Source organism: Shewanella sp. KX20019, from assembly GCF_016757755.1.
Taxonomy (GTDB): domain Bacteria; phylum Pseudomonadota; class Gammaproteobacteria; order Enterobacterales; family Shewanellaceae; genus Shewanella.
In genome coordinates, this window is record NZ_CP068437.1 from 3229599 (window position 1) to 3344941 (window position 115343).

General features: G+C 43.2%; 101 protein-coding genes (1 of these 101 only partly in view). 49 read left to right on the forward strand and 52 right to left on the reverse strand.

What is annotated here, in order from left to right:
- Nucleotides 1-378, reverse strand: partial view of an integron integrase gene (locus JK628_RS14135; RefSeq protein WP_202285267.1) — the beginning only. Its footprint begins 582 nt before the window's first position; 378 of the gene's 960 nt are visible here — the first part of the coding sequence; it begins with the start codon at nt 376-378; its stop codon lies off the left edge, out of view.
- Nucleotides 379-723: 345 nt separating this feature from the next.
- Between JK628_RS14135 and JK628_RS14140 the strand changes: the two genes are divergently transcribed.
- Together JK628_RS14140 and JK628_RS14145 are read left to right on the forward strand one after the other, a co-directional pair.
- Nucleotides 724-1035 carry a hypothetical protein gene (locus JK628_RS14140; protein WP_202285268.1) on the forward strand — a complete coding sequence of 104 codons (312 nt, stop codon included), beginning with the start codon at nt 724-726 and terminating at the stop codon, nt 1033-1035.
- Nucleotides 1036-1141: 106 nt separating this feature from the next.
- On the forward strand, nt 1142-1543 hold the full coding sequence (locus tag JK628_RS14145; protein ID WP_202285269.1) for a hypothetical protein: 402 nt from the start codon (nt 1142-1144) through the stop codon (nt 1541-1543).
- Nucleotides 1544-1949: 406 nt separating this feature from the next.
- Here the strand turns inward: JK628_RS14145 and JK628_RS14150 are convergent, their stop codons facing one another.
- Nucleotides 1950-3104, reverse strand: a complete 1155-nt coding sequence (locus JK628_RS14150) for an IS110 family transposase (protein ID WP_202285270.1) — start codon at nt 3102-3104, stop codon at nt 1950-1952.
- Between the two features lie 120 nt (nt 3105-3224).
- On the opposite strand from JK628_RS14150, the gene JK628_RS14155 reads away from it, so the two are divergent.
- From JK628_RS14155 to JK628_RS14195, 9 genes are all read left to right on the forward strand, one after another.
- Nucleotides 3225-3581 (forward strand): hypothetical protein, encoded by a 357-nt coding sequence (locus tag JK628_RS14155; protein WP_202285271.1) that lies wholly within the window; start codon nt 3225-3227, stop codon nt 3579-3581.
- Between the two features lie 93 nt (nt 3582-3674).
- Nucleotides 3675-4193: a GNAT family N-acetyltransferase gene (locus JK628_RS14160; protein WP_237524024.1), complete on the forward strand. Its 519-nt coding sequence runs from the start codon at nt 3675-3677 to the stop codon at nt 4191-4193.
- 73 nt (nt 4194-4266) lie between these two features.
- Nucleotides 4267-5459 (forward strand): IS3 family transposase gene (locus JK628_RS14165; RefSeq protein ID WP_202285272.1). Its coding sequence is split into 2 segments (ribosomal slippage): nt 4267-4572 and nt 4575-5459, totalling 1191 coding nucleotides; the frame shifts between segments, so codons are not numbered across the junction.
- Between the two features lie 128 nt (nt 5460-5587).
- On the forward strand, nt 5588-6115 hold the full coding sequence (locus JK628_RS14170; protein ID WP_202285273.1) for a GNAT family N-acetyltransferase: 528 nt from the start codon (nt 5588-5590) through the stop codon (nt 6113-6115).
- Between the two features lie 120 nt (nt 6116-6235).
- The gene (locus JK628_RS14175; RefSeq protein WP_202285274.1) at nt 6236-6709 is read left to right on the forward strand and encodes a hypothetical protein; all 474 of its coding nucleotides are present in this window, start codon (nt 6236-6238) and stop codon (nt 6707-6709) included.
- A 112-nt stretch (nt 6710-6821) separates the two neighbouring features.
- Nucleotides 6822-7589: a hypothetical protein gene (locus JK628_RS14180; RefSeq protein WP_202285275.1), complete on the forward strand. Its 768-nt coding sequence runs from the start codon at nt 6822-6824 to the stop codon at nt 7587-7589.
- Between the two features lie 121 nt (nt 7590-7710).
- Complete coding sequence (locus tag JK628_RS14185) at nt 7711-8010, forward strand: hypothetical protein (RefSeq protein ID WP_202285276.1); 300 nt, start codon at nt 7711-7713, stop codon at nt 8008-8010.
- Nucleotides 8011-8126: 116 nt separating this feature from the next.
- The gene (locus JK628_RS14190; protein WP_202285277.1) at nt 8127-8432 is read left to right on the forward strand and encodes a DUF6966 domain-containing protein; all 306 of its coding nucleotides are present in this window, start codon (nt 8127-8129) and stop codon (nt 8430-8432) included.
- Nucleotides 8433-8485: 53 nt separating this feature from the next.
- The gene (locus JK628_RS14195; RefSeq protein ID WP_202285278.1) at nt 8486-8623 is read left to right on the forward strand and encodes a hypothetical protein; all 138 of its coding nucleotides are present in this window, start codon (nt 8486-8488) and stop codon (nt 8621-8623) included.
- Nucleotides 8624-8651: 28 nt separating this feature from the next.
- Here the strand turns inward: JK628_RS14195 and JK628_RS14200 are convergent, their stop codons facing one another.
- From JK628_RS14200 to JK628_RS14240, 9 genes are read right to left on the reverse strand one after another with little or no spacing between them, the layout of a single operon-like run.
- A complete protein-coding gene (locus JK628_RS14200; RefSeq protein ID WP_202289830.1) occupies nt 8652-10352 on the reverse strand; it encodes a Na(+)/H(+) antiporter subunit D in 1701 nt (566 codons plus the stop codon).
- Nucleotides 10339-10677, reverse strand: coding sequence for a hypothetical protein (locus JK628_RS14205; protein WP_202285279.1), 339 nt, complete (start codon nt 10675-10677; stop codon nt 10339-10341). The genes JK628_RS14200 and JK628_RS14205 overlap by 14 nt, the downstream gene beginning before the upstream one ends.
- Before the next feature lie 10 nt (nt 10678-10687).
- Complete coding sequence (locus JK628_RS14210; RefSeq protein WP_202285280.1) at nt 10688-12181, reverse strand: proton-conducting transporter transmembrane domain-containing protein; 1494 nt, start codon at nt 12179-12181, stop codon at nt 10688-10690.
- Nucleotides 12178-13668, reverse strand: coding sequence for a monovalent cation/H+ antiporter subunit D family protein (locus JK628_RS14215; protein WP_202285281.1), 1491 nt, complete (start codon nt 13666-13668; stop codon nt 12178-12180). The genes JK628_RS14210 and JK628_RS14215 overlap by 4 nt, the downstream gene beginning before the upstream one ends.
- On the reverse strand, nt 13668-14060 hold the full coding sequence (locus JK628_RS14220; RefSeq protein WP_202285282.1) for a cation:proton antiporter subunit C: 393 nt from the start codon (nt 14058-14060) through the stop codon (nt 13668-13670). The genes JK628_RS14215 and JK628_RS14220 overlap by 1 nt, the downstream gene beginning before the upstream one ends.
- A gap of 30 nt (nt 14061-14090) precedes the next feature.
- Nucleotides 14091-15065 carry a Na(+)/H(+) antiporter subunit B gene (locus tag JK628_RS14225; RefSeq protein WP_237524025.1) on the reverse strand — a complete coding sequence of 325 codons (975 nt, stop codon included), beginning with the start codon at nt 15063-15065 and terminating at the stop codon, nt 14091-14093.
- Nucleotides 15066-15076: 11 nt separating this feature from the next.
- On the reverse strand, nt 15077-15451 hold the full coding sequence (gene mnhG, locus JK628_RS14230; protein WP_202285283.1) for a monovalent cation/H(+) antiporter subunit G: 375 nt from the start codon (nt 15449-15451) through the stop codon (nt 15077-15079).
- Entirely contained in the window at nt 15441-15740 is a 300-nt protein-coding gene (locus JK628_RS14235) for a monovalent cation/H+ antiporter complex subunit F (protein ID WP_202285284.1), read from the reverse strand. Before JK628_RS14235 ends, mnhG begins: the two co-directional genes overlap by 11 nt.
- Nucleotides 15734-16210: a Na+/H+ antiporter subunit E gene (locus tag JK628_RS14240; RefSeq protein ID WP_202285285.1), complete on the reverse strand. Its 477-nt coding sequence runs from the start codon at nt 16208-16210 to the stop codon at nt 15734-15736. Before JK628_RS14240 ends, JK628_RS14235 begins: the two co-directional genes overlap by 7 nt.
- Before the next feature lie 338 nt (nt 16211-16548).
- On the opposite strand from JK628_RS14240, the gene JK628_RS14245 reads away from it, so the two are divergent.
- The 5 genes from JK628_RS14245 to xthA all read left to right on the forward strand — a co-directional run bounded on the left by JK628_RS14245 (nt 16549) and on the right by xthA (nt 20427).
- Complete coding sequence (locus JK628_RS14245) at nt 16549-17403, forward strand: universal stress protein (protein WP_202285286.1); 855 nt, start codon at nt 16549-16551, stop codon at nt 17401-17403.
- Between the two features lie 584 nt (nt 17404-17987).
- Nucleotides 17988-18368 (forward strand): hypothetical protein, encoded by a 381-nt coding sequence (locus JK628_RS14250; protein ID WP_202285287.1) that lies wholly within the window; start codon nt 17988-17990, stop codon nt 18366-18368.
- 390 nt (nt 18369-18758) lie between these two features.
- A complete protein-coding gene (locus JK628_RS14255; RefSeq protein WP_202285288.1) occupies nt 18759-19304 on the forward strand; it encodes a septation protein A in 546 nt (181 codons plus the stop codon).
- Entirely contained in the window at nt 19304-19603 is a 300-nt protein-coding gene (locus tag JK628_RS14260) for a YciI family protein (protein ID WP_020912037.1), read from the forward strand. Before JK628_RS14255 ends, JK628_RS14260 begins: the two co-directional genes overlap by 1 nt.
- A 17-nt stretch (nt 19604-19620) precedes the next feature.
- A complete protein-coding gene (gene xthA / locus JK628_RS14265) occupies nt 19621-20427 on the forward strand; it encodes an exodeoxyribonuclease III (protein WP_202285289.1) in 807 nt (268 codons plus the stop codon).
- Between the two features lie 233 nt (nt 20428-20660).
- Here xthA and JK628_RS14270 read toward each other — a convergent pair whose 3' ends face one another.
- The 3 genes from JK628_RS14270 to rsgA all read right to left on the reverse strand — a co-directional run bounded on the left by JK628_RS14270 (nt 20661) and on the right by rsgA (nt 24147).
- Entirely contained in the window at nt 20661-22121 is a 1461-nt protein-coding gene (locus tag JK628_RS14270) for a methyl-accepting chemotaxis protein (RefSeq protein ID WP_202285290.1), read from the reverse strand.
- A gap of 131 nt (nt 22122-22252) precedes the next feature.
- On the reverse strand, nt 22253-22744 hold the full coding sequence (locus JK628_RS14275) for a DUF1097 domain-containing protein (RefSeq protein WP_202285291.1): 492 nt from the start codon (nt 22742-22744) through the stop codon (nt 22253-22255).
- Nucleotides 22745-23100: 356 nt separating this feature from the next.
- Nucleotides 23101-24147 (reverse strand): ribosome small subunit-dependent GTPase A, encoded by a 1047-nt coding sequence (rsgA, locus tag JK628_RS14280; RefSeq protein WP_202285292.1) that lies wholly within the window; start codon nt 24145-24147, stop codon nt 23101-23103.
- 286 nt (nt 24148-24433) lie between these two features.
- On the opposite strand from rsgA, the gene azu reads away from it, so the two are divergent.
- Complete coding sequence (gene azu, locus JK628_RS14285) at nt 24434-24886, forward strand: azurin (protein WP_202285293.1); 453 nt, start codon at nt 24434-24436, stop codon at nt 24884-24886.
- A gap of 101 nt (nt 24887-24987) precedes the next feature.
- Here the strand turns inward: azu and JK628_RS14290 are convergent, their stop codons facing one another.
- Nucleotides 24988-25632, reverse strand: coding sequence for an MBL fold metallo-hydrolase (locus JK628_RS14290; protein ID WP_202285294.1), 645 nt, complete (start codon nt 25630-25632; stop codon nt 24988-24990).
- A 240-nt stretch (nt 25633-25872) separates the two neighbouring features.
- On the opposite strand from JK628_RS14290, the gene JK628_RS14295 reads away from it, so the two are divergent.
- Both JK628_RS14295 and JK628_RS14300 read left to right on the forward strand, forming a co-directional pair.
- Complete coding sequence (locus JK628_RS14295; RefSeq protein WP_202285295.1) at nt 25873-27162, forward strand: alpha/beta fold hydrolase; 1290 nt, start codon at nt 25873-25875, stop codon at nt 27160-27162.
- Nucleotides 27163-27303: 141 nt separating this feature from the next.
- Nucleotides 27304-27501 carry a DUF4250 domain-containing protein gene (locus JK628_RS14300; RefSeq protein ID WP_202285296.1) on the forward strand — a complete coding sequence of 66 codons (198 nt, stop codon included), beginning with the start codon at nt 27304-27306 and terminating at the stop codon, nt 27499-27501.
- Between the two features lie 118 nt (nt 27502-27619).
- On the opposite strand, the gene JK628_RS14305 is transcribed toward JK628_RS14300, so the two are convergent.
- The 5 genes from JK628_RS14305 to JK628_RS14325 form a co-directional block, all read right to left on the reverse strand.
- Nucleotides 27620-30760, reverse strand: coding sequence for an efflux RND transporter permease subunit (locus JK628_RS14305; RefSeq protein ID WP_202285297.1), 3141 nt, complete (start codon nt 30758-30760; stop codon nt 27620-27622).
- Between the two features lie 12 nt (nt 30761-30772).
- On the reverse strand, nt 30773-32086 hold the full coding sequence (locus JK628_RS14310) for an efflux RND transporter periplasmic adaptor subunit (protein ID WP_202285298.1): 1314 nt from the start codon (nt 32084-32086) through the stop codon (nt 30773-30775).
- Nucleotides 32083-33450: a TolC family protein gene (locus JK628_RS14315; protein WP_237524026.1), complete on the reverse strand. Its 1368-nt coding sequence runs from the start codon at nt 33448-33450 to the stop codon at nt 32083-32085. Before JK628_RS14315 ends, JK628_RS14310 begins: the two co-directional genes overlap by 4 nt.
- 433 nt (nt 33451-33883) lie before the next feature.
- Nucleotides 33884-34273 (reverse strand): hypothetical protein, encoded by a 390-nt coding sequence (locus JK628_RS14320; RefSeq protein WP_202285299.1) that lies wholly within the window; start codon nt 34271-34273, stop codon nt 33884-33886.
- 285 nt (nt 34274-34558) lie between these two features.
- On the reverse strand, nt 34559-36607 hold the full coding sequence (locus JK628_RS14325; RefSeq protein ID WP_202285300.1) for a DNA topoisomerase III: 2049 nt from the start codon (nt 36605-36607) through the stop codon (nt 34559-34561).
- Between the two features lie 160 nt (nt 36608-36767).
- Between JK628_RS14325 and JK628_RS14330 the strand changes: the two genes are divergently transcribed.
- Nucleotides 36768-37040 (forward strand): hypothetical protein, encoded by a 273-nt coding sequence (locus JK628_RS14330; protein ID WP_202285301.1) that lies wholly within the window; start codon nt 36768-36770, stop codon nt 37038-37040.
- Nucleotides 37041-37113: 73 nt separating this feature from the next.
- Here JK628_RS14330 and purF read toward each other — a convergent pair whose 3' ends face one another.
- The 9 genes from purF to fabB all read right to left on the reverse strand — a co-directional run bounded on the left by purF (nt 37114) and on the right by fabB (nt 48860).
- Entirely contained in the window at nt 37114-38628 is a 1515-nt protein-coding gene (gene purF / locus JK628_RS14335) for an amidophosphoribosyltransferase (protein ID WP_202285302.1), read from the reverse strand.
- A gap of 98 nt (nt 38629-38726) precedes the next feature.
- Nucleotides 38727-39215: a CvpA family protein gene (locus tag JK628_RS14340; RefSeq protein WP_202285303.1), complete on the reverse strand. Its 489-nt coding sequence runs from the start codon at nt 39213-39215 to the stop codon at nt 38727-38729.
- A 115-nt stretch (nt 39216-39330) separates the two neighbouring features.
- Nucleotides 39331-39936: an SPOR domain-containing protein gene (locus tag JK628_RS14345; protein ID WP_202285304.1), complete on the reverse strand. Its 606-nt coding sequence runs from the start codon at nt 39934-39936 to the stop codon at nt 39331-39333.
- Nucleotides 39929-41197 carry a bifunctional tetrahydrofolate synthase/dihydrofolate synthase gene (gene folC / locus JK628_RS14350; RefSeq protein WP_202289833.1) on the reverse strand — a complete coding sequence of 423 codons (1269 nt, stop codon included), beginning with the start codon at nt 41195-41197 and terminating at the stop codon, nt 39929-39931. Before folC ends, JK628_RS14345 begins: the two co-directional genes overlap by 8 nt.
- A 16-nt stretch (nt 41198-41213) precedes the next feature.
- Nucleotides 41214-41999, reverse strand: coding sequence for a tRNA pseudouridine(38-40) synthase TruA (gene truA / locus JK628_RS14355; protein WP_202285305.1), 786 nt, complete (start codon nt 41997-41999; stop codon nt 41214-41216).
- A 164-nt stretch (nt 42000-42163) separates the two neighbouring features.
- A complete protein-coding gene (locus JK628_RS14360; RefSeq protein ID WP_202285306.1) occupies nt 42164-45193 on the reverse strand; it encodes a FimV/HubP family polar landmark protein in 3030 nt (1009 codons plus the stop codon).
- 177 nt (nt 45194-45370) lie between these two features.
- On the reverse strand, nt 45371-46387 hold the full coding sequence (locus JK628_RS14365) for an aspartate-semialdehyde dehydrogenase (protein ID WP_202285307.1): 1017 nt from the start codon (nt 46385-46387) through the stop codon (nt 45371-45373).
- A 2-nt stretch (nt 46388-46389) separates the two neighbouring features.
- Nucleotides 46390-47520: a 4-phosphoerythronate dehydrogenase gene (locus JK628_RS14370; protein ID WP_202285308.1), complete on the reverse strand. Its 1131-nt coding sequence runs from the start codon at nt 47518-47520 to the stop codon at nt 46390-46392.
- 128 nt (nt 47521-47648) lie between these two features.
- Nucleotides 47649-48860, reverse strand: coding sequence for a beta-ketoacyl-ACP synthase I (gene fabB / locus JK628_RS14375; RefSeq protein ID WP_202285309.1), 1212 nt, complete (start codon nt 48858-48860; stop codon nt 47649-47651).
- Nucleotides 48861-49091: 231 nt separating this feature from the next.
- On the opposite strand from fabB, the gene mnmC reads away from it, so the two are divergent.
- A complete protein-coding gene (mnmC, locus tag JK628_RS14380) occupies nt 49092-50972 on the forward strand; it encodes an FAD-dependent 5-carboxymethylaminomethyl-2-thiouridine(34) oxidoreductase MnmC (RefSeq protein WP_202285310.1) in 1881 nt (626 codons plus the stop codon).
- Between the two features lie 335 nt (nt 50973-51307).
- Here the strand turns inward: mnmC and JK628_RS14385 are convergent, their stop codons facing one another.
- The 3 genes from JK628_RS14385 to JK628_RS14395 all read right to left on the reverse strand — a co-directional run bounded on the left by JK628_RS14385 (nt 51308) and on the right by JK628_RS14395 (nt 56762).
- A complete protein-coding gene (locus tag JK628_RS14385; protein ID WP_202285311.1) occupies nt 51308-52135 on the reverse strand; it encodes an aminoglycoside phosphotransferase family protein in 828 nt (275 codons plus the stop codon).
- A 311-nt stretch (nt 52136-52446) separates the two neighbouring features.
- Nucleotides 52447-55563: a multidrug efflux RND transporter permease subunit gene (locus JK628_RS14390; protein WP_202285312.1), complete on the reverse strand. Its 3117-nt coding sequence runs from the start codon at nt 55561-55563 to the stop codon at nt 52447-52449.
- Between the two features lie 2 nt (nt 55564-55565).
- Nucleotides 55566-56762, reverse strand: coding sequence for an efflux RND transporter periplasmic adaptor subunit (locus JK628_RS14395; protein ID WP_202285313.1), 1197 nt, complete (start codon nt 56760-56762; stop codon nt 55566-55568).
- A gap of 231 nt (nt 56763-56993) precedes the next feature.
- Here JK628_RS14395 and JK628_RS14400 point away from each other — a divergent pair, with 231 nt between their 5' ends.
- Nucleotides 56994-57680 carry a response regulator transcription factor gene (locus JK628_RS14400; RefSeq protein ID WP_202285314.1) on the forward strand — a complete coding sequence of 229 codons (687 nt, stop codon included), beginning with the start codon at nt 56994-56996 and terminating at the stop codon, nt 57678-57680.
- Nucleotides 57667-58953 (forward strand): sensor histidine kinase, encoded by a 1287-nt coding sequence (locus JK628_RS14405; protein ID WP_202285315.1) that lies wholly within the window; start codon nt 57667-57669, stop codon nt 58951-58953. Before JK628_RS14400 ends, JK628_RS14405 begins: the two co-directional genes overlap by 14 nt.
- A gap of 262 nt (nt 58954-59215) precedes the next feature.
- Here JK628_RS14405 and JK628_RS14410 read toward each other — a convergent pair whose 3' ends face one another.
- The 7 genes from JK628_RS14410 to prmB form a co-directional block, all read right to left on the reverse strand.
- On the reverse strand, nt 59216-59914 hold the full coding sequence (locus JK628_RS14410) for a DUF3313 family protein (protein WP_202285316.1): 699 nt from the start codon (nt 59912-59914) through the stop codon (nt 59216-59218).
- Between the two features lie 166 nt (nt 59915-60080).
- Complete coding sequence (locus tag JK628_RS14415; RefSeq protein ID WP_202285317.1) at nt 60081-60608, reverse strand: RNA methyltransferase; 528 nt, start codon at nt 60606-60608, stop codon at nt 60081-60083.
- A 39-nt stretch (nt 60609-60647) separates the two neighbouring features.
- Nucleotides 60648-60917 carry a YfcL family protein gene (locus tag JK628_RS14420; protein WP_202285318.1) on the reverse strand — a complete coding sequence of 90 codons (270 nt, stop codon included), beginning with the start codon at nt 60915-60917 and terminating at the stop codon, nt 60648-60650.
- A gap of 84 nt (nt 60918-61001) precedes the next feature.
- Entirely contained in the window at nt 61002-62126 is a 1125-nt protein-coding gene (locus tag JK628_RS14425; RefSeq protein WP_202285319.1) for an ATP-NAD kinase family protein, read from the reverse strand.
- Nucleotides 62127-62174: 48 nt separating this feature from the next.
- Nucleotides 62175-63356, reverse strand: a complete 1182-nt coding sequence (locus tag JK628_RS14430; RefSeq protein WP_202285320.1) for an MFS transporter — start codon at nt 63354-63356, stop codon at nt 62175-62177.
- Nucleotides 63356-64450 carry a chorismate synthase gene (aroC, locus tag JK628_RS14435; RefSeq protein ID WP_202285321.1) on the reverse strand — a complete coding sequence of 365 codons (1095 nt, stop codon included), beginning with the start codon at nt 64448-64450 and terminating at the stop codon, nt 63356-63358. Before aroC ends, JK628_RS14430 begins: the two co-directional genes overlap by 1 nt.
- Before the next feature lie 111 nt (nt 64451-64561).
- A complete protein-coding gene (prmB, locus tag JK628_RS14440) occupies nt 64562-65506 on the reverse strand; it encodes a 50S ribosomal protein L3 N(5)-glutamine methyltransferase (protein WP_202285322.1) in 945 nt (314 codons plus the stop codon).
- A gap of 79 nt (nt 65507-65585) precedes the next feature.
- Between prmB and smrB the strand changes: the two genes are divergently transcribed.
- Nucleotides 65586-66116, forward strand: coding sequence for an endonuclease SmrB (smrB, locus tag JK628_RS14445; RefSeq protein WP_202285323.1), 531 nt, complete (start codon nt 65586-65588; stop codon nt 66114-66116).
- A 95-nt stretch (nt 66117-66211) separates the two neighbouring features.
- Here the strand turns inward: smrB and sixA are convergent, their stop codons facing one another.
- Nucleotides 66212-66682, reverse strand: coding sequence for a phosphohistidine phosphatase SixA (gene sixA / locus JK628_RS14450; protein WP_202285324.1), 471 nt, complete (start codon nt 66680-66682; stop codon nt 66212-66214).
- 384 nt (nt 66683-67066) lie between these two features.
- On the opposite strand from sixA, the gene JK628_RS14455 reads away from it, so the two are divergent.
- From JK628_RS14455 to JK628_RS14465, 3 genes are all read left to right on the forward strand, one after another.
- Nucleotides 67067-69856 (forward strand): insulinase family protein, encoded by a 2790-nt coding sequence (locus JK628_RS14455; RefSeq protein ID WP_202285325.1) that lies wholly within the window; start codon nt 67067-67069, stop codon nt 69854-69856.
- A 245-nt stretch (nt 69857-70101) separates the two neighbouring features.
- On the forward strand, nt 70102-74379 hold the full coding sequence (locus JK628_RS14460) for an EAL domain-containing protein (RefSeq protein ID WP_202289834.1): 4278 nt from the start codon (nt 70102-70104) through the stop codon (nt 74377-74379).
- A 98-nt stretch (nt 74380-74477) separates the two neighbouring features.
- Nucleotides 74478-75359 (forward strand): hypothetical protein, encoded by an 882-nt coding sequence (locus tag JK628_RS14465; protein WP_202285326.1) that lies wholly within the window; start codon nt 74478-74480, stop codon nt 75357-75359.
- Nucleotides 75360-76108: 749 nt separating this feature from the next.
- On the opposite strand, the gene fadJ is transcribed toward JK628_RS14465, so the two are convergent.
- Both fadJ and fadI read right to left on the reverse strand, forming a co-directional pair.
- Nucleotides 76109-78229, reverse strand: coding sequence for a fatty acid oxidation complex subunit alpha FadJ (fadJ, locus tag JK628_RS14470; RefSeq protein ID WP_202285327.1), 2121 nt, complete (start codon nt 78227-78229; stop codon nt 76109-76111).
- 5 nt (nt 78230-78234) lie between these two features.
- Complete coding sequence (gene fadI, locus JK628_RS14475) at nt 78235-79545, reverse strand: acetyl-CoA C-acyltransferase FadI (RefSeq protein ID WP_202285328.1); 1311 nt, start codon at nt 79543-79545, stop codon at nt 78235-78237.
- Between the two features lie 237 nt (nt 79546-79782).
- On the opposite strand from fadI, the gene JK628_RS14480 reads away from it, so the two are divergent.
- The 17 genes from JK628_RS14480 to JK628_RS14560 all read left to right on the forward strand — a co-directional run bounded on the left by JK628_RS14480 (nt 79783) and on the right by JK628_RS14560 (nt 100976).
- A complete protein-coding gene (locus tag JK628_RS14480) occupies nt 79783-80739 on the forward strand; it encodes an AAA family ATPase (protein ID WP_202285329.1) in 957 nt (318 codons plus the stop codon).
- The gene (locus JK628_RS14485; protein WP_202285330.1) at nt 80739-81668 is read left to right on the forward strand and encodes a DUF58 domain-containing protein; all 930 of its coding nucleotides are present in this window, start codon (nt 80739-80741) and stop codon (nt 81666-81668) included. The genes JK628_RS14480 and JK628_RS14485 overlap by 1 nt, the downstream gene beginning before the upstream one ends.
- Entirely contained in the window at nt 81669-82190 is a 522-nt protein-coding gene (locus JK628_RS14490) for a DUF4381 domain-containing protein (RefSeq protein WP_202285331.1), read from the forward strand.
- Nucleotides 82190-83188: a vWA domain-containing protein gene (locus JK628_RS14495; RefSeq protein WP_202285332.1), complete on the forward strand. Its 999-nt coding sequence runs from the start codon at nt 82190-82192 to the stop codon at nt 83186-83188. Before JK628_RS14490 ends, JK628_RS14495 begins: the two co-directional genes overlap by 1 nt.
- A gap of 2 nt (nt 83189-83190) precedes the next feature.
- Nucleotides 83191-85137, forward strand: a complete 1947-nt coding sequence (locus tag JK628_RS14500; protein ID WP_202285333.1) for a VWA domain-containing protein — start codon at nt 83191-83193, stop codon at nt 85135-85137.
- The gene (locus JK628_RS14505; protein ID WP_202285334.1) at nt 85131-86771 is read left to right on the forward strand and encodes a BatD family protein; all 1641 of its coding nucleotides are present in this window, start codon (nt 85131-85133) and stop codon (nt 86769-86771) included. Before JK628_RS14500 ends, JK628_RS14505 begins: the two co-directional genes overlap by 7 nt.
- Before the next feature lie 191 nt (nt 86772-86962).
- Complete coding sequence (locus tag JK628_RS14510) at nt 86963-87526, forward strand: sigma-70 family RNA polymerase sigma factor (RefSeq protein WP_202285335.1); 564 nt, start codon at nt 86963-86965, stop codon at nt 87524-87526.
- Nucleotides 87519-88223, forward strand: coding sequence for a DUF3379 domain-containing protein (locus JK628_RS14515; protein ID WP_202285336.1), 705 nt, complete (start codon nt 87519-87521; stop codon nt 88221-88223). The genes JK628_RS14510 and JK628_RS14515 overlap by 8 nt, the downstream gene beginning before the upstream one ends.
- A gap of 147 nt (nt 88224-88370) precedes the next feature.
- On the forward strand, nt 88371-89822 hold the full coding sequence (gene putP / locus JK628_RS14520) for a sodium/proline symporter PutP (RefSeq protein ID WP_202285337.1): 1452 nt from the start codon (nt 88371-88373) through the stop codon (nt 89820-89822).
- A 352-nt stretch (nt 89823-90174) separates the two neighbouring features.
- Nucleotides 90175-91485 (forward strand): OmpP1/FadL family transporter, encoded by a 1311-nt coding sequence (locus JK628_RS14525; protein WP_202285338.1) that lies wholly within the window; start codon nt 90175-90177, stop codon nt 91483-91485.
- Nucleotides 91486-91624: 139 nt separating this feature from the next.
- Nucleotides 91625-92341: an SIMPL domain-containing protein gene (locus tag JK628_RS14530; RefSeq protein WP_202285339.1), complete on the forward strand. Its 717-nt coding sequence runs from the start codon at nt 91625-91627 to the stop codon at nt 92339-92341.
- Between the two features lie 195 nt (nt 92342-92536).
- Nucleotides 92537-93598 (forward strand): efflux RND transporter periplasmic adaptor subunit, encoded by a 1062-nt coding sequence (locus tag JK628_RS14535; protein WP_202285340.1) that lies wholly within the window; start codon nt 92537-92539, stop codon nt 93596-93598.
- Between the two features lie 12 nt (nt 93599-93610).
- Nucleotides 93611-96832: an efflux RND transporter permease subunit gene (locus JK628_RS14540; protein WP_202285341.1), complete on the forward strand. Its 3222-nt coding sequence runs from the start codon at nt 93611-93613 to the stop codon at nt 96830-96832.
- A gap of 59 nt (nt 96833-96891) precedes the next feature.
- Nucleotides 96892-97104: a YgaP family membrane protein gene (locus tag JK628_RS14545; RefSeq protein WP_202285342.1), complete on the forward strand. Its 213-nt coding sequence runs from the start codon at nt 96892-96894 to the stop codon at nt 97102-97104.
- A 19-nt stretch (nt 97105-97123) separates the two neighbouring features.
- Nucleotides 97124-97516, forward strand: a complete 393-nt coding sequence (locus JK628_RS14550; protein WP_202285343.1) for a rhodanese-like domain-containing protein — start codon at nt 97124-97126, stop codon at nt 97514-97516.
- 547 nt (nt 97517-98063) lie between these two features.
- A complete protein-coding gene (locus tag JK628_RS14555) occupies nt 98064-100490 on the forward strand; it encodes a S8 family serine peptidase (protein WP_202285344.1) in 2427 nt (808 codons plus the stop codon).
- A 129-nt stretch (nt 100491-100619) separates the two neighbouring features.
- Nucleotides 100620-100976 (forward strand): VF530 family DNA-binding protein, encoded by a 357-nt coding sequence (locus JK628_RS14560; protein ID WP_202285345.1) that lies wholly within the window; start codon nt 100620-100622, stop codon nt 100974-100976.
- A 60-nt stretch (nt 100977-101036) separates the two neighbouring features.
- On the opposite strand, the gene JK628_RS14565 is transcribed toward JK628_RS14560, so the two are convergent.
- From JK628_RS14565 to JK628_RS14595, 7 genes are all read right to left on the reverse strand, one after another.
- Nucleotides 101037-101843 carry a hypothetical protein gene (locus tag JK628_RS14565; protein WP_202285346.1) on the reverse strand — a complete coding sequence of 269 codons (807 nt, stop codon included), beginning with the start codon at nt 101841-101843 and terminating at the stop codon, nt 101037-101039.
- An 83-nt stretch (nt 101844-101926) separates the two neighbouring features.
- The gene (gene ribA / locus JK628_RS14570) at nt 101927-102544 is read right to left on the reverse strand and encodes a GTP cyclohydrolase II (protein ID WP_202285347.1); all 618 of its coding nucleotides are present in this window, start codon (nt 102542-102544) and stop codon (nt 101927-101929) included.
- 224 nt (nt 102545-102768) lie between these two features.
- Nucleotides 102769-103125, reverse strand: coding sequence for a YibL family ribosome-associated protein (locus tag JK628_RS14575; RefSeq protein WP_202285348.1), 357 nt, complete (start codon nt 103123-103125; stop codon nt 102769-102771).
- Nucleotides 103126-103260: 135 nt separating this feature from the next.
- The gene (gene nrdG, locus JK628_RS14580; protein ID WP_202285349.1) at nt 103261-103725 is read right to left on the reverse strand and encodes an anaerobic ribonucleoside-triphosphate reductase-activating protein; all 465 of its coding nucleotides are present in this window, start codon (nt 103723-103725) and stop codon (nt 103261-103263) included.
- A gap of 68 nt (nt 103726-103793) precedes the next feature.
- Nucleotides 103794-105911: an anaerobic ribonucleoside-triphosphate reductase gene (gene nrdD / locus JK628_RS14585; protein WP_202285350.1), complete on the reverse strand. Its 2118-nt coding sequence runs from the start codon at nt 105909-105911 to the stop codon at nt 103794-103796.
- Between the two features lie 445 nt (nt 105912-106356).
- Entirely contained in the window at nt 106357-107040 is a 684-nt protein-coding gene (locus JK628_RS14590; protein WP_202285351.1) for a hypothetical protein, read from the reverse strand.
- A gap of 81 nt (nt 107041-107121) precedes the next feature.
- Nucleotides 107122-107574, reverse strand: coding sequence for a MarR family winged helix-turn-helix transcriptional regulator (locus JK628_RS14595; protein WP_237524027.1), 453 nt, complete (start codon nt 107572-107574; stop codon nt 107122-107124).
- Nucleotides 107575-107754: 180 nt separating this feature from the next.
- Here JK628_RS14595 and JK628_RS14600 point away from each other — a divergent pair, with 180 nt between their 5' ends.
- On the forward strand, nt 107755-108753 hold the full coding sequence (locus JK628_RS14600) for an NADP-dependent oxidoreductase (protein ID WP_202285352.1): 999 nt from the start codon (nt 107755-107757) through the stop codon (nt 108751-108753).
- 68 nt (nt 108754-108821) lie between these two features.
- Here the strand turns inward: JK628_RS14600 and rssA are convergent, their stop codons facing one another.
- Nucleotides 108822-109793 carry a patatin-like phospholipase RssA gene (rssA, locus tag JK628_RS14605; RefSeq protein WP_202285353.1) on the reverse strand — a complete coding sequence of 324 codons (972 nt, stop codon included), beginning with the start codon at nt 109791-109793 and terminating at the stop codon, nt 108822-108824.
- A gap of 250 nt (nt 109794-110043) precedes the next feature.
- Here rssA and JK628_RS14610 point away from each other — a divergent pair, with 250 nt between their 5' ends.
- Nucleotides 110044-111384 carry a DEAD/DEAH box helicase gene (locus tag JK628_RS14610; protein WP_202285354.1) on the forward strand — a complete coding sequence of 447 codons (1341 nt, stop codon included), beginning with the start codon at nt 110044-110046 and terminating at the stop codon, nt 111382-111384.
- A gap of 79 nt (nt 111385-111463) precedes the next feature.
- Here the strand turns inward: JK628_RS14610 and JK628_RS14615 are convergent, their stop codons facing one another.
- Nucleotides 111464-111940 carry a YHS domain-containing (seleno)protein gene (locus tag JK628_RS14615; protein ID WP_202285355.1) on the reverse strand — a complete coding sequence of 159 codons (477 nt, stop codon included), beginning with the start codon at nt 111938-111940 and terminating at the stop codon, nt 111464-111466.
- A gap of 214 nt (nt 111941-112154) precedes the next feature.
- On the opposite strand from JK628_RS14615, the gene JK628_RS14620 reads away from it, so the two are divergent.
- The 3 genes from JK628_RS14620 to JK628_RS14630 all read left to right on the forward strand — a co-directional run bounded on the left by JK628_RS14620 (nt 112155) and on the right by JK628_RS14630 (nt 113694).
- On the forward strand, nt 112155-112598 hold the full coding sequence (locus JK628_RS14620; RefSeq protein WP_202285356.1) for a DUF3010 family protein: 444 nt from the start codon (nt 112155-112157) through the stop codon (nt 112596-112598).
- A 104-nt stretch (nt 112599-112702) separates the two neighbouring features.
- Entirely contained in the window at nt 112703-113209 is a 507-nt protein-coding gene (locus JK628_RS14625; protein WP_202285357.1) for a M48 metallopeptidase family protein, read from the forward strand.
- A gap of 68 nt (nt 113210-113277) precedes the next feature.
- Complete coding sequence (locus tag JK628_RS14630; RefSeq protein WP_202285358.1) at nt 113278-113694, forward strand: hypothetical protein; 417 nt, start codon at nt 113278-113280, stop codon at nt 113692-113694.
- A gap of 100 nt (nt 113695-113794) precedes the next feature.
- Here JK628_RS14630 and JK628_RS14635 read toward each other — a convergent pair whose 3' ends face one another.
- The gene (locus tag JK628_RS14635) at nt 113795-115081 is read right to left on the reverse strand and encodes a peptidoglycan DD-metalloendopeptidase family protein (protein ID WP_443019969.1); all 1287 of its coding nucleotides are present in this window, start codon (nt 115079-115081) and stop codon (nt 113795-113797) included.
- Nucleotides 115082-115343 lie beyond the last annotated feature (262 nt).

Here is a 115343-nt window from a genome sequence, read left to right on the forward strand (position 1 = left end):
CACCAATTTTGCAGTTCCATCCATATTCTTCAATATCAGAGAAACCTCTTTGGGTGATAACACGGTGGGGAGCGTTCGTTGCTTTGTAGCCAAACTAAAACCTAAATCACCTAGCTCAACTTTAAGACATTTTTGGTATAGAAAAGCCAATGAATTTAGCGCAACCTTCTGAGTATTAACCGCTACATTCTGACTATTTGCCAACCAACTTAAAAAGTTTTTAACATCGACAGAGTTGAGGGTTCTAGGGTGAGCTTTTTGATGAAAAAGTATGTAACGTTTAATCCAGTAAAGATAGGCTTTTTCGGTTCGCAAGCTATATCCTCGCAAGCGTATATCTTGTCTGATTGATTCCAAAAAAGGACTAGAGGGCTGCATTGTTATACCTTACAAAATCACTGTGCTTATATACAGTATTATTGCTTTTTCTAAAAAATCAAGACAACCCAGAAGGTCTAATTCACGGTTTACTATTGCAGGTCGTAATAAAGATATGTAAATTCAGTTACATAAAAGTGTGCTTTCTTGAAATGTTGAGATAACCGGAAAGCAAAGTGTGCAACTAACTTTTGTCAGAAAAAGTATTGGATACAATCCTTCACTATCATTAGTAATTGGTTGCTTTAAAAGGGTTTTCAAGGTTACATTCAGTGCACGCTTTCCCAGAATGGTTTGGCAAAACGCGCAAGCCGTATATTAAAATGTTAGGCTTCGGGGATCGTTATGGCTGTTAGCGAAGTAAAAAAAGAATACTCAGCTTTGTATAGTTATCTGGATTATACGCTTCATGAGCTCCCTGCAGGCGTACTCTATGATACCAACGGAGCCAATGAAGATAATTGCCTAGAGCTGATGCGGTGCACATACCGGTTGGAACAACTATCGAAAGAATTAAGTGAAGAGGATGCATCATTTATAGAGTATTGCCGTTGGCATTACGAAAGAGATCCTCACTATTTGAGTAGGCAAAAGCATTTTGGTAGCTATGGAAACTACATCGTTAAATATAATGGTCCAAGCAGAGTCAAAGCCTAACAAGCTGCTAAATTCAGATTCACCAAGGCTGTCATGCCATTTGCTGAGCAAATCGCCCGCCAGCACTTGGCTCACTTATTAGCAGGGCGTTAGGTACTTCTGTAGCATGGATGAAAAATTTAGTCTGGAACAAATGAAAAGTTGTTCATTTGAAGAATTGCAATTCTTGCTCCGTGACTTGAAAATCGAGCTAGAAGAAAAAATTGATACGGCGCTGACTAGAATTACACATCCAAAGTTTGTTAAAAACAGCGGAGCAATTGATTCTGTTTACCTAAACGATAAATTACGCCGTGAAGCGTATTTTAATGAATGTGAGAGTATTGTTTCAGAGCTAAATGTAATAGGTCACAAACTTTCACCAGTGGATTTGGATTCTGATATCAATTTTGAAAATACCAGCGCCTCTTATGCAGTATTAAATAATCAAGGAGAGGTTTGTGGTTTAGACATTGAGTTCTTTCCAAAAGAAGTTAATGTTCTCTGGACAGTATCTCCAAGTACCTAACAAGCTGTTTAAGCGCGGGACTGCTAACGTTTGGCTCGGTTTCGCTTCGCTTCACATTTTAGCCAAACATTAGCAGCCCCTTAACAGGGCGTTGGTATGACTCCCCACGTCAAGCAGAACATGACGATACCGGCCTAAATACTTAAGCCTTTATCTTTTCTTCTCATCCAAATTGGATTGAGCTAACACAGTCGATGAAGCAAGTAATTTCGTCGGTTGTCATGCTGATATCCGTGGATTACTTATCTTTCAATAAGCAGCGCCTACCTTACATAATCCGTCGTGACACCTGTCTTCAGTCTATGTTCGTGGTTCAATACAGAGTTAATCGTATTGCCATCCTAACGCCCTCGGTGATCGTGTCACATCCGATGCTTGACCCACTGTATTAGCTCAAAATCGTTTATCATGCAGGTACTCTCGACAACCGTAGTTTAGGGTTAACATTTGTCAGTACCACTTCTCGTGAAATAGCCCAAATATAAGCAATAATTTCTCTGGCTATGGCTGTCACGACTACGTTGTTATGTTTACCTTTGTACGTGAGTTTTTGGTATCGACGACAAAGCCTAAGCTGCGCTTGCCATGCAATATCAATGATTTCTTTCGGTAAACCTTCTTGTCTTATTTGCATCTCGGTTGAGATCTTAGCGGGGTAGCGATAGGAGTGAGCCCCTTCGACTAATAGCCGCCTTGCTCGACCATTGCCGCATTTCGTTATCGCACCCACATGCCGCTTTCCACCACTTGAGTGTTCCGATGGAACTAGGCCTACATAACTCATTAGTTTTCGGGGATGATCAAAGCGAGTTAAGTCTCCCAACTCAGCAATGACACCTGCAGCAACCAGTAACCTCACTCCACGTAATGCTTGTATGGCTTTGATGACCGGATAGTAACGCCACTTTTTAACGTGATGCTCAAGTTCATTGTCTAGCCGTTTTAGCCTCGCGATCCGCTCTGAAATGGTTTGTAAGTATTCTTGCAAGACAATCTGTTGACTCGGGTGCGGCAATATCAGTTCAGTCAGCCAGCGTAAGTGCTTTAGCGACCAATTAGCAGTGCCTCTGTAGTTAATATTGTTTCTTAGCTGAAGCGCTTTAAGCTGGTATTTGGCGTCTTTTAAACCTTTCATCGCGGTCTCACGAGCACGAGATAAATCGCGGATAGCTTCATCTTCAGGCTCAGGAACATAGATAGCGGTCAGATCTTCGGACTTGAGCAGCTTTGCTAACTTAAGCGCATCACGTTTATCGGTTTTAACCTTCTCACCAGGCTTTTTAGGAATAAGCGAAGGAGCAATGACATAGCAACAGTGACCTAAGCTTGTCAGCAAGCGGTAGATCCAATATCCGCAAGGCCCTGCCTCATATACAAAGTGTAAGGTCGCTTCTGGATACTTAGATTGGAACTGCCTAGCAAGTTTGATTATAGACGCTTTGGCACTTGAAACTCGCCCAAAATGAACCGCTTGCGCTCCTCTTTGATCTTCAATATAAGCAACTTCTACAAATTCTTTATGTGTATCAAGGCCAATAAAAAGTATGTTATGTTTATTCATGCTGATCTCCGATTTAGTTTCTTTAACAAAACTATTATGGCTCTGGCTTTCAGCTAACCCACGATTGATTGGAGATCAGCATCTTTAGTGGGGAGTCATTATGTCTAGGCATTTAGCATCATGCGGATAGAATTAGCGGCAATTATTTCAATTGTCATTGGTGGGTTAATAACATTTCTTTTATCACTTCTCGGTGATGATCGAGCTCAACATGCATCTACTATATTTGTTGCTTCATTTCCCTTCGTAATTTTCTGTGGGATGCTGTGGTTAATGTTAAGTCGTTTTATTCTAATTAAAACAGCTAGTCACCATATTTTGGGTTACTTGAGATTAGGTTGGTTTTGTGGCGTTATATTAATGCTATGTATATTGTTAGTCGGTGGTGGATTATCTGCGGGGTTAAGTTTTGGAATAGGTATTTCAGTCACATATATCTTGTTTGCTGTTCTACAATTACAGAGAAAAAATGCCTAACAAGAAAATTAAGCGGGACTGCTAACAGTTGGCTCAGTTCCGCTTCGCTTCACATTTTAGCCAACTACAATTTGCCCCTTAACAGGGCGTTAAATGGCAATGGAAAGTATGCAGTTAATTTCTCCTTCGATAAAATACAAAGCTAGTTATATCGATTACATCGCAGAGTTAGGCGCAGAGGAAAGATATCCATTTACTTTGGATTTTGAGCATAATCACTTTTCTGAACTCCTAAGCAAGCTTAAGGATTACTCGAATGACGTCAATCTCCCAGAGAATACAGTACCAAGCTCAACATATTGGCTTGTTGAAGACTCTGTATTAGTTGGCGTAACAAATATTAGGCATTTTTTAAACGAGCGAATAGAGTATTGCGGTGGTCATATTGGGTTAGGGATCCGACCTACCTACAGAGGAAAAGGGCTTGGTAACCTGCTGATGAAGCGATCAATTGAGAAACTTGCTGCTATGGGCGTGAGTCCGATCCATATTCATTGCTACAAAGAGAATACAGCCTCAGCTAAAGTTATTGTTGATAATGGTGGCTTATTAAATTCGGAGTTTTCTGAAAGTGGTAAAGTTATACAGCGTTTCGTGGTAATTGCCACTTAACAAGCCTATCAAGCGGGACTTTGCTCTTCCCCCAGTTTAGTAGACACCTCTTCATCACTTTGAGGAGGCTAAAATGCCTAGATATACCCAACCAAGAAAGACTTGGTTTTACCCTGTAAAATTCAAAATCAAAGCAGTCCAGCTAAGCTTAAGAGACGATGTCATGTCTAAGGATGTTGCTCTGGCTCTTGATATTCACCCGTTAATGCTGAGTCGTTGGCGTAAAGAGTATAAAGAAGGTAAGTTTTCTAAAGCCTCTCGCTATCAAAGTAACAACGAAATTATGAGCAAGCTACCTACTAAAAGTGAGCTGAACACTCTCCAGAAGTTAAAGAAAGAAAACGAGCGACTTAAGCAGGAAAATGAATTGCTAAAAAAGTGGCAACGGTATCTGGCGGAAGTACATCAGAACGATTTGGATTCATCCAAAAGTTCGGAAAAACACTAGGCGTCAAATACCTATGTTCATGGCTAAAAGTCTCACGTAGTGGTTATTATGCTTGGTGTCATCGCCCTATATCTTCACGAGCAGTTTCTGATGCTAATTTGCTGATAAAGATTGAGCAAGTATTTAATGCCAATCACCAAACGTATGGTAGCCCCCGTGTATTTCATGCTCTTATAAAAGAAGGCGTTATTACCAGTGAAAAGCGAGTCGCTAGATTGATGCGAGAGAATGGCCTAAGGGCTCGAGCATTAAAGACTTACAGTAAACCAGCGAAAGTAAAGTTCTTCTACAAAGCCATTGAAAATAGGCGTAAAGATATGGCCAAAGCAACAGATATGAACCAGCAATGGTCTGGAGATATTACGTACTTAAAAGTAGGGGCTCGGTGGCATTATTTAGCTGTTGTCATCGACTTGTTTTCCCGCCGAGTAATAGGCTGGGCATTTGGGGAGAACAAAACAACTGAGTTGACTTTAAAGGCCTTGAAACTCGCAATAAAAAAGCGTAAACCCAGTGAGACTGTCCTTTTTCACACCGATAGAGGGGCAGAGTACAGAGCTCATGTGGTTCAGCAGTATTTAGCGTGTCACAACATTATAGCCAGCATGAACAGGCCTGGTTGTTGTACAGACAATGCTGAGGTTGAGTCTTTTTTTCATTCATTGAAAGCGGATGTGATCAGAGGGAACACATTTGCAACGAGCACTAAATTACATTCTAAGCTCAAAGGTTATTTAAACTATTTCTACAATAGACAGCGCCTACATTCGAGCTTAGGATATAAAACACCTGTTGAATTTGAGCAGAGATTATTTTGAAAATGGACGGTGTCTATTTTATCGGGTGAAGATCACTTCTAACAGTTTGCCCTGTTTCGCTTCGCTACACATTTTGGCAAACTATTATAAGCTCCTTACTGGGGCGTTATAAATCCTAAGGGGTTGTCATGCAACTTGCAGATGAAAGAATCGAACTTGTACCATTTAAAGATTCTGATTTTGAGTTTTTTCAAAAAATTATTACTTGCCCACTGATGATGGAGCATGTTTATGATCCTTTGACTTATGATGAGGCTAAATCTTCTTTTGAAGGAAGATTACCACCATGGAAATTTGAAAGTGATAACTGGCGTTCTTTTATTATCACTGAAATCATAAATGGTGAAAAGTTGGGGTATATATCTCTTAGAATTGTCAATCATGAAGCTAGAATTGCTGAAGTAGGCTTCATGATTAAGGCTAGTGCTCAGGGTAAAGGTGTAGGTAGTAAAGCGCTTAAACTTATGAAACAGTATGCATTCGAGACATTAACGCTAAATAAGCTCGTTGCTTTTTGTTCTGTACATAATGCTGGCTCATATAGTTTGCTAGAGAAAGAATACTTTTCCCGTGAGAGCAGTTTAAAACAAAACACCTTAATGAATAATCAATACAGAGATGATTATGCGTATGGTTTATGTAATCCGGCTTTATAACAAGCTGTTAAACGAGGACAAAAAACAGTTGCCTTTTGTTCACTGCGTTCTCTATTTTAGCCAACCATTTTTTGCCGCTTAACGTGGCGTTAGGTGCACAGGACGTGGGGTGTATTCATCATGAACCTTAAATGGATTCCAATACTTATTCTTTTTGTTTGGCTCAGTCAAGCAGGCTCAAGTAGTTTAAAGAACATTGAATATGGGGAGATAGTTTCTGGTCTATCGCGCACCTCAGAACTGGGCGAATGCAAAATATCTGTCGATGTCACCAGATCTTGGCCGTTCTCTTGGACAGCTCGTTCTGCGAGTATTAATGTAAAGACTCAGGATATGGTTTTAACTTCTTTTACTAGTAAATTTAACGTGCCAGATAGATCATTCCTAAAATCACATAACACCAATTATCACTTTACTTGGAGTCGTCAATTAGGAGATAAGCTTGCTGCATCTTTTGTCGATGTAGAGGTAAAACCAAATGGTAGCGTTCATGCTGTTAATATTGGTAATTGTCCTAACTATCCAGATAATAACGAATTAATAGGGAATTTAGAGTATTGTAATTCACCTGTACAGGTAATAAGGTGCAGCTAACAAGGGTTTTTAAGTCGGACTCGTAACAGCTTGTTCAGTTCCACTCCGTTCACAATTTTAGCCAACAATTTTTTGCCGCTTAACGTGGCGTTAGGCATACAGGAAGTATCGCATGAAAATAATTCTAGTTTTATTAACTGCTTTGATTATGACTTTTAGTCAATTATCAAATGCTAATGTAGACGAAATAGGTGGTTATAGAGCTTTTGTAACGAGTTCACTTGATGATAATGGAATGCCAATCGATGAAATTGACTCTATTCTATTAGATCATAAACTATTTTACGTTTTTTCGGAATGGAACTTACCATCAGGTGATTATAGATATAGCTGCATCATCTATGATGGTGATAGACGAGTAGTAAATTCTCAATTCAATACATTCAAATCAGATGGAAGTAACTTCAATTTTTGGTGTTCACATGACTTAGACAAAAGTACTGATAAACCAGGCGATTGGTATGCAGAAATGGGGATAGAGGGTTATGGCTCAGCGGATATATATTTCACAGTTACCGAAGATGATATCAGAAAATCACTGATAGGAAGTTGGGATTGGAGTAATCAGGAAGATAGTTGCAATGCGGAGCACGTTATTAATATCTCTTTCAATGATACAGGTACAAAAATGTATCATAGCTCTAAATCTGGGATGAAATTAACCACCAGTGATGAATTGTACGAAAATATTGTTTATTCCATATTATCCGAAGGTGACAAGTATTTGCGTACAATAGTGATCAATGAAACTCAAAAAACAGATAATGGAGAAATGTTCCTTTGGGATTTAATCTTAAAAGATGATAAATCATTTTGTTGGAGACAATCAGAATGGCCTGCAGGGCACTGTACAGAAAAATTAGTAAAGTGTGAAATATAAGCCTAACAAACGCCTTAAGTAAAAGGACGAAAAACACTTGGCTTACGCTCCTTCATCGCAAATTTTAGCCACCTGTATTTTTCCGCTTAGCTTAGCGTTATAAAGCATTAAAGGATTGTGCATGAATCGAATACTGAGCATATTAGGAGAAGTAGCTTTTTGTGCTGCTTTTCTAGCTTGGACATTTTACCCAGAAATACCTTCTAGTGTCTTAGGGTGGGGCGTACTTATAATCATTGGTATTCCCGCATATCTATTCCTAGAGTGGTTAGGTGAAACTGTCTTAGGCTCACAATTCTTTAAAAACAGGTCTAGTTTTACTCGTGTTCTTTTAGGTGTTCCAGTGGCTTTAGTATTAATAGTGGTTGCTTTGTTTGTTATCGGTTTTGTGCAACAATCAGTTAATGCAGTTGGTGGATAAACGTTTTATAACAAGCTAATTAATAAGGACGAAAATAGTTAACTGCTTTCGTTCCTAAACAGTTTAGCCAACAATTTTCGACCATTAACAGGGCGTTATGTGCCACTAGAGTTTAGATGAAAACTGATTATTCTGATTATCAAAATAAGTTAGAAAAACTCGTCGAATTACTTCGAGAATACAATGAAGATCATTGGGCTAATTATTTCCGAAAGTCATTAGAGTTACTTTACAAGGGAAAGCCTCAGAAAAGTGATTCCCACTCACTTCGCGCTTATGGTGGAATGGGTAGTTTCAATGATTCATTAACTTTTACTGGTGCCTCTGAGCAAGAAGTAAAGTTAGGTTTTGAGTTAAGAACTAACCTGTGGCTTGTATGTAAATCTAAACGAAATATTATAAAGCGTGCTATGGAGTTGTAGCACATAACATAACAAACCAAATAATAAGGCGTTAGGTATCTAAAGAGAGATCGGTGAATGTCGAAGAAGATGGAGATTTAATTGAGGATGATGTATGGATTACACCTCAACAAATAGCAAAACGTTCCATTGTGCTTACAGCACTTATTTCTGTTATTTACGGAAAGAACCTAGCTGAAGTTGTTGAATAAATAAATTAATCTAGCTAAATGCCACTAATTAGTAAATAACACTCAAAAATAGATAACAGCTCAGTACAACAACCAACCACAACACCATACTACCCAGCGGATAGCCCCGTAATAATAGCTCTGTCAACTGACTATATTTTTTTGACATAAAAACAAAATGACTCTCTATTTTATTGATAGCTCGCTGACGAAATCTTTTGTCCAACTTCCAAATAGTTGCAAATATCGATCTCAACATCGTCGGGAATAACCGTCGATATACCCAATCGAAGTCCAAGTTAGTAGAGGGACGCTCTGGGGGATACATTCCTCTCAGGTTCAGCCAAACAAAAGCTAATGCAGAAAAAAATAGTAATTGAGTTTGTGCCAATACATGGGTGGCGTCGTAGGGGTTATAGCCTGTGTCATAAGGTAATAAAGAATATAAAGCTGCAGGGTAAATACCGATAGCGATACACAAGCCAGCTGCAATCAGCATGGCCATTATCATATTGTTGGAAGGGTCACTGGTACGGATGCCAGAGTCATGAGCAAAAAAGGCAAAGTAGGGAATTTTAATACCAGCATGGTGAAACACACCTGCAGAGGCAAACAAGAGTATGAGCCATATCCAATCATAGCCGTTTTCTAAGGCAGCTGACATCACCATTGACTTACTCACAAAACCGTTAAAAAGTGGAAATGCCGAGATAGATGCTGCACCGACCATGCATAATACTGTGGTTTTGGGCATTGATTTATAAAGCCCACCTAGATCTGAGGCATTAATGCGACCAGTCTTATGTAATACCGCTCCCATAGACATAAATAAAAGACCTTTAAAAATAACATCATTGAATGCGTGTGAGACGGCGCCGTTGATGGCCAACGCCGTACCAATCCCAATTCCGACGACCATAAAACCTAACTGGTTGATCAGGCTATAGGCTAAAACTCGGCGTAAGTCATTTTCAATCACAGCAAAGAAAATGGGAAAACAGGTCATAACCGCGCCTATATAGACTAATAACTCAGTCCCTGGGTAGCCTCTAGCCAATGCGTACACCGCAACTTTTGTGGTAAAAGCGCTAAGAAAAACGGTGCCTGTCACAGTTGCTTCAGGATAGGCATCGGTAAGCCAATTGTGTGCCAAAGGAAAAGCACATTTAATCCCAAAGGCGATAAATATTAGCCAGCCTGCAATACCATCCAAGCCAAGATAAGCAAACTCAAGCGTTGCATTGTCAGCCAAATAAAAGACGGCACCAATTAACAGAAGTACTCCGGACAAAACCTGAATGATTAAATAACGCATGGCGGCTGCATAAGCTCGCCGCGTTCTACGTGCCAAAATAAGAAACACCGAAGTAAAGGCTAGCAACTCCCAAAAAACAAATAAGGTGATCAAATCACCCGCAAAAACAGCGCCTAAACCGCTACCTGCATACATCATAGCGGCGACTTGTTGACTAGTGTCTCGTACATGCAGGGAATATATAATGGCGATAAAGGCTGCGATATGAAAAATATAACCAAACATCAGGCTCAATTTATCCACTCGATAAAGGATCAGCTCAAAGCTCAGAAAGGTAAATTGAAGATGGATACCTTCAGGCACCATCCATAGTTGCAGCATACTAATGACGGGGATAATGGTCATTATCACAGCACGCAATAAACCCCGCGTTGCTAATGCAATTAATGCACTAATAAAAAATGGTACAAATGGAGGTATTTCAAGCATCCACATCATGCCCCTCCCCTTTTCCCCTGACGTGACTTAAGCTTTGTCCCACCTCTTTGTCTTTTTCTTTATAATCAATGCCTTCACCATCATAATAATCTTGCCCACGCATTAAAAAACGGCGTATCCAACTGGCTACTAATACCAAAACTACGCATCCCAAGAAACCATAAATAGGATAAAAAGCCCATAGACGCTCCCAGTGATGACTCACATGACGATGAATAACAAAATCTAAAATAAGCAACAGCGCACAACAAACATAAAGGCAATTTAATAGTCGCTTGACGTTTTTAACCTCATCAAAGATGTGCTTTTTTTTACTTTCCACCTGCAACTCCTTAGGGTTCCAAAATGGACCTTGCCAAGTCGAATATAGGTTGCGGATAAATAAACAACAATAAACAACCGACTGTAGTTATACCTATAGCGATAAGTGCAGCTGGCGGCGCTTCTTTTAATTGAAAAGTACTTAACGTGTTACTTGAATCAAGCTGCTGATGAGATAGAGAGTGAGAGAAAAAAGCGTTAAAAGGTATAGGTAATAGATAGGCGATATTCATCAAAGAGCTCAGCAACAATACCAGCATTAAAATAAACTGCTCAGATTCCACCGTTCCCAACAGCAAGTACCACTTGCTCCAACTTCCGCCAGTAGGTGGTACACCAATGATACTAAGACTGGCAATAAAAAAAGCAGCCATAGTGAGTGGCATCTGTTTTCCAAGGCCATGCATTTCACTGACATTTGATTTTTGTGTAGTAACCAGTATTGCGCCTGCGCAGAAAAATAGGGTGATTTTGCCAAAGGCATGCATAACAATATGCATGGCACTACCTATCACCCCTGATGATGTCGCTATCAGCGCCCCGATAGTGACATAGCCCAATTGACTGATCGTTGAATATGCCAATCTAGCTTTTAAGTTATCTTGACGCATTGCGATAATAGAGGCGATAAAAACGGTAACACCCACAATGTAAAGTAGAAACTGAGTTGAAGGCAAAATAGCTAACAAGTCCAAGCCAAAAATGAGCACACAGACTTTCAATACTGCAAATACACCGGCTTTGACGACAGCAACAGCATGAAGTAATGCACTCACAGGTGTTGGTGCAACCATAGCGGCTGGTAGCCATAGATGAAAAGGCATGATTGCAGCTTTGCCTATTCCAAATAAAAATAGTACCAACAGCCCACCCACCAGCAGCTTATTGACACTAGGGTCAAAGACCCCACCATGAGTAAAATCGAGCGTTCCTGCCACCTGCCAGGTACAGATAATTGCCAATAAAAAAAAGACTATTGAGGTACTTAACAAAAACCCTAAATAGACGCGTCCTGCTTTTTTAGCACTCTCAGTCCCCGAATGTGACACTAATGGGTAAGTTGATAAAGTTAACAGTTCATAGAAAATAAACAGAGTGAATAAGTTGGCTGCAAAAGCAACTCCCATTACCGTTCCAATAGCGACAGAAAAATAACCATAAAATCGGGTTTGATTTTTCTCATGGTGACTCCGCATATAGCCAATGGAATAAATGGTTGTAATTATCCACAGAAAGCTGGTGAGCAGTGCAAATAAGATCCCCAGTGGTTCAATTGAGAAACTGAGTGTTAGACCTGGCATCAACTCCCACCAAGAAACGTTAATTTGTTTGCTCTGAGTCATGCCGCGATATAACTCAATGACACAATAAAGAACAACTAAACCCATACCAATTGGAACTGCCTCACGCAGGTTTGGCTTATGGCCAGTTAGGGCTATTGGTATTGTGGCGAGCAGGGGCAATACAATGCACAGCTGCAGCATCATCTCCAAAGACAGACTCATGGTACCACCAACCTCTGAGCTTGAAGCAGACTTTCAGAGGCTGAATGTGCAACCTCGATGCTTAAACGTGTATCGATACCGAAATAGATATTCGCTATGACTAATAGCCAGATAGGGATCAAAAAAGCCAAAGGCGCTTCGTTCACAGTGCTATGCGTAGACAGAGGTGGCTTAAAATATGCCACTTCAACGATTCTCCATACATAAACAAGCGTCAACAATGACCCAATCAAAATAAGCAGAGCAACTGGCCACCAGCCTTTTTCTATTAACGCACTGAGTAAATACCATTTACTCACAAATCCAACCGTCAACGGCATACCGATTAAACTTAAGCCAGCAACAAGTATCGCCGCCATAGTAAACGGCATTTGCTGGCCCATGCCTTGAAATTGGCTTATTTGCACACTACCAATACGGTATACCACTGCCCCTAAGGCTAAAAAAAGAGCCCCCTTCATTAATGCGTGGTTAAATATATGCAATAAAGCGGCTGTTAAACCGGTGACGCTATTGATACTAAAGCCAATGACCATATAGCCAATTTGAGCAATGCTCGAATAAGCAAAGATTTGTTTAACATTCGTCTGATAAATAGCTGCAATTGAGGCTACAAAGATCCCCAACAGCCCCAGTGTCATAAATAAAAACTGCAGCGGTAACGCAGTAAATGAGAAAGAGACACCAAACACCGAATAGGTAAAACGGATCAATAAATAGAAGGCCACTTTTGTAGCCGTGGCAGCGAAGAAAGCCGTTACTATCGACGGCGCGTAGGTATAAGCGTTGGGTAGCCAAAGATGTAGTGGAAATAAAGCCAATTTCAAACAAACGCCGGTAATAACAAAAACAAAAGCAGTTAATACCGTTTTAGTTTGAGCGACTTCAGGTAAGCGAGCAGCAAGGTCCGCCATATTTAACGTCCCTGTCATTTGGTACATAAGACCGATACCAATCAGGATAAATGTGGCGCCAATAGTCCCCAGGATTAAATATTGATAGGCAGCCCAAAGTGCTCGTCGGTCCCTGCCGAGGGCAATCAATGCATAGGAAGACAGTGAGGATATCTCGAGAAAAACAAATACGTTAAACGCATCACCAGTGACAACAACGCCTAACATGCCTGTCAGGGATAATAAGTACAAGATATAGAAGTGGGTATGTTTTTCTGCTGGAATTTCTTTGTTAATACTGGTTTGAGCTGCGAATAAAACTAGCGTACTAATTGCTGAAATTATCAACAATAAAAAACCACTTAGCTTATCAATACGATATTCTATCCCCCACGGGGCATCCCAGCCTCCTAGCTCATAAATAATGGTGCCTGACATCAGCACTTGCTGAAGAAGTAAAACACTGATGATAAAAGATAAACCACTCACCACTAACGCAAACAGCCATACTAAACTCGCTCGACTTAATAACACGCAAACAGGTGCCCCTATTAGCGGTACTATCACTTGCAAAATAGGCAAATGTACTAGCATCAGTATTGTTCGCTTCTGGAGTCAAGTTCATCTCGCTCTGACGCTTGCTTTGTATTCTGCTCTTGGATACTTTCTTCTTCGATACTGCTATAAGCTTCCTTGATACGGACAGTCAAAGCGAGCGCTAGAGCCGTAGTGGCAATGCCAACCACAATCGCTGTAAGAATTAACACATGAGGAAGTGGGTTAGCATATTTGGTAACGTTAGCCATTAAGATCGGTGCTGTACCTCCGTCCACTTTGGCCATGCTAATATAAAAGATAAAAACTGAAGTTTGGAAGATGGTTAGACCGACAATTTTTTTGATTAAGTTGCCATGAGCAATCACAATATAAAGCCCTATCATCATCAAGACGACAACAACCCAATTATTAAATAGACCCATCAACATTACACTCCCCCTTGTATCCTTGCCTGACGCTTAACTATCCTTATTTTTCTGAGGTACTTGTCTGCCTGCAAAATTAAAAAAGATGGTGATCATGACCGAGGCAACAGTAATGCCAACTCCCAGCTCAATAAATAAAATACCCAAATGTTGACCACTAACAGGGTTGGAAGCTAACACATTGTAATCAAGGAAGTTCCCTCCATTTAATAAAGATACAAGTCCAACACTGCCATATAATAGAACTCCAAAAGCAGCAACCAGCTGACTCGTAGTTTGATTTATGACACGGTGTGCACTCGTTAACCCAAATAGTAAGGCATACAAAATAATTGCCGCAGCAAAAATCACGCCGGCCTGAAACCCACCACCAGGACCATAATCACCATGAAACTGCACATACAGCGCAAATAACATGATAAATGGCAGCATTATTTTGCTGACGATACGTAAAATCAGATGTTGTTTGTGCATCGAGTCATTTATGGATCCCGCTTGTTTTTTATCATCTCGGTGACCCGCTTTCATCAATAACGCTGATACCCCAATCCCCGCAGTGAAAATGACAACCAATTCACCAAAAGTATCAAAAGATCTATAACTTGCGAGCACCGCGGTGACCACATTAACAACACCAACTTCCTGCATAGAATCGTTAAGATATCTTGGCGCGATATGAATATGAATGGGGGCATCACCCGCCCCCATATAAGGCATATCTAAAGTGCCATAAATCAACATGCCCCCAGTGAGCATAACCACCAGTAATGCCCCAAAAGGCCTATAGCGAACGGGATGTTCAGAACGCTGAGTTAAACTAATTACCACTAACATCAATAATGTGGAGATCCCTGCGCCGACAGATGCCTCTGTAAATGCCACATCGACAGCATCCATCAAGACAAAAAAGCTCGCAGAGACTAGACCATATATCCCTGTTAACATGACTACAGCAAACAGATCTTTCAGCCGCGTTATCTCGATAGCAATAACAACAAGTAATGCCAATAGAACGAAGTTTATGACCGATTCGATGACTCACCCTCCTTTTCAGCAAGTATCACCTTGTCGTGATCATGTTTAATAACCATAGGCTTTAGCCCATTATGAATAGCAGTTTTGCCTAATGCATGGCTTGCTGAAGGATTGATAAATAGTGTCACTACAAGAATAATCAGCAACTTTAACAGCACAAAACTGTTTGGGCTCTGCAATATCAAGCCTATTAAAATCATAGCAGCAGCAAGCGTATCAGTGACTCCAACTGCATGCATTCTGGTATAAAAGTCAGGAAACCTGAGAATACCAACGCCCCCTGATATACATAAAAAACTACCAATAAACAAAAATATAGCACTGAAAAAGCTAAAGATAGTTATTGTGTCAAATATCATCTTCACCTCTTTTTTCAGAAACTTGTATATCAATCTCTTTCAACTTGAAGCTATCTGAATAACGCAATATTGCTATTACGCTAATAAAGTTAATCAGTACATACACGATTGCAATATCTAGAAATTCAGGGCGTCCCATCACAAAACCGAGTAATGACAATAAGAGCACGGTTTTGGTGCCAAACATATTGACCGCCAGAATTCGGTCATAAAGTGTTGGTCCTTTAATCGCTCGAATGATCGCTAAAACCATAACGACAAGCACGGCAAGCGTTGCTGCAATCAACATTTTCTTTCCAAATCGCACACTCGTCGATCCATGTCACCAGTGTTTAACACTTCCACATTGTGTTGAAATAGAGCATGGACAGTAAGACGATCGCCAACGATATCGACTGTCACAGTTCCTGGGGTCATGGTGATGGAGTTTGCATAAATCACTTTTCCAATGTCAGTGACTTGGCTCGATTTAATTGTTACTAAAACAGGTGAAATTGAAGCATTTCCTAGCCAGATACTTTTGACCACTGCAATGTTTGCTACAACCAACGCTTTGAAAAGCCATAAAAAATAACCAAAAACCTTACCTGAAAGGTGGATTGGCTGAGACTCATGATCAACCACATCCATCCTGTGTGCTATATATAGGACACAAGTAATAGACACAGCTCCAAGAAACAGCATCAAAACAGAACTGTGGCCTGACATTAATACCCAAAAAGTGGTTAACGTCAGAGATAAACTGAGTGTATGTCTCATAAGAACGACCTGTATTAAAACTTATTGATGTCACCTTTCTACGCGAATTAGCGCCGATAAAGCCGGTTACAATAGCTTGTAGAAGTCCAGCAACTCTCACCTAAATCACCTTTAGGGGGCTTATATAGGCAATTGACAACCACAAAGCCATGTTCTTTAATTACATTAATACTAGTTGATAATCTGGATGGCTCTCTGATTTTCAATCTTATACTTATGACTAAACGTACAAAATGTCACTTACGTTTTATGACTGAGTTTTTTAAAAGCTGTATTGCTACTGGAATCTTTTAGTTGCGATAGCAAACAAAGATATGGGTGAAAGAGGAGTTTGAATCATGAAAAAGCACATTTTGGTGATAACAAATATCAAAAGTGATGATTTACTTCCCCTTGAGAAAGCTCGTGATATTATTCACCCCTTTGATGCTTCGGTGGAGGTCATTAAATTTCTTCACAGTAAAGATCAACTAGATACCTCTATAGAACAGCTTAAAAACTCACTCAATTCTACTGTGGATAAGGTTTTCGATGATGCTTCAGAAATCACTAGCCAAGTCATTTATAGTGATAACATTGCCGACTGGGTCGTCACTCGTTGTCAGCAGACAGCTGTCGACCTTGTGATCAAAGCTGGACACCGAAGCGAGTCATTATTTCATACTCCTTGCGATTGGCAGTTAATACGACACCTACCTTGCCCAATACTCATTGCTTCAAATGTAAAATGGAAAAGTAAAGCCAATATCTTGCTAACTGTTGATTTGTCAGAAAACAAAATAATGCATCAAGAACTTAACAGTCTAACGCTGAATTGGGGCAAAGTTTGGTCACGAGTCACTAATACAGAGCTACATGCCATGTACAGTGTCCCTATTGCTAACTCATTGTTAGAGCTTGGTATCGTAGATAAGTATACTGTCAAACAAGACGATGCTAGTGCAGCTCAACACAAGATGAACAGTTTATTGGAACAGTATGATCTGAAGTCAGTGACGAGTCATATTATAGCGGGTCCCCCCGTTAGAACCATTCCACATGTCGCGAATGAATTGCGCTCTGATTTAGTTGTTATGGGGACTATTGGCCGCGAAGGCGCGAGCGGTTTTTTATTGGGCAATACTGCAGAAAAAGTCATGCATAATTTACGAACCGATTGTTTGATTATCAGAGCTCCTCAAGTAAGCACTTAAGCTAAAGTAATAGGCATATGGTATGTAATGCAGCCATAGCACGACTGATGACTTCAGCAAAAAAAAGCCCTCTTTGACACTGAAGAAAAACCTTTTCACCACGTAATAAATCGTTGTATAAGAATATACTTACTAGCATGGCAAGATAATGCCACGGGTAAAAGTTTTGCGCATAGATGCGGTTGCATTGTCGATAAAGCCAAAACCTTGAGTAACAGTGAGTGGTGCTAGGTAATCAAGGGGCATACAGTCGCGACTAAATATATGAATTGCGATACCTTTATTGAAGGTGAACGTATGCTCCTCGATGGTTTGCTTACCGAATGGTAAGAGCGTTTATCTAAACGCTCTTAGTTTAACAAAATGGTCTTGGTTCATAAGTTGCTCCAATGAAGAGATTGCCCGCTGGGACGCTATGAGTGTTAAAAAAACAGCATCAAAGCGGAAAATGGTGTAAAGGAGAAGCCTGTAGCAATGCTCTACATCCATAACGATTAGGATAAAAACAGTTGGCTATACTTACTCTGTTCAAAAAATTAGTCTGTTAACTAAGCGTTATATTTTATCAGTGCAGGAGTAACCGAATGGCTCAAGGAAAAAATAAGAAATTACTGACCAAGAAGATTCGAAAAGGTGACAAAGGTTACCCAATAGCAACGATAGCTTTCTATGGTCCCAACCATAATATTGCAACAAAAGTTGTTTGTGCCATCATAAGTGATGACGGCGCACAAGCTGAACCGATGAAAAAATGGTTCTCTTCATCTGACCTAAGAAAATCAGAAGAGATGTTGATTGAGGTATTATGCTTCATTGATGAAAACGGCGCGAAGTCTGTGAGTATGGTCGAAGAGATAATAGGCTGTCCTCACGAAGAAGGAATTGATTACCCCGAAGGCGATGTTTGTCCGCAATGTCATTATTGGAAAGGCCGAGATAGATTCAGCGCCAAAATGGTGTACTAAAAATATAACATGGCGTGATGAAGCAATGCATGGTTCGAGCAGATGCCTTAAAGCAAAATGTCACATATGACTCAGAATAAAAGGAAAGCGTAGTCTGAACTGGTAAAGTTTGATTATGCTCCAAACATTGAGTTCTTCGAAGTTACTAAGCTAATTGTTACTAGCCTGCTTAATATGTACTTTACTCATTAGCAACACTCTTTTCAGCAACATCTTGCAACGAGTAGCATCAGCAAAATGTACAAGATTGCACCAATTTAGCAGCCCTAATGTAGCCATACAGAATCTAGCTTTACCGAACTGCTCAAGTAAGTCTGTTACTCTTTTTCCTGCATGGCTTGCATGCTAAACTCAAGCACACTTTTATGATTTATGAACTGACACTATCCTATGAAACAGTTGCTCGACTTTCTGCCTCTGGTTATCTTTTTTGCCGTCTACAAATTTTTTGATATTTACGTCGCCAGTGGAGCCTTGATTGCCGCTACTGCATTGCAGCTGATCATTAGCTACATGCTGTATAAAAAACTGGAGAAGATGCACCTCATTACCTTTGCAATGGTCACGGTGTTTGGCTCGCTGACCTTGATTCTCCACGATGACTCCTTTATTAAGTGGAAGGTCACCATAGTATACGCGCTGTTTGCTATCGCGTTAGTGGTTAGCCAGTTTATGAATAAACCTATTTTGAAAAGTATGCTGGGCAAAGAACTGGTTGTAGCAGATAGGATATGGGCTCATGTAACATGGTATTGGGTACTGTTTTTTGTGGCGTGCGCACTGGTCAACATCTACGTTGCCTTTAGCCTATCGCAGGAGACCTGGGTCAATTTTAAAGTGTTTGGCCTAACCGCGTTGACGCTGGTCAATACTGTGCTCACTGTACTTTACCTATTTAAAAACATGTCTGAAGAAGATCGTAAGGAACTCAAATAATGTGGTACATGATTTCATCGCAAGATATTGAAAATAGTTTAGAAAAACGCTTGTCAGTTCGCGCAGACCATTTAGCGCGTCTGCAACTTTTAGCTGACGAAGGTAAGCTACTCATCGCAGGCCCTCACCCAGCCATCGACAGTGAAAATCCTGGCGAAGCGGGTTTTACTGGCTCATTAGTGGTTGCTGACTTTCCATCACTTGAAGATGCACAGCGCTGGGCCGATGCCGACCCTTATATTGCCGCTGGTGTGTATGAAAGCGTTATTGTAAAACCTTATAAGTTAGTGTTGCCGTAAATAAAAGGAACTGAAAAGTGAAGATAGTTTCATTTAATATCAATGGATTGCGAGCAAGACTGCATCAACTGCAAGCCTTAATCGATAGCCACCAGCCAGATGTCATCGGTTTACAGGAAACCAAAGTACATGACGAAGCCTTCCCACTTGCTGATGTAGAAGCCATGGGATACAAGGTGCACTACCATGGTGGTAAAGCACATTATGGTGTGGCTATGCTGTCAAAGGCTGAACCAATAAAGCTTCAAAAAGGGTTCCCAACCGATGAAGACGACGCTCAGCGCCGTATGATCATGGGGACTTTTATGCAGGAAAATGGTCGTCCGCTTACCGTGCTAAATGGCTATTTCCCTCAAGGCGACAATGTTAGCCATGAGACTAAGTACCCCGCTAAGCGTAAGTTTTATAAAGACTTAATGGTATATTTAAATGAGCATCACACTGCAGATGAAGATATCGCTATCATTGGTGATATTAATATTTCTCCGGTCGATTTAGATATCGGTATTGGCGAGCCTAACGCCAAGCGCTGGTTGAAAACAGGCAAGTGTAGTTTTCAACTTGAAGAGCGTGAGTGGCTTAAGACCTTGATGGACTGGGGCCTAGTTGATACTTTCCGCGAACTACATCCAACGCGTACAGAGCGATACTCTTGGTTTGATTATCGCAGCAAAGGGTTTGTCGATAATCGCGGTCTGCGCATTGATGTCGTCTTAGCGACAAAATCACTTGCACTGCGCCTGGTTGAATCTGATATTGATTACGACCTACGTGGTATTGAAAAGCCTTCAGACCACGCGCCGATTTGGAGCACGTTTAGTTAATCTAAATGTTGGCTCCATACAATCAAAAATGCCAGCAGTAATTGCTGGCATTTTTATTGGATTACTTTTTGACTCATAGCAACAGCATTAACTATTAGATTGAATTGTTTAAAATATGCTGACGATCATGCTGCCGCCATATCTCAACTAAATTTTGTCTCCAAGTCCAAAGCTGCATGGCTAGCGAGCCAGATCTAGCCACTGACGAGGGCAAAGTTCAATTAGGCTAGTTATTAGTGAGTATCCTTCGCCAAAGTATATTGGTCTAACAGCTGATCCAACCCCTTCGAGGCGTCATTTAAGTCGGTTGCCAGACTAATTGAATGCTCAGTTGTTTGTTTAATCGTTTCGGCTTGGCCTCTAATATCATGCAACTGCGATGCGATCTCTCGGGAGGCAACACTCTGCTCCTCTGAGGATGCGGCTATTTGTGCACTCATATCGAATACGGTACTGATGGATAACGCCATTTTATCAACGTCATTATTCACTGACACGATAGCTTCTCGCCCCTTACTTGCTTGCGCTACTATGTCGCCAGTAATATTGCTTAGCTTATGGGTGCCCGTTTGCAAACCTTCAATCATGGATTGAATTTCTACTGTCGCCTGTTGTGTTCGGCTCGCTAAGGTTCTAACTTCATCCGCTACCACAGCAAAGCCTCTACCCTGCTCGCCAGCTCTCGCAGCTTCAATTGCCGCATTAAGGGCTAGTAAGTTAGTTTGCTCAGAAATACCATTGATGGTAGTAACCACTTCACCAATTTGCGTCGCAGCGTGGGAGAGATCTTCAACTGAAGCGGACGCTTCTGAAATTTTCTCTGTTAATATGCCAATGCTTGCCACTGCAGCAGTGAGCTGTACTTTACTATTCGCAGCCTGTGATGAGTTAATTTCAGTTTGCTCTGATGTACTAGAGGCATTTTGCGCAACCTCTTCAACAGCTGCAGTCATCTGTGACATCGCTACCGCGACGGTATCCAGAAACTGATGCTGTGCTTGTGTTAACTGCTCATTTTGACCCGCTTGTTGATGAAATTCTCCAGCAGCTTCAGCAAGCGTTTGAGCATTTCGTGCAATTGCTGACACCATTTCACTCATGTTATCCGCACTACGGTCAATTTCACGGGCAATCAAACTGAAATCATCTTTACCAAAAAAGTTGAGTCTTAAACTAAGATCGCCATCAGCGAGTCTTTTTATCGCTTGGTGCATATCCCATAGGCCACCACCAAGAGATGTTGACGTCCAATAGCTGACAAGATATAGCGGCAATAGCGCTACAAGAGCCAACCAAAATATGTTGCTCGAATCAGATAGCGCTAACTGTTCCCAGCTGCTGACATTAACAGTGTAATTAATGTACTCACCATCAATTGGAGCGCTAACAGTAACGCTATCGTTGATACGTGTCGACTCGCGAACAAAACCGACATTCAGTCCACTTTCGTTAGCAAAGTCGATTAACGATGGTCCTGCCAAAGATAGGTTGGTTGCCACATTAGCATAAGCATTCACTGTAGCTTGAGCGCGCGCCATTGAAGCGGCTTCTATTTGCTGCTTGCTAGTAGTATAAGCGCCACCTACTACAGCCATGGTGAGCAGCGTGACCATAGTACAGATAGCCCAGAACTTACCATTGAGACTAAGCTTGATTAGTACCGCATCGACTGTTCGAAAATTAATTTGCTTCATCGTGAAACTCCCTTGGCCCAGAGCCTTGACCATTTATAAGCTTTTATCGACTCAACCGCGCAGCAGCGGCTAGGTTGAGTTGTTTTAATTATTAAAATTGTCCGGTTATTGATTAAAAGCCTCAGTGTTAACTAAGACTCTTTCGCTGTATTGCCAGCAAAGACCGTTTGTAATTTTTGAGTCAAGGTGATGAGTTGAGTCGTCAATAGACTCATACTGTAGCCGAGCATCGCGCCAAGCAGTAAAGGAGGTAATATTGCCGCGACATCGCCACCCATCGCAAAAGTGATGCAGCAACCGATAAATGCACCCGGTATAAAGGCAAGTTTTTGATAGCTTGCTTGTAAACACATGGCAGCAGTTGCTATCCCGGTGAAGATATAGCCCATTATTGGGGAGACAAAAAAGCTGCTTGCAGAAATAATTAGCCAGCCCCAGAAGACACCGGAGACATTTGTCGTCATCGCCATCAGCATGCCCTTCACGCCGGTTTCTGTTTGTGCGAAAAAGGTGCTGCAACCAAGAAAACCTATCCAGGTAACAAGTTGAAATACATCAGCAAAGCCAGCCCATACGGCTGCCAATAATCCTGCTGATATAGCGATCTGCCAACGATGTTCCATAAAGCCCTCTCTATTGCGCGATATACACTTTTACTATGTCGATACACAGCATTTAATATCAAGGTCGCTAAATTACCATCTTTTGTAGCCTAAAAAACACGATCTATGACAAAAAATCGCTAATAAAGTGGACTCTAGCGCACAAAACAAACGAAAACGTAACAAATATACAATCTTCAGCCTTTGGGGTAACCAAATAGAGGTATTAAATAAGTGGTAGCTGTCAACTCTGTCATCAAACTAACCTAAAACAGAGACGGCTCAGACTCATTTATGTAGCCCCTGACACAAAAAAGCACCTCAAAACGAGATGCTTTTGTTAAAAGAGCCCACTCACAAACAAGCCCAACAAGAAATCAATAACTTTTCTTATTTCTGCGGGATGCGATTTGCACCCCTTGGATCATTTTTCCTAATGCTTTCTCTTTGGCTCTTCTCTCTGCCAGTGTTGCACCGTTCAATGCCTGTTCACGCATCAGTTTACGATAACTGGTTAAGCGGCGTTCAGAGATAATGCCATCATTTAACGCTGCTTGAATTGCGCAACCGGGTTCGCTTTCATGACTGCAATCTCCAAATCGGCACTGCTGGGCTAATTCAGTGATCTCACTAAACGTATCGCTTACCCCTTGTTCGCAATGGCTAAGCTGCAGCTCTCGCATACCGGGGGTGTCCATCAGCAACCCACCAAGAGGTAGCCACTTTAGCGCTCTTGAGGTGGTGGTGTGACGCCCTTTGCTGTCATCTTCACGCACGGCACTGGTAACTTGGCTCTCAACGCCCATTAGACCATTCACTAGTGTCGACTTGCCCACACCCGATGAGCCTAAAAACGCAATCGTTTTGCCTGTTTGGCAATAGCCTGATAACGCTTTAAGCGCCTCACTATCGAGTGCGTTAACCGAATGGACCATCATCATTGGATCGAGTTGTTGTACTTGTTGGCGCTTATCATCTACATCACTGCACAGATCAGCCTTGGTTAATAGCACCACAGGATCCACTTGGGCTTCTTTCGCTAGCGCGAGGTAACGCTCAATTCGGTTAAGGTTAAAATCGTGATTAAGCGAACAAACAATCATGACACTATCAATATTGGCAGCAATTAACTGCGTCGCCACTTTCGAGCCAGGCGCCTTACGTTGGAACAAAGATTGACGTTCTAACTGACGATGCACCCTTTGTGAGTCATCAAATAAAGCCCAATCACCAACGCATAGACGCTCTGCCTGGGCGGATACGGTTAATTTTACCGTCCCTTGCTCACTCATCACCACCACGTGGCTTCTGTGCTGTTCGACCACACGACCAATACTGAACAGGGATAACTCATCTAGGCTAAGTTGCTGCTGAAAAAAAGGGCGCCAGCCTAGTTGTGTTAACGTCATCGTTGAGTTTTCCATGGTCTTTCTCCGTGCACAATTTTTTTACATCATATAGATAATTTATCGCAGTGGCGCTATCCACCACTTATCTGCTAAGAGCCCAATAATAGCGACTTAGTCAACTAATTAATTGAACAAAAGCGACAAGTCTGTCTTGTGGATTGTTCAATCTAGCAATTTTACCGAATTAACAAACTGACTAGATCTACCTTTAACTAATTTACAATTGATTATCATTCTCATTTACTGGTTTTTGTTCTAATATTGCATTCGTTTTTAATTCGACCAATTACAAGGATCAACTATGAAGCTTATTACCACATTTTCAGCAGCTGTCATGCTTATCTTACTTAGCAGTACTGCATACGCAAGTGAGTGCGAGCTTACAATTACCGCAACCGACGCTATGCAGTTTGATAAAAAAGAGCTGTCTGTACCAGCAACCTGTAAGGAAGTAACGCTGACACTGACCCATGGTGGTCAACTGCCTAAATCTGCAATGGGTCATAACTGGGTATTAAGTACTGCGGCTGACATGCAAGCGATTGCTAACGATGGCATGGCGGCTGGGGCAGACAATAGCTATGTAAAACCGAAAGATGCCAGAGTCATTGCGCATACAGGGATTATTGGTGGCGGAGAGTCGACGAGTATTAATTTTAGTATTGAAGGATTAACCCCAGCAACGGCTTATCGCTTCTTCTGTTCCTTCCCTGGTCATTGGGCGATTATGCAAGGTAGCTTTATTATTAAGTAGTATCACGTCTTTATAGCAGTGAGTGTTAACTAAAAAGGCTACCTGAGGTAGCCTTTTTATATCAAGCGTAATTGAGAAGCGAATACGCCTCTATAAAATAATTAACCAAAAAGTTGATCGGCGACAAATGGATTTTGTACGCGCTCCTCTCCAAATGTTGAGAGCGGACCGTGGCCTGGAATAAACTGCACCTCTTTACCCAAAGGCCAGAGCTTTTTAGTAATCGATTCAATTAAATCTTGATGATTAGACTGCGGGAAATCAGTTCGGCCAATCGAGCCTCTAAACAACACATCGCCAACCCATGCAATATCTGCCTCCTTGGCAAAAAAGACCACATGGCCCGGAGTGTGTCCTGGGCAATGGAGCACAGACAAAAGCTGATCACCGACCTTAACTTCATCACCCTCTTCTAAGTAACGGCTTGGCGTAAATGGATCGCAATGGACAAAACCAAAATGCTGGCTCTGTTTCGGTAAACTTTCTAGCCAAAAGCTATCCGCTAAGTGTGGCCCAACAATCGGTATATCTAACTGGTCAGCAAGTGCTTTGGCAGCGCCCACATGATCAATATGACCATGGGTCAGCAATACCTGCTCAACCACTACATTGTTTTTATCGGCTTCTTCTAAAATTCGCTCAAGATTCCCGCCCGGATCGACCACTGCTCCCTTCAAGGTTTGCTCACACCAAATTAAACTACAATTTTGCTGGAATGGCGTGACCGGTATTAACTGATACTTCATCAAAACTCACCTAAGGAATATTTTGCAGTGGAATGGTTAAAGATTACGCCAACTTGGCCGTTTCCTCTATAAATAATTGGTAGAACATGAACTAACGCTCACAAAAGCATCACATTTGTAGTTGGTAAGATTTAGGTTAATTAGCAACCACTGGATAAGGTGCACCTCTTGTGTGTTTCGGTATACAATCTCCAGCTCTGTTGCCCATAAAATACTTAAAAATAAGATAAGGCTCACTAAATGACAACACAACTGACCTTTGCTGGCATGGTTGCTCTTAAACACACCTTCACCTTACCGCTTGATTACAACCGCCCTGACGGTAAGAAAATCGAGATTTTTGCTCGAGAACTGGTTAGCCCTGAAAACCAGCATAAATCACTGCCTTTCATCGTCTTCTTTCAAGGTGGCCCTGGATTTGGTGCGGTTAGGCCTGCAGCCAATGGCGGATGGATAAAGCGTGCTTTACAAGAGTTTCGTGTGCTGTTACTTGATCAACGAGGCACAGGCTTATCGACCCCTGTGAGTGCAGCGAGCCTGACACACCTAAATACAAGCCAACAAAGTGAACATTTAAGTCATTTTCGTGCAGACAATATTATTCGCGACGCCGAGGCTATTCGTAAACAACTGGTGGGTGATGAAAAGTGGACTATTTTGGGGCAGAGCTTTGGCGGGTTTTGTGTTCTAAAATATCTTAATGATGCACCACAAGGACTTAAAGAAGCCTACATTACCGGAGGGGTCCCCTCTCTTACGCGTAGCGCTGATGAAGTTTATCAAGCCACTTATCAGCGTGTTATAGCTAAGAATAATGACTTTTTCAGTCGTTTCAGTGATGCACAAGATTTGATTAAAGCCTTGGCGCAGCATATCAGCGAGAATGATGTGAAGCTGGCGACAGGCGAGCAACTCACCGTTGAGATGTTACAGCTACTTGGGATCAACATTGGCATGGAGCAAGGTCCAGAGAGCGTCTATTACCTACTAGAGCAGGCACTGATCACAACCGCTAACGGCACCATAGTCAACCCGCTATTTTTGACCCATTTCTGCCAAATGCTAGATTACAATAGCAACCCTATTTTTGCCTTGCTGCATGAGTCTATTTATTGTCAAAACAACGCGTCCAATTGGTCTGCTCATCGCGTTAGAGCGCAATACCCTCAGTTCAACTACAGCGCTGATAAGCCTTTTCTATTTACTGGAGAGATGATCTATCCGTGGATGTTTGATCAGTTCAGCAATCTAAAACCGTTGAAAGAAGCGGCCACAAGCTTGGCTCAAAAAGAAGATTGGCCTGCATTGTATCAAGAAGCAGTATTAGCAGAGAACAGGGTACCCGTCGCTGCAGCTATCTACAGTGAAGACATGTTTGTTGAGATGCGTTACAGCCTAGAAACTGCTTCTAAAGTGGGCAACTTAAAGTACTGGCTAACGTCGGAATATGAACACAATGGTATACGGATGGATGGCGAACATATTTTGGATAGATTAATTACAATTAATCGTGGGGAAAACTTGCGTTAATTAAGAAACACTTAAGATTACCACGACATAATGTAATCTGTTCCTCACCCAGTATCACCTTTTGCAAGCCTTTTTAAGGCTTGCTTTTTTTTGCCTGTAAAACCATATTTAATAGATACCCCCACGATTCGGTTATCGCTGATGGACATCACTCATCTTGAACAACTTAGTGCAGAAACATTACTTGGAATCGTCAATGAAAAGCTGCGTTTAACCTGCGCAGATCAAACCGCACTCTTTTATGAACTGGATATCGATAAACAGTTGTTAGAGTCTAAGCTTGCCAATATCGGCTTTCATTATAACGCGCTAAGTAATCAGTATCGAAACCTAAAATAGACGATAGGGTACGAGTCCCTATCGTCATATCATCTGCTATTGATTCGCACTGTGTTAGCAGTGCTAATTCAATACTTTATAAGCCGACTATTTTAGCAGGCTGTTTAATTAAGCTGTTTTAAGCAGAATCCGTACTGTCCTTGCGAGTATAGCGATACACCAATGCGTAAAGCACTGGCAGAACCACTAAGGTTAGTAACGTCGATGAAATAATACCGCCAATAACAACTGTCGCTAAAGGTCGTTGCACTTCTGCGCCAGTACCGACGTTAAGCGCCATGGGTACAAAACCTAAGCTCGCCACCAATGCTGTCATCATCACCGGACGCAGACGTTGACTCGCACCTTGTTTAATCGCTTCTATCAGTTCAATACCTTGTTGTTTAAGCTCCTTAATAAAGCTCAGCATCACCACGCCGTTAAGCACGGCAATGCCCGACAACGCAATAAAACCAACTGCGGCTGATATTGATAGCGGCATATCACGCGCCACCAAGGCCAGCACGCCACCAGTTAAGGCCAAAGGCACGCCACTAAAGATGATCAGTGAATCACGAATGGAGCCAAAGGCACCATAGAGCAGACTAAAGATCAACAGTAACGTCAGTGGTACCAAGATCATCAAGCGGTTAGAAGCTGATTCTAGTTGCTCAAATGTGCCACCATATTCACTCCAATAACCACTCGGCAGTGCGAGTTGCTTGGTCATCACTTGCTTAGTGTCTTGGATAAACGAGCCTAAATCGCGGCCATTAACGTTAGCCGTCACCACCACGTGGCGTTTACCACTTTGACGATTAATTTGGTTCGGCCCCACAAGAAATTTAAGCTCGGCGACTTCACCCAGTGGCACATAGCTGAGATCTGGGTTGAGATCACTGGGCAGTGCTATTGGTAAGTTTGCCAATTTATCAAGATCTTGGCTAATATCACTGCCCATTCTAACCACTAACTTAAAACGCCTATCACCTTCATAGATAAGACCCACGGGCACACCAGCCACGGCGGCTTGCAGCGCTTGTTGCACATCTACAATGGTCAAGCCCAACAAGGCTAAATGATCACGATTGGGTTGCACCGACAACGTTGGTAAACCCGCCATCTGTTGAACTCGCACATCCGCAGCGCCATCAATGGTGTTAAATAGCCCCATAGCTCTGTCGCCAGCATCTTTGAGTATATCGAGATCATCACCATAAATTCGCAGTGCCACATCGGCACGTACGCCGGCGATCAGCTCATTAAAACGCATCTCAATCGGCTGGGTAAACTCATAGTTATTACCGGGAACTTGCTCAACCAGCTCACGTAGCTCGTCAATAAACTCTGCTTTAGTTTTGCTTGGATCGAGCCATTCTGATCTCGGCTTGATGATCAAGATGGTATCGGCAACACTTGGCGGCATAGGATCGGTTGCCACTTCTGGTGTACCTACTTTCGAGAATACCCGCTGCACCTCATCGAGTTCACCAATGACCAATTCTAGTTGCTTCTGCATCTCAATCGATTGCTCAAGCCCGGTGCCGGTGATCCGCATGGCGTGCATCGCAATATCACCTTCATCTAGCTTAGGTAAAAACTCCGATCCTAATCGGCTAAGCTGAACGATGGTCACTATGATAAGCACAATCGCCGCAGCAAGAATGATCAATGGTCGTTTAAGTGAGAAAAATAGTACTGGCTCGTAGGCTTTACGTGCACTTGCCATCAACCAGTTTTCTTTCTCGTTCACTTTGCCTTTAACAAATATTGCAATTGCTGCGGGGACAAAAGTGACTGAAAACAATAGTGCACCAATCAAGGCTGCAACAACGGTAAAGGCCATTGGGTGGAACATCTTACCTTCAACGCCGTTGAGCGCGAAAATAGGTAAGTACACCAACATGATGATCAATACACCAAAGACTGCCGGACGGAATACCTCTTTAGTGGCCTCAAACACCACCTTGACACGCTCCTCCAGTACCAGTAATCGCCCGTGTTGATGCTGTGCCATGCCGAGCCTGCGCAACGCATTTTCAACAATGATCACCGCACCATCGACAATGATGCCGAAATCTATCGCGCCGAGGCTCATCAAGTTGCCTGAAACTCGGTTGGCTGTCATGCCTGAAATGGCGAACAACATACTGAGCGGGATCACCAATGCTGCAATGAGTGCCGCGCGAAAATTACCTAACAGTGCAAACAGCACAACAATAACGAGTACAGCACCTTCAAATAGGTTTTTCTGCACTGTTTTTATCGCTTTATCCACTAAGGTGGTACGATCATAAACCGCTTCGGCAACGATACCTTGTGGCAGACTCGTATTGATCTGTTTGAGTTTCTCACCGACCTCTTTGGCGACCACACGGCTATTTTCGCCAAGCAACATAAATGCGGTGCCGAGCACGGTTTCTTCACCATCTTGGCTCGCTGCACCAGTACGTAACTGCTTGCCGTAGTACACTTCGGCCACATCACCAATACGTACCGGAGCGTCGTCACGTTTGGTTACGACAACTTGGCGAATTTCTTCCAAGTCTTTAAGTTGACCTGGGGATCTCACTAACCATTGTTCTCCGCTGCGCTCAATGTAACCGGCGCCCGCATTACGATTATTAAGATCTAAGGCGTTGATGACATCATTAACGGTGACTTTATAGGCCAGTAGCTTGGCTGGATCGGGCGCAACTTGATATTCACGCTCAAAACCGCCAAGGCTGTTGATCTCAGTTACGCCGTTAACTTTGACCAGTTGCGGACGAATGATCCAGTCTTGAATTGTACGTAAGTCTTCTGAGTTATACTTGCTACCATCTTCTTTTAGCGCACCGTCAAGCGCACGAATTGAATAGGTAAACACTTCACCCAAGCCACTACTGACCGGCCCGAGTGCAGGTTCTGCTTCCCGGGGGAGTTCACTTCTGATCCCCTGCAGTCGCTCAGTAATTTGCTGCCGAGCCCAATAGATATCGGTACCCTCTTCGAAAATCACCGTCACTTGCGACAGACCATAACGCGAGATAGAACGGGTGTACTCAAGGCTAGGAATACCCGCCATGGCATTTTCAATCACGTAGGTGAGTCGCTGCTCTGATTCGAGCGGTGAGTAACCTGCGATTGCGGTATTAATTTGTACTTGAACATTGGTAATGTCTGGCACCGCATCAATCGGCAGCTTTAAGGTGTTATATACCCCAAATGCCGCGATGAGCAGTGTCAGTGCCAATACCAGTAATCGCCGCCTAAGCGCGAATGCGATAATTGTATCCATTGAGATAACCCCTTAGTGAACGTGCTTAGCAGCGTCTTTCATAATATCGGCTTTAAGTAAGTAGCTATTTTCGGTGACATATTCTGCCCCAACAGCTAGCCCTTCGAGCACTTCAACATACTCTCCATCGCTCTCACCCAGTGTTAGTAGGCGGACTTCAAAGGTATTGCCAAATTTTACAAATACCGCGGGTTTGTCCATAAAAGTTTGTAGTGCATCAGCGCGAACTGCGTTAACAGTAGGCTTAGTACGGGTTTGAATATCAGCTTGTATGTGCATCCCCGGACGCCAGTGGCCATGCGGATTGGCAATGACAGCACGCACTCGTGCGATGTGTCCGCCCGTCATTACCGGTGCAATATAACTGATGGTGCTACTTGCCGCGCCTTCACTGTGTGAGCCACTGCTATCGCTATGTTTATCATCATTAATGGTCACGGGTTGACCCAGTGCTAGCTTGTCAATATTTTGCGGAAAGGCTGATAGGTCAATCCACACATTTGAAAGATCGCTAATGCGCAGGATCGCACGGTTAATGGTATTATCCCCAACCGATAATGTCTGTTCGGTAACCTGACCACTCGCAGGGCTTTTAACGGTATAGCTACGTAACGTCGTTGAGTTACGTACCGTGGCAATGACCTGCCCTTTAACGACATTATCGCCAATACTGACGTTAAGTTGCTCAATCACGCCGGTATAGGGTGCTGTAACGCTAAACTCTTTATCAGTGATCGGGGCAACAATACCAAATAAGGTATCGGTAAACTTAAGGGTTTGCGGCGCCGAAACAGCGGTTTTCACGCCGGACAGTGCTATGAGTCGATCGTTAATTTGGGTGCGGCCCATATGATTTTCATAGTGCCAGTCAAATGCCTTACCATTAAAGTTAGCCTTCACTTCCACATCAAACGAGTGCGGCTCTGAGACACTTTGGCGACTGACTAAGTAGTCTTTTTCGGCTACAAATTCTACGCCCTCGATGACGCCGCCTAAGCGGTTTAATACTAAACTGAGTTCAACGGCGCTAGGATCGACTTTTTCATCATTATGAAAAGCATAGATCCGCATCTCCGGTGGGATCCCAGATTCAGCCATGGTCACTTCCAGTGCAAATTCGCCATCATGTAACAGACGACCACCATGTGGTCCCTCTTCTGCGTGCTCCTCTTCTTGTTCTTCATGTCCGTGTCCCCCACTCGCTTGGGCAACGCTAATAGGCAATAGGCTACTGGCTAGCATAGATACCGACAGGACCGCTGCGAATAGCGATGTTGATGCGGCTGTTGAAAACGCTTTTGATAACGGCTTTAATTTGATTTTCATTGCGGTTGTTCCATTGCCACGACAGGCTTATTAGTGGTGTTTACAAGGGTCATTGATTGGCCAGTGATCCGCTCTAGTGCGAGAAGATCGTAATAAACTGCCGCTTTTGCCTCGATAAGTTCACGTTCGATAGTAAAGAGCTCTGATTGAGCATCCACCAGTTGCAACACATTTGCTTGGCCAGTTTGGTAAGCTGTTTGAGTATGTTCAAGCAGTTGCTTAGCCAACGGACGCACATTCGACGTAATATAGTTGGCTTGTTTGGCACTATTCATCATTGATTGATGTACTTCGAGTAAGGTCAGTTTTAGCTGAGCACGGGCTAATCGTTGCTGTTCGTTGGCCTTATCTTCGTTGGCTTTCGCCGCTAAGATATTGCCCTCATTTGGATTTGAGAACTGCAATGGCATAGCGAAGTTAACCATTAATGCGCCGTCATCAAAGCCATCATAACTTTTAACGCCAACGCCAACGGTAATATCCGCTCGCCCTTTTGACTCTTCCATACGACGCTTAGCGACCATTAAACGCTCTACGCTCAATAGCTTTAAATATTGCGGCGCGGTTTCGATTGCATTCAATACACTGGCTGCAGTTGGAAGCACATTAACTAACTTCAGCTTCTCATTCGCCCTATTGAAATTAACTTCACTAGACCACATCGCAGCTAAGCGCTTCTGCGCGACACTGACGTCGCCATCAATACGTTGCTTGGCTGAGGTTGACTGCGCGAGTCGCAGCGCCATCTTGCTGACATCGGCTTGAATGACTGAGCCAGCATTCGCACGTACTTTAATCGCCTCCAGTGCATTCGCTTCGACAGTCATACGGCGCGCGATCCACTGCTGTAAGGCTTGCAGGCGTAGCAACTGGTAATAGCGCTCGGTACTTTGGGCTAACACGTCTAAGCGCAGTAACTCATAATCGCTCATGGCTTGCTTTTGATCGGCGTAGGCATAGTCAATTCGGCGTTGACGCTTACCACCAAGCTCAATAAGCTGGCTAAGAGCTAAACTGATCTCGGCGTTTTCTACCCCTTGCTTATCGCCAGTGCCGAGAATATTTTCTACACTCACCTTTAACTGAGGGTTAGGTTTGATCCCCGCTTGCAACGCCAATGCTTCTTTCGCCCTATCTTCATAAGGAAAGCTCTTAAGAGCGATGTTATGCAAAAGACTTTGTTCTAATACCCAAGGCAAACCTATACCCTGTTGACTATTACCGTCAGTGCGCTGAGGCTCAAGATCCGCAGCCCCTTGGCCATTAGCGAAACTTTGCGTTGCGTATAGACTCAACAAGCACAATATGACCGTCACAAATCCGCGCTGGCATGCAACTCGAATGATTCTTGTATCTCTTATCACGAGACAGAACTCCTATTAATTCAATTAATCTGCTTTAACTTAGCCGATTAATTCAATGATGAGAGTCGTGGTTTTATCCCAGCTTTATTTGATTTTGTTGTTGATTAGCCACTAACACCCGTGCGTTGTCGACATAAAGCGCCACCGACGAATTTAACGAGTTTATTGTCATGAACTGTACAACATAGATCTAATGAAACCAGTCACAACAGAGATTACCGAGTAAACGATTCAGTCTGTTATAACAACAATATCCAGCGCATTCCCTATGCTTGCAGTGACAAAACTGACAATCATAAAAGAGAGTGCTAAAACTGTGGCCCCTTAAGCGCATACTGCACTTTGCAAGGTAACCTAACGACTCAAAATTTATTGATTCAACTATTTATAAAAATAATGACTCAACAATTTATTTAGTTTTGGATAAAGCGGATTAAGCGTGCGGAGGGGGGATCGGTGGTGCGTAATTATAATTGATATAGCTGACGAAAAAATCACACTTGCTGTTAACGCCGCTCGATTGCGTCGCAAAGCTAAACTCCAATGGAGGATGGCAAGAGGTATGAAAATCGTTGTCGTACTCGTCTTGCTCGCTCACATCCACCATGTGCTGACAAGCATTTGCATGCACATCGCAGCAAGCTTGCTGTAGCTCAAGCGGCAGTGCATTTTCTAAATGCGGTAACTCAGCAGAATAAAACTCAACATTGTGGATGTCTGAAGCAACACATGTGGGAAATAACTGCGACACAAAAACCACCAGTAAGAGTACTAGTGTCAATTTAGATTGAAACATCTGCATTGAAGCGGTCGAGTTAAACAACAATATTTCCCGTATCTGCTTGGTAGAACGTTCGACTACCGATAATAAATTACCAGCAAATGATAACGGTTTTTATCTTCAGTAAATAGAGCTTAACGCAAAAGAGTGTGAAAACATGATCGGGATCATGGTAATGCCTAGTGGTCATTGCTCTTTAGGCAACACTCTCTCATAAGCAGTAACTAATGACTTGCTGAGCTAATTGTCCAATGACTGATAAAAATCATCCAACGAGCCATCGTTTTAGTCCATTTAGAGATAACACTATTATTACTTGGTAAACGACTATTTAGCCATTGTACTGTTAGTGCGAGTCCTTCTAGTTGCAGTTTTTTTAGCGATCCCTTTCTTCGTTGTCGACCTACCCGAATTATTGCCGCCACGAGAGTAAGACTTTTTCTTAAACGGGGTGGGACTCTTAACGCCCTGCAAGGCGGTAGGCAACACCGAACCCGCCTGGGTAATCAACTCATCTAATTTACCTATAAGCGGCTGCATAAAGGCTTGATATTGGGTTTCTTTGCGGCTCATCGAATCCAGGGTATTTTCCCACAGTGCGGTCATATCGGGGGTCGTAGCACTAAGAGGCAAGCTGTTAATCAGGCCTTTACCCACATCTGTGGCAATAATACTTTTACCCTGTCTGACTAGAAAACTGCGTTTGAATAACAGTTCGATAATGCCAGCACGGGTCGCTTCCGTCCCCAGTCCATCGGTGTCTTTCAGTATTTTCCGAATGTCAGGATCGGTGACAAAACGATTTATCCCCGTCATAGCCCCAAGCAAAGTGGCATCGGTAAAGTGCTTTGGTGGTTGTGTTTGTTTCTCTAATAACTCGCCACGCTGACAATGTAAAGATTGCCCCTTGGTTAATGGCGGTATGGTGGTTAACTCCTCGTCATCGTTTTTGTTACCGCTTTTAGAGCCTGAAGACGAGGATGGGCTAGCACCATTGTTCGAATTAGATTGACTCTGTTTTAGCAGCTGCTTCCAACCTAGCGCATTTTCTTGCTTGGCTTTAGTCTTAAACACGCCTCCAGCGATGACAATTTCGACCAGCGTTTCTTTATAGAGATACGCGGGATAAAATTGCATTAAATACTGCCGTGCGACTTGCAGATAGATCTGCTTTTCAGCTGGACTTAAACTCGATAGATTGGCGATTTTCTCAGTGGGAATAATTGCATGGTGGGCATCGACCTTTTTGGCATTCCAAGCTTTTGACTTAAGTTTTGCATTCGGTACATCGATACCTTGCGTCAGCTCTGCTGCGCCTTTATTAACTGTCGCAATGACGCTAGCGGCCATCGCGTGTTGCTCTACCGGTAGATAGCGACTGTCTGAACGTGGATAGGTGATCAGTTTATGGCGCTCATATAACGACTGACAGGTATCAAGTACCGTTTTAGCGCTCATACCAAAACGCTTGGCGGCATCGATCTGTAATGAAGATAGATTGTAAGGCAGCGGTGCATTTAATTTTTTATCTTGCGCTGTGACTTTTTCAACTATTGCTTCTTTGCCCGTGATACGCCCAACCACATTCTGCGCTAATCCTCTAGATAGTACTCGCCCATCTTCATCCATATAAGGCTGACATGCCTCGCTGGGTTGCCATTTGGCTGTAAATGCCTGCTGAGTATCTGTGGTTAGATGTGCTAGCACTTCATAAAATGGTTTTGAGACAAAGTTGCCAATCTCTTCATCACGCCTGACCACTAACCCCAGTATTGGTGTTTGAACTCGGCCTACCGAGAGCACACCTTGATAACCCACCTTACGCCCTTGAATGGTGTAAGCCCGGGTCATGTTCATACCATAGAGCCAGTCAGCGCGAGAGCGTGCCAGGGCTGATGTCGACAACGGGATGAATTCACGGTTCAGCCGCAATTGCCCTAAGGCCCTAGTTACCGCTTGCGGATTTAAATCACTGATTAGCAGACGTTTGGCTTGCTGTAATTTGGCACCTTTAACACCTAGATGAGCAATAATCTCGTCGACTAGCAACTGCCCTTCTCTATCCGGATCGCCAGCATTGACCAGTTGAGTCGCCTCTTTCACTAGCCCTCTCAATACTGAAATTTGACCGCGCATCTTATATTTGGGTTTCATCTTCCAAACATCTGGCACTATCGGAAGATGTTCAAACTTCCACGACTTATATTCTGGTGAATATGCATCAGGTTCAGCTTGCTCTAATAAATGTCCGACGCACCATGAAACACAGTCACCATTGGCAGCGCGTATAAAGCCCTCACCTTTTTTCAAAGGTTTAGGCAGCACGTCAGCTATGGCTCTACCAAGACTGGGTTTTTCTGCAATATATAAGATCATCAGTGCACATTTACTATTACTGTATAAATTAACAGTAACTGTAACCTGAGGTGACTGCTGGCGCAATCAAAAGTCGGTTAACGGCTCAAAGATTGTAAACTTTGTTGAGAATCATTCTCATTTAATGCCTAATGCTAAGCCTAACTTTGGAGGAGGAATAATGTTGACGACGTTAAGTAAGCCAAACACGAGATTAGACAAGCTACTACTATTTCACTTTCTACTGGTCACTGCTTGGGTGATATTGTGCGCTCCATTATTGGCACAGAGTCCGGCGGTCGAGCCATTAGTATTGAGCAGTTTGGTCATTGTGCTGACGAGCGTGAGCACGATTTTGGGCCTAAAAGTTAGCCATAACCTTGGGAAAACAGCTTGTACATTACTTTTTGTCAGTTGGATGGCCGTCTGGGTAGCACAGCTCTTTAGTTTATGAACATAAAAAGGCCGAGCAAATACTCGGCTTTTTTGTGTTCAATCTGTTTTACACCAGCAAAGGCATTGCCTAATTACGGGTGACAAACATTATGCATCTCTAAGTTGGTACCAATATCTTTGCTACGATTTGCTTTGGCATCATCGTTACGCAATTGCGTTAGGTAGTCCAAATATTCTTGGTTTACGTCATTAGTGACATATTTACCATCGAATACTGAGGTTTCAAAACGCTTAATTGAGGGATTCTGTTGACGAACCGCTTCAATCAAATCAGGCAATGACTGGAAGATCATACCATCAGCACCAATCAACTTGGTGATCTCTTCTACATCACGACCATGAGCAATAAGCTCGTTGGTCGTTGGCATATCAATGCCGTAGACGTTGGGGAAGCGAATTTCAGGTGCTGCAGAAGCAAAGTATACTTTTTTGGCGCCTGCATCGCGTGCCATCTGAATGATCTGCTCAGACGTGGTACCACGTACAATTGAATCATCAACCAAGAGTACATTCTTGTCTTTAAATTCAGCGTTAATCGCATTCAGTTTACGACGGACCGATTTTTTACGCTCTTGCTGACCAGGCATAATAAATGTGCGGCCGATATAGCGGTTTTTAACGAAACCTTGACGATATGGAAGATCCATATGACGAGCAATTTCTAAGGCGATATCACAAGATGTTTCGGGAATAGGGATCACTACGTCAATGTCATGATCTTCCCACTCTTTCTTTATCTTTTCACCCAACATGGTACCCATATTAACGCGGCTACCGTATACCGAAACCTTGTCTATTGTTGAGTCTGGACGAGCAAAATAAACAAACTCAAAAATACAGGGGGCATAGCTTGGCGAATGAGCACACTGACGAGTATGAAGCTCACCTTTAAGGCTGATATACACAGCTTCACCGGGAGCTACATCGCGCATAAACTCAAAACCAACCGCATCCAGTGCCACACTTTCAGAAGCGACCATGTACTCGGTGCCCGTTGGCGTTTCATGTTTACCTAACACCAAGGGACGAATACCGAATGGATCTCTAAATGCAACAAGACCTTGGCCTAGAATCATCGCAACAACAGCATATGCACCGCGAGTGAGTTCATGGACCTTGGTCACACTGTTGAATACTTCGTCTGCAGTTAACTCTTGGCTAGTCGTATGCTGAAGCTCATCGGCGAGCAAGTTAAGTAACACCTCTGAGTCAGAGGTGGTATTAACGTGACGACGCTGCTTAAGTAGGCGCTCATGCAGCTCAACCGTATTGGTTAAATTACCGTTGTGCGCTAATGAGATACCAAAAGGAGAGTTCACATAAAATGGCTGAGCTTCAGAAGCACTCGAGCTCCCTGCCGTTGGATAACGCACATGACCAATACCCGCACTGCCTTGCAGGCGTTGCATATGCTTTGGTTCAAATACGTCTTTCACCAAGCCATTGGCTTTACGTAGTCTAAACGCATATCCGTCTACGGTCACAATGCCAGCAGCATCCTGTCCACGATGCTGAAGCACGGTCAATGCATCATAAATGGTTTGATTAACCGATGACTGACCAACTATTCCGACAATACCACACATGGGTAAGCTTCCTCATTGTAAGATGTTCTATTATTTAAATATTTTTGCTTTAGTTAAGCAGCTGCTTAGCTAAAGACCAAATAATGCTTTAGTGCATTTTATATTTTGGGTACAAAGCTTGAGGTGTTTTCCAAGTAGTCAAAGAACCACTGGATCACAACTCCAAATTCGGGCACGAGCGTTGAATCCTGCCACCAATCTGTATTGGGTGCTCCGGTAAAAGCATCCAAGAAAAAAAGTATTGCGCTGACAATAAGTGCGCCTCGAAGTGCACCAAAGCACAATCCGAGCACTCTATCAGTGCCAGACAAACCGGTCTTTGAGACCAATTGACCAATTAAATAGTTGACTAACGCGCCAAGAATGAGAGTTGAAACAAACAGAATAGCGACCGCGACGCCATTGCGAACGAGTTCATCTTGCATCTGAGTGAGATGAGTGGCGAGTTTGAGGTAAAACTGACTGGCGATGAAAAATGCGGCAAACCACACTACGAGTGACATCGCTTCTTTTACAAAGCCACGTACTAAACTGATCAGCGTTGACAGTCCAATAACGATTAATATGGCGTAATCAATCCAAACCATTGAAGAGTATATCCGGCATAGGGTTTAAGACGGCGCGATTCTAACAGAGACCGAGTTATTTCACACGCTTTAGGCACGAAATTACTATTTCTCGGATAAGGACAATCACACCTTGTTATTTTTCGACAGGGTTGTATGCCACAATGCGGCCTTTCAACTTTGTCAGTTTTTCAATATCAGACTGCATTGCAACTAATTTGTCTTTGGCTATATTCGGTCCGACAAACACTTTGGTCAACTGGCCATCAATGGGCTTTGTCGGCAAAGTATAAGCAGTAAAGCCTTTATTACGTAAGCGTTTAACGAGTGCTTTTACGTTTGCTGCATTGTTAAAACTGCCTAGCTGAATCGTCCATGCTTTGGCGTTAGAGCCAGCCACTTTTTTACTGACGGTGGCACTGGTGCTTTCCACTTTAACCACCGCTTTGTTAACGTCAGCTGTAGACTCAAGGGTAACCGCTACTTGGTCTTGTTTTTTTGCTGGCTCAATTTTCCAACTATCATCGCCATTTGAAACAATTGATTCATCAGTATTGATCTCTAACGTCTCAATAGTTTGCGGCGGTAATGCTGCGTCCTCGACCTCTGGTCTTAACGGGATCTCAGCAAACTGTTCCTCTTGACGCTGCTTTTTACCGTCAAGAATATCAGGCAAAAAAATCACACCTAAGGCGACAATAACAATCACACCCACTAGACGATTTTGAAAATGACTAGACAAAACTCTCTCCCTTTAGCAACTCTTTAAAAGCTGCCACGGTATAAAATGAACCAAAAACAATCACCATATCGTCGCCTTTTGCATCTTGTTTAACAGCATTCCAAGCTGCGCCAATGGTCGCAAAGCAACTCGCTTGACTATCAAGGGGCAATAACGCTTTTAATGCTAACGCAGTGGCGCCACGCGGAACATTTAAATCACTAAGATACCAATGTGTTATGTCTAATGACAGCTCTGAAAGCACCGCTGTTGCATCTTTATCTTTTAACATGCCACAAATGGCAAATAAGCGCTGCTTACTGACATTTTCTAAGCGAGAACGTAAATACCGCGCAGCGTGGGGGTTGTGCGCCACATCCACCATGACACGCGGTTTATCGCACACATGTTCTAAACGTCCTGCGAGCTGAGTATTACCCACGGCATCAGCAATAGCAGCTTTATCGATGTCTGGGGATAGATGCTCTAGCACCGCTATTGCGGTTGCAGCATTGGGTTGCGGCAACTTTGGTAATGGTAGTGAATTCAAATTGAAGTGCTGGCCGCTATAATGCCAATCGGCTCCGTGGCACGTATAGTTGAACTCATGCCCGACTCGGTATAGGTTAGCCGAAATGCTTTGTGCATAGTCAATCAGTGTTTGTGGACAATCTGGCTCACCGACAATAGCCGCTCGTCCAGCCCTGAATATTCCCGCTTTTTCAGCGGCGACTAACTCACGCGTATCACCTAAATACTCTTGATGGTCGAGATCTATCGAGGTCACAACACTGATATCGGCATCAATAATGTTGGTGGCGTCGAGTCGTCCACCTAAGCCTACTTCGAGTAAAATAACATCAAGATGTTCCCGCTTAAACAGCACAAGTCCTGCAAGGGTTGCGTATTCAAAGAAACTTAAGGAGATGTCAGTACGGGCGGATTCGATTGCCTCAAAAGCGCTAACAAGCGCCTCATCTGTTGCATCTACACCGTTGATCCGCACGCGCTCATTGTAATGGAGCAGATGAGGCGAGCTGTATACTCCCACTGTTTTGCCTGTTTGTTGCAATGCAGCTTCGATCATGGCACAGGTCGTTCCCTTGCCATTGGTCCCCGCAACAGTGACAACTTTAGTCATACCAAGCTCTGTGAGCCCTAGACGAGAAGCAACCTCTGATACGCGTACAAGGCCCATATCAATCTCTGTTGGATGAATAGCCAACAGGTAATCGAGCCAAGTGTTCAATGCTGCCTGCGCTTTGGGGGCAACCTGTTTCATCGATTCAGTCACAGCGTTAGTCCAACATAAATAGCGGGCCTAGGGCCAACTTTGGCAATTCAAATTGTTCAGGGTAAGTCACATCAACTAAATACAATCCATTTGGCTTGGCAGTGGCAGCCGCTTTTGATCTGTCTTTTAATGCTAATAATGTATTAACCCACTCCTGCGGCTGATTTCCCTTACCAATTTCAAGCAAGGTGCCGACAATGTTGCGTACCATGTGATGTAAAAAGGCATTGGCTTTAATATCAACGCAGATATACATGCCTTGGCGAGTGACATTGACCTCATGCACTTCACGAAATGGCGTTTTAGATTGGCATTGCAACGCTCTAAAACTGGTAAAGTCATGCTCACCGACAAATAATTGCGCCGCTGCATGCATCTTATTTTCATCAATCTCACCGCGGTAGTGGCTTACACCACGTCGCAAAATGCCTGGACGGAGTTGATGGTTATAGATCATATAGCGGTAACGTCTAGCGGTGGCTGAAAAACGCGCATGAAACTCATCATCCACCACTTTAACCCAACGCACAGCAATATCATCAGGTAAGTTAACGTTTACCCCTAATGTCCACGCTGATTCTTTACGGATGGCATTAGTTTCAAAATGAACCACCTGCCCAGTGCCATGTACTCCGGTGTCTGTTCTGCCGGCACATTGAACCGTAATCGGTTCATTGGCCACTTTAGAGAGGGCTTTTTCTAACTGGGCCTGCACAGAGTCTACATCGAGTTGCCGTTGCCAGCCGAAATATTGACTACCATCATACTCTATACCTAACGCAACCCGCATTACACACCTCTTAACTCAGTTCAACTATGTTTAAGCAACAACGCCAAAATACTGTTCGACGCTATCGGTAAACGAAATCATTTAATAGGCGGCGATTCTAGCATAACCGCGGCAAACGATAAGCATAAAAAAGGCGCCTTAGGCGCCGTTTTTAACTGATTATTTTACACTAACTCTTTTATCAATCCCGCCGCTTCCTCTTGCTGTCTATCATTGCCATCAAGCTCAACCTCTTTAAGCAGGGCACGGGCACTATCATTGTCGTCAATTTCAATATAGGCGCGGGCTAAATCAAGTTTGGCATTAATTGAATTTTCCGCGTCATCAACGTCAACCATTGAGGTATTGCCCATTAATGCATCTAGCTCACCCATATCGACGTCTAACTCTTGATAAAGATCGCTTTCGACATTGTCTTCATCTGCTTCATTGAGTAATCGGTCAATATCGATAAAGCCGTTGTCCTTTTGGAAAGACGTTAAGTCATGCTCAGGAATAACACTTTCTGAAGCCTTCACTTCGTTAGCATCGAGTGCGGCTAATGCCTGATCAACCGTTAGCTTGTCATCATCGATAATAAACGAATTAATGTCATCTTCGTCCTCAGCCTCGACACCTGATGACCCGGTAGCAGCAAGTGCACTAAGCAACTCATCATCGGTTAATGTTGAATCTGTCAATTCAGTAGCTGCGGCGTCCCAATCAAGTGTTTCTGGCTCAATCTTTTTGGGGCCTTTTAGATCATCAAAGAAACCACTGTCTTTTCCCGATGTATCACTTGGCACTATTGGCGTCGAGCTAAACTCAAGCATGTTGTCATGCTCTTGGTTCGAGTCTAGTAGAGGTTCCTCATTAATATCGCTAGCAACATCAGTTTCAACATTGCTTTTGAGCTCAGGAAACTCTGTTGTCTCTAGCTCAGTGGTATCAAAGTCCAAACTAAAATCAACATCAGTGGTCTCATCGACGGCACTCATGCTGTTTTTGTCACTATCAAGTTCGTTAAGCACATCATCTGCTGATGTCTCTGACAAACTAAACTCTGCTAATAAGTTATCGAGTTCATTCTCTTTTGCGGGTTGCTCTGGAACTTCTGTTTCTAACTCTGCAGCAATATCATCAATTAATGCGATTGACTCTTGCGGAAAATGCAGTGCATTTTCATCGACTGGAGCTTCCAGATCCGCAAGCAACGAATCCAATTCGTTATCTAACTCCGCATCATTAGTACTTATATCATCGACACTAAGATCAAGCTCAGCAGCAATTTCTAACGGTAGCTCAAGTTCAGCTGCGACTTCGTCTGACAATGTATCTATATCAGCATCATTGGCCAGTTCCTCTTGCTCATCAGCGTTAATATCAAACTCTGCAAGTAGCGAATCTAAGTCATCGTTGTTTGTAATTTGCTCATCAACCTTAACCTCTGGACTATTAGCGGCTATCAGTGCATCTAAGTCATCAAGTTCAGACTCGCTGTTAACCACTTCGTCTATAGGCTGTTGAGTTGTTTCTTCATCAAAACCCGCTAATAAAGCATCAATATCATCCTCAGCAGAGACGGGCTCTTCACTGAAACCCGCAAGTAGTGCATCGATATCATCCTCTTCTGCGATGACATCAGTCTTAGGCTCTTCATCAAAACCAGCCAACAATGCATCAAGATCATCACCTTCTGTTATGACATCAGCCTTAGGCTCTTCATCAAAACCAGACAATAATGCATCAAGATCATCACCTTCTGTTATGACATCAGCCTTAGGCTCTTCATCAAAACCAGACAATAATGCATCAAGGTCATCATCTTCTGTTATGACATCAGCCTTAGGCTCTTCGTCAAAACCAGACAACAACGCATCAAGGTCATCACCTTCTGCAGTGACATCAGCCTTAGGCTCTTCGTCAAAACCAGACAACAACGCATCAAGGTCATCACCTTCTGTTATGACATCAGCCTTAGGCTCTTCATCAAAACCAGATAACAATGCATCAAGGTCATCATCTTTTTCTGTCGATGGCTGCCCGTCGTCAGCGTTACCATCTTGCTCACCCATCGCTTCAGCCCATAGATCATCTAACGATTGACCTTCATCTGCAGCTTCTTCAACTACAAATTCAGATGAGTCATTTGTATTTGGCTGTTCGATCTCGTTCATTGACTCAACAGGATCATTAGCCTGCTCTGGGTCTAAATGTATTGCTAGGCTTTCATCGGCATCAGACTCCTTCAATGCTCCTATATCTTTTTCAGTCAATGCATCTGCTTGATTGGTATCAGATACATTATCAGCCTCAACGTTGCCGTCATTGTCATTGCGGCGACGTATAAACATCCAGAAAAGGCCGAGTATAAGGAGAGCTGGCACCACAGCGCCTAAGATAAGCCACAGTGGGTTGTCCATCAATGATCGCCAAATCGTCGATGTAGGTTGCTCTTTGGGCTGGCTCAGTACATCAATCTTTTCTTGCTTGGCTACAACATCACTCTTAAGCGCTGCTATCTCAGCATTTTTATCTTGCAATGCTTGCTTTAACAGCGAATTTTCGGCTTGTAATTCCGAGATCTGCTCTTGAAAGGATTCAGTATCTGTTGAGCCGATGGTAATTTCGTCGGTAGCACGAGCCAATTCATCAGTCAGTGCCAAATTAAGTGTTTGTGCCTGTTCAAGCTCTTCAGTGAGTGATTTAATTTCAGCGCTTGTTTCGCTTGGCTTAGTGACCGTTTTTACTGTGGACTCAACGGCTGGCTTAACAATATTTTTTGAGATGGTTTTGGTAGGTTTGACATCTGTTTGCGCTGTAGACGACCAACCACGATCATTATTTTGAGCACGTTTTTTGGCAACAGATTTGGATACCTGCTGCATGACGTCTTTTGACGGCACCAGCAAAATCATTCCACGTTCTAGGCTATTGTAATTTTTACCACTAAAAGCATGAGGGTTGGCGTCAAACAACGCCGACATCACTTGATAAACAGTCACGCTATTATCAGGTTTTACCGCTTGTGCAATACTCCAAAAAGTATCAGATGATGTTGTAGGACCATATTGTCGCTTAACTATTTTACTTTGGCCTTCAGGACCGGTGATCTTTAATGATTCTGCAGCTGCTGTATCAATAGAGGGTCCAACAGTGAAGACAATTAAAACGACGGCAAAAATGCCAACAAAATGCGAAGTGCGAAAGTTCATCAATCCTTCCCTTTGAAGCGTAGGAGTCACTGTTTTAGCGACAAGCTTTAGGCAATTGTATTTATTGAGATTACTATAAACTAGATTAAGATGCCCTGCTACTGTTCACAACTCTAAAACATAAAAAGCCCACGTAATGCGGGCTTTTTAGGCGATTATGCTCAATGCAAAACCTAATTAATAATAATCTCGGATCAAGACTTCAGCGATTTGAACACTGTTTAAGGCGGCACCTTTACGAATATTATCAGAGACAACCCAAAGGTTTATGCCATTGTCGTGAGAAATATCTTTTCTGACTCGGCCAACATAGACAGGATCAGTCCCCGCGCCGTCAGTAACTGCCGTCGGGTAATCTTCATCAGACTCAAACAACTCAACGCCTGCAGCACCTCTCAACACAGCCTTAACATCTTCAGCGTCGACAGGTTGTAATGTTTCAAGGTGAATAGCTTCTGAGTGACCATAAAATACCGGCACACGTACAGCAGTTGGGTTTACTACGATACTTTCGTCACCGAAGATTTTTTGTGTTTCCCACACCATCTTCATCTCTTCTTTGGTGTAGCCATTATCCATAAACTTATCAATTTGCGGCAATACGTTAAACGCAATTTGCTTTGAATAGGTTTTGGGTTCAATAGGCAAACCTTGAAGCAACTTAGAACACTGTGTTGCTAGCTCTTCAACTGACTTTTTGCCTGAACCTGAAACAGACTGGTATGTCGCGACATTAATGCGCGAGATCCCAAAGGCATCATGAATGGGTTTAAGTGCCACCAGCATTTGAATGGTCGAGCAGTTAGGATTGGCAATGATATTGCGATTTCTAAAGTCAGCTATGGCTTCTGGGTTCACTTCAGGAACCACTAATGGAACATCTATGTCATATCTGAAGTGCGAGGTGTTATCGATAACAACGCATCCCTGCTCTGCAGCAATAGGCGCCCATTTTTCAGATACATCACCACCAGCGGAGAAGAAGCCAATTTGAGCTTGCGACCAGTCAAAGGTATCCACGTCTAAAATCTCAACCTGTTTACCATGGAAGCTGACCGTATTACCGGCACTACGACTGCTGGCTAGAGGGTACAAATTTGCGATCGGAAAATTGCGCTCTTCGAGGATCTCAATCATTGTTTGACCCACTGCGCCCGATGCACCTAATACGACAACATTATATTCCTGCGACATAATTACAACTCGATTCCTGAAAAGCCTAATTTGGATAACCAATTTACATTAGTTTGGCCTATATTGCCTACCTTTAATGCGCTAAATTCACGTCTATGCTTGTGATTTTTTCTCATATGATCAAACCCCTGGTTATTAAGAAAGTTTTTCCTGAATAACTCATCGTCATCGCGCAAATCATAGACAAATCGAGCCAGCTGTATTAATGCCCTTTCGTTTACCATTTCGTTCACTGAAACTTGCTCACTCCACAACGCGGGTAACAAGCTTTCCATTGAATTTTCAGCCTTGATGTTTAACACATTAGCCAACTGTTGATAAAGCATGTAGGTTCCACGCGCTTTACCCTCTAATGAGTAACCAGCAATGTGCGGTGTACAAAACTCAATAAAAGGCACTAACTCAGCCATAGGGTTAGGCTCACCCTCCCATACATCAAGTACCACTTTGACGTCTTCTCGTTGCAGCTTAAACTTAATCAAAGCACGATTATCAATGACCTCACCACGGCAACAGTTAAGCAGCCAGGTGTTCTCACGTAGACTATTTAATCGGCTTTCATCAAAAAGGTACCATGTTTTATGCTGACCCGTTTTGGTAATCGGCACATGCAAACTAATCACGTCACATTTATCGATTAAGGTGTCTAACGAAACGAAATGACGAGGGTCGCCTTTGGCTTCTAAAACAGGATCGCAAAGTAGCACCTCTATCCCATATGCTGCTAGGCATTTTGCTACAGCAGTACCGGTATTACCGGCACCAACAATACCGACTACCTTGCCTTTTAATGGGCTTTTAAAACGCTGAGCGAGTTCAAGCATGGCAATAAAGGCGAACTCTCCAACAGCTGTCGCATTACAACCAGGCGCATTAGAGAATGGAATATTACGACTTGCAAGGTAGTCCAGATCAATATGGTCAGTGCCAATGGTTGCGCTACCCACAAACTTCAGCTGGTTATTGCCTTGCAGTAATGATTGATTCACTTGGGTAACTGAACGCACGAGTAGCACGTCCGCACTGCTAACTTGCTCTGCTGTTAACTCTCGGCCATTCACGGTTTCGATAGTGCCTAAATCGCCAAATAGTTGTTGAACATAAGGCATGTTTTCATCGGCAATAATCTTCATAATGGTCCCTAAAATGTGTACAGAATCCGTAAAGCACACATTCTAACAAGTTGCTCAGCCCTTAGTACATAAAATACAGATACAAAAAAAGGAAGCCTAAGGCTTCCTTTTTCAATCAAACACTTGGCTTACTTATACTTACGCATAACCAAGGTGGCGTTTGTTCCACCAAAACCAAAGCTATTACTCATTACAGTGTTGAGTACTTGCTCTGTCATTTTAGTGACAATCGGCATGCCCGCGGCTTTTTCATCTACGGTATCAATATTGATACTTGGTGCGATGAAGCTGTTTTCCATCATAATCAAACTATAGATAGCTTCATGAGCGCCGGCGGCACCTAAAGCGTGGCCTGTTAGCGATTTAGTGGATGCGATTGGCGGTAAGTCATCACCAAAGGTTTCACGTAACGCTTCAAGCTCACGCATATCACCTACAGGCGTTGAAGTTCCGTGTGTGTTGATATAATCAATCGGAGTATCCACATCGGCTAAAGCCATCTGCATACAACGAACAGCACCTTCACCTGATGGAGCAACCATGTCATAGCCATCTGACGATGCGCCATAGCCAACAATTTCGGCATAAATTTTTGCACCACGTGCAAGTGCATGCTCTAGTTCTTCAACGACAACGATGCCGCCACCACCAGAGATAACAAAACCGTCTCGGTCAGCATCATAGGTGCGTGACGCTTTCTCTGGATTGTCATTGTACTTTGTAGACAATGCACCCATCGCGTCGAAGCCCATAGTCAACGTCCAATCGACCTCTTCTGAACCACCTGCAAACACCATATCTTGCTTACCCATTTGGATAAGTTCAGCCGCATGGCCAATACAGTGTGCGCTAGTGGCACAAGCGGAACTAATTGAATAGTTCATGCCTTTAATTTTGAAAGGTGTTGCAAGGCAAGCACTTGCAGTGCTCGACATGATACGTGGCACAATATACGGCCCAACGCGCTTCACGCCTTTTTCTCGCAATATATCGGCTGCTTGTACTTGGTTAGCAGAAGATGCTCCACCAGTACCCGCTATAATACCGACCCGTGGATCTGAATATTGTTCTTCAGTTAGACCCGCATCTTCTATCGCTTCTGCCATAGCAATATAAGCGTATGCGGCGGCATTGCCCATAAAGCGAAGTGCTTTACGATCAATGTGCTCTTTAGGATCCAACTTGATATCGCCCCAAACATGGCTGCGCAGCTTCATTTCTTCAAACTGATCTGAGTGAGTAATACCACTACGACCAGCTTTCAATGATTCAGTGACTTCTTGCTTGTTGTTACCGATGCTTGAGACAACGCCAAGTCCGGTGATCACGACTCTTTTCATTATTAACTATCCATTCTGTACAGGTAGTACCCACTTTGCTGTGCCAATGGTATCGCTTTTATTCCATTAAAGTGGTCAGCTTTCCATAAAGAACACAAAAATAATGTCTAATATGGGACATTGAGTAAAATCCTTGCCTAAATTGTTTGATTAAAATGTACAATTTAGTCCAAGTTTTGCAAACCCTACCCTGTTTTTATGAGGGTTTAATTTAACATTAAAGACGTAACCATGACAGTGAGTAAAATTATTCAAGCCAACGTAGCCGCTGAAAACACTAATGACATCACAATTGCTATGCTCGGACTCGATGCGGTAAACGGCATCATCGAGCTTGTTGAACAACAATCAGCATCGAACTCTCAGCTAACAGTTAAAATATTTAGCGTTATAGATAAGCGGATTGAACAACTATTTGCATCACAATCGTTTAAAGACATTTTGCAGATCCAGCCTGAAACTCAACTCGTTGCTATTGAAGGCTGCCAACGTGTCAAATTAAACCAGGGCCGCTTAGTCATTGACTTTCATCTTGGAGATTATGAGCAGCAGTTACGGCAGCTCCCCCTAGGCGGCACAAGCTTAATTGCGCATTGGATTTGTACTGCAGAGGTTGATTCACACTACATTAGCCAAGCATTATTCTGGCAAATGGCCAAGCACAGTGAAGATAGCTGTGATTGTGTTATCTCAGCTAAGCTGACAGCAGACGTTCAGCAGCGGCTGCTGCAACTTAGCCAGTCGGTTGGTTTTGCTCACTTAGCATCAGCTATTGTAGATGATGTGCCTTTGATGGAACGCCATGCATTAAGATCGCAGCAAGTAACCCAGCAAGCACCCTACCCGATCCATGCAGCGGTAAACTCAGGCGAAATAGCTGTTATTGGTGGCGGTATTGCCAGTGCAAGTTTAGTGTTGTCACTGGCCGAACGGAAACAGAAAGTCACTGTATTTTGCGAAGATAGTGATCTTGGCCAAGCAGCATCCGGCAATCGACAAGGGGCGATATATCCGCTGCTGACACCTGATAATAATACCCTCAGCCAGTATTTCCAGCAGGCCTATCTGTTTAGTCTGCATCGTTTAATTTCGCTTACAAGTCAGAAGCATGCAATCGATTTTGACCTTTGCGGGGTGCTACATACCGGTCATGATGAGCGCAGTCGAAAACGAGTACAGAAGATCATTAACGGCTACCATTGGCATGCGGGCATCGCACACGCGGTCACTGCCACGCAATCCAGCCAGCTGGCAAGTATCAAGATTGATGAAGCAGGGATATTCTATCCATTGGGCGGTTGGCTGGCGCCGCAAGATCTCACCAAAGCATCATTTAAGCAGGCAAGTCAGTTATCAGACGTAACGATTAGGTTAAACACCCAGATAAGCGCACTCGAAAATAACCAAGAAGGCTGGTTCCTAGTCAGCAATGGACAACGTTTAGGCCCTTACAAAACAGTTATCGTTGCCAACGGCAAATCATTAACTCGATTCGAGCAAACGAAGCACCTACAAATTACTGGATTTCGAGGTCAAGTCAGTCATGCGCCAACAAGAGCTAAATTATCAAAGCTCAGTACTGTTTTGTGTGCTCATGGCTATATGACCCCGATGAACAACGCCTTACATTGCTTAGGTGCAAGTTATGTAAAAGATGCCCCTCACTTAGACTATAGCCCACAAGAACAGCTGGATAACCTGCACAAAATTCAAGATAGCTATTTAAATAAAGACTGGAATCGTGATATTGACATTTCCAAACACAGTGCCCGAGTGGGCGTTCGAATGGTCACGCGTGACCATGCACCTATGATGGGACCGGCTCCCGATCTCGAGGCTATTTTGTTACGTTATGAAGCACATCAACTCACACCCGCCAGCAGAAAATACTGGCAAAATACGCCAGCACCAGTACATAAGGGATTATATATACTAGGTGGGTTAGGCTCACGAGGCTTAAGTTCAGGTCCCTTAGCCGCTGAAGCACTTGCAGCGCAGATCTGTGGTGAAATAATGCCTCTTAGCACTGACTTTATCGCACTTTTAAATCCAAACAGAATGTGGATGCGAAAGCTGCTTAAGGGCAAAGCTATAGAGAGTGGCTCAGAGTAAAATAGCACTAGTCGCAATGCAGGCCCAATATTTGCGAATGGTTTTACATCTAGTATTGGTAAATGTGTGGACGCTGTATTGATGTAAGTGAGGACTATCGCCTCCTTACTCTATTCTAGACCTTATCAACAAGCACAATGCAGCGTATGCTAGCAAGCGGTATGTAATTCGTTTCAATGCATAACTGAGTTAGTGCTTCAAGTCTAATTTATCTGCTTCGCATAAACTGACTTGGCCAAAAGTGCTTATAATTCGCCGAGGTACTACGGCTTGAATAGCTTTCTTACGACTAAGTGTTACTGTTCAAGATATATTCTCCATTAAGCATTGATTATTTACTTTTCATACCCTGTCAGCATAATTAAATAGTCAACGTCTAACATTTCAACTCTAACCATTTCAGATAGCTCTATGTAATGAACGACTTCAATAAGTGCATCGATGTTGGACAATCCTTCTTTTATTAACGCATAATTTTTATATTCGATACGCTGCAATTCCGATAAATAACAGTTGATAACGCTATTACGAATAGACTTCTTTGGCTTTAACTCAGAAAATGCACATAAGCTCACTATATCCATCAATGGAGAATCAATACGCATCTCATCCCAATCGATTAACGCCAAAGTACCACTTTGAGTTTTGACCAAGTTAGTAATCCCAAAGTCACCATGTATTAGATGTTTATAATTAAGAATGCTTTCCAGTTTATGTAGCGTATTTTTTACTTTCAGATAGAAAAATAAAACGTGTTCGTGAAACGCTTCTTCAGCATAGATTCCACCAAGCTTATTTAAGGTAGCGATGATTATTGATGACTCTAAAACTCTCTTACATATCGGCTCTGCCTTGTAAGGCAGTGATAAATTACTGGAAGCAATACTCCCATGTACTCTTGCAATTAACCTGGCTGCTTTTTCAATTATTTCGGTCGTTTCTGCAGGCTGTTCCCCATCAATAAATTGAAATAGTCCAAAGTTCGCCTCATCACAAGTAATTACGTTTTCTAGCGGTGTAGGTACTTTACAATCCAAGCATGTAGATAACATTTTCAAGACACTGTGTTCTTTTTTTATATCTGCAAGTTCTCTACTTCCGTTGTATTTCTTAAGCACGTAGACAGGTTCGTGGTCACATAAGACAATCCAACTTTTATTCATGTGCCCGTCACCAGTATAACGAAGCTCGGAGTATTTAATCGATAGACTTGCCAATACGCTACATGCTAGGTAATTACTTGATGTCAATGCCACTTTGCCCCCTCTAATTTTTAGCTCTCTATTAGCCCACACGTGCCCATATACAACTTGGATCAAATTGTTATGCCATTATATTGAACCCTGCCTTAGCTAATAATACTTAATTGTTTCAGAATCATCCTATGACAAAAAATCAAAGCAATAATTGGTTTTTCGTCTCTACACTTTTGGAAACAGTAGAGACGATTGATGTTGAGAGCAATTTATTGATGCTAGGACATAAGATCCTTCCTAAACACTTTTTTGCTTCGCGAAATGAGTTGATTCACAAACACGAAGAAGACTGGCACAAATAAAATTGCCAACACAGTGCCACTGAACATTCCCCCCAATACTCCAGTGCCCAGGGAGTTTTGGATCTCTGAGCTTGGACCGGTAGCGATAAATAACGGAATAATGCCGCAACTAAAGGCTAATGATGTCATCAATATCGGGCGAAACCGTAACTTAGTCGCATTAGTCACAGCCTCTAGTAATGGCACGCCTTGACTACGGGCTTGCTGGGCAAACTCAATAATTAAAATAGCATTTTTTGCAGATAAACCAATAATGGTCACTAAACCTACTTTAAAGAAGACATCATTTGGCATGTCAGCCAACATCACAGCGCCAACGGCGCCAACTATTCCGAGCGGCACCACTAATATCACTGCAATCGGAATTGACCAACTTTCATAAAGCGCTGATAGCACCAGAAATATCACTAGCATTGAGAAAAGCAATAGCATGGTAGTTTGTGATTCAGCTTGGATCTCTTGCAGTGACAACCCCGTCCACGACACCGTCGCAGGCGCAGATAATGAAGCAACAATGTCAGTGATCTCTTGCATTGCCTCACCCGATGAGTAACCTGCAGCGGGACCGACAGACACACTAACGGCTGCAACGCCATTAAAACGTGTTAACTGCTGTGGTGTTTTTTGCCATTCAGGAGTCACAAATTCACGCAAATAGACAGTACCACCTTGGGTGTTACGGATAGACAGTTGCAAAATATCGTCTAATTGCATTCTCGAAGATGCCTGCACTTGAACAATCACCTGTTGTAAGCGGCCATTATTAGGAAAGTCATTAATATAGCTCGAACCTAGCGCGGCTGAAATCGTTTCGCTGATAGCGTTAAAAGGCACTCCTAGAGCTTGTGCTTTGGCGCGATCAATATTAAGTTTTACCCCATTTGATTCAGGCAAGGTCTCGAGAAACACCGTGCCTATTTTATCACTCTCGTTAAGCTTAGTGATAAACTCAGCTTGTATTTTTTGAAAGCGGTCGTAGCCAGAATTCGCCCTATCTTGCAGCTGAAAGGAAATATTAGATGAGTTACCAAGTCCCTCTATTGCGCCGGGTAACACGTTAAAAACTTCACCTTCGGTTAAATCTGCTAAGTGCTCAGCCAATGCCTGCATCTCTAACTGAGTACTACTGCCGTGTCGTTTACCCCAATCATTTAAGGTGGTAATCCCAAAAGCCGAACCCGCCCCCGAGCCACTAAAACTAAAGCCTGAGATATTCATACTAGCCGCCACAGCGTCTCGATTACGAGTAAAGTCCTCCATCTTTTTTACAACTGTCATGGTCCGCTCTGCCGTTGCATCACTCGGAAGCTGAATAGAGGTGAGAAAGTAGCCTTGATCCTCTTCTGGTAAGAAAGTGCTCGGTACAAGACCAAAACTGACGACGCAGATGGCGACAATGCTGACATATAGCAGCATCATTCTCTTCGATCGCAGCACAAGATATCTTACGCCGTTGCCGCAAGCGTGTGTCACTGCTGAGAATTGGCGATTAAACCAACCAAAAAAACCCGTTTTACTATGATCGGCCGCCGTAACAGGTTTTAGCAATGTGGCACATAAGGCTGGTGTTAGGGTTAATGCTAAGAATGCCGAGAACAAGATGGCTACCGCCATTGCCAGTGAGAACTGTAAGAAAATGGTGCCGACCGAGCCCGAGGCAAAAGCCATCGGAATAAACACTGCCGATAACACCGCAGTGATCCCGATCACCGCCCCATAAATCTCCTTCATCGCCTTCTCAGTAGCTTCTTTCGGAGGCAAACCGGTTTCGGCCATCACTCGCTCGACATTTTCAACAACCACAATCGCATCATCAACGATAATACCGATAGCTAATACCATGCCAAACATCGTAAAAACATTAATCGACAATCCCACTAAAAGCATGACTGCAAAGGTGCCTAACAAGGCTATAGGAGCAACAATAGCCGGGATTATCGTATAGCGAATGCTCTGTAAAAACAAATACATCACCAAGAACACTAGCAGCATTGCTTCGAGCAAAGTCTTAACGACTTTCTCAATGGATATTTTAGCAAAAATGGCCGCGTCAGAGGTGATGCTATAGTCCATATCAGCGGGCATCACCAGCTTTAACTCCTCCATCCGGGCTTTAATCCCATTGGACGTTGCAATAGCATTCGCGCCGGGCGAGAGCTGGATAGCAGCCGAGGTCGACTCTTGTCCGTTCTCACGATTACGATATAAGTAGTTTTGTGCCCCCAGCTCAACCTCAGCCACATCGCTAAGTAAAACGACACCACCATGGGTCTGTGAACGCAAAACAATCTGCTTAAACTGCTGCGGCGTTTCCAACTGGCCTTGAGCAGTCAGTGGCACCACCACTTTTTGACCACGACTAACAGGTGCATCGCCGACTTTACCTGGCGAGATCTGTATATTTTGCTCTCTTATCGCCGAAGTCACATCGTCCATAGTTAAGTTAAGACCCGTTAACTTAACCGGATCGACCCAGATCCGCATGGCAAATTCAGAGCCCCACATCTGCACGCGGCCAACACCAGACACACGTTTTATCTCCTCTATGATATTACGCACCATATAATCACTCAATGCTTGCTCTGAACGTTGACCACTGTCCGAGACAAGCCCTAAGTACATCAAGTTGTTGGATGATGTTTTTTCAACTGTGACCCCTGTTTGCCTAACTGACATGGGGAGTCTGGGCTCGACCGCTTTTATTTTATTTTGGATCTCAACCTGAGCCATCTCAGGATCGGTTCCATTTGCAAAAGTCACGGTGATCGATGCATTGCCACTGGCATCGGAAGAGGAGCTAAAATAAAGTAAGCCTTTAATTCCCGAGATCTCACGCTCAATTAACGACACTACACTGTCGTTAATCGTTTTTGGGCTAGCCCCTGGATAAGATAAATACAAGCCTATGCTTGGCGGAGCGACACTTGGGAAGCGCTCAACCGATAATTGGGGAATAGCAAGTAAGCCGGCTATGCTGATAAGAATTGCAATAACCCAAGCAAACACTGGTCGAGAAATGAAAAACTGCGACATAGTTAGTCCTCTTTCAACTTGGCAGATGATATGGTCTTTGACGATTTCGAAGATGAGTGAAATGCCGTGTGCGGCAGTTGTTGCCAAGCCATTTGTTTGAGTTCAACATCTGGCCGTAGCTTCTCATTACCCGCTACAATCACTTTATCTTGCGCCCTGAGTCCTGTTGAAACAATGTATTGACCTTGCTTAAGCCCTGCTACTGTTACTGCTCGTCGTTCAACCTTTTCATTAACGATGACATTGACATAAGGATCACCATTACCTCTACGTTGCAGTGCTTGCTGCGGGATAACAGCTGCATTAATTGTTGGCATAGGGATCTTAGTGCGTACATACATCCCTGGAAGCAGCTTCAGCTTAGGATTATCGGCCTCTATCCGCACAGTTAGATCACCAGTATTTTCATCGACACTGATACCAGAAAACAAGATCTGCCCCACGATGTCATCATCAGGTGTTGTGGATAGCTCAACGGTGACCCCAAGCTCATCCCCCGCCGCCAATACCTGCCGCAATTGCGGGAGTTTTTCCACCGGAAGACGCACATCTATATAGACCTTATCGATTTGCTGAATGATGGCCATCGGCATGCTGTCGGTCGGACTCACCAACGCCCCTTCTGTCGTAATAACGGCTCCAATCGTGCCATTGATGGGAGCGATTACCGTGCTGTAACTTAGCTGTAATTGACTACGCTGCAACTCTGCTTGATTTTGCAGTACGCTCGCTGCAGCAATTTGCTGATTGAACTGTGCCGCCTCAAAAGACTCTTTACTGACCGCCTGAGTTTTGACCAATTCGGTTAACCTATCTAACTGACTTTGCTGCAAGGCGAGATCGGCTTGAGCTCTCTTTAATGCTGCATGCTTTATCGCAACGTCTATTGCAAAGGTCTGAGGGTCGATTTGAAATAATGGCTGCCCTTTTTTGAGTCGATCACCTTGCTTAAAGAGCCGCTCGGTAATGATGCCACTAATCTGCGGGTGGATATTGGCACTGCGCAGCGGTTTGACTCGCCCTTGCAGAGTATCAAATAGTGTCACAGGGATAAGAGTTGCCGTAACTGTCGACACGTTGACAATATTCGGGCCAGCCCATGGCTGTTCAGCGCTAGTCTCACCGCAGCCACTGAGTAAAAGGATTGCCCCTAACATTGCGGTACGATTCAAAATAGCAATATCCATTATTGGACGCATTCTCAACCTCATTAGCCTAATCTCCTGAATTTATTGCTGATATACATATCTGTATCTTCACGATTATGTATTCTAAAATAACCAAGGTAAAAACAGAGTAAATCCAAGAGTGAAGCGCATTTTTATTTTTGGATAAGAGATAGAAACAGACTTTTACTCAACCTTTACCCAGAAGTCGCTAGAATCAGTTTGATAGTAAATAGTGTCCTGAAGCATTAGTGAGAGAAGAGTATGATCCGAGTATTATTAGTAGAAGATGACCGTGATCTCGCCGAAACATTATTACAACTAATGCAACTTGCGCAGATGCAACCTGATCATGCCAGCAATGGTAAGGCCGGACTGACGCTATCTAGAGTAAATGACTATGACGTACTCATTGTCGATGTAGGCTTACCGCAACTAAATGGCTTTGAGCTTTGTCGTCAACTTCGAACTGACGGCATCGATACGCCAGTACTGTTTTTAACGGCATATCGCAGTATCGATAATAAATTAGAAGGGTTTGACGCTGGAGGGGATGATTACCTCGCAAAACCATTTGACAATAGAGAGCTAATTGCACGTGTGACCGCTCTTGCAGGTCGTCGAAGCAGCCAAGTAAAGCGCCTAGCGGTGGCCGATTTAGTCATGGATTGCGACAATGTGATTGTGTTTTATCGACAAGAACAACTCGAATTATCCCCTACATGTTACACCTTGCTCGAAACACTAATGCGTGCAAGTCCTGCTGTCGTAAGCCGAGCAACCCTTGAAAATGCATTGTGGGGTGACGAGCCACCAAATAGTAATGTACTTAAAGCACACCTTTACTATTTACGCCGTGAACTTACAAAAGTTGATGCCGCTGAGTTATTACAGACATTAACAGGTAAGGGCTGGGCATTACGACAAGGAAAAGGCTGTGAAACTACGTAAAAGTTTAACCTTAGTATTAATGTTTAGCATCATACTCATACTTGTGGTGCTCATTCTTAGCTATACCCTTTGGGCAAGAGAAAACTACTTCCGCGCACTCGATACAAGCCTCACTTTTAATATGATTAAAGCCGAGCAAATTATCGCAGAGAAGGGAATTGATGCGATCGAATCCTATCTCGAAATCATAGAGACTCGCGTCATTCAATCTTATGAGCAGCTACCTAACATCATTACCCAACAGTACCCTAGGGAGGCTCTTGAGGTCGGAAGTTATGTTAATTCCGAATCAAATCATTTAATTTTTGAAGATCTTGGGCTAACTTCTCCGGTTTCAATTGATAATGACCTTGGTTACTACGTTTATACCGCTCAAAAATACAATGGCAGCATCTATTATTTGGTCGTCGAATACCAATCTGAAATACCAAGTTACTGGCAAATAGCAGAATCGCAATTAGATCAAATTTGGAAAGCATCTCTGCTGGTTATACTCGCGCTTATCTTGACCATTTGGGGTATGTTTCTCCATATCGCTAAACCAATACATCGACTAAATTTGTGGGCGCAGCACTTAAGCCGCGATGATTTAAGCAGGCCCGTACCCTCTTTTGAATACCGTGAGCTGGATAGCCTTGCGACAAAAATTCATCAAAGTTTACAGGAGGTTGATGCGGCCTCCCAGCGAGAGAGCCAGTTTCTGCAGTATGCCAGTCACGAGCTACGTACCCCTATCTCGATTATTAAGAGCAATGCAGAGCTACTTGAACAATTATTAGTTGAACCTCCTGCAGCAACTCAGTCGGCACTGCAAAGATTATCCCGTGCAGGGAAAAACATGCACCAGTTAACCGAAACTCTATTGTGGCTAACTCGCAAAGAGATCTCTACCCCAGAGCCAACACTGTTTAGCCTAACCCAGCTATTAGTCGATTCGGTTGAGCAGCATAGTTACCTACTTATGGGTAAAAAAGTTGCCATAGAACAATCTCTGGTTGAGGCAAATATTCACTGTCCGAGAGTATTGATGAATATTGTTGTTGCCAATCTAATCCGCAATGCTATGCAACATATTGACGAGGGAAAAATCCGTATAAACCTTAATCAAGCCCAACTGGTCATTGAAAACGAGGGTTTGCTGCTTGAAAATGATAAAGCCGATGGATTTGGTCTGGGGCTTAAACTCGTTAAACAAATCAGTGAAAAATTAGACTGGAACTTTAATATAGCTACTAAGCCGAATAAATACATTTCAACAATAAAGTTCCGCTAATAGTTCAGTTAGCATGGCGACTTACCCAGGGCGTTTATCGTGTAATATGACTACTCACCTTTAAGCTGTAAAGGCTGTAGCGGTCACTACCTGTTAGCCACTATTTAAGAAAACAAGCTTAAACATGCAACTTACATTACATGTGGCACGTTTTGGGGCAGAGGTAAGTTTATGCAAAAACAGCTTTGGTTCCAACAACCTGCGGCCTGCCTTATGGCAGGGGCTCTTGTTATGTCATCTAGCCTCTGCAAATATCACAAGACTATTTAGCTCCTGCAGCCATCAAAGCATTTTTAAAGTCATTTATCCAACGACGGTAAACAGTTTTAACGTCACCCCAATTAAAGACGTCGACATTTTGTCGCCACTGATCAAAGCTTTCTCCGCGATCAACAGCTTTTGCTAACACCTCTCCGCTCTGACCATCTTTGATCATTGCAAGTAACATCATAGAGCCTGAATTCTGGGTATAGGTTCTCCCCATTGAATTATAGTTTCGTCTTGATGAACTGACGGGGGCACTCAGACGAATATCGGTTATAGCAACTTCAATAACTAAGGTATCAGGTCCTGCTTTATCGACTAGCTCAAATGGTTGTTCTTCATTGAATACACTTGCGACTATGGTAGCAAATTCGGTCGACATTCTTTTGAGTGCTTCATCCGGAAGCTCATAGGTGGCATTATAGCCATCAGCTCTTCGATCAATACGTGGTGGTTTATAATCTGCTGGATGATCGTTGGTCACTGTTGCCGCTTCAAAATACAACTTTCGATATTTCGACCAGTCTACATTTGGTCTGGCATATGATAGATCTAACACCGAGTTATCAATTTTGACTAACCCCTCCTTAGTCACCCTTGCTTCAGGTCCTGTTTGCAATGTAGGTGCTTGTGTCGCACACCCAATCGAGAGAATCAAAATAAAAAAAATCGAAAAACGCCTAATCAATAGCGCCATTTTATCAGTCCTTTAGTAAAATTAGTCTTGTTTAATATGCGTAGTTTTTGTGCATAGGTCAATGCTGTGCTTAATACAAACCCGAGCAGCTCAGTGTTGAAAGCTTAGTACATAAAAAAGCCACTGACTTAGCAGTGGCTTGATTGGATTAAAAATACTATTTTGGCTAACGTTTTACTTTAACTCGGTTATTGTTATCTCTACTGTTCCGAATAAGGTCATCGCCAGCAATAGATAAATCAGATTTAGCCAAACGATCATAAAGCAGCACATTAACAGATGCCGCTAGGTTCATGCAGCCCACCGTGGGCACATAAACAACAGCATCAGCTCGATTGATAACTTGCTGGCTAATTGTGCCGTCTTCGGGGCCAAAAATGTACAGTGCTTTTTGTGGATGCTGAAAATCTGGCAGTGGAATTGCGCCTTCCACTAGATCCACACACACAATACTGACATCCGGTGCTATCGCATCAATTAAAGACTCTACGCCTGCTAGCGGTATCTTTTCGCTGGCGGCTTTGGTATCGGTATTATATTGTGCAGTACCACTGCTAGCCGCCAATGGGTAGCGTCTACCTGTATAAAACACGGCATCGGCTGCATAGCATCCCGCTGCGCGCATTATGCCACCGACATTGGTAGGACTTTTTGGGTTAACCAATCCTATCGCGCTATATCGTTTGCTACTCATAAACTCACTCAATCAATAACGTGGTATATAACTTCAAACTTAAGCAGTCAATTTACTGCTTAGCTGTAACCAAGCATCGTTGACCAATGCATAATCATTGTCATCAAGCTCTTCTCTAGCAAGCGCCAGACATTCAACCATTTTAGATTCTAATGCTTCAACACCTTGTTCATGTTCAACTTCTAACTTTGATAAAACAACGGCAAAATGGCCTTGCAGGTATCCACTTGCAAATAAGGCGTCATCATCACCTTCAGCAACAATACTTTCAATCCAGTCTTGAAGTGTTTGCTCATACTTCTCTATCATTGAGGGCTCCACATACTCAAACTATTGGAATCATTCCAACATACAATTAATAACGGTCTACCGACTCAGTGATTGCAGTCGTGATTACTCAACTAGATCAGGATTCGCGACCTGGTACATCACATAATCGTGATAACCCGTCACCACCTTATAATAGCCAGTTAGTTCTTTATCTAATTCAGGGTCGCCACTATCCACAATTAAGGGACGACCTTCAAGTGCTTTCAACTTTGTTTTTGTCGCTAAAATAACAATATTTTGCTTGCCTACTCGCCTTACTAGCTCTGGAGATAACTGTTGATTACCTCGTCCTAAAACGTGCCCTTGGCCGCCAATTAGCGTGATAAATAGTTTAACGGATTGGTTTTCGGTTAATTTCAGTAATTCAGCAGCGGACAAATCACTGGCGACTAATTGCTGATTTTGAACCAGATCAACACCTAACAAGGTATTATCGAGTCCAAGGTCTTCCATCACTGCAGCTACTGTACTGCCAGAACCTATCACAATCAGCGCATCTTCCATCAGCTCAATAGCTTCTGCTGCAATATCAGCGAGCACCAGTTCGTCAGTCTCTTTGCCACCCATTTTAACCGCTTGTATATAGCGTGGTTCTGCAGGCACCAGCATTTCACCAAACCGCTTGGCTTTGACAATGCCACTTCTAAAGGCGGCTTCATCAATATCCATCACATCAGCGGTCATTAGGCTAACCAACTCACCCTCTAGCAACATCTTAACCACAAGCCCTGATGCATGTGGTGTTATGCCATAAACACCAGAATGAATTTTTACACCCGCTGGCACACCTAATACAGGGATATTATCATCAGCAATGGCGAAGATGTCCCTTGCGGTGCCATCACCACCGGCAAATAACAGCAGATCGAGCGCTTCATTCAACAGCTCTGCAACCACTTGTTGCGTATCTTGCGCTACGGTTTCGCCTGGCGCATGGTAAACAACGCGTACATTAAAGCCCATTTCTCGTGCTAACGATTCGCCCATATCACCCGAGGCGGTAATCACCTCAATCCGATCTTTATAAGGCAATATAACTTGTAACGCTTGTTGCATACGCAGATGTGATTTAGGCACAGCGCCTTTGGCCAGTGCTAATTCAGCAACACCATCGCTACCTTTTAAAGCAACGCAACCCCCTATTCCCGCAAGAGGATTAATAATTAAACCAAGACGAAATCTGCTCACTTTATTTGCTCCATTTTAAAGTGGTTAGTACTATATTCATTAGCCTACTTAAGCTGCGGTGACGATTGGTGTCGGCTCACGCTTTGATGACGGAATAAATAACACCGCGATCATTGACAACACAGCGCAGAAGGCGGCAAAAACCCAAGTTGTGACAGCGCCTGAACCGTCACCCCAGATCATCCCACATAACCAAGTCCCCAATGCTCCGCCAACACCAAAACTTAAGCTGGCATAGAGCGCTTGTCCCTGGCTACGACGGCTAATATCAAAGTGCTTGTGTACAAACTGAATTGAAGCGGCGTGGGTTAAACCGAAAGTGAAAGCATGCAATATTTGACTTAAACTGAGCCACAATAAACTGTCGACCCCAAATGCAAGCAATAACCAACGCACGGCTGTTAACGCAATGCTGATAAAGAGTAAAAACTTTACCCCAAAGCGTCCAAGTAGACGCGGCGCATACATAAACATGATGATCTCTGCAACCACACCCAATGCAACGAAAATCCCCGCTACCGCTTCGGTGTACCCTGCTTGTTTTAGGTATAAGACAAAGAAGCCATAGAATGGTCCAGCGCTCATTTGCAATAACATCGCTGAAATAAGAAACCAAATAACGGCCTTATTAAACGCTAACGGTGGACGCTTAACATCACGCTGCACTTTAGCTCGGTTAGCAGGCAGTGGCAGTGCGCTGGCTAACATGCCGATAAACAATCCCATCCCTATGTAAGGGAGGATCTGCGGTCCCCAATGATCAATGGCAAAACCACCGCCGACCACCAGTACGATATAACCCACACTGCCCCAACTGCGTATAGTGCCATAACGAGTCACATTGTCGCCCAGTGTTTCAAGTGTAATCACTTCTAGCTGGGCTAAAATAGCATTCCAAAAAAAGGTATATACAGCAAGGCTGACAGCAAGGTACGTCAAGCTACCATCATAGAAAAAGCTGAGGTAAGAAATGGCTGCAGCGCCTGCGCCGATCTTGATTAACTCTGCACGCATTCCGGTTTTATCTGCCACTATCGCCCACAAATTAGGAGCGATAATTCGAGTCCCCATGAGGATGGCTAATAAAAAGCCAATCTCTTGAGCATTAAAACCGCGGCTATCGAAAAAAACGCCTAAATAAGGCACCATGACGCCGAGAATAGAGAAGAAAAAGAAATAACAAGCACAGAGCCAGCGTAATTGCTGCTCTGTGTTTTTAGGTTGAAACATTAACGCATTCCGATGACTGGTGTACTGCTATTCACATCCATATTTTGTGCGCGGTGACGAAGTAAATGATCCATCAATACTATCGCTAACATTGCTTCTGCAATAGGTACAGCACGAATACCAACACAAGGGTCATGCCGACCTTTAGTGATAACTTCTGCAGTGTCTCCCTGCGCTGTCATACTTTCGCCAGGCACACTAATGCTAGATGTTGGCTTCATTGCGATATGGGCAACGATAGGCTGACCTGAAGATATCCCGCCTAAAATGCCACCGGCATGGTTAGAGGCAAAGCCTTCTGGCGACATTAAATCGCGATGCTCTGAGCCTTTTTGATTAACCACTTCAAAACCATCACCGATCTCAACACCTTTAACAGCATTTATTCCCATTAGTGCGTGGGCAACTTCAGCGTCTAGTCGATCAAAGACAGGCTCTCCTAATCCGACAGGCACGCCAGTAGCAACCACTGTGACTTTAGCGCCGATTGAATCACCACTTTTTATAAGGTCACGCATATATTCATCTAAAGCATCTAACTTTGACGCATCAGGAAAGAAGAATGCATTCTTCTCAATTTCAGCGAAATCAACCGTTTCAGCCTTGATAGGGCCAAGCTGCGACAAATAAGCATTTATCTCAACACCATGAACCTGCTTTAGGTATTTCTTTGCCACTGCACCGGCCGCGACTCTCATTGCGGTTTCACGAGCTGACGAGCGTCCGCCACCGCGATAATCTCTTACGCCATATTTTTGCTGATAGGTATAGTCGGCATGCCCAGGACGGAATAGATCTTTAATATTCGAGTAATCTTTACTGCGCTGGTCGGTATTTTCAATTAAAAGACCGATTGACGTTCCCGTGGTTTGACCTTCGAACACACCAGATAAGATCCGCACTTCATCAGGCTCGCGGCGAGCAGTAGTATATCGAGAAGTTCCAGGGCGACGGCGGTCAAGATCATGCTGCATATCCGCTTCATTTAAATCAATCCCTGGAGGACAACCATCAATAATACAACCTAATGCGACTCCATGACTCTCACCAAAGGTAGTGACTACAAAATTTTGCCCAATACTGTTTCCCGACATCCGCTTTCTACACCTCAATTACGCAAATTAAACGAGTACCTACTTGTGATAACTAAAGTAGGTACATATATTAAATTGCCACAACACAAACAGAGCCGTGGCGAGTTGCTATTATTCACTATCTTTGTAGATAACGAATAGTGATTCATTCTCAACAAGTTGATCTCGCGTCAGAATGAAAACACCATCACCGCCGTTCTCAAAGCTTGCCCATGTAAATGGCACATCAGGGAACTGCTCGATTAAATGCACCATGGAATTACCCACTTCAACAACCAGTAAGCCGTCTTCAGTTAGATAATCTGCCGCATTGGCAAGAATACGCTTGGTGAGATCTAAACCGTCGCGACCGGACGCCAGCCCGATTTCAGGTTCATGATGAAATTCATCTGGCATATCACCAATATCTTCGGCATCAACATAAGGCGGGTTTGATACGATTAAATCGTAGTGCGCCCCTTTAGGGATGGCAGCAAATAGATCCGATTCCATCGGAAAGACTCTGTCCATCACGCCAAGTGTCTCAATATTTACCTGTGCCACTTCTAATGCATCAACACTGATGTCCAATGCATCAACTTCAGCGTTTTCAAATTCATAAGCACAGGCGATGGCAATACAACCACTGCCGGTGCACAAGTCCATTACGCGATTGACTTGCTTGTTATATAACCATGGACTAAAGCGGTTAGCGATTAACTCTGCGATTGGCGAGCGAGGAACCAATACCCGCTCATCAACATAAAACTCAAGACCAGCAAACATGGCTTTGTTAGTTAGATATGGAACAGGTAGGCGCTCTCTTACACGGCGGATAATCAGCTCAACAATTTTGTGTTTTTCGCTAATGGTCAGATTAGAGTGAATAACCTGTTGGCCCAGCTCTTCTGGTAGATGCAACGCATGAAAGACCAAAGCAATTGCTTCGTCCCACGCATTATCGGTACCGTGTCCGTAATATATATTTGCATCATTAAAACGACTGACACCCCAGCGCAACATATCACCGATAGTTCGTAATTCAGTAACGGCTTCATCTACAAAAATCTTATCCAAAATTCACTCCAACGTTTTAATTCCGACTCATTGTAACTTAACTCTATTCATATGGCATCGGATTCAATAAAATACCCTTATGAATAAAAGAACCGATAAAGATGATTTGGCGCTATTTGCGGAGCTAACGAAGGGAATGAAACCTTTTGAGCAAAACAAACGCCACTTTAAATCAACGGCTAAAGACCGCAAAGTGATTGAGGAAAAAGAGCAACAGCTACATGCTGATAGTTTCTTCTCTGATACCTATCAACCGCTTCTGCCCGAAAATGGGCCAATGAAATGGGCAAGAGATGACGTTGATAGCTACGATGTAAAGCGTTTACGCCGCGGTGACTACGTACCAGATCTTTTATTAGATCTACATGGATTGCGTCAATCAGAGGCAAAACTTGAGCTTGCAGCATTAATCCAAGCCTGTATTAAGCAACAAAGCCATTGCTGCTGCATTATGCATGGGCATGGAACAGGAATTTTAAAGCAGAATATACCAATGTGGTTAGCGCAGCACCCTCACATAAAAGCCTTTCATCAAGCCACTAAAGAATGGGGCGGTGACGCGGCATTATTGGTACTCATTGACATCGGCGACCAACCTTATCGCCGATAGGTATTGAGGTGTTATTGATTTCATCAATGATTGTAAAAACAAAAAAGTGAGTCCGTTGAGGCTCACTTAATCATTAATCTTACTCGATATAGAGGCTAACTAATCATATGTGGAGCATATTGCCATTCTATGCATGATTCAGTCGCTTGCTTATTGATGAGTGTGACACCCGAGGTAGCGAACAACGGTGGCTCAACTCCAGGTACCAGTTCGCTGACTAAATAGCCTAACAAGGGCATATGCGCTAAAACGAGTACATTTTTAGCTTCAAAATGTTCAGCATAAGCAACGACAGCATCAGCGACTTTAGCGGGATCGCCTGTCGGTACAAGCTCATCTAATGTTAACCAATGACCAGGTTCAGGAAAATGCTTGTGTACTTCTTGCCAACTTTGCTGGGCGCGTAGATACGGACTAACGAGTACCAAATCAAACTCGGTAATGCTCTGCCCTAGCCAATTACTCATTAGCAGTGTGTGTTGGCGACCATTATCAGTTAATGTGCGTTCGCGATCTGAGTGGGCGTTAAAGCCTGCTTCACCGTGGCGCATTAAAAATAGCTGCATACTACTTTGCTACTCCCAATTCTTTATTCTTATTCATTAATTGTAGTCTGAATCTTGATAGCAACATACCGTTATTTAGTTATTAATTAGTCCAATACAACTCGTTGGAGTTTTCAGTTAACGCATGTTAAAAGAAAAATGTTAACCAAGCACCTAAATTGAGACAAAATTAGCCAAACGATAGATTATTTCTCCGTTTGGAGATCTTGTGTTTGAAGATAAGTAGAAATGATGGCAAGTTAAGTTATTACAGCTACCTAGAATCATTTTTACCGCTAGCTTATCCACTCAACTAAGAGATGTAAATGGAGTGGCTTTATCGGCAAGTGATTACTAAAGTTAAGTGTCTAGGTTAGATGCTGTTGATCAATTGGAGCCATACTAGTGCCAAAAAACAGACACATTATCACCAGTCCAAATGACCATCGTAAGTACCGTAATATCACCTTAGAAAATGGGTTAAAAGTACTTTTGGTTGAAGATCTGCAATCAACAGAGGCTGCGGCATCTATGGCGGTGGCTGTTGGTCACTTTGACGATCCAGTTGCTCGTCCTGGTATGGCGCATTTTCTTGAGCATATGCTTTTTCTTGGTACTGAAAAATTTCCCGATTCAGGAGAATACTCTGCTTTTATCAACCAGCATGGTGGAACTAATAACGCCTGGACTGGCACTGAGCACACCAACTTTTTTTACAGTATCAATGCAGCACAACTTGAAGCTTCTCTCGACCGTTTCAGCCAATTTTTCATCGCACCGTTATTTGATGTAGCGCTGGTCGATCGGGAGCGTCACGCTATCGAATCAGAATTTAGCATGAAGTTAAAAGATGATATTCGACGCGTCTATCAAGTTCAAAAAGAAACGGTTAACCCCGCCCATCCCTTTTCCAAGTTTTCCGTGGGTAATTTAGAAACCTTAGCGGGCGAACAACATATGTTAAGGGAGGAGTTAGTCGCCTTCTATAAAGAGAAATACAGTGCAAGCATAATGACGCTATGTATTGTAGCGCCGTCTTCTTTGAACGTTCTAGCCCAGCTTGCACAGACGTACTTCGGAGCTATTAGCCACCATCAGCCACCCAGTCAGTATCCAGACACACCGATTTACCTACCTGAACAGTTACAAGCAAAAATCAACATCGTTCCTCTTAAGGAGCAACGACGCGTTGCCATCACCTTTGCTTTACCAACGCTGGAACGCTTTTATAAGCGTAAGCCTTTAACCTTCATTAGTCATCTCCTCGGCTATGAGGGTAAAGGTAGCTTGTTGTCCTATTTAAAAGAGCGAGGGTTGGCTAACAATTTATCTGCTGGTGGCGGCGTCAATGGCTACAATTTCAAAGATTACAACATTAGCATTCAACTAACAGACCGAGGTTTGAATAATCTTAAAGACGTTATTGATTGTGCTTTTGAGTATATAGCTCTAATCAAGGAGGCGGGTTTAAGTGACTGGCGATACAATGAAAGAGCCGCTTTACTCAAAGTTGCTTTTCAATACCAAGAACAAGTTAAGGCACTGGATTTAGCGAGTCATTTGAGTATTAACATGCATCATTACGACATTGAAGATGTGGTTTTTGGTGATTACCGCATGGATGGGCTTGATGTTATCGAGACTCAGCAGTTATTAGCAATGATGACTCCGACGAATATGCGCTTGCAGCTTATTGCTCCAGAATTAGATACCGATAAACAGGCGGCTTGGTATCACTCACCTTATCAGATCCGTGAAATTTCAGCGGAAGATATTAGTCGCTGGTTAACTCCGAAAGTGCGCTGCGAGCTTACCTTACCCTCTGCTAACCCATTTATTATCGACCATTGTGTCGCAAGATCAGATAAAAGTAATGCTCCAGTACCGCAAGTGGTATCGCAGGAGCCAGGCTATCGAATTTGGCATAGAAAAGATGATGAATTTAACGTACCTAAAGGGCACCTCTATCTCTCTTTGGATTCAGCTCAAGCTGCCGCATCGCCAAAACATGCTGCATTAACTCGGCTTTACGTTGAAATGCTGCTTGATTACCTTACCGAATATACCTATCAAGCAGAAGTCGCAGGGCTGAGTTACAACATATATCCTCACCAAGGTGGCATCACCTTACATTTAACTGGTTTTACAGGTAAACAAGAAGCACTACTCTCACTTGTGATAGATAAAGCACGCGAGCGCAACTTTACTCAGAACCGCTTTGAATTGATAAAGAAGCAGATATTGCGTAGTTGGTATAATCATACCCAAGCTAAACCTATATCTCAGTTGTTTACTAGTTTGACCGTGACACTGCAAAAGCGCAGTTTTGAGCCAGCTAGGATGGCTGAGCTGCTTGAAGAGATAACCTTAGAAGACTTACATGCACATGTTAAAAGTTTCTATGAGAAAATACATTTAGAAGGTCTAGTTTATGGTGATTGGCTAGAGAGTGAAGCCTGTTCCCTAGGGCACAGGCTTAATAGAATCTTATCCTTAGTCACTTCGCCAAGCTCTGAATCTTCGAGAGAGCTTATCGATCTCTCCAACAAAGGCACATTATTAAGAGAGGTTTCAGCCTCTCATCAAGACAGTGGCATTATAGTTTACTACCAATCTGATATTGCCTCTCCAGAGAATATGGCCTTGTTTAGCCTATTGAACCACACCATGTCATCCACGTTCTTTCACGAGCTTAGAACACAGAAACAACTGGGTTATATGGTCGGTACAGGTTATCTACCACTGAACCGATACCCAGGTATTATCTTTTATATTCAATCACCCAACTCTGGACCACAAACTCTATTAGAAGCAATAGACGAGTTCATTGCTGATTTTACCTACGCGATACTACAAATCACCAATGAACAATGGGAATCAACTAAAGCAGGCCTTATGAATCAAGTTATGGAGCACGATTCTAACCTTAAAACCCGCAGTCAACGTTACTGGTCAAGTATTGGCAACAAAGACTACGCCTTTGACCAAAGGGAAAACGTTGTAGAGCAAGTAAAAACCTTAACTCGCTCAGATTTAATAAAATTCATAATGATGAAGATGCGGACTAAGCACTGTGACCGACTTGTCCTGTTTAGCACTGGTGAATCCCATCAGGATCAAGCACCGCTAAAATCCGATAACATGATCTTAGATCTACGTGCTTTCAAACTCAAAGCTGAACAATTTGATTACTAATCATCTATCATTGAGATATAAGGGATGATGCGTTGATAACGACTGTATCAAAACAGATAAGCATTAAGTTTGAACAGTTTAGGGAAGTCATTTGTTCAACGAACATATATCGTACAGAAAAGGATGCCGACGATGATAACTAACTACAAAAGACACGAAGGTTTTTGACAATGACTTCACTTTCTGAAAAGGTGAACATTACATACTGCTGCCTTAAGACATTGGTTAAAAATAAAATTATAAATATGCCTAAGACACTACTAAAACTTACACTCTCTTTATTGCTGATCTTCTCGTCTATGCAGCCCTGTTTTGCATTCACGTTAAACTCAACCACCTTAGGTGTTCCAGAAGGACTATCCCAAAGCAACGTTTCATCAATTGTAGAGGATGCAGAAGGCTACGTCTGGGTAGGAACGGTCAATGGCCTCAATCGATATGACGGAAAAGAGTTTCGTCATTACTTTCCCTCAAAGAGGAACGAATTAGCGAGTGCCTTTATCCGCAGCCTGTACATCAGCAAGTCAGGCTCAATGTTCATTGGAACTGATAAAGGTTTGTCCATTTATGATCCTATGCAAGACAAAATTACTTCTTCAAAAAATTTAGGGTTTGATATTGATGAGGCTATATGGGCTATATATGAATATGGTGATAATATTTTCATTGGCACAGAAAACTCCATCTATATTATAAGAGAGTTAAATAACAGTAAATTATCGCTAAAAAACAAATACTCTGGTAATTTTGGGGTTGTTAAAAACATCACTTTATTTAAAGAGAAAATGTTCATTCGAAATTATTCCGGAGAACTATATTCTATAGCTGAAGGAATAGTAAGGATTACTGGCAACGTTAACTCGATGAACATAATTAACAATGAATTACTAATTTTCAAAAATGAAGGTGTATATAGTTATAAAGATACCACATTAACAAAAATAGACCCAGCCTCTTATACAAGTGTAACTACAGATGCAAATTACAACTTAGCTTTAGATAAAAACTCAATTTACAATATTGACACAATAAAAACACCTATATCCAAAGGTAAGTTAAAAATACCAGAAAAGAGCTTGGACCATCCCAGAATAATAAGAGGTCGTACAAAAACATTTATACTAAACCAAAATAATGGTTTCCTCATCATTGATGACAATGCCAATTTAGCTCAAACAAAAGAGATAGTCGGTGGAAATGTTTGGTCTATCTCTCCAGGTGATTTTTCAGAACTTGTTGTAACTGCTGACGCTTCTATAATACAAGTATTTGACCAAAACCTAAATATAATCAAAGAATATAATTCTCATATAGAAGGTCCTAAGTCTGCAGTAATGATTGACAACTTTATCTATATTTCCAGCAGTATGGGATTAACATCTCTAAATACTGACAGTGGTAAGATAGAGAATATTTTCGAAGGTTCATTTTTTATTGTCAAAGCTAAGTTAGATGACAAAAGTATTTTTGCTGGCTCAACTTCAGGCACAGTCGTTCAATACGACATCGACAGTGGCTATGTCCAAGAATATGCTGTTGACAAGGGAAATCCAATCTTTGATATAAAGGAACACAATGGTTCATTGCTAATTGCCAGCCAAGGTGGATTGTTCCGATTAACTAATAATATTGCAACACCATTATATACAAAGCAATTAGTAATAAGTATTGATATTTATGATGGTGACATTTTATTCGGAACAGGTAACAGCATACAGATATTAAATAGGTTAAACAACCAAGTAGAGGAACTATATAATAATAACAAACCTATATTTTCAATCGCACAAAATCAAGATTATGTATTGGCATCATCTGTGAATGAAATAGTTGTAATCAACAAGAAAGACAGAAAACATTTTATTTTAAACCAAACCTTAGGTATTCAAGGAGAGTACAACGCACAATCCATACTGAAAAAAAATGATAAGCTTTATATAGGTGGTATTACAGGGATCAGCTTTATTTCAATAGATAAAGTAATCGATTACTTAAAAAGCCATACCCCCCCCAGCGTAGCGTTAAATGAGCTTTCAATTTTCAACATACCTGAAACTCCCAAAGGGAAGATACTAAACAACAAACTTAATAAAACTAGTAAAATAAAAATTAAGTATTCCGATTACCCATTCACATTTACATTTCACAGTCCTAAAAGTCCTCTGCTAGATATTAATTACATCTACCAAATGCGAGGGTTATCTGATGCACTAATTAACTCTAAAGGTATAAATTCTGCCACCTATACAAACCTATCACCAGGTGATTATGAGTTTTCAGTTTTTGCTATTGATCCTATTTCAGGTGAACATGGTGAGGAGAAAATATTAAGTATTGAGATTACCCCTCCATGGTGGTTATCACTACCAGCGAAGATCATCTATTTTGTTTTTACTCTGCTAATATCGATCGCCATAATTAAAGTATCCCTAAAGCGACGTGAAATTCAAAGGCAGATAGCCAAAAGCGAAGAGCGTCTAAAATTGTCACTTTGGGGTAGTGGCGATGAAATGTGGGATTGGGATATCGAGACGGGGCAAATTTATCGCTCTAATATTTGGGGCTCACTTGAGTTTCCAAGAGATGGTCAGCGCTCAGGCCAAGAGGGGGAAGAGAGTAATATCCACCCGATGGACCAAATTCGCGTTCGTGATGCGTTAAACAAACACTTCTATGGTGAAACCGATCACTTTGAAGCTGCATATCGAGTAAAAGGCAAATCTAATGACTGGGTGTGGATCTTAGATCGAGCTAAGATAGTTGAGCGTGATGAGAATGATAATGCGCTGCGTATGACTGGCACCATTAAAAACATTAGTCACTTTAAGCAAGCCGAGGAACAACTGCGTTTATTTGAACGCGCAATCCAGAATATCTCTGAAGGAATGTTTATTCTAGATAGCGAATTTAGCTTCGTCGAAGTCAACGAAGCTTGCTGTGATCTTTCTATGCTGAGCAAGCAAGACTTTATTGGTACTCTTTTCAATTTTGACCTATACCCCGATAGTTACTCGGAGCAGATCCGCTCTATCTTGAAACAGCAAGGCCGTTGGAGTAACGAAGTTGAATCAGCTAGAGGAAATGGCACCAGTTTCTTGATGGAGTTGACCGTTGATGCAATCTATGACGATCAAGGAGAGTTATCTCATTACGTCGGTGTTTTCTCAGATGTCAGCCGCCGAAAACAGCAAGAGGAAGAGCTCAGAAAGCTGACCAATAACGACTTGCTAACTAATTTGCCAAACCGTTCAAACCTAATGGTCACGCTAGGTAACCTCGTGAAAAGAGATTCTCACCACACTTTGATGGTTTTAGATCTAGACAATTTTAAAAAGATTAATGACTCTTTAGGCCATCAAGTCGGTGATGAACTACTGATATTAGTGTCAGAGCGGATCAAAGCCGCAGTGCCAAACCATACTAGTATCTACCGTTTAGGCGGCGATGAGTTTGCTATCTTAATTGATAAAAATCCAGAGATCAGCGTCAGCGCTGTCATAGCTAAAAATGTCATACATGCATTTGAAACAGCATTTCAATTATCCGCTGAGAAAGTCGTGGTTGGCGTTAGTATTGGCATCGTGTTGTATCCTGAAGATGATCAAAATGAACAGGCATTACTTCGAAAAGCTGATATTGCGATGTACCACGCAAAATCTGGTGGTGGCAATCGTTACCAGTTTTACTCAGAATCATTGAACAAAAATGCTATTAGACAGCTGGAAGTTGAAAATTTGATCCGCGAAGGCATAAAAGATGATCTATTTGAGGTTTACTATCAACCGAAGGTCGACTTAAAGTCTGGCCAGATGGCAGGGATGGAAGCGCTAGTTCGACTGAACCATCCTGAGCATGGGCTAATACCACCTAACAACTTTATTCCTTTAGCTGAAGAGAATGGTCTTATCGTTGAAATTGGTGATATTGTATTGAAGAAAGCCTGTTTTGCTGCGCAGAAATGGCGCTCATTAGGGCTGTTTGACGGGCGCGTAGCTGTTAATTTATCCTCAAAACAGTTCGCGCTACCCGACCTGCAACAGCGAATCGAGTCAATTTTACGTCTCACTCAGCTACCCGCGGCTAATTTGGAACTTGAAATAACAGAAGGTACTGTTATCAGAGAACCCGAAAAAGCCATTAAAGTCATGCAGCAATTATCTAAGATGGGTGTTAGTTTAGCCTTAGATGATTTTGGTACTGGCTACTCATCATTATCATATTTAAAACGTTTTCCGATTCATACGCTTAAAATCGATAAAGCATTTGTTGATGATATCGATAAGTCTGATCGCGATTTAAAGATGGTCGATTCTATCATCACTATTGCCCATAACATGGGGCTTTCAGTGGTTGGAGAAGGAGTTGAGGATGCATCTCAATTGAGTATTCTTCGAGCCTTAAAGTGTGAAGAGATCCAAGGATACATATATAGTAAAGCAGTAACAGAATCAGAATTCACAACATTGCTACACAACGATACAAACTCAAAACCATTAAAGGCAGTTTCAATTAAAAATAGCTAAAAAACACCACGCTTAACACATTGGCACAACATCTGCAGATACCTTCTCAATAGTCAAAAATATAACTTTATATTTAATACTCAATGAGAAGGTTCAAGATGAAAAAGATAATTAAAGGATTAGTTACTACAGCAGCAATTGCATGTTCAATACCAGCGATGGCATCTGAGAATTCGGACCAACCTTACTTGAATGTTTATATCTCTAATACCGCAGAACAAGTTATCAGTTTGGCCGGTATTCCAAACATCAAGTTAAAGCCCTTGCAAACCGCTGGTATCCCAAATATCAAGCTAAAGCCAGTGCAAACCGCTGGTATCCCAAATATCAAGCTAAAGCCAGTGCAAACCGCTGGTATCCCAAACATCAAGCTAAAGCCAGTGCAAACCGCTGGTATCCCAAACATCAAGCTAAAGCCACTACAAACCGCTGGTATCCCAAACATCAAGCTAAAGCCAGTACAAACCGCTGGTATCCCAAACATCAAGCTAAAGCCAGTGCAAACCGCTGGTATCCCAAACATCAAGCTAAAGCCAGTGCAAACCGCTGGTATCCCAAACATCAAGCTAAAGCCAGTGCAAACCGCTGGTATTCCAAACATCAAGCTAAAGCCAGTGCAAACCGCTGGTATCCCAAACATCAAGCTAAAGCCATTGCAAACCGCTGGTATCCCTAACATCAAGCTAAAGCCCTTGCAAACCGCTGGTATCCCCAACATCAAGCTAAAGCCACTACAAACCGCTGGTATCCCAAATATCAAGCTAAAGCCAGTGCAAACCGCTGGTATCCCAAATATCAAGCTAAAGCCAGTGCAAACCGCAGGTATCCCAAACATCAAGCTAAAGCCAGTGCAAACCGCTGGTATCCCAAACATCAAGCTAAAGCCAGTGCAAACCGCTGGTATCCCAAACATCAAGCTAAAGCCAGTGCAAACCGCTGGTATCCCAAACATCAAGCTACTTAACCACGCTGCGGCATAGAGAGGAAATAAATTATGTTTGATTTAATTATGCAAGTACTCGGTCTCGCTAAACCAGCACGTAAGAAAGTTCAGCTTCCTGAAGGGTTAAATCATCTTGAGGTCATTCCAGCCAAAGGTTGGTGGAATTAATACACACCCACTTAATGCCTAAGGAGAACGACAATGCTTAATTCTTTGATGCTGATGTTAGGGCTAAGAAAGCCATTACGCAGGAAAGTACAGCTTCCTGAAGGCTTACAACAGTTAGAGATCGTTGCAGCCAAAGGTTGGTGGGGCTGACTTTAGAAACTAAAGTCAAAAGTTACACAAAGAAAAAGGAGCCTATGCTCCTTTTTTAGTATCTATAAAAGCCTAAGCCTTAAAGCTCTAACCAACAAGATTGTTTTCCCATGGCTTTTTTGTAAGCTAATTGCTTATGTGAATTAAACAAAGGGTAAGCTGCGGGACCAAACAAAATCCCCGCCAGCGCCCAGCGTTTAACAGGTAAACCCGCTTTAAATGCGCTCTGCCCTAGTAAAACCCCAGATAACACTAAAAACAAAACGATTGTGAATACCACTTACCTACACCTCACATCAAATAAGTCAGCGTCCATACCTGAAGATCCATACCTAAACGATATTATATAACCAATACCACAATCATTAGAGTGTTTTTTAGTCATTTTTTTGTCGGTTTTTGCCGTGAAAGCAAAAAAAACCGGCCAGATGTAGCCGGATTGTTAATTTTTTGACGCTTTTAGATGATTTACTTAAAAAAGTAACTCTGTTCACTAGCCATTTGCTTCAGTCTTTCAGCAGGTTCAAATCGGTCACCAAACCTAGACTGATAGGCCGATAAAATCTCAACTAATTTAGCAGGGCCTAGGCTGTCAATATAATGGAAAGGACCACCTAAGAACGGAGGGAATCCGATACCGAATATAGCGCCGATATCGCCATCACGAGCTGAAGCAATAATCCCTTCGTCTAAACATCGGACAGCTTCGTTAAGCATCTGCACAACGCATCGCTGTGCAACTTCACTAGCATCACTATTTTGCCCTGGTGTTAAACCGAGCACAGTGTAAACGCTGCTATCGACCTCTTTAGCTTTCTTTTTAGAACCGTATTGGTAGAAGCCTTTACCATTTTTACGTCCTTTTCTATCATCAGCTAACAACTTATCAAACGCAGCTGGCGCCTTGAAACGTTCGCCAAGTTCAGCTTCCAAAATAGGGGAGATCTTCGCACCAACATCTATACCAACTTCATCTAGTAAGGTCATTGGTCCAACGGGAAAACCAAACTTAACCAACGCTTTATCTAAATGCTCTACGCTCTGCCCTTCTAATAACAGCTGCGCAGCTTCATTCATGTACAGCGCCAATATACGGTTGACGTAAAAACCAGCCCCATCTTGAACCACGATTGGTGTTTTACCCTGTTTACGTGCAAACGCGACGGTTGTTGCAATAGTCTCAGCTGACGTTTTCTTGTGAGCAATCACTTCTACTAATGGCATTTTCTCAACTGGAGAAAAATAGTGAAGGCCGATAACATTTTCTGGTCGGCTTGCAGCTTCCGCAATTTGGGCAATGGGTAAAGACGAAGTGTTTGAAGCAAAGATGGTATTCTCACCACATTCACGCTCAACATCTTTGACCATCTGATGTTTAAGAGATAGGTCTTCAAAAACAGCTTCTACAACGATATCTGCATCTTTAATGCCTTTATATTCCGTCGTTGTAGTCATCAATGCCATTAAGTTATCACGGACAGCCGGCGTCATATGTCGACGTTTAACCCCTTTGTCGAGTAACTTATAAGCATAAGACAGTGCATTGCTTAATCCTGTCTCACTGATGTCTTTTACCCGAGCAGGGATCTTTGCTTTTGTCGTAGTAACTGACGCAATACCTCCCCCCATCAAACCACCACCAAGTACCATCGCCTTTTTAACTTTACGTGGTTTAACATCACCGGCACCAGTCTCTTTTTTCATTTCCGTTGTCGCAAAGAAAATACTCCTCAGCGCTGCAGACTCCTTCGACATCACTAAGTCAGAAAAATGGCTTGCTTCTACTTCTAACCCTTTAATTAAGCCCTTAGTCATACCTTGACGTACACAATCAATTATCTTCGCCGGGGCTGGATAATTACCTTGAGTCTTCTTGGCAACTTGCTTACCCGCTTGATCAAAAATAATGTTACGACCAGCGCTAGTGCCTTCGAGCATTTTATTAATCAATGACTGCTTTTTCTTTGCCCTAGAGCGCTTGCCTGCTAATGCCATCTCAATCGCGGTGCGCATTAAAATCGACTCAGGAACAACATCATCAACCAAGCCCATCTTCAAAGCCTGCTTAGGTCGAATTTGCTTCCCCGTGAGCATCATATCTAGCGCTGTAGTGATCCCCACTAAACGAGGTAAACGCTGAGTGCCACCGCCGCCAGGCAGCAGGCCAAGCTGTACTTCAGGCACACCCATCATGGTTTTGCCATTAAGGCTACATACTCGCAGATGACATGCCAATGCCAGCTCTAAACCACCACCCAAACAAGCACCATTTATGGCAGCAACAACCGGAATCTTGAGGTTTTCTAATTCGTTAAAGACCACATGCCCTTGTTGAGAGAGTATCTTTGCATCGATTGCTGTTTCACAAGCAGCCAACATTGATATATCAGCACCCGCCACAAATGAGTCTTTCTTGCCGGAGGCCAGTACTAAACCTTTAATACTAGTATCAGCTTTAATCTCAGCAAGCATGTCGCTGATCTCAGGACCAAATTCGCTACGCAATGTATTCATGGTTTCGCCTGGTACATCCATTGTCAGAATGGCGATACCGTCTTCTCGGCGAGCTAAATTAAATGTCTTTTCCATTTCAGTTACTCCACTTCAACTATCATTGCCGCACCTAAACCACCCGCAGCACATGCTGTTGCGAGACCAGTTCCGCCGCCACGACGTTTAAGTTCATGACAAACCTGGGTAATAAGTCGTGTTCCTGTTGCTGCAAATGGATGTCCATATGCTAATGAACCACCCAACACATTAAATTTACTCATATCTATTTCACCAATGGCGCGGTTACGGCCTAGCTTTTCTGCAGCGAATTTCTTCGAACCAAACATCTGCATATTGGCCAATGTTTGTGCGGCAAATGCTTCATGCATCTCAATAAGAGTAAGATCTTCTAGCTCCATTCCAGCACGCTGCAGCGCCATTGGCGTCGCGTAAGAAGGACCCATTAACATGTCTTCCCACACATCAATGGCAGAAAATGCATAACTCTTAATGTAACCAATAGGTGTGTAACCCAATGCTTTGGCCCTGCCTTCGCTCATTAGCAATACTGCCGATGCACCATCTGTTAATGGCGTGCTGGTTGCGGCGGTCACAGAGCCGTGTTTACGGTCAAATGCTGGACGTAATTTTGCGTAAGACTCAATCGTAGAGTTCTCACGGATATTGTTATCACGCTCAATAAAGCCCTTATAAGGAGGCACATGTGCAGTCATAACCTCCTGAGCCAATTTGCCAGCGTTCCATGTTTCAGTCGCTAATGTATGAGAGCGATGCGCCAAAGCATCTTGATCTGCTCGGCTAATGTTATAGGTTTTGGCCATCTGCTCAGCCGTTTGTCCCATTGACAATCCAGTCGAAAACTCAGCAACTGCGGGCGGGACTGGAAGCAAATCTTTCAAACCTAAACGGCGAAAAATAGACAACTTCTGACTAAAGGTACGCGCTTTATTAAGATCAACGAGGGCATGAGCGAGCTTTTTAGACACACCAATAGGCACAACAGAAGAGGAGTCAGCCCCACCAGCAATACCAATCTCCATATTGCCAGTCATGATTGACTCGGCAACGTTGACCGTAGACTGAAAACTGGTGGCACAGGCGCGAGTTACACTATAGGCATCGGTACTCACATCCATGCCAGTGCCTAAAACGATTTCGCGTGCAATGTTTGGCGCTGCAGGCATTAGCACAACCTGACCATATACCAGTTGTTCAATTAGCTTAGGGTCTAGTTCTGAACGTGAAATCAGTTCATTAACAACCATTTTGCCCATTTCTAACGCCGATACGCCGTGAAATGCGGTGGCTTGTTTGGCAAATGGCGTGCGTAATCCCGATACAATCGCGATCCTTTCGCCTCTAGCGTTAGTGACTTGCTGTCTTTTACTCATTTTCCACCCTCTTATTCTGCGTCGCTAACCGTTGAAGTTGCTCGCTTTTTTATATCCTTGAGAAACCTATCTAATACCAGACAAAACAGGTCTGACCATTAAAGTGTGATCTGATTCTAACTTTTAAATGAAAAATTTTAAACACTTGTTTGTTTTTTAACACTAGCCAAACCCCAATGGAATTATTTACCATAGAGATTGTCCATAGTATCTATACATAATAAATTGAGTACCATCATGCCTTTGAGTCGATTTCACGCACTACGCGAATACTTAAATACCGTTATTCTCGGACAACCGACACTAACTGAAAATTTACTAATAGCGCTCATCGCTGATGGACACCTTTTAGTCGAGGGTCCACCAGGTCTTGCCAAGACCCGCGCAGTAAAAGCATTGTGTGATGGTGTCGAGGGAGACTTTCATCGAATTCAATTTACTCCAGATTTGCTACCAGCCGATCTTACCGGTACAGATATCTATCGTGCCCAAACGGCGACCTTTGAGTTTGAAGCGGGGCCAATATTTCATAATTTGATCCTTGCTGATGAAATAAACCGCGCTCCAGCAAAAGTACAGTCAGCTTTACTTGAAGCTATGGCCGAAAGCCAGGTCACAGTCGGCAAGAACAGCTACCCTCTGCCTGAACTTTTTTTGGTAATGGCAACGCAAAACCCACTTGAAAACGAAGGGACTTATCCTCTACCTGAAGCGCAATTAGATCGCTTTTTAATGCACTTAAATCTTGATTATCCGAGTGCTGAAACTGAGTTTGAAATCTTGCGCCTTTCTCGTAACGAAGCATTGAAAAAAGAGATCCCAACCGTTACACCAATCATTCAGGGTGATATTTTTGCAGCACGAGAGCAGGCTTTACAGATTTATCTTGCTGAACCACTTGAAAAATATATCGTCGACATCGTAATGGCAACACGCCACCCTGCCGCTTATAGCCCAGAGTTAGCCAGTTGGCTTGAATATGGTGTTAGCCCACGTGCAACCATTTCAATAGAGCGTTGTGCCAGAGCACGTGCTTATCTGTACGAACGTGATTTTGTCTCGCCAGAAGATATTCAAGCTGTAGCACCTAATGTATTGCGCCATAGATTGCTTCTTAGCTACCAAGCACAAGCCGACGGCGTGTCTGCAGATGATGTGATCAACCATATTCTGTCTCAAGTTGCGGTTCCTTAATGGTCAATTCAGAGCTGCCTCTTTTTGCTGATGGCATCAACATCAATGAGAAAGAGCTACTTGCTTGCCAGCGCATTGCGCGTGCCTTGCCTGAAAAACGCTCTAAGGCGAGAGCAAATTTAGCCGGTCATAGGTCGAGCGCAATTAAAGGTCGGGGCATGGAGTTTGCCGAAGTTCGTCATTATCAAAGCGGTGATGACGTAAGGACTATCGACTGGCGCGTAACAGCTAGAACTGGCAAAGCACATACCAAGCTGTTTGTGGAAGAGCGCGAGCGCCCTATCTTGATATTGCTCGACTTGAGCCATAGTCTGTACTTCGGTTCTAGCCTGCTACTTCAATCAGTACAAGCCGCGCATGTTGCCACCACGCTCGGCTGGAATGCCATTTTACACGGTGACAGACTAGGCGCTGTTATTGCGACAGAGCAGGAACATATAGAGCTTAAACCAAGAAGCCGACAACAAGGTATTTTGCAACTTGTGTCAGCGATTAAGCAGCTACATCAACGCCAGTTAGATGCGCTGTCAGTACAAGAATCTGACCCCGAACACATGTTAAAGGCCTGTCAGCGACTGAGACGTCTCGCTAAACCTGGTTCGCTTATCTGGATCGTCTCAGATGGCAGCCATTTTACCCCTGCTTGTTTAGCCATGCTATCTGACTTAAAACGTCATTGTGATATGGGGGCTTTTCTTATTACCGATCCGCTGCGCGAAGGTAATCTGAGTTTACCGAGACACTTTCAACTGCCAGTTAAAGACGGTAACAAAGAGCGCATCATCGATAGGCACAGTTACGAGCAATGGCTCAAAAATCAACAAACCATTAAATCGCAATTTACCAACATGATGCAAAATATAAATGTTGAAACCCGTGTAATTGACGCAGGGCAACGTCTTAATCAACAATTGGGAGCATTGAGATAGATGGCTTTGCAAAATTCGCCCGCTAACCCAGCCTTAGCCTCACTACAAGATATACAAACCCCTGTTGAAATAGGGCTTTGGCCGTTGGCTTATGGCTACTGGATAGTGCTATTTGTCGCTGCAGCGTCTTTGGTTGCTGGATTTATTTATCTTAAAAAACGCCGCCAGCGAAGCGCCGCTAAAAGGGCTGCATTAGAGGAACTTGCAAATCTAGACCTCAATGCAGTGCAATATATCGCCAACGTCAGTGCTATATTAAAGCGAGCCGCAATGAGCTACTGCGACCGTTCATCGATTGCAGGCTTATCCAGCACTCAATGGCATGTTTGGCTTACTGCGCAAGTCGACCGACCACCCGTTGAGCTATGTAAGCTATTGAATATGGCTTATCGGCCAACTCCACTAACCGATGCTCAAGCAGTCTCATTAAAGCAAAGTGCTAAGCACTGGCTAAAAACAGCCCTCCCCCTCGATCAGAAAAGACTTAACGCCGTGTCCAGCGTCAATATGGGGGCTAAATAATGTTATCGCTAGCACTACCATGGCTATTATTGCTATTGCCACTGCCACTACTTTTTAAGAAAAAACAGCAACAGGTCACACTGGGCGGTCATCTTTATCTGCCCGGTAGTGATATAAAGGCTCAGAACCTTCCCACTAAGATCAATACTGATACAAAAAAAGGTTATTGGATCCTGTGGGTGTTGTTGGTCATCGCCGTTGCAAGGCCGTTATGGGTGGGTGACCCGATCGAGCTCCCCAGTAAAGGCCGCGACTTAATGTTGTCAGTTGACTTGTCTGGCAGTATGCAGATAGAGGATATGGTCATCGATGGCAAGGTCAGCGATAGATTTACCCTGATCCAACATGTTATCAGCCAATTTATTGAACGCCGCAAAGGTGATCGTATCGGGCTTATCTTATTTGCTGACCATGCTTACCTGCAATCCCCTCTCACCCAAGATAGGCGAACTGTAGCGCAATACCTTAACGAAGCAGAAATAGGCTTAGTGGGTAGACAAACTGCCATTGGTGAAGCTATCGCACTCGGGGTTAAGCGATTCGATCAGGTAGAGGAAAGTAATAGAGTATTAATTCTCCTTACAGATGGTTCCAATAATGCTGGCGCGATATCGCCAGAATTAGCCACCGATATTGCCGCTAAAAGAGGCGTCACCATCTATACCATTGGTGTGGGCGCTGAAGTGATGGAGCGGCGTACTCTCTTTGGAAGAGAGCGTGTTAATCCATCGATGGATTTAGATGAGAACCAGCTTAAACAGATAGCTACCAAAACCGGCGGCAGCTATTTTCGCGCTCGAAATACCGAAGAGCTAGAACGTATATATCAAGAGATTGATAACTTAGAACCCATAAGCCGAGAGCAGTTAAGTTATCGTCCACAGTCAGAGCTATTTTACTGGCCACTGGGCTTAGCATTGTTGCTTTCGATATTTAAAAGCATTGGCCAGTTATCCATTTTCCGTGCTAAAACCAAACAGCCATTAGGAGGTCGTTAATCATGCATTTTTTACGCCCTGAGTGGTTCTTGGCCCTCATTCCACTGTTTTTACTTCTAGTCTTTATTAAGAAAAACCAAGGCGCCAGCTCAAGCTGGGATCAATATATCGCGCCTCATCTTGCAACGGTATTACTTGGCAGTACACAGCGAAAACCTAGTCATAGTGTTTTATACCTTACATTTGCTTGGTTGGTTGCCATATTAGCGCTATCTGGCCCCGCATTAGAAAAAACATCACTGCCAGTCTACGAATCAACCCAAGGTCGAGTATTGGTGATGGATATGTCGCTATCTATGTATGCTAATGACCTATCACCAAATCGACTCACTCAAGCAAAATATAGGGCAACAGATCTAATAGAGGTGCTAGCTGAGGGCGAAACCGGGCTCGTGGCTTATGCGGGTGATGCCTTCACCATTAGCCCCTTAACACGTGATAAAGCCACTTTATTGAACTTACTGCCAACGTTAACGCCAAGTATCATGCCGGTTAAAGGTTCAAATATTGAAGCTGCACTAGAGCATGCTAAATCATTACTCAGCCAAGGCGGGCATATTAGTGGTGATATTGTGCTTTTTACCGATGGAATTTCAAGCTCACAACTTAACCAAGCAAAATCAGTCTTAAAAAGCACCCCTTACCGCTTAGGTATTCTGGCTTTTGGCAGCGAACAAGGTGCCCCCATTCAGCTGCCTGACGGTCAACTTCTGCGTGATAACGGTAATCAAGTCGTGGTTGCCAAAACAGATTATGGATTGCTGCAATCATTAGCAACTTCAGCCAATGGCAGCGTAATTCCTATTCGTGCAGATGGTCAAGATGTGACTCAGCTGGTGCAATGGCTTGCCAGCACCAAGGACAGTAAAGAGAGTGATTTAGAAGGTGAAGTTTGGCAAGATCTTGGCGGCTATGTAGCGCTATTATTGCTACTACCTGTTCTACTTAGCTTTCGCCACGGTATTGTCGGTGCAGTGGCTTTCATTGCCATAATCCAACCCGCTCAGCCTGTTTATGCCAATAGTTGGGATAACCTTTGGCAAACTCAAAACCAGCAAGCATCAAGCGCCTATCAAGCTCAGCAATATGAAGCTGCCGCAGAACAGTTTGAGCAAGCCCAATGGCAAGCAAGCGCCCGCTATAAAGCCGGTCAGTTTGATGAAGCGCTTGCGGGATTTGAGCAAGATAGCTCAGCCACTGGGCTCTATAACCAAGGCAATGCACTGATGCAGCTCGGTCAGTATGATGAAGCCGAAAAACGCTACCAACAAGCACTAGAACAAGCACCACAGATGGACGCCGCGAAACAGAATCTAGACCTTGCCAAAGAGTTGCAACAGCAGCAAGAACAGCAACAAAAAAATAGCCAAGGCGACGATCAACAGAACTCTGATGAGCAACAGAATAATGAACAGCAGCAGTCTGACGGGTCTGAGTCTAATGATAAACAATCACAAGATGGTAGCTCTCCCCCTGAAGATGACAACGGTCAACAGAACAAAGAATCATCTGATGATGCTAATTCTGAAGATGACTCAGGCAAGGACCCAGTTGAAGAGTCTGCTGAACCTCAAGAAAATGACAATCAAGGGGCAGCGCAAAACGCGGATCAAAATTTAGATGATAAACAGCGCAATGATAATGATGCTGCGATGGAAGCCGATAATTCAAGAGATGACTCAAAAGAGGAGTCTCAACAAGGCCAGCAAGCCAAAGCACAACAATCAGCAACTGAAACTGAAGATCTAGAGAGTGACGCTATAGAAAATGAACAACAGGGCTCAATGGTTCCTGCAACACCTTCAGATGAACCTCTTCCACCTGAAATGGAAAGAGCACTAAAGGCGATTGCTGACGATCCACAAGTATTGCTTCGCAATAAAATGCAGCTTGAATATCAGAAACGTCGCCGCCAAGGCATTAATACCAAGGAAAACCAACAGTGGTAATTCGACATCGACTCATTACGCTCTTTTTTGTAGCCTTAACTGCAGCGGCCCCCGCCAATGCAATCACCAGCTTACAAGCATCGGTTGATCGCAACCCAATCATTGAAGGTGAATCTCTGGTCTTGACAGTAATCGCTGATGACGACCTCAATAGTGGCGAGCTCAATACTTCATCGCTGCTTAAAAACTTCATTGTCGGCAGAACGAGTATCAGTCGTAGTAAGCAGATCATGAATTTTGATGCAAGAAATGAGACTCGCTGGCAAGTGCTTTTATCGCCAAAATCCATTGGTAACATCACCATTCCCGCATTCAACATTAAAGGGGTGAGTTCTGCAGCCATTAATCTTTCAGTGGTAGACAGAGACTCGCAACCACAGAAAAAGCAAGACATCTTCATGCGTTCAAGCTTATCAACAGAAGAAGCTTATGTCGGCCAAATGTTAACCTATAGAGTGAAGCTTTATCTAGCGCTAGAACTGCAACGTGGCGTGCTTAGTGCACCGGTGCTAGATGGTGCTCAAATCAAACAACTGGGTGAAGATAAGGACAGCAATGAAATTGTTAATGGCAAACGTTACCGCGTCATTGAACGGGCATATGCCATTATCGCAGATCAACCAGGTGAACTAACCATCAATGGTGCCAGCTTTTCTGGCGATGTACTCGTACCAGCCAAACGTAATGGCGGCATGTTTTCATTTAATGAAAGTCGGCCTACTCAAACACAAGCCCCAAAATCAGTGGTGTTAATCAACCCTGAACCTGTGGAATATCAAGGCCAGTGGCTAGTGTCAGACTTAGTGGTATTAAAGGAAGATTGGCCAACTACACAGGTCGAATACAAAATAGGTGACCCAATCACCCGCACCATAAGTCTGCTTGCTTCCAATGCCGATGAGACCAGTCTACCAGATATTCGCCTATCGACTCCTGCGGAGCTAAAGAGCTATCCAGAAAAGGCACAAAGAAAATCATTTGTACGTGACAAACAGATGGTGTCACAACTCACGCAAACTACCGCCATTGTCGCTACAAAAGCGGGCACTTACACACTGCCGCAAATAAACATCCCGTGGTGGAACCCCCATCTTAAACAGCAGCAGTATGCCACCCTTCCTGCCCGTACAGTGGTAGTGACTGGTAGCGCTATTGCAGAGCCAATGGGTATTAATCTGCCGTTAAAGGCCGTCACCACTACAAGCGCTGGCTACTGGCCTTGGTTAACCGCAGGTTTTGCATCGTTGTGGTTATTGACATTGTTGCTTTGGCTCAATGGCAGAAAAAAACTGACAGTAAGCCCAGCAAAAAATGACTATAAAACGACTGCTACGATTAAAAGTAACTCTCGAAAAGTAGTTGAACAAAGTTGTGCAGCACAAGACCCAACAAAAGTCATCAATGCAACGAGGGCGTACTACTCAGAACGATATGGCCGACCAATGACACTGCAAGATATAGCGAATACATCTGCAGAGCTTGCCAGCGCTATCGCTTCATTACAGCAATCAGCCTATAGCAAAAGCTATACGGATATTGATTACAAACGATTGCTTAGTGTTATCTTGAGCATAAATGTGAATAGTAAGCAGAGCAATACATCAGCGCTCGACTCACTAAATCCGCAAATATAGCGAATTATTATCATTGTCTTATTTAAAAAATGGCGCTTACATAGATATTAGCTACGGTAATCTACCTATCGTTTTCAACATCTCAGTTTACACTGTGGCTATTCTTACTTGGTTTAGTACTTGCACATATTGGTATTCGACGCTGAACACAGTTAAGCTGTGTTTCATTGATCCAGTTAGAAAAAATCATAATGTTTGATAGTTGGCGAAATAAAAAGTCGAGCACCACGGTCTCTTCAGACATGGTTAGCAAACAAAGACGATACGATAGCCTTGTCAGGGCACTTCATACCGATATATACCGCTATGGCTATTGGCTATGCGGCGATAAACATATCGCTGAAGATATCACTCAGGAAACATTTCTGCGCGCATGGCGTTCGCTTGATTCATTAAAAGATGAAAAAGCAGCAAAAGCATGGCTGATTACGATTCTCCGCCGTGAAAATGCACGACGCTTTGAACGTAAACAATTTAACTACTCTGATGTTGAACAAGAGTTTTTAGAAGATACGTTTTCTAGCAGTACTGAAGACCATGCTGAACAACATTTATTACAGAGACAAATTTCCAAGTTGGAACTTGAATACCGAGAACCACTATTACTGCAAGTGATTGGTGGTTTTAGTGGCGAAGAAATAGCAAAGATATTAGATCTTAATCGTAATACTGTTATGACGCGCTTATTTAGAGCAAGAAACCAACTAAAAGATGTACTCGAACAACCGACTATTAGAGGTCAATCCAATGGATGAACTTAAATTTCGCCGCCAAGCCTACGGTGAGCCAAATAATCAAGATCCCGAGTTCCTTCAAGCTGCTATGGAATCGGCTGAAAGAGAGGTCTTTTTAAATGATCTGAAAGGCTTAGATAACAAAATCGAAAAAGCACTCAATATTGATGTGCCCGATGACCTTGCCGCTAAGTTGTTATTACGTCAACAGCTGCAACATCACCATTCACAACGCCGTAAGACCGGGTTTGCTTTTGCAATGGTCGCCTCTGTAGCTTTCTTAGCAGGTATCACCTTTACGTTACTTCGAATGGGACCTGTAGATTTAGGACAGCATGCATTGGCACATGTTTATCATGAAGATAAAGCACTTCAACTTGATAACAATGTCCAATACCAAGACGTTAACTTCCAACTGGCCTCGCTTGGTACTGTTGGAGACATGAAGTTTACTCAACAACCCGGGAAAATGTTCTACAGCACCTATTGTGATTTCCAAGGGGTTAAAAGCCTCCATATAGTCATGCAGGGTGAGCAAGGTAAAGTCACACTCTTTATCGTCCCGCTAGAAGAGAGAATGGTATTAGAACAAGCTTTTTCCGATAGTAAATATAAAGGGTTGGGATTCGCAACTGACAGCGCTTACATGTTACTTGTTGGTGAAGAAAGCAACGATCTTAATTACGTTAAAGACGAAATTAAACAAACATTCATCTAATTTTTTGACAACCAATGGTGCCATTCGTGCATCATTGGTTAGAACTCAACCTCTTCGTGATCACATTTTCATCATTTATTGAGTAGCAGCTCATATATCTGCTAGCATAGCGTCACAACTAAAAAATGATAAAAGCGTAAATATCTTATGACCATTGAATTACCCATTTTAATTACCTTCGTTGGCTACCTTGCCTTAATGATGGGAATTGGCCTATGGGCTTACAAGGCAACTGATTCTGTCGACGATTACATTTTAGGCGGCCGTGGCATGGGCCCTGCGGTAACAGCATTGAGTGTTGGTGCTTCTGACATGTCTGGCTGGCTGCTACTTGGTTTGCCTGGCGCCGTCTACTTAGGCGGTCTAGGTGAAGCTTGGATAGGCTTTGGACTGGTTTTTGGCGCCTGGTTAAACTGGCTTTTTGTCGCCAAACGGTTACGAGTTTATACCGAGTTTACCGATAATGCACTGACGTTACCTGACTTTTTCGAAAAACGATTTGAAGACAGTAAAGGCATACTAAAGTTAGTATCTGCTGTGACCATTTTAGTGTTTTTCACCTTTTATGCATCGTCAGGCATGGTTGGCGGCGCCATTCTGTTTGAGAAAGTCTTCGGTCTTGATTACACACTTGCGTTGATCATTGGCTCTACCATCATTGTAGCTTACACCTTCGTTGGCGGTTTCTTTGCCGTTAGCTGGACCGATTTTTTCCAGGGGTGTTTAATGTTAATCGCACTGCTTATTGTGCCAATAGCTATTTTTAGCCAACCAGAAACACAAGCAGGCTTTGAAGCACTCGATCCTGCGATGTTGTCTCTGTTCAGTGAAAACACTACATTCATTGGACTCATCTCTCTACTCGCATGGGGACTAGGCTATTTTGGTCAACCCCATATTCTGTCGCGCTTTATGGCTATTGGTTCTGCCAATGACATTCCCGTTTCGCGCCGCATTGCGATGAGCTGGATGATTGTGGCGCTATTTGGTGCGTTAGCAACAGGCATTGCGGGCACATTATACTTTGCCGCTAATCCGTTAGAAAACCCTGAAACAGTGTTTATCCACCTAGCACATGCAGCCTTCAACCCATGGATTGGTGGATTACTTATCGCGGCGATCTTATCAGCGATTATGAGTACTATTGACTCACAGTTATTGGTTTGCTCAAGTGTTATTACTGAAGATTTCTATAAGAAGTGGCTTCGTCCGCAAGCCCAGAGCAAAGAGCTCATGCTTGTTGGTCGTATTGGCGTACTTGCCATTGCAGTCATCGCAGGTGTTGTTGCGTTAAATCCCGAAAGCAGCGTACTTGGGCTCGTGAGTTATGCGTGGGCTGGTTTTGGTGCTGCTTTTGGTCCTGTAGTGCTAATGTCGCTTTTCTGGCGTGACTATAGCCGCAATGGTGCTGTTGCAACCATCGTTGTAGGTGCCACAACAGTCGTTATTTGGAAGCAACTCAGCGGAGGTATTTTTGAGCTTTACGAAATCTTACCGGGCTTCCTTCTTGCAACTATTGCGGGTGTAGTTGTTAGTAAATTTAAAGCGCCTTCAGATGAAGTCAAAGCGCAATTTAATGAGTTTGAAGCTAAACTATAGACTGATAATCTAGCCAATTATAAAAAGAGCGTACACTTGTACGCTTTTTTTATACCTAAAATTTAAGTGCTCGAGCAACTGGTAGTTACATACTATTAACCATAAGTTAAACCTAAAGCATGCCCCAAGCCTCTATGCCACATGACTTCTTTTTAAATATTCAGTCAAAAGAATGATTTTACAAACATCCACACGTTTTAATTAACTAATAATTAACAATATTTTAGCACTGGTCGGAGTTGTCAGTATGCTCGTACCTACCTAATATGCACTGGTCTAATAAGTGGATCTTGCAGCTAATTTAACATTAGCACTCATATAAGTAAGACCAAAAATAATAGAGATGATAACAATGAAGTATTTCAACAAGACTCTTATCGCAGTATCAGTAGCTTTAGTTAGCACACAATCCATGGCCGCCGGTTTCCAACTTAACAGCCAATCAGCAACAGGTATCGGCCGTGCATTCGCCGGTGATGCTGTCATCGCTGATAATGCATCGGTTTTATCTCGTAATCCAGCTGCTATGGCCATGTTTGACGAGAAACAACTCTCAATGGGCTTAACTTATGCAGATGTAGAAGTTGAAGTCAGTGATGTGTACATTAATTCGAACATCGGTGAAATCCACTACGGCAGTGTTAGTGATGCCGCTGAAGCCAAAATCATTCCAAACTTTTACTATATTAGCCCTGTAAACGATAAATTCGCTTACGGTGTTGCTATGTTCAGTAATTTCGGTACAGGTACCGACACCGGTGATTTATCACAACCTAAACCAATCTTAGGTGGTTCGGCACAAATTCCAGCACCTGTTGACTTACTCGGAAAAACTGAAGTTACCACAATCAACTTTAACCTAAGTGCGTCTTACCGTATCAATGACCACTTCAGTGTTGGCGCTGGTTTAGATATTATTTATGGTCAAGGCACATTGACTCGTTCAGGCGAATTGCCGCTTGCTCCAGATGGATCATATGTGCCTGTGGATCTTGTAGATGTTGATGCTGATGGTGTCGCCTTTGGTGGTATTGTTGGCGCAGTCTATGAAATTAACGCCAACCACCGTTTAGGTGTAAGCTACCGTTTCAGCCCAGAATTTAGCGCTGACGGAACTGTAAAATTTGGCGGAACTGATTTTGAAGAGATCAATATACCAATCCCTGATATCTTCCAAGTAGCGGGCTTTCACCAGCTAACAGACAAATTCGCCTTGCATTACACTGCTCAAATGACAACTTGGGGTGACTTCCATGAAATCACTGTAACTGAGCCTGGTGAAGCGCAACTTAAAAAGTACGCTTGGGATGACTCTTGGTTATTCAGCGTCGGTGGCACTTACTCACTGACTGAAAACTGGACTCTACGTGCAGGCTACATGTTCGACCAAGGCGTTGTTGGCGAAGTTAGTTCTATCTCTATTCCAGATTCAGACCGTCAGTGGTACACCATGGGTGCGACTTATAACGTGTCCAAAAATACTAGCATCGATTTCGGTATCGCCTTTATTAAAGGTGAAGAAACACAGCTTACTGAACAAAGCTCTGTTTTAGATCTTATTGGTCAGCAAATGCCTACACTAGGCGATGATCTTGGTACTGTACATGCGACAACACTGTCGAATGCTACATACTATTCAATGCAGTACAACTATAAGTTTTAATCCTGTATTTGCATAAATAAGAAAGCCGCATTTAATGCGGCTTTTTTATTGGCGTAAATTCATTAACCCCATTTCATTGTACCCTGCCAATAAACCTTGCTAACGTAAGCTTATAACACCTCATATTGGAACTGGGCTTATGCAAAAAAATAATACTCTAGCCGCGATTATTCTTGGCGGATTTCTTTGCCTCGGGTTAGTACTAATGGCCAATACCGTTGGCGATAAACTGATAAAAATGAAATCAATGGAACGCACAGTTACCGTTAAAGGGTTAGCCGAAAAAGAGGTACGGGCTAATATCGCTATCTGGCCTATTCGCTTCACTGAAGTCGATAACGATCTCGACGACCTTTATAAAAACGTGCAAACCAAAACTGATAAAGTCACTGCATTTCTCAAGCAACAAGGTTTTGATGGATCTGAAATCACCCTCTCACTACCCGCTATTGATGACCGATTAGCCCAAGGTTATTCTGATCCTAATGTGAAATATCGCTACGCTGCCAGAGTATCACTTTCACTCTACACCGATAAGATTGACCTACTGCTCTCAGCTCGCAGCAATATGCTGTCACTTGCTAAAGAAGGCATCGCTATCTCAGACCAAGATTACAACAGCAAGACGCAGTTCTTATTCACTAAACTCAATGACGTTAAGCCAGAGATGATCCAATCGGCAACACAAAATGCACGCCAAGTTGCCGAAAAGTTTGCTAAGGATTCTGACTCCAAACTAGGGAAAATTAAGAAGGCAGCCCAAGGTCAATTTAGTATTAATGATCGTGATAGTAATACCCCCTATATAAAAAAGGTCCGTATCGTGTCGACATTAACCTATTATCTTAACGACTAGCACCTATGTATAGTCGCCAATCCACTAATGTTTAATCCCGCTAATAGGCTGTTGTAAGCTGTAAAAGCGTAATCTTTTGATTGCGCTTTTTTATACACACACTCACTCCATCGTATTTTTCTAATGAATAATGATTGCGCCTTTCACACACATCCATTAGAATAATCTCATGGAGTATATTGAGGCAAATTAACTATGACGACCACCGCATTCCCTCGCGTTGCACTTATCTTATTATCGCTAACATCGAGTCTAGCTTTCCCGACATTCGTCAACGCGGCGACTCAAGAGGTCGATAGCACGGCAACTGTGACTGTCGAGTACCAGTTATACGCTAACTGGGTCGCACTCGATGCAGTTATTGAGCCTACAAAATCAGCGACTGTTTCGGCGCAAACATCAGGACGCATTCTCAAACTCAATTATGATGTTAATGATATTGTCGCTGAAAATGCGTCACTTTTAGACATTACTAGCAAAGAGCAAGGTGCAAAATTAGCCGCAGCAGAAGCCGAGCTTGCAAAAGCAAATGCACAGAATGTCGAAACACAGGCGCAACTGCGCCGCTACAAAAAGCTGTTTCCTCAAGGGGCTATTTCCGAAGGCGCGATGGATGAAGCGCAAGCCAATGCCAAATCAACTCAACAAGCCGTCAGCGCAGCAAAAGCAGGCATAGTACAAGCCACTGAATCTCTAAAATATACTGCCGTAAGCGCCCCCTTTTCTGGTGTGGTAACCCAAAGGCATGTTGAACAAGGTGAGACTGTCAGCCCTGGTCAACCACTCTATTCAGGCTACTCTTTAACGCAGATGCGCGCGGTCACCCAAGTGCCACAACGTTATATCAATGCGCTGAGGTTACAGCCGAAATTCAAGCTCACACTCGCTGACGACAAACAAATTATTAGCGATAAGCTCAATATATTTAGCTTTGTCGATCAAGTCAGTCACAGTTATAAAGTACGGATCGAGCTTCCCACAGCGGCAACCCCTCTTATCCCTGGTAGTCTCATTAAGGCCGAGTTTGTCAGTGGTCAACGCCAAACAATGTTCATTCCTCAATCCGCTCTCATTACCATGAATGAGTTAAACGCGGTATATCTGCAGCAGAATAATCAGTGGGTACTTAATCAAGTTCGAATAGGCTTGCAAGATGGTGATTCCATTGAAGTGCTATCAGGGTTATCTAATGGCGATATTATCGCAGAAGATGCTTACCAAACCCTATTGCGTTTACAAAAGCAATCTAAGCCTTAAGGAGCTGACAAGATGATCGATAAGCAAAAATTAGGGATCTCTGGCCGTATTGCTGCTGCTTTTCAGCTTAGCGCGATCACTCCTTTATTGGCACTACTTGGCCTTTTACTTGGCCTATTTTCCGTGCTGGTGACCCCAAAAGAGGAGGAGCCTCAGATCAATGTCACCTTCGCCGATGTTTATATCCCTTTTGCTGGCGCATCGCCTGCTGAAGTCGAAAGTTTAGTAACATTACCCACTGAGCAGATAATCTCAGAACTGAAAGGCATCGACACTCTTTACTCCTTTTCACAACCCGATGGCGCACTGTTTATTGTAATTTTTGAAGTGGGTATTGCTCGCAACGACGCCATCGTAAAACTTTATAATCAGATCTATGCCAATTTAGATAAGCTGCCACTCAATGCAGGAGTCGGAGAACCACTCATTAAACCACGAGGTATTGATGATGTGCCCATTGTCAGCTTAACCCTGTGGTCAAAAGAGCCCACAGTTTCGGCAGAGCAACTGACCCATGTCGCCAATAGCTTAGAAACTGAGATTAAACGCATCCCCGGCACTCGCGAGATAAACTCGGTTGGTGCCCACCAACTCACGCTTAATGTCAGAATAGATCCTGTTAAGATGAACTACTACGGGATCTCATATAATGAGATAAACAGTAGTTTAAGCAGCAATAATCATGTGTCGATGCCGGCCTCATTAGTGCAACAAAACCAAGAGATTAAAGTCCAAACGGGTCAATTTCTCACTAGTATCGATGATGTAAAACAACTTGTAATAGCAATACGAGAAGATAGCGACAAACAAGCGGCGCCAGTATTCCTTGCTGATATTGCACAGATCACTCTTAAAGCTGACCTTCCGCTCCAGAGTGCTTGGCATGGTGATAAAACCAGTATCTCCCCCGCTGTAACCATTGCCATTGGTAAGCAACCGGGGGTAAATGCGGTCGATATTGCCGATGCGATACTTGAACGCGTCGATAACGTCGACAATATTCTGTTACCTGACGGCGTCAATATTTCTGTTTCACGTAACTATGGTGAAACCGCGGGAAACAAAGCCAACACCCTTATTTTAAAATTGATTTTTGCCACCTCAGCAGTGGTTATCTTAGTGTTACTAACCATGGGTTTTAGGGAAGCACTCGTTGTTGGTATCGCTATCGTTATCACGCTTGCCCTGACTCTTTTTGCTTCTTGGGCTTGGGGTTTTACCCTAAATCGCATCTCTCTATTTGCACTTATCTTCTCCATCGGCATTTTGGTTGATGATGCCATCGTTGTGGTTGAGAATATTCATCGGCATATGGCCATGGGAAAACGTAGCTTCACTGAACTGATCCCCGTCGCGGTGGATGAAGTCGGTGGCCCGACGATTCTGGCAACTTTTACGGTTATCGCCGCCCTACTACCAATGGCTTTTGTGTCAGGATTAATGGGGCCATACATGAGCCCAATCCCGATCAACGCCAGTATGGGGATGTTGATCTCTTTAGCTGTCGCTTTTATGGTCACGCCCTGGCTTAGCCGTAAATTACTAAAACATGACAACGCTAAAACAGACACTGGAATTGAGGCTAATAAGGCAAGTCAGCCCAAGACAGACAGTATTATGCTACGCATTTTCACCCGTTTAATCGGGCCTTTTGTATCAGGTTCCGGTGCTAGAAAGGCACGCTTTGGCTTAGCTGCCGGGATTTTTGTGTTGATCGCAATCGCGGTTGCACTGCCTATCGGTAAACTAGTGGTGCTAAAAATGCTGCCTTTTGACAATAAGTCTGAATTTCAAGTTATTGTTGATCTTCCAGAGGGAACTCCCGTTGAACAAACTCAACGTACATTAAAAGCATTAGCTCAGCATCTTAACCAAGTAGACGAGGTCGAGAGTTATCAGCTCTATGCTGGCACTAGTGCCCCAATGAACTTTAATGGCTTGGTTCGCCACTACTTTTTGCGCCAAACTCAAGAGTTAGGTGATATACAAGTGAATCTGGTCGACAAACAGCATAGAGACCGTGACAGTCACAGTATTGCAATTGCAGTAAGAGCGCCACTGCAGGAGATAGCAAAACAGTATAACGCCAACGTCAAAGTGGTAGAAGTACCACCGGGACCGCCAGTGTGGTCACCCATTTTGGCCGAGGTCTATGGCCCCAGTGCCGCTATTCGTGAAAAAGCCGCTAACGAACTTCAAGCGCTTTTTAAGCAAACGACCGACGTTGTCGACATCGATATTTATCTCCCCGCCAACCAAGCTAAATGGCAGGTCAATATCGATCGCAGTAAAGCCAGTTTACTCGGCATACAATATAGTCAAGTAGTCGATTTAGTGGCCACTAGCATCGGCGGTAAAGATATTAGCTATCTGCATGCACCTAACCAAAAACAGCCCATCCCTATCCGCGTTCAACTCAAAGAGGGAGATAAATTCAATTTAGAACAAGTACTAAACCTAACGCTAAAGAATAATAAAGGCCAAGCAATAGCGATGTCTGAGCTATTGCAGATAGATAAAGGCACTATTGATGCACCAATCATCCATAAGAATATGATCCCCATGATCATGGTCGTAGCTGATATGGCTGGCCCGCTAGATAGTCCTTTATACGGTATGTTTGATATGGTTGGGAAAATAGATACTGAGGGTGGTTTAGGTTTCAAGCAGCATTACATTAGCCAGCCTACAGGGCTAGAAAGTATCGCTGTTCTATGGGATGGCGAGTGGAAGGTCACCTATGAAACCTTTAGAGATATGGGCATCGCCTACGCCGTGGGCATGATAGCTATCTACCTATTAGTTGTGGCCCAATTTAAGTCTTATAGCGTTCCGCTCATTATCATGGCACCCATCCCGCTGACTGTGATTGGCGTGATGCCTGGGCACGCATTGTTGGGGGCACAATTTACCGCAACATCGATGATAGGCATGATAGCACTGGCAGGGATAATTGTGCGCAACTCCATTTTACTGGTGGATTTTATTCATCAAGAAACGGCAGCAGGCGTACCGTTCGAGCAAGCGGTTATTCATTCAGGAGCTGTGCGTGCCAAACCAATAATGCTTACCGCCCTCGCCGCGATGATAGGTGCACTTTTCATCTTAGATGACCCTATCTTTAATGGCTTGGCGATCAGCCTTATATTCGGGATTTTGGTATCTACCCTACTCACCTTAGTGGTTATTCCCGTCCTGTACTACGCCGTAATGAAAAGCCGTTATCACAATTAATTTTCAAAACCGCGCACGCCGTAATAGCGAACTTGCGCTTTAACTAGAGAGGAATCTATATGTCTATTGAACGCGCCATTATGGCTTTTGCTGGAATGATGATCTTGTTATCGTTAGCGTTAACAATGTGGGTCAATCACAACTTTGTCTGGCTGACTGCATTTATAGGAGCAAATTTAACCCAAAGTGCCTATACTGGTTTTTGTCCTGCTGCAATGGTGCTACGAAAATTAGGCTTTAAATCAGAAGCGCAATTGGCAAGCAATAAATAATATCAATTAAGGAATGTTGATGAGTCACTCATTTAAGCTGCAAAATAAACTTTCTAACATATTTAAATTTATGACATTCAGTGCATTGTTGCTTATGATTTGCAACCTAGCACTTGCAGCTGACCAAAATGCACAAGAAGCATGGCAGAGAATTGATGCTGGCGCCTTAGTTGTTGATGTTAGAACAGCTGAAGAGTTCGCGCAGGGACACTTACCTAACGCAATCAATATTCCCTTCGAACAGATAACGACCGTATTTACCCAAAAAAAAATGGATAAAGATCAAGCGGTAGTTCTTTATTGCCGCAGTGGCCGTCGCAGCGGCATTGCTAATGATGCATTGATTAGTGCAGGATATCGCAATACCTATAATGGTGGCGGTTATCAGATGTTGATTCAGCAGAAAAAATAACCTCAATGAGGAAATAAAGGCTGCATTTATGCAGCCTTTATTTTTTGTAAGCATCAGATTTTGACGCTTTATTCAGTACAAGCAACGCAGACAGACCATATCACTGACCATTAACTCACTTTTAGCTTATACAACTATAAAAGCACCGCCAACAGTCAAATAAACCAAACCAACTAATTCCAAATAAATATAAGTTATTACTAAACTTCAAACCCATTTTAAACTATGTAATTTCAAACAGTTATACAAACCAAATTTTCGCCAGTTCATATTGAATACAACATACATTTTATTACTGCCCTTACCATTACCGCATATAAACTCTTAAATATAGACTAAATACTCAAAATAACTTTAGTTTACAGCATTTCTATGCACGTAAAGAGAACCGTCCACATTATCATTTGCGCCCGCTACACATTAACAATTATTTTACAATTGCAACAACTGCAGATACATTCGTTAGCGTAGTAAGACGGAAACATATTTGTCTGCTACAAACATCATAAAAAACAACATAATATCCTGATTAACATGGAAGACAGTTATGACTACAAATAAAGTAACAACAGCACTTAGCCTGTCTGTACTTGCACTTTCGATCTCTGCAAGTGTAGGAGCAGCACCTTCTTTCAACTCTGGTTTACATAACAACACAGCGCAATTGAGTAGCGAAAACCCGCTACCCAAGCGTTATATTGTTAAGTTCAAAACCGCTGATGCATCAGCAGGCTTTTCAATCGCAGCTAATGCTATTGACGATGCTCAATACGAGCCTAGAGCTAACGAAGTATTTTCTCACTTTCGTGCACTCAACAGCGTCTCTGCAAAAGAGATGAAACGAATCGGTCGCAGTAATAGTTATACGGTTAAGTTAGCTGGGAAAGATCTGCAAGCGCTACGATTCCGCGCCGATGTAGACTATGTTGAAGAAGATGTGCCACGTCGACTACTCAGTGAAACTACGCCTTGGGGGCAAACCTATGTTGGTGCAACCACTCTAAGCGATAGCCAAGCAGGTAATCGTACTATTTGTATTATTGATTCGGGCTATGACCGTGGTCATAACGATCTCAATGCTAATAATGTCACTGGTACTAATAACTCTGGCACCGGTAATTGGTTTGAACCTGGAGCGGGAAACGCGCACGGTACTCATGTGGCAGGCACTATCGCAGCGATAGCAAATAATGAAGGTGTGGTTGGGGTAATGCCAAACCAAAATGCCAACATTCACGTTATTAAAGTATTTAACGCTGCAGGTTGGGGTTACTCTTCATCTTTAGTCTCAGCAGTTGATACCTGTGTGAGTAATGGCGCTAATGTTGTCACTATGAGTTTAGGGGGGTCAAGCTCAAGTAACACTGAGAAAAATGCCCTGGCTGCTCATGAAAGTAATGGCGTGTTGCTTATCGCCGCTGCTGGTAACGCTGGTGATAGCACACACAGCTACCCAGCATCTTATGATGCTGTTATGTCAGTCGCTGCGGTTGATAGCAACAAAGACCATGCTGCATTCTCTCAATTTACCAACCAAGTTGAGATCTCCGGTCCAGGTGAAGCCATTCTTTCTACAGTCACTCGAGGCGAAGGTCGTCTAGCAGATATCACTATTGCTGGTCAGTCTTACTTTGATAACGGCGTAGTGCCTCATAATCGTTACGTGCAATCAGGTTCGAGTCATGTACCTACCCCATTGATTGGTAGCGTTACCGCAACACTTGCTGAATGTACCGTTAACGGCAGCACTTTCAACTGTGGCAACATGGCAAACAAAGTGTGTCTTGTTGAACGTGTAGGCAATCAAGGGGCAAGCTACCCAGAAATTGATGCAGTTAAGGCTTGTAACTCTGCCGGCGCGAGTGCCGTGATTGTCTATAGTAATAACGCATTACCAGGACTTCAAAATCCATTCTTAGTCGATAGCAGCAACGAAGCTACAATCGTATCTGTGTCTGTTGATCGTACTACAGGCCTTGCCCTTCGTAACCAAATTGGCGCATCTGTTACTGTTGCCAATACTGATAATGAAGATTACGAGTATTACAATGGTACCTCTATGGCGACCCCACATGTATCAGGTGTGGCAACACTTGTGTGGAGTCATCATACGCAGTGTAGCGCAGCGCAAATTCGCGCAGCGCTAAACGCGACCGCAGAAGATCTAGAAACTACAGGCCGCGACAACAATACTGGTTATGGCTTAATTAGTGCGGTTGCGGCGAAAGCCTACTTAGATGAGTCATGCACCGGCCCTACCGATCCTGGAACAGGCGGTGGTGACAATGTATTGGTTAATGGCGTATCTAAGTCAAACTTAGCGGGTGCTAAGAGCGATGAGCTACATTACTCTATCGATGTGCCCGCTGCAGCAACAGACTTGAGCTTTGCTATGAGCGGTGGCAGCGGCGATGCGGACCTTTACGTGCAATTTGGCGCAGCGCCAACATCTGATAGCTATGATTGTCGTCCATGGAAAGGCGGAAACGTTGAATCATGCCCTATCACTAGCGCACAATCAGGTACATATTACGTTATGGTTCAAGGCTACAGCGCATTTAGTGGTGTAAACCTTATTGCAAGTTTCACTGAAGATAACGGTGGTGGAACGGGCGGCGGAACAGGCGGTCCTGCGACATATAGCAATAACAGTAGCTACAGTATCCCAGATAACAGTAGCGCAGGTGTCACCAGTACAATTGCAGCCGCTCGAACGGGTGATTCAGGTACTGTCACGGTAAAAGTAAATATTAGCCATACCTACATTGGTGATTTACAAGTAGAGCTGCATAGCCCTACGGGTCAAATCGCGGTATTACATGATAATACCGGCGGCAGTGCAAACGACATTGTTAAGACTTACACCGTCGATATGTCTGGCAGCGACTCCGTTGGCAATTGGCAACTGAAAGCCGTTGATAATGCTCGACGCGATACTGGCACGATTAACGCTTGGGAGTTAAGTTTCCAATAATCATCGACCGATTTTAACAACATTTTAGAGAGCCTTACCGGCTCTCTTTTTTTTGCTCTGCATTGAGCTGACATATATAGTGATTTAACTGATATAATTACCTCAATAGTATCTGCAATGAACGTAACCATGACACAAGCAAACAACCCATTACACGGTATCAAGCTAGAAGCCCTACTTAACGATCTAGTCGAGCATTATGGCTGGGAAGAGCTTGGGGAACGCATCAATGTGCGCTGCTTCAAACATGATCCAAGCATCAAGTCGAGTCTAAGATTTCTGCGTAAAACCCTCTGGGCCAGAGAGAAGGTTGAATATCTTTACCTTAAGATGAACAAATTACCTTTGCCAGCAAGAAAGCCAAGGGATGACGGCTATCAAGCCAGTGATAAAACGCTGCGCGCAGCCAATAGCAGGGCGACTGATAAGCCGAGCACAGACTCAAATGATGACACTCAAGTAAATGCCAACATCTGGGGGAAATAACTAAAGAAGGCTTAACAACCACAGTTGTTAAGCCTTCTTTTATTGCCGTTAAATTGACCGTCATATAGGAAAGTCAAAAATGAGCCGCCAAACCTGTACACCGTCCCCCCGACGATAACTCACTCCAAATCTGCTCATATTAAACAGATCCCATCCGACCGGCTTGGTAAAAGCCAGGGTTATCCCAGCTTCAAAACTATTTGTCACCAAAACATCCTCTTCAAAAGGAGTCACAAATCTAAGCTTATCAAAGTACCAATAACCGGCGACAAAAAATCTTGGTTCTACGCCAATATCTGCAACCTGAAAATGATAATTAGTGCCTATGTCAACGCCAGATTGAATCGCTGAATAGGTTTCATTAGGGCCTTCATCAAGACTGTTGTAGCCCGCAAAAAAGATGCGGTTTACCCAGATAGGCTTTGTTTCTTTAAGTTCGAAATCAAGCAGGCTCGACATACCTGCAGAGTAAATGATGACATCGTTGCCATTAGTGGTATTCGTACCGACACCCAGATCGACATAGGATTGAAACTCATGGGTATCTGAAGTCTTCACCCGATACTCTATCCCAGGGGTAAAAGTGGCTGTTCCTACACTAGTAGGAAAGTCACCGTCTGGAATATCACTCCAAGTAAAATTGTAGAAACCGAGTGATAATGGTGTGCGTAGTACTAAGGACTCTGTTTCTGTTCGCTCAAGGTCAAAGCTTATAGGGATATTAACAACCGTCGCATTTTGGCCAGCGGTACGGTAAACACCGCTACCTAAATAATTGGCAAATGCATAATGGCTGTAATCTGTTTCAGCATTGGCCGGCAGGACAAAAATGATCAGCAAAATTGAGAGGTAACGCGAAAGGGCCATAAATTAAATGCAAACTTAACTGTTCTCTAATTGATAGCCCTGAATATAGCGGTATAACCATGGAAAAGCCACGGTTAGTGAACCTAGCCTTTATCTTCCTCAGTAAAATGATACTCAGACATCATATGCCCTAATTCAGTCGACTTGGTCTTAAGATAACCTTCGTTATAGCGATTTTTACCAACTTGAAGTGGCACACGCTCAACAACCTCTAAACCAAAGCTTTGCATCGCTTTTACTTTTCTTGGGTTATTGGTCATCAGTCTAACTTTAGTGACACCGATCTGCTCCATCATGGGAATAATCATGTCATATTTACGCATATCGGCAGCAAAACCTAAACGCTCATTTGCCTCGACAGTGTTTGCTCCAGCGTCTTGCAACTCATAGGCTCTGATTTTATTCAGTAACCCAATACCGCGGCCTTCTTGCCGCAAATAAAGGATAAATCCCTGACCAACTTCAGCAATATTCTGCATCGCTGTTTGCAACTGAAAACCACAATCACAACGTAAACTAAAAAGCGCATCACCGGTTAAACACTCGGAATGAATACGACCTAAAATGGGGCTCTCGGCATCAAATACGCCCAATGTAAGCGCAACGTGCTCTTTACCTGTCTCGCTATCTTCAAAGCCGTGCATTTCAAAAACACCCCAAGGTGTTGGCAATTTTGAAGACGCGATATATTTAATCGACATGATAAAACCTTAACGACTACTCTCATTCCCTGAGACTGCTGAAATCCTGATAAAGAGAAAATGTGAATTGGAACTAACTTAACGGCGACACAAAATCCCGAACATTAACTATCGCTAGTTAATCATTCAATGACAATGTGTGACGCTACAGCGCAGCATAAGCTGCGCACTTAAACATAAACTTGAAGCGGCTCACTAAATGAATAAATCAGCCTACTGTTTGCTTAAAATTCTTTCGCTGCAAAACCAGTAACTTGTTTTATACCCATTTCGCGACCAAGTGCAGTCATAGGGTGAACAACCACTAATCCTTTAACTGACTTTTTCAATTTACCCATATCCGCTTGTTCAGCTTTAGTCAGTACACGGTTAAATTTAAGGTCTTTAACCGTTGAACCTTCTTTACCTAACTCACGATTTTGCTGATTTTTAACGTTAGCAATACGCTTAGTTAAAGTGGCAATCTCACGTTTAAATTGGATTATAACCCCAGGGTCATCGCGCTTTTCAGCTGCTGCTAACTTACGACGAAACTTATCGAGCTTATCGTTGAGCGTTTGCAGCTCCTGCTTTAAATTCATTTACAAACCTTAAATTCAAATCTAAATTACATATTTAGAAACAAAAACAGCCTCAAATAAAGTATTGACGCTGTTTGTCATTATTGCCTCATTATAACAGCATATAGTGCAATATTACCTAGGTTTATGCTTAGCTTATCTTAGATAATGGATCACTTGGTTACTACTGCCTCTAAAAACTAAACTTGGATCAGCCAGTAGTTGCTCAAATTTGCCATCGACAACCACATTGACCAGATCGACCACCGCTTGCTGCTCTGTGGTTAATTGGCCGACTAAATAGCCGGTCCACAGCCAAATATCTTTACCAGGACATTGCTCTTTTACCCGTTTAACCAGCTCAAGAATAGCCGTCACATTGCCAGGGAAAAGTGGATCGCCACCAGAAAGAGAAAGCCCTCGCCTTTTTATACGAGTATCATTTAAGTCATCAATGATGGTCTGTGTCATAGCCTCATCAAACAGATGACCAGAGCATGGATTCCAAGTTGATTGATTATAACAACCGCGGCATTGATGCTCACAACCTGAAACAAATAGCGTAGCTCGAGTACCAGGGCCATTAATTACATCGGTCTGATAATATTGATGATAATGCATATTAAGATTTTCCTTAACAAAAAAAGGTGCCAATTAAAGCACCTTGTTTCGTTCTTGCAGGCCTTAAATTAAAGGTGCTTAATTCGGCGCTTAACCTCTTCCTGCTTACCATAGTTAAATGGCCTTGCATCAGGGCTGCCTAAGTAACCACATACACGTCGAGTCACCGACACTCTACTTGGCTCATGGTTACCGCACTTGGGGCAAGTAAACCCTTTACTGGTACAACTAAACTCCCCCATGAAGCCACAGTCATAGCACTCATCTATCGGTGTATTAGTGCCGTAATAAGGCACTCTTGAGTAGCTGTAATCCCACACATTTTCCAATGCTTCTACATTGTTTTGCATGTTTGGAAACTCGCCATAACAGATGAATCCGCCGTTAGCGATCTCTGGGTACGGTTGTTCAAAGTCTATCTTATCGTACGGGTTAACTTGCTTTTCAACGTCTAGATGGAAGCTGTTAGTGTAATAACCTTTTGAAGTCACCCCCTCGACCACACCGTAGGTTTTGGTATCGATGCTACAAAAACGGCTACATAAGTTTTCACTTGGTGTGCTGTAAAGGCTAAAGCCGTAACCAGATTCTGCTTTCCACATATCTGTTGCTGCTTTCAAGTACTTGATCACTTCAACTGCTTTTTCTCGCAGTAATGCATTGTCGTAAACGTGAGCCTCTGTGCCGTAAAGTGCATTGATGGTTTCATGTAAACCAATGTAACCAAGAGAGATTGACGCACGGCCATTCTTAAAGATCTCTGAGACGTCATCATCTGCACGCAATCGTACGCCACATGCACCTTCCATATAGAGAATCGGTGCCACACGCGCTTTAACGCCGTCTAAACGAGCGATACGAGTATCTAATGCTTTACGGGCAATGAGCAAACGCTCATCTAAGATACGGTAAAATTCAGCTTCATCGCCATTCGCTTCAAGTGCAACCCGCGGCAGGTTCAAACTTACCACACCTATGTTATTACGCCCTTCATGTACCAGTTCTCCATCCTCCTCAAAAGTCCCGAGGAAGCTACGACAACCCATTGGCGTTTTAAATGAACCGGTAACCTTCTCAACCTGCTCATAGTTAAGAATATCTGGGTACATACGTGTTGTTGCACACTTTAGCGCAAGTTGCTTGATATCGTAGTTACAATCACCCGTTTTATGGTTAATACCATCACGGATAGCAAAAACAAGCTTTGGAAAAACGGCTGTCTTACGGTTTTTGCCTAATCCAGCAATACGCACTTTCATCATAGACTGTTGAATTAGGCGAGATTCCCAAGAGGTCCCTAACCCGAAGCCGAAGGTCACAAATGGCGTTTGGCCATTGGCGGTATGCAGAGTGTTAACTTCATACTCAAGCGACTGGAATGCATCATGACACTCTTTCTCTGTCAATGAGGTCGCAAATGCTTTGGCATCAGTAATGCCCCAAGTCAGCGCGACTTGGTAATGCTTGTCATAGCTCTTAGCAACAAATGGTGCCAGTACTTCATCAATACGGTTAATCGTGGTTCCGCCATAGATGTGGCTGGCAACTTGCGCGATGATCTGCGCAGTAACGGCTGTTGCCGTTGAAATAGATTTAGGCGTTTCAATCTCGGCATTGCCCATTTTGAAGCCTTGGGTCAACATGCCTGCAAGATCAATCAGCATACAATTGAACATTGGGAAGAATGGTGCGTAATCTAAATCATGGTAGTGGATCTCACCTGACTCATGGGCCGCAACGACATCTTTTGGTAAAATGTGGCACTTGGCATAGTGCTTAGCAACAATACCTGCCAACAAGTCGCGCTGAGTTGGGATCACTTTTGAATCTTTGTTAGCATTTTCGTTCAATAGCGCCGCATTACTCTGCTCAACTAAGCCACGGATCTCTTGATTGAGTCTGCTACTCACTTCACGTTTTGTATCTCTATCGTGGCGGTACTCAATGTACACACGTGCCAATGATTTGTATGGCCCTTCCATTAACAAGTTTTCCACTGCATCTTGAAGATCGTGAATATTTATCTCATCTAAATTGGCCACCGAATCCGCTGCTTGTTTCGCGACTTGTGCTGCGTAAGCGGTGTCATCAATACCTGCCGAGTTAGCAGCTGCTATCACTGCGTCTTTAATCCTTGTTTCGTCAAAAGGCGTACGGTAACCATCCCGTTTAATAACTACTGGCATTGTATAACTCCTATTTTACATCAGCTACAAGCAACACTACATATAGTGGCACTTTTATTCTAAATCACAATATGTAGCGCATTAAGCTATAAAAAGACTGCCAGTACTTTGATCCAGATCATTATTTTAAACAACGAAGTTAATAAGAAAAAATAACTGGGGACGATCACGCTTATCTAAAATTATGCCCTTGACGATGGCCTATAAGCGGGCTAGTGACAGTATAAAGTTGGGATAAATTGTGGATAAATAAATAAGAAGATTTATGGCTTATCTTTAACTGACTGTTGATGCAACAGGAAGTTGAATAATCCGAGTAAACAACAAAATGTTTATCTGCGCTGAGTGGGGAATTGTTAGCCGTTTTGGTGTTTATAACTGTGTACAGTAGGCCTCATTTTTTACAACTGAAGCCATTGAGCTAGGGCAAGCAGATCCAACGTGCTTAGTGTTGTTTAGCGAGCGCCAAATAACTATTCAGCTGACCAGTGGCTTGTTGGTGCTCACCTGTCATAGAAGCAAGTTGCATCAAAGATTTTATCCCTTGATATTGATTCTTTTGTTGATCCGTTAATGCTCTATCTGAATCTAGCAAGGCAGTAATATCGCTAGCGACGCGGTTCGCTTTCTGCGCAACAGCTGGAGATTGGATTGAATCCATCGTGCGCATAATCCACTTTGCTTCATCTAACGTACCCGCCAACTCTCTATCTTCGCCACTGTTGGTTAGCGTAGCACGCTGCTCATCGATGAAGTCAGCTAGGGACTGTTCTTCTGCGGGTGGAATATCAAAGCCACTGTTGGTTAGGCGGTTGAGTTGTCCATCGGACAAAATGCCGTCTTGGTAAAGCCGTTGAATGAGGCTAGGCAGTTTCTCTGAGCTAAAACTACCATCTTGAAAGAAGTCTTTCGCCATCGCTTCTATCTTCTGCGCGCGTTCTGCTCGGCCAGATAACACTAGGCCATCATCATTAGCCGCGGTATTCGTTGTCGAGGCTGGTACGCCAGCATTAACCGCTTGCACAGCTGCAGTGCTGCCAACGCCAGTCTGAGTGCTTGACACACCGTATGCATCTGCCAGCACAGCGCCGCTATTAACAGGGGTATTGATACTACTTAATGGATTCATCGTCAAAAATTCGGCACTGATTTAGTTATAGTCTAACTAAAGCAGGAAGCGTGCCGTTTTTGGAGTGGTAAAACTGACTGCTTACTTTTGATTCAGTTCGCTGGTTAAGGTCAGGCACAGTGTGCGTAGTGATTCAATCTCCTGCTCAGTCATATTGACCTTATTGAGCAGAGTTTGCTTCTGCGAAAGCGCATCGGCTTGCAGTGCTAATCCCGCTTCAGTCAGCGCAATAACTTTTTTACGCTCATCAGTTTCATCAGGCAAACGTTGTAAAAAAAACTTGCTCTCTAAACGTTTAACAATCGGAGTCAATGTGCCCATGTCCAGACGAGTGGCTTGTGACAGCTGGGTCATGCTCGCTCTATCTTGCAGCCACAATGCTTGCATCACGAGATACTGCGCATAAGTGAGTTCATACTGATCCAACAAAGGTCGATAAGCACGCATAAGGGCATTGCCTGCGGTATACAGCGCAAAACAGACATTATCCGATAGACATGCTTCGGTCTCGTTATTCGATACTTTGTTCTTCACTACAACCTTCACCGCTTATATTAACTGCGGCGATCTTACCTGACTACAGTTAACAAAACTAGCTGACAGTAGATTTACTTTGCGCAAAGTTATTTTGCGCACAAAGCATTTGCATTAATTTTGTTGCTTGGCTATGATACGACCACTTACTTTGCGCACAAACAAAAATAAAGGATCATTATGAACACTAAGCAAATTCAACTTAAGTCTCGCCCAGAAGGATTGCCTGATGCCAGTAACTTTACCGAAGCAGAAGTGACTTTAGCTGCGATTAATGATGGTGAATTTCTAGTAAAGAATCTATGGATGTCAGTAGATCCCTACATGCGTGGCCGCATGATTGATAGAAAGAGCTACATCGCTCCTTTTGAAATTGGTGCCGTATTAGAAGGTGGTGCAATTGGTGAGGTTATTGAGTCAAACAATGTTGAATTTCCTGTTGGCAGCATGGTTAATAGCATGCACGGCTGGCGCAGCCATTATGTTAGCGATGGCACAGAAATAACCCGCCTACCGCAAACCCCCATCAACGAATCACATTTCTTAGGTGTCCTTGGAATGCCAGGCATGACCGCATGGACAGGCCTTAATCGTATTGCTGAGTTAAAAGCAGGAGAAACCTTATTCGTCTCGGCTGCGTCAGGTGCTGTAGGCAGTGTCGCAGTGCAGATTGGTAAATTAATGGGCGCTCGCGTTATTGCATCAGTTGGTTCAGACGAGAAAGCAGAGCATATCAAATCACTCGGTGTTGACGCCGTGATTAACTACAAGACCTGTGGCGACCTAACCGCTGCATTGGCGACAGTAGCACCAGAAGGCATCGATGTGTATTTTGAAAATGTTGGTGGCGATCATCTAACAGCCGCATTGAACAATATGAAAGATCATGGTCGCATTGCCGTTTGTGGCATGATTTCACAATACAACGATACCGTGCCAACACCAGGGCCGAGCAACTTGGCACAGATCATCATGAAGAAGCTAAAGATTGAAGGCTTCATAGTGTTTGAACATTGGGCTCATTACCCAGAATTTGCTAAGCAAATGAGTCAATGGCTAGCGGGAGGCAAAGTGACCGCAGAGCAAACTATTTATGAAGGGCTATCCAGCGCACCAGAGGCCTTTATCGGACTATTTGAAGGTAAAAACCGCGGTAAGATGATTGTAAAACTTGATTGATTAAATTGTAATAACACATAAAAAAGGGCCTGACGGCCCTTTATTTGCTATTAACTTGTTCTCGTTATTTAGCGATATGATGCCAGTGCTGCTTCAATAAGGTGGGCAACTTGCTCGACTGCCGCCTCACCTGCTGCAATAGCCTCTTCCGCACGGTGAAACTCCATGGTACCGATATCACCTAAGTCAGGCACGATACAAATATCAGGCGGGTCACCCATTAGCCTTGCGCGCTTATGACGTTGCTCTAATATCTCCATCGATTGTGACATCACCGCAAGCATACCGGGGTTGGGGTTGATGTGGTCGCCGATTTTGTTGTTCGGTGAAAATTTATCCGTTAGGCCAGCGATGTAATCTCTTCCGCGCGCGAGCAGATCGGTAAAGCCCAGCTCTTGATGCTTCTCAGCTTCTGCGACCTCCTGGTTGGTTGGCTTATTACTTTTCATATTGACTGGCAATACTTGCAGATGACCGCGACGAATTCCATGTAGATCAACCGCAATAACGATATCGACACCCATTGCTCTGCTTACTGATACAGGTACGGGGTTCACTACTGCGCCATCCACCAGCCAGCGTTCGCCCACTTTTACGGGGGGCAAAATACCAGGCATGGAACATGATGCGCGCACTGCATGACGCAAATCGCCTTCGGTAAACCAAATCTCTTGGCCAGAATATAGGTCCGTAGCAACCGCCGTAAATGGTTTTTTCAGCTGCTCAATCTGCATGTCACCCATGCGTTTTTGCAATACATCAAAAACCTTTTCACCACCAATGAGCCCGCCTTTACGCCAGCTAAGATCCATCAGCCCGAGAACATCCCAACTACTAAAACTTCTAACCCATGCCTCTAACTCTCCGAGATGATCGTTAGCATAGGCAGCTCCTACAACTGCGCCGATAGAGCAGCCAGCAATTTTATCGGGATAAACACCCATTTTCGCCAGCCCATTGAGCACCCCAATATGCGCCCAGCCTTTAGCTGCACCACTTCCTAAAGCGAGTCCAATTTGAACTGAATTATTATCCGACACGCGCGTTGACTCCTGCAATCAATGAAGATTTACGGTTGGTTTGTTGTTTTTCCATATTACAGACCAATATTACTCCATTACAGCCGCTTAATTTAAACTGATTTAATCTAATTAAGTGAATACTATCGTGCTATTTATCTATATCGACCCTTACTAGCAGTCTATTTAAGATAAACTTAATGGCTAATCATAGCTCTCCTCTACCTATCTAGGCTATAATACTCGGTCAGATTATTTTAGGAGTTCACCTTTGCAATTCACCGATTTTTCACTGGATCAACGTCTTTTACAAACCTTAAAGCACATGGGTATAGACACCCCAACAGAGATCCAGGAACAAGCCATACCTATTGCCCTTGCTGGCAAAGACTTAATGGCATCATCTAAAACAGGTTCAGGTAAAACCTTGGCGTTCTTATTACCTGCAATGCAAAGGATGATTTCGTGTAGAGCATTGAGTAAGCGCGATCCACGTGTGGTTATTTTGCTACCCACTCGCGAGCTTGCGACTCAAGTTTATAGTCAGCTGCGATTACTGGTTGCTAACACCCAATATAAAGCCACCAAAATTCTAGGCGGCGAAAACTTTAACGACCAAGCCAAGGCTCTCGCCCGTGACCCACATTTTGTTGTGGCAACGCCCGGCCGTTTAGCCGACCATTTAAAGCAACATCATATACACCTTAACGGGCTTGAGTTGCTCATACTTGATGAAGCCGATCGTATGTTGGATTTAGGCTTTGCCGATCAACTGAAGCAAATTAACCAAGCAGCCGATCATAAGCGTCGTCAAACATTGATGTTTTCTGCCACGCTTGATCATGGCGATGTCAATGAAATTGCTGCAGAGTTGCTTAAAACACCAGAGCATGTCGCTATTGGTGCGGGTAATTTAGAACACAAAGATATTACCCAACGTATATTCCTATGTGATCACCTTGATCATAAAGAGGCATTACTATCGCGTATTTTAAAAGATGAGCAGCAAAAGCAGATCATCATCTTTACCGCCACCAGAGTCGATACCGATCGCCTAGCTAAAAAGCTCGCTGATGAAGGCTTTAAAACCGCATCTCTGAGTGGTGAGCTGAAGCAAAATGCACGTAACCAAATCATGGATGAGTTTAGCCGTGGTTTACAGCAAATATTGGTGACCACAGATGTCGCCTCTCGTGGTCTAGATCTACTCAACGTATCTTTGGTTATCAACTTTGATATGCCTAAATTTGCTGAAGAATATGTACACCGTATTGGTCGCACCGGCCGTGCAGGTGCTAAAGGTGATGCTGTTTCGCTGGTAGGCCCTAAAGATTGGGTTAACTTTACCCAGGTACAAACCTTCCTGAACAAGAAATTTTCCTTCAGTGAGCTTGAAGGCTTAAAAGGTAAGTTCGCGGGTTTAAAACCAAAACTCGCCAAAAAGGCTAAAGCAAAACCTACAGCGAAGAAAAAAGCCGTAACAGCCAAGAAAAGAACCGCAGCTAAGGCATCTGCTAACCGCGATAGACGCTTTGCCACAGGCATTGATGTCGGTGACGCACCTATGCTTAAAAAGCCTAAATCTAAGCTGCAAGATACGCCTGAAGATTAAAAATAACCAGAGCTAAGGCTGTTTCTGAAACGCTGTGGTAGTTATCTATCGCAGCGTTTTTTTAATTAGTAGCTACAAATTACTTAGCTATTTTCTTACTCCAATTTTTATCCGCTCGCTCTATATAAACCGCAGTATCTTTAAGCCAGGTTTCCCTTACCCCAAGACTATAATTTAAATACAGTTTATTATTTAAGATAGTAAATGCACTCGGCTCGGTATCCACCACAAACCCTTTAGACATACCGTAAGCGCAGTAGCCACCATATTGTGGTACGTAGTATTGCGGATCTCGCTCAAATATTGTTTGATTTAGCTCACTGCTAAACAGCCACTGTACATCGTTATACTGACTACTATACTCAGCCTTGCCTTTAACGGGTTGTTGCTCGGTAAAGTAAGCCACTATATCGTAGCCATTCACAGCTACACCTTTATCTTGATAAGTCGGTTCTCCAGCCAAACTAGTGCAGCCTACTAAGACAACACTCAATAATAGTGCCGTCCACTTCAAAATTGTGCTGCTAAAACCTGCATGTCTAAACCTTAGCTTCATTGCAATGTCCTCTTTTCCCTCAAGGGAGCTACTGTATCTCACCTATATGACCGAATTACCTCTGTGTGTATTTCATTAACGCTCAATTCAGATTAATTTTGAGTGAATGTCGTACAACAATAGGAAATTTATTGCTAATTGCTAACGCTAAACACTGACCAGTGAGAGAAATAGCGCTACAATATGCGCAATATTGTTATTTCTAAGGTTTATCATGAGAGTTTGCGGCGTAGAGTTAAAAGGTGGCGAAGCCATCATCAGTTTATTAAGTTATGAAGGTGAAACCTACAATGTGCCTGATTGCCGTCAGAAATCATTCGCTATTTCAAACTCAGCACAAACCGAGACCATTCGCGATTTTCACTTTGCCTTTAGTAAGCTTTTAGAAGATTACCGTGTCGATGAAGTCGTGATCATAGAGCGCGAACAAAAGGGTAAAGGCGCTGGCAGCGTCACTAGCTTTAAACTTGAAGCTGCCATTCAAGTGATTGGACTTCCAGTGACGCTTATCTCACCTGTGACGATTAAAGCGCAATTGAAACGTAATCCGCCACAAGTTGACTTTGAAGGGCTAGATCTAAAACGTTTTCAACGTAATGCTTTTGACGCAGCGTATGCATCTCATAACGAGAGTATCTTCAAAAGAGAAGAAGACTAATCAGTCGTTAAGGGCACCGCACTAGGAACGTAGTCTTGTCGCTTAAATGCGCAAAGAGAAACAGCTGTTAAGCTGTCGTTCCTAGGTTAACCCTGCTATTAATTATGCCAAATTTACCCTACCTCAGTGGCTATCAAGCCGAAATACTACAGCAAGTACAGACCCTATTATCTCAAGGTAAATTAGGTGAGTTTCTACTTAAAAGACACCCTGTAATCCACTCTGTAACAACAGATAAAGCGTTGTATGAATATACCATCGCTATCAAAAACCAATATTTACGCAAATCTCAGCCGTTATCGAAGGTCATCTTCGACGACAAAATCTCGCTTAAACACCAAGCGCTAGGCTTACATTCTTATGTTGCTCGTAAACAAGGTGCCAAGATAAAAGCCAAAAATGAGATCAGAATATCTTCTCGCCTGAAAAAGGTCCCTGAAGGGTTACTGAGAATGGTGGTGGTGCATGAGCTGGCACACCTGAAAGAGAAAGATCATAACAAAGCCTTCTACCAGTTATGCAACCACATGGATGGTGACTATCACCAGTTAGAGTTCGAGTTAAGAGTGCTACTCACCTTAATCGACGCAGAGCAAAACCCCTACCGATAGCTTACACGCTTTAATTGATAACGATTTTCATTTACAATACTAACACTTGATTTTAATCTTGAGTTGTTATGAGTGAAAAGCAGTGTAGTCAACAGCAAAAGTACCAGCATAAGCTTGCTAAATCGCAGCGTAAGCTTGGTTTCTATCTGTCTTTAACGACAATGGACAGCATTAAGCACAAGGTCTCCATCAGAAAGCGATTAGCTAAAATTGAAAAGTACCAACTTAAAATCCTTAAATACCAAGCGAAACTAGCCAGCAACATCAATACGGTAAAACAACCAACTATTGCCTATACCAAGCTGCATAGTGCTAACGACAATGGCGCATTTACATCACTCAGACTAATAGACAAATTAAGCCTAAACCGTACTCAGATATTGCATCGTCCATTTAAGGCCAGCCCTTGTAAGAGCTGCCCTGCGCTCAGAGGCAAAACATGTCTATGTGCCCTTAAGCAACAACAGCGATTACAGGCACTTTAAATGCCTGTCGTCATTAAAAGTAAAAAGCCATCAATTGATGGCTTTATTGGTGTTAGCTTACCGAGCAAAATTCATCTTGGTTCAAGCGCTAAGCCTAACTTTAGACCTCGCCCATCATCATTTTACGCACTTTAACTAATTGCTCAAAAGCGCCCATCTCTTTTTTAGATAATTGGCTCGCCATCGGAATTTTTGCTTTCATCGGGTTAACCGCTCGGCCATTAATGTGGAACTCATAGTGTAAATGCGGGCCTGTTATACGTCCTGTATTACCCGACAATGCAATCACTTGACCTCGTGATACCCGCTGGCCTTTATGAACCAGCGATTTAGATAGGTGCAAATAGCGAGTACGGTACTTGTTACCATGTTCTATTACCACGTATTTACCAGCAAATCGGTGATCGGTAACCAAAGATACAATACCATCACCTGGCGCTATAATCTTAGTGCCGATAGGTGTCGCAAAATCAGTGCCGTTATGCGGTGATGTACGCCCCGTCACCGGGTGATGACGATTAGGGTTAAAGCTAGAACTAATGCGGTAGTTTCGTGTCAGAGGGATCCGCTGAAAGGCTCTCGCTAAGCTTCTGCCCTTTTCATCGTAAAAATTCCCATCACTAAACTGGTAGGCATTAATGCTGCTACGACCGCGATCAATAGTAACCCCCAAAATGTTACTACTGCCCGTCGCTACACCATCAATAAATTGATCGTTCATCAGTACTGAAAACTTGTCCCCTGCACGAAGGTCACGCGCAAAATTAAGTTTCTCTTTCAATAACGATTCAATCCCTTGGATCTCTGCCGCATTAAGACCCATTTTCTTCGCCGAAAGGTAAAACGAGCCATTAATCTCGCCGACAACGCTGCGGTTACGCCATATACCTTCGATGTTAATCTCATCGACATTAAAAGAACCATCGTCAAATCGGCTATAGGTCACTTGTCTTGCGGCACTAAAATAGAGTGTTAACTTTTCAAGTTCACCAGCCTCATCGAGCCAAAACTGGATCTGGTTACCTGGCTGCAGAGTATCCAGTGCCAACACGTTTAAATCTGCTTCTAACACGCGATACATGGTTTGCTGATCGACACTACCTTGCTCGAATAAACCACTCAAGGTGTCACCTGTAACAATCACTTTTTCAAACCTAGGACTCTCTATCAGAACATGACTCACTGACGCGGATGAAGATTGTGAGATCAACGCTTCTATATCCAATTCCACTGGAATGCGCTGCGATAACAACTGTTGATTTTGTGGTAGTAAAAATGCGCCACCAAACAACAACACTGAACCCATTAAGATTTTTCGATGCAGAGAAGGCAAAGCTGCGAAACGAATAATCGACATTTTAAAAAAAGAAAATTTACCTGACTGCAACCTAAGTCCAACCTTGAATTATTATTTATTTCATTCACGCCAAATGCCCCCTATATTTGAAGGCTAACGCCAATTTATACCAAATAATCGCCGCTATAAAAACTCTTTAAACGCACAAAATCGCAATTTTGTTGCATGGAAAAGCAAGTTTGATCGTGTTCGAGGTTAAACAGAGTGAAATCTACAATGCAGGACATCCCATTATGGCGCTAATTCGCCTCATTTCTAGCGTAAAACTGGTATAGGCACATTAACAAAAACG

What these genes read in the sequence shown, in the direction of transcription:
- JK628_RS14560 (WP_202285345.1), top strand. Translation starts at nt 100,620, where the DNA reads ATGACACAAGCAAACAACCCATTACACGGTATCAAGCTAGAAGCCCTA.
- rsgA (WP_202285292.1), bottom strand. Translation starts at nt 24,147, where the DNA reads ATGGAAAACTCAACGATGACGTTAACACAACTAGGCTGGCGCCCTTTT.
- ribA (WP_202285347.1), bottom strand. Translation starts at nt 102,544, where the DNA reads ATGTCGATTAAATATATCGCGTCTTCAAAATTGCCAACACCTTGGGGT.
- JK628_RS14325 (WP_202285300.1), bottom strand. Translation starts at nt 36,607, where the DNA reads ATGATCTTATATATTGCAGAAAAACCCAGTCTTGGTAGAGCCATAGCT.
- JK628_RS14575 (WP_202285348.1), bottom strand. Translation starts at nt 103,125, where the DNA reads ATGAATTTAAAGCAGGAGCTGCAAACGCTCAACGATAAGCTCGATAAG.
- JK628_RS14305 (WP_202285297.1), bottom strand. Translation starts at nt 30,760, where the DNA reads ATGGATACAATTATCGCATTCGCGCTTAGGCGGCGATTACTGGTATTG.
- fabB (WP_202285309.1), bottom strand. Translation starts at nt 48,860, where the DNA reads ATGAAAAGAGTCGTGATCACCGGACTTGGCGTTGTCTCAAGCATCGGT.
- JK628_RS14185 (WP_202285276.1), top strand. Translation starts at nt 7,711, where the DNA reads ATGAATCGAATACTGAGCATATTAGGAGAAGTAGCTTTTTGTGCTGCT.
- JK628_RS14590 (WP_202285351.1), bottom strand. Translation starts at nt 107,040, where the DNA reads ATGAATCCATTAAGTAGTATCAATACCCCTGTTAATAGCGGCGCTGTG.
- JK628_RS14415 (WP_202285317.1), bottom strand. Translation starts at nt 60,608, where the DNA reads ATGAGTAGCAAACGATATAGCGCGATAGGATTGGTTAACCCAAAAAGT.
- JK628_RS14170 (WP_202285273.1), top strand. Translation starts at nt 5,588, where the DNA reads ATGCAACTTGCAGATGAAAGAATCGAACTTGTACCATTTAAAGATTCT.
- azu (WP_202285293.1), top strand. Translation starts at nt 24,434, where the DNA reads ATGAAGCTTATTACCACATTTTCAGCAGCTGTCATGCTTATCTTACTT.
- JK628_RS14150 (WP_202285270.1), bottom strand. Translation starts at nt 3,104, where the DNA reads ATGAATAAACATAACATACTTTTTATTGGCCTTGATACACATAAAGAA.
- JK628_RS14260 (WP_020912037.1), top strand. Translation starts at nt 19,304, where the DNA reads ATGTGGTACATGATTTCATCGCAAGATATTGAAAATAGTTTAGAAAAA.
- JK628_RS14330 (WP_202285301.1), top strand. Translation starts at nt 36,768, where the DNA reads ATGTTGACGACGTTAAGTAAGCCAAACACGAGATTAGACAAGCTACTA.
- JK628_RS14620 (WP_202285356.1), top strand. Translation starts at nt 112,155, where the DNA reads ATGAGAGTTTGCGGCGTAGAGTTAAAAGGTGGCGAAGCCATCATCAGT.
- truA (WP_202285305.1), bottom strand. Translation starts at nt 41,999, where the DNA reads ATGCGGGTTGCGTTAGGTATAGAGTATGATGGTAGTCAATATTTCGGC.
- JK628_RS14630 (WP_202285358.1), top strand. Translation starts at nt 113,278, where the DNA reads ATGAGTGAAAAGCAGTGTAGTCAACAGCAAAAGTACCAGCATAAGCTT.
- JK628_RS14385 (WP_202285311.1), bottom strand. Translation starts at nt 52,135, where the DNA reads ATGAATAAAAGTTGGATTGTCTTATGTGACCACGAACCTGTCTACGTG.
- purF (WP_202285302.1), bottom strand. Translation starts at nt 38,628, where the DNA reads ATGTGTGGTATTGTCGGAATAGTTGGTCAGTCATCGGTTAATCAAACC.
- JK628_RS14370 (WP_202285308.1), bottom strand. Translation starts at nt 47,520, where the DNA reads ATGAAGATTATTGCCGATGAAAACATGCCTTATGTTCAACAACTATTT.
- JK628_RS14530 (WP_202285339.1), top strand. Translation starts at nt 91,625, where the DNA reads ATGCAAAAAAATAATACTCTAGCCGCGATTATTCTTGGCGGATTTCTT.
- JK628_RS14290 (WP_202285294.1), bottom strand. Translation starts at nt 25,632, where the DNA reads ATGAAGTATCAGTTAATACCGGTCACGCCATTCCAGCAAAATTGTAGT.
- fadJ (WP_202285327.1), bottom strand. Translation starts at nt 78,229, where the DNA reads ATGGAAAAGACATTTAATTTAGCTCGCCGAGAAGACGGTATCGCCATT.
- JK628_RS14145 (WP_202285269.1), top strand. Translation starts at nt 1,142, where the DNA reads ATGGATGAAAAATTTAGTCTGGAACAAATGAAAAGTTGTTCATTTGAA.
- JK628_RS14395 (WP_202285313.1), bottom strand. Translation starts at nt 56,762, where the DNA reads ATGCGTCCAATAATGGATATTGCTATTTTGAATCGTACCGCAATGTTA.
- aroC (WP_202285321.1), bottom strand. Translation starts at nt 64,450, where the DNA reads ATGTCGGGAAACAGTATTGGGCAAAATTTTGTAGTCACTACCTTTGGT.
- JK628_RS14140 (WP_202285268.1), top strand. Translation starts at nt 724, where the DNA reads ATGGCTGTTAGCGAAGTAAAAAAAGAATACTCAGCTTTGTATAGTTAT.
- JK628_RS14180 (WP_202285275.1), top strand. Translation starts at nt 6,822, where the DNA reads ATGAAAATAATTCTAGTTTTATTAACTGCTTTGATTATGACTTTTAGT.
- mnhG (WP_202285283.1), bottom strand. Translation starts at nt 15,451, where the DNA reads ATGATATTTGACACAATAACTATCTTTAGCTTTTTCAGTGCTATATTT.
- JK628_RS14340 (WP_202285303.1), bottom strand. Translation starts at nt 39,215, where the DNA reads ATGGTTTGGATTGATTACGCCATATTAATCGTTATTGGACTGTCAACG.
- fadI (WP_202285328.1), bottom strand. Translation starts at nt 79,545, where the DNA reads ATGAGTAAAAGACAGCAAGTCACTAACGCTAGAGGCGAAAGGATCGCG.
- JK628_RS14360 (WP_202285306.1), bottom strand. Translation starts at nt 45,193, where the DNA reads ATGAACTTTCGCACTTCGCATTTTGTTGGCATTTTTGCCGTCGTTTTA.
- smrB (WP_202285323.1), top strand. Translation starts at nt 65,586, where the DNA reads ATGAATAAAAGAACCGATAAAGATGATTTGGCGCTATTTGCGGAGCTA.
- JK628_RS14235 (WP_202285284.1), bottom strand. Translation starts at nt 15,740, where the DNA reads ATGTTGATTGCAGCAACGCTTGCCGTGCTTGTCGTTATGGTTTTAGCG.
- JK628_RS14240 (WP_202285285.1), bottom strand. Translation starts at nt 16,210, where the DNA reads ATGAGACATACACTCAGTTTATCTCTGACGTTAACCACTTTTTGGGTA.
- JK628_RS14540 (WP_202285341.1), top strand. Translation starts at nt 93,611, where the DNA reads ATGATCGATAAGCAAAAATTAGGGATCTCTGGCCGTATTGCTGCTGCT.
- JK628_RS14485 (WP_202285330.1), top strand. Translation starts at nt 80,739, where the DNA reads ATGGTCAATTCAGAGCTGCCTCTTTTTGCTGATGGCATCAACATCAAT.
- JK628_RS14515 (WP_202285336.1), top strand. Translation starts at nt 87,519, where the DNA reads ATGGATGAACTTAAATTTCGCCGCCAAGCCTACGGTGAGCCAAATAAT.
- JK628_RS14175 (WP_202285274.1), top strand. Translation starts at nt 6,236, where the DNA reads ATGAACCTTAAATGGATTCCAATACTTATTCTTTTTGTTTGGCTCAGT.
- JK628_RS14480 (WP_202285329.1), top strand. Translation starts at nt 79,783, where the DNA reads ATGCCTTTGAGTCGATTTCACGCACTACGCGAATACTTAAATACCGTT.
- JK628_RS14465 (WP_202285326.1), top strand. Translation starts at nt 74,478, where the DNA reads ATGAAAAAGATAATTAAAGGATTAGTTACTACAGCAGCAATTGCATGT.
- JK628_RS14550 (WP_202285343.1), top strand. Translation starts at nt 97,124, where the DNA reads ATGAGTCACTCATTTAAGCTGCAAAATAAACTTTCTAACATATTTAAA.
- JK628_RS14245 (WP_202285286.1), top strand. Translation starts at nt 16,549, where the DNA reads ATGAAAAAGCACATTTTGGTGATAACAAATATCAAAAGTGATGATTTA.
- JK628_RS14250 (WP_202285287.1), top strand. Translation starts at nt 17,988, where the DNA reads ATGGCTCAAGGAAAAAATAAGAAATTACTGACCAAGAAGATTCGAAAA.
- JK628_RS14615 (WP_202285355.1), bottom strand. Translation starts at nt 111,940, where the DNA reads ATGAAGCTAAGGTTTAGACATGCAGGTTTTAGCAGCACAATTTTGAAG.
- JK628_RS14410 (WP_202285316.1), bottom strand. Translation starts at nt 59,914, where the DNA reads ATGGCGCTATTGATTAGGCGTTTTTCGATTTTTTTTATTTTGATTCTC.
- JK628_RS14390 (WP_202285312.1), bottom strand. Translation starts at nt 55,563, where the DNA reads ATGTCGCAGTTTTTCATTTCTCGACCAGTGTTTGCTTGGGTTATTGCA.
- JK628_RS14430 (WP_202285320.1), bottom strand. Translation starts at nt 63,356, where the DNA reads ATGTTTCAACCTAAAAACACAGAGCAGCAATTACGCTGGCTCTGTGCT.
- JK628_RS14525 (WP_202285338.1), top strand. Translation starts at nt 90,175, where the DNA reads ATGAAGTATTTCAACAAGACTCTTATCGCAGTATCAGTAGCTTTAGTT.
- JK628_RS14420 (WP_202285318.1), bottom strand. Translation starts at nt 60,917, where the DNA reads ATGATAGAGAAGTATGAGCAAACACTTCAAGACTGGATTGAAAGTATT.
- JK628_RS14200 (WP_202289830.1), bottom strand. Translation starts at nt 10,352, where the DNA reads ATGTGGATGCTTGAAATACCTCCATTTGTACCATTTTTTATTAGTGCA.
- JK628_RS14535 (WP_202285340.1), top strand. Translation starts at nt 92,537, where the DNA reads ATGACGACCACCGCATTCCCTCGCGTTGCACTTATCTTATTATCGCTA.
- JK628_RS14565 (WP_202285346.1), bottom strand. Translation starts at nt 101,843, where the DNA reads ATGGCCCTTTCGCGTTACCTCTCAATTTTGCTGATCATTTTTGTCCTG.
- JK628_RS14600 (WP_202285352.1), top strand. Translation starts at nt 107,755, where the DNA reads ATGAACACTAAGCAAATTCAACTTAAGTCTCGCCCAGAAGGATTGCCT.
- JK628_RS14220 (WP_202285282.1), bottom strand. Translation starts at nt 14,060, where the DNA reads ATGTTGATGGGTCTATTTAATAATTGGGTTGTTGTCGTCTTGATGATG.
- JK628_RS14155 (WP_202285271.1), top strand. Translation starts at nt 3,225, where the DNA reads ATGCGGATAGAATTAGCGGCAATTATTTCAATTGTCATTGGTGGGTTA.
- nrdD (WP_202285350.1), bottom strand. Translation starts at nt 105,911, where the DNA reads ATGCCAGTAGTTATTAAACGGGATGGTTACCGTACGCCTTTTGACGAA.
- JK628_RS14625 (WP_202285357.1), top strand. Translation starts at nt 112,703, where the DNA reads ATGCCAAATTTACCCTACCTCAGTGGCTATCAAGCCGAAATACTACAG.
- JK628_RS14300 (WP_202285296.1), top strand. Translation starts at nt 27,304, where the DNA reads ATGGACATCACTCATCTTGAACAACTTAGTGCAGAAACATTACTTGGA.
- folC (WP_202289833.1), bottom strand. Translation starts at nt 41,197, where the DNA reads ATGAAACAGGTTGCCCCCAAAGCGCAGGCAGCATTGAACACTTGGCTC.
- JK628_RS14555 (WP_202285344.1), top strand. Translation starts at nt 98,064, where the DNA reads ATGACTACAAATAAAGTAACAACAGCACTTAGCCTGTCTGTACTTGCA.
- JK628_RS14210 (WP_202285280.1), bottom strand. Translation starts at nt 12,181, where the DNA reads ATGAGTCTGTCTTTGGAGATGATGCTGCAGCTGTGCATTGTATTGCCC.
- JK628_RS14295 (WP_202285295.1), top strand. Translation starts at nt 25,873, where the DNA reads ATGACAACACAACTGACCTTTGCTGGCATGGTTGCTCTTAAACACACC.
- JK628_RS14270 (WP_202285290.1), bottom strand. Translation starts at nt 22,121, where the DNA reads ATGAAGCAAATTAATTTTCGAACAGTCGATGCGGTACTAATCAAGCTT.
- JK628_RS14255 (WP_202285288.1), top strand. Translation starts at nt 18,759, where the DNA reads ATGAAACAGTTGCTCGACTTTCTGCCTCTGGTTATCTTTTTTGCCGTC.
- JK628_RS14190 (WP_202285277.1), top strand. Translation starts at nt 8,127, where the DNA reads ATGAAAACTGATTATTCTGATTATCAAAATAAGTTAGAAAAACTCGTC.
- sixA (WP_202285324.1), bottom strand. Translation starts at nt 66,682, where the DNA reads ATGCAGCTATTTTTAATGCGCCACGGTGAAGCAGGCTTTAACGCCCAC.
- JK628_RS14160 (WP_237524024.1), top strand. Translation starts at nt 3,675, where the DNA reads ATGGCAATGGAAAGTATGCAGTTAATTTCTCCTTCGATAAAATACAAA.
- JK628_RS14365 (WP_202285307.1), bottom strand. Translation starts at nt 46,387, where the DNA reads ATGTCGCAGGAATATAATGTTGTCGTATTAGGTGCATCGGGCGCAGTG.
- JK628_RS14400 (WP_202285314.1), top strand. Translation starts at nt 56,994, where the DNA reads ATGATCCGAGTATTATTAGTAGAAGATGACCGTGATCTCGCCGAAACA.
- JK628_RS14310 (WP_202285298.1), bottom strand. Translation starts at nt 32,086, where the DNA reads ATGAAAATCAAATTAAAGCCGTTATCAAAAGCGTTTTCAACAGCCGCA.
- JK628_RS14275 (WP_202285291.1), bottom strand. Translation starts at nt 22,744, where the DNA reads ATGGAACATCGTTGGCAGATCGCTATATCAGCAGGATTATTGGCAGCC.
- JK628_RS14545 (WP_202285342.1), top strand. Translation starts at nt 96,892, where the DNA reads ATGTCTATTGAACGCGCCATTATGGCTTTTGCTGGAATGATGATCTTG.
- JK628_RS14495 (WP_202285332.1), top strand. Translation starts at nt 82,190, where the DNA reads ATGTTATCGCTAGCACTACCATGGCTATTATTGCTATTGCCACTGCCA.
- mnmC (WP_202285310.1), top strand. Translation starts at nt 49,092, where the DNA reads ATGACAGTGAGTAAAATTATTCAAGCCAACGTAGCCGCTGAAAACACT.
- nrdG (WP_202285349.1), bottom strand. Translation starts at nt 103,725, where the DNA reads ATGCATTATCATCAATATTATCAGACCGATGTAATTAATGGCCCTGGT.
- JK628_RS14510 (WP_202285335.1), top strand. Translation starts at nt 86,963, where the DNA reads ATGTTTGATAGTTGGCGAAATAAAAAGTCGAGCACCACGGTCTCTTCA.
- JK628_RS14500 (WP_202285333.1), top strand. Translation starts at nt 83,191, where the DNA reads ATGCATTTTTTACGCCCTGAGTGGTTCTTGGCCCTCATTCCACTGTTT.
- JK628_RS14460 (WP_202289834.1), top strand. Translation starts at nt 70,102, where the DNA reads ATGCCTAAGACACTACTAAAACTTACACTCTCTTTATTGCTGATCTTC.
- putP (WP_202285337.1), top strand. Translation starts at nt 88,371, where the DNA reads ATGACCATTGAATTACCCATTTTAATTACCTTCGTTGGCTACCTTGCC.
- JK628_RS14215 (WP_202285281.1), bottom strand. Translation starts at nt 13,668, where the DNA reads ATGCTAGTACATTTGCCTATTTTGCAAGTGATAGTACCGCTAATAGGG.
- JK628_RS14490 (WP_202285331.1), top strand. Translation starts at nt 81,669, where the DNA reads ATGGCTTTGCAAAATTCGCCCGCTAACCCAGCCTTAGCCTCACTACAA.